The following is a 111,020-nucleotide window of genomic DNA, read 5'->3' as shown; positions in this document are numbered from 1 at the left end:
GACCGGACACGCCGGGCATCATCTGGTCGGCGGAAACTTCCACTTCGTCCATGACGATTTCGCCGGTGATCGAGGCGCGCAGGCCGACCTTGCCGTGGATGGCCGGGGCCGACAGGCCCTTCATGCCCTTTTCCAGGATGAAGCCGCGGATCTTGCCGTCGAAGTCGCCGCCCACGCACTTGGCCCACACCACGAAGACGTCGGCGATGGGCGAGTTGGTGATCCACATCTTGTTGCCGGTGAGCTTGTAGCCGTCGGCCGTCTTGACGGCGCGGGTTTCCATGCCGCCGGGGTCGGAGCCGTGGTTGGGCTCGGTCAGGCCGAAGCAGCCGATCCATTCGCCGCGGGCCAGCTTGGGCAGGTACTTCTGCTTTTGCGCTTCGCTGCCGAATTCATTGATCGGCACCATCACCAGCGACGACTGCACGCTCATCATGGAGCGGTAGCCGGAGTCGATGCGCTCGACTTCGCGGGCGATCAGGCCGTAGCTGACGTAGTTCAGGCCGGCGCCGCCGTATTCGGTTGGGATGGTGGCGCCCAGGAGGCCCAGTTCGCCCATTTCGGAGAAGATGGCCGGGTCGGTCTGTTCGTTGCGGAATGCGTTGAGCACGCGCGGAGCGAGCTTGTCCTGCGCATAGGCCTGGGCGGCGTCGCGCACCATGCGTTCTTCTTCGGTCAGTTGCTGGTCCAGCAACAGGGGGTCTTGCCAGTGAAACGAGGGATTCGAGGACATGCTGGGTCTCCGCTATGGATTTCCGTGTTCGGAATGCTAAAAAGTTTAAACCTAAAATAATTGGGACGGCAAGCCGCCGGTGGCGCGGCGCGCTTTACGCGCGCCGCCGGCGCCAGTCGGGCCTTGCCGCCGTGTCAGTGCCGGGCCTTGAGGGCCGCCTCGCGGATCTTCTCCAGCGTGGTGCCCGGCGTGATGGTTTCCGGATCGATGAAGCAGTGCAGGATGGCCGGCTTGCCGCTGGCCAGGGCGCGCTCGAAGGCGGGCCCGAACTGCTCCGTGGTCTCGACCCGTTCGCCGTGGCCGCCGAAGGCGCGCGCGTATTCGGCGAAGTCCGGGTTCTTGAGCGCGGTGGCCGAGATGCGGCCGGGGTAGTGTTTTTCCTGGTGCATGCGGATGGTGCCGTACATGCCGTTGTCCACCAGGACCACCACGATGGGCAGGTCGTACTGCACGGCAGTGGCGAATTCCTGGCCGTGCATCAGGAAGCAGCCGTCGCCGGCGAAGCACACCACCGTCTTGTCGGGCCAGATGCGCTTGGCGCCCACGGCCGCCGGCAGGCCGTAGCCCATCGAGCCCGAGGTCGGCGCCAGCTGCGTGCCGTAGCGCGTAAAGCGGTGGAAGCGGTGCAGCCAGGTGGCGTAGTTGCCGGCGCCGTTGGTCATGATGGCGTCGGCCGGCAGGGTCTTTTCCAGGTAGGCCATGACCTGGCCCATCTGCAGCGCGCCGGGCGTGGCGATGGCCGACGGGTCGCTCCATTTCAGGTACGACTCGCGCATGGCCTGCGTGCCTTCGGCCCAGGCCGGCGCGGCGGGCGCCTTCAGGCCCGCCAGCGCCTGCGCGAAAGCGGCCGGCGAGGTATTGATGGCCAGCGTGGGGCGGTAGACGCGCGCCAGCTCGGCGGAATCGGGATGCACGTGCACCAGCTTCTGGCGGGGCACCGGGATGTCCAGCAGCGTATAGGCCTGGCTGGGGTTTTCCGACATGCGCCCGCCCACCAGCAGCACCAGGTCGGCGTCGGCCACGCGCTTGAGCAGCGCCGGGTTGATGCCCAGGCCCACGTCGCCGATGAAGCAGGGGTGATCGGCCGGGAACAGCATCTGGCGGCGGAACGACACGGCCGTGGGCAGCGCGTGGCGCTGCGCGAAATCGGCGAACTGCTGCACCGCGCGCGCGTCCCAGCGCGTGCCGCCCAGGATGGCGACCGGGTTCCTGGCCTCGGCCAGCAGCTTTTCCAGGTCGGCCAGCTGGCCGGCGGTGGGCGCGGAATCGATGATCTCGTAGCGCGGCGCGTCGGCGACCGTGGCGGCTTCGACCAGCATGTCTTCGGGCAGGGCGATCACCACCGGGCCCGGACGGCCCGAGGTCGCCACGTGGAAGGCGCGGGAAACCAGCTCGGGGATGCGTTCGACCTGGTCGATCTCGGTGACCCACTTGGCCTGCGTGCCGAACACGGCGCGGTAGTCCATTTCCTGGAAGGCTTCGCGCTCGCGCATGCCGCGCTCGATCTGGCCCACGAAGAGGATCAGCGGCGTGGAATCCTGCTTGGCGATGTGCACGCCGGCCAGCGCGTTGGAGGCGCCGGGGCCGCGCGTCACCATGCAGATGCCGGGCTCGCCGGTCAGCTTGCCGTGCGCGTCGGCCATCATGGCCGCGCCGCCTTCCTGGCGGCACACGGTGACCGAGATGTCCGCGTCGTGCAGGCCATCGAGCACCGCAAGATAGCTTTCGCCAGGGACGCAGAAAACGTGCTTGACGCCCTGTGCAACCAGCTGGTCGACCAGGATATGTCCGCCGAGGCGGGATTTTTGCTGGGACATAGGGGTGGGGGTCATGAAAAGCCTAGGTTGGGACATCCGAGCATAATGTTCCTTGATCGCACAATGCAATTGATAAAATTGCACAATCTATTGACCCACGGGCACGACATCCCGATGTTGCGCCGCGGCATGCTTCCGGTCCCATGAGAAACGGCATTCCCAACCTGAGCGCCCTGCAGGCGTTCGAAGCCTCGGCCCGCCTGGGCAGCTTTTCGCGCGCGGCCGAGGAACTGTCCCTGACGCACAGCGCCGTCTACCGGCAGGTGGCCAGCCTGGAGGCGCGCCTGGGGGTGCAGCTCTTTACCCGGGTGCGCCGGCGCATCGTGCTGACCGACCACGGCGCGGAATACGCGGGCCGCATCCGCCACCACCTGGACCAGATCGAAAAAGACACCTTCGGCCTGGTCAGCCGCACCGGCATGGGCCGCAGCATCCACATCGCCGTGGTGCCCACCCTGGCGACCACCTGGCTGATTCCGCGGCTGGCCGATTTCCAGCGCGCGCATGGCGACATCACCGTCAGCCTGTCGGTGCGCACGCTGCCTTTCCAGTTCAAGGACCAGCCCTTCGACGGCGCGCTCTACCACGGCGACGGCCTGTGGCCGGGCACCCAGGGCGTGCTGCTGTTTCCCGAGCGCGAGCTGATTCCGGTATGCGCGCCCGAACTGGCCGCGCGCGCGGCCGAAGCCGGGGCCAGCGCGCTGGCCGGCATGACCCACCTGCACCTGGCGTCGCGTCCGGAGGCGTGGCGCCAGTGGTATGGCGCCAATGGTTATCTCTATGGCCCGCAGGCCGCCGGCGGCCCCCGCTACGAACTGTTCACCATGGTGATGGCGGCGGTGCAGGCCGGCCTGGGCGTGGGCCTGATGCCGCGCTTCCTGGCCCAGCCGGCGCTGGACCGGGGCGCGCTGGCGATGCCGGTGGCGCAGGCGCTGGCGGTCAGCCAGGGCTATTACTTCGGCTATCCGCAGCGCAGCGAGCGGTCCGAGGCGCTCAGGCTCTTCGAAAACTGGCTGAAGTCCGCCGCCGCCGACCAGCGCTGAGCCGTAGAATCCTCCCATCATGCCCGACACCCGACCGCCGCTGGCCTCGCAGGCCGACATCGACGCTTTCATCGACGCCGTCTGGCTCGAGGACGGCCTGTCGGCCAACACCCTGGCCGCCTACCGGCGCGACCTGACGGGCTTCGCCCGCTGGCTCGAAGACCCCGAGGCCTATGCCCGCGAAATGGCCGACCGCCACGGCCAGGCCGAGCGGATCCAGGCGCCGCCGGCGGGGCCGGCCAAGCCGCTGCGCGACGCGGACAAGGCCGACATCGAGGCCTGGTTCGCCTTCCGCCACGAGGAAACCCGGGCCACCACCGCCAACCGCAGGCTGGCGGCGCTGCGCCGCTTCTATGCCTGGGCGCTGCGCGAACACCGCTGCCAGCGCGATCCCTGCCTGACCCTGGTCGCGGCCAAGCAGCCCCCGCGCATGCCCAAGACGCTGTCCGAGCAGCAGGTGGACGCCTTGCTGCGCGCGCCCGACCTGCAACAGGCCCGCGGCCTGCGCGACCGCGCCATGCTGGAAACCCTGTACGCCACCGGCCTGCGCGTGTCCGAACTGGTGGGCGTGCGCACCCTGGACGTGAGCCTCAACGAGGGCGTGGTGCGCGTGGTGTTGGGCAAGGGCGGCAAGGACCGCCTGGTGCCGCTGGGCGCCGAAGCCGCGCACTGGATCGACCGCTACCTCCAGAGCGGGCGGCCGGAACTGGCGGCCGGCCGCGTGAACGATGCGCTTTTCATCACCGGCCGCGCCGAGCCGATGTCGCGCCAGGCGTTCTGGCAGCTGGTCAAGAAGTACGCCCTGCTGGCCGACATCCGCGCGCCGCTGTCGCCGCACGTGCTGCGCCACGCCTTCGCCACGCACCTGCTGAACCACGGCGCGGACCTGCGCGTGGTGCAGATGCTGCTGGGCCATGCCGACATCTCCACCACGCAGATCTATACCCACGTCGCCCGCGAGCGCCTGAAGGCGCTGCACGCGGCCCACCATCCCCGCGGCTAGTCCGCGCCTTCCGATACCGCTGTTGCGCCCCTCCATGAGCAAAGCCCGCCACGTTTCCGAAACCCCCGCCACTCAGCTCCTCAAGCAACACAAAGTGGCCTACACCGAGCACACCTACGATTACGTGGATCACGGCGGCGCCGGCGAGGCCGCGCGCCAGCTGGGCCTGGACCCGCATGCGGTGGTCAAGACCCTGATCATGGAAGACGAGTCCGCCAGGCCGCTGGTCATCGTCATGCACGGCGACCGCGAAGTCTCCACCAAGAACCTGGCGCGGCAGGCGGGCCTGAAGAAAGTCGAGCCCTGCAAGCCCGAGGTCGCGCAGCGCCATTCCGGCTACCAGGTCGGCGGCACCTCGCCGTTCGGCACGCGCAAGAAGATGCCGGTCTGGGTCGAGGCGCAGGTGCTGGAGTATCCGGTGGTCTACATCAACGGCGGACGGCGCGGCTACCTGATAGGCATCGATCCCAAGGTGCTGGTCAGCCTGCTGGGCGCCCGCGCGGTGTCGGTCGCGCTGGAGCAGTAGGGCGGGTCGCGCGCGGCAGCCCGTGGTATTCCTTTACCACCAGCCGGGCCTGCCGCGGGGCCACAATAGGGCTTCAAACCGGAACCCGGACCACCGGGCGCCCCAAACCCAGGAGACCCTCATGAGCAAGCGACTGTTGATGCTGGTCGGCGACTACGCCGAGGACTACGAAACCATGGTGCCGTTCCAGACCCTGCTGGCGGTGGGGCACACGGTGCACGCGGTATGCCCGGACAAGAAGGCCGGCGACACCGTCGCCACGGCCATCCACGATTTCGAGGGCGACCAGACCTATAGCGAAAAGCGCGGTCACAATTTCACGCTCAATTTCGATTTCGACCGGGTCGAGGCCGCGTCGTACGACGGCCTGGTCATCCCGGGCGGGCGCGCGCCGGAATACCTGCGGCTGAACGAAAAAGTGCTGGAGATCGTGCGCGTCTTCGACCAGGCCGGCAAGCCCATCGCCGCCGTGTGCCACGGCGCGCAGCTGCTGGCCGCCGCCGGCATCCTGAAGGGACGCACCTGCTCGGCCTACCCGGCCTGCGCGCCGGAAGTGCGCCTGGCCGGGGGCACCTATGCCGAAATCGGGATCGACCAGGCCTATACCGACGGCAACCTGGTGACCGCGCCCGCCTGGCCCGCGCATCCGGCCTGGCTGTCCCAGTTCCTGGCGCTGCTGGGCACCAAGATCGTTCCCTGACGCGCATGAAAAAGGCGCCCGCTTCGGGGCGCCTTGGCCGCGGTGCGGACGGCTTCAGGCCAAGTCGAGCACGATGCGGCCTTCGATCTGGCCGCGGCGCATGCGGTCGAACACTTCATTGACGTTCTCCAGCCGCTCGGTGGCGACCGTGGCGTGCACCTTGCCTTCGGCGGCGAACTGCAGCGATTCCTGCAGATCCAGGCGCGATCCGACGATGGAGCCGCGCACCGTCACGCCGTTGAGCACCATGTCGAAGATCGACAGCGGGAAGTCGCCCGGGGGCAGCCCGTTGAGCGACACGGTTCCGCCGCGGCGCACCATGCCCAGCGCCTGCTCGAACGCCTTGGGCGAGACCGCCGTGATGAGCGCGCCGTGCGCGCCGCCGATTTCGCGCTTGAGATAGGCGGCCGGATCGGTGGTGCTGGCGTTGACCGCGACCTCGGCGCCCAGGCGGCGCGCGAAGTCCAGCTTGGCGTCGTCGATGTCCACCGCCGCGACGTTCAGCCCCATGGCCTTGGCGTATTGCACCGCCATGTGGCCCAGCCCGCCGATGCCGGAGATCACGACCCAGTTGCCCGGCCGCGTGTCCGTCATCTTCAGTCCCTTGTACACCGTGACGCCGGCGCACAGCACCGGCGCGATCTCGACGAAGCCCACGTTGCCGGGCAGCAGCCCGACGTAGTCGGCGGCCGCCAGCGCGTATTCGGCGAAGCCGCCGTTGACCGAATAGCCCGTGTTCTGCTGCTGTTCGCACAGGGTTTCCCAGCCGCCCAGGCAATGTTCGCAGTGGCCGCAGGCGGAATACAGCCAGGGGATGCCGACGCGGTCGCCTTCCTTCACGTGGGTGACGCCGGCGCCCACCGCCACCACGTGGCCCACGCCTTCGTGGCCGGGAATGAAGGGGGGATTGGGTTTGACGGGCCAGTCGCCCTCGACGGCGTGCAGGTCGGTGTGGCAGACGCCGCAGGCCTCGATCTTCACCAGCAGCTCGCCCGGGCCGGGGCGCGGCACCGCGACTTCCTCGATCGCCAGGGGCTGGCCGAACGCCCGGGCCACCGCCGCTTTCATGGTCTTGTCCATCACTACCTCCGAAGTCCGATCAGTATCGTTATCCTCGAACGCGTGCGTTTTGCCTGCAATGATTTATATCAGCTTTGGCCGCGTCTTGCCGGCCTGCCGGCAAACCGCTTACAGTGGCCCCGGGCGTACGACTCGCCCCGAGCCAAGGATCTCCCATGTGTGAAATCTTCATCCGCGCCAGCGAGCAGTCCTACACTCCCGCGTCCCGCTCGCTGCGCCTGCACGGCGTGGCCACCAGCCTGCGGCTCGAACAGCTGTTCTGGGACGTGCTGGAAGAAATCGCGAGCCGCGACGGCATGCGCGTGACGCAGCTGATCGAACGCCTGTACGACGAGCTCATCGCCTACCGGGGCGAGGCCGCCAACTTCACTTCGTTTCTGAGGGTGTGCTGCCTGCGCTACCAGCTCTTGCAGGCCGAAGGCAGGATTCCGCGCGACCGGGCGGTGCCGATCGGCTCGCTCGACGCCCGCGCGGTGCTGGAGGGGCTGGCGGTGTGATGGATGTCGCGCCCGATGGCCCGAACAAGAACTCAGGCGCTCAACGCGCGCCACCCATCGGCCGGCTTCAACCGCCCGACTGTATCGAAGCCAGCGCCACTTCGTTCTGCACGATGCGGCGGATGCGCACGGCGTCGCCGATGCGCGAGAGCTTGCCCTGCGAATCCAGCAGCACGATGGCCAGATCGCGGCCGTTGATGCGGGCCAGCATCACCAGGCATTCGCCGGCTTCGTTGATGTAGCCGGTCTTGGACACCTTGATGTCCCAGTCGGGCTTGCGCACCAGCAGATTGGTGTTGCGGAACGTCTGCGTGCGGTTGTTGACCTCGACCTCGTACTCGGTGTCGGTGGAGTAGCGGTGGATCAGCGGACGCTGGGCGGCGGCGCGCAGCAGCCGGGCCAGGTCGTGCGGCGAGGACACGTTGTCGCTGGACAGGCCGGTGGGTTCGATGAAGCGCGTGCTGGTCATGCCCAGCGCCTGCGCCTTGGCGTTCATGGCGGCCACGAAGGCCGGCAGGCCGCCCGGGTAGTTGCGGCCCAGCGCGTTGGCGGCGCGGTTTTCCGAGGACATCAGCGCCAGGTGCAGCATGTCGCCGCGCGACAGCTTGGTGCCCACGCGCAGCCGCGAGGTGGTGTGCTTGAGGCCGTCGATGTCTTCGTCGGTGATCTCCAGCATCTCGTCCATCGGCAGGTTGGCGTCGACTACCACCACGGCGGTCATCAGCTTGGAGATGGAAGCGATGGGACGCACCACGTTTTCGTTCTTGGCGAAGATGACCGTGGACGTCTCCAGGTCCTGCACATAGGCGGTGCTGGAACGCAGGGCGGCCACTTCGGCGCGCGTGGAGGCGGCCGGCGGCGGCATGGCGGCCGAGCTGGCCGCCACCGCCGCGCGTTGCGCCCGCGACGGCTTGTTGGACTTGCCGCCCTTGCTGGCCGCGCCGCGTTTTTTGGGCGGACTCTTGGAGGCGACCTGCTTGCCGCTCTTGGACGCCGCGGCCTTCTTGGCCGACGAGCTCTTGGGCGCGGCCTTGGCCGAGGAGGTCTTGGGAGGGGTTTTCTTGGCGGCAGGCGCCTTCTTGGCCTGCTGCGCCTTGCAGGCCGACGACTTCGCGTTGGTCTTGCAGGGATCGGTGTTCTTGGCGGCCAGCGCCGCGGAGGGCAGGAGCGCGCACATCGCCAGCGCCATCGGCGCTATCGCGTTCGCAATCGCACGTTTCCAGGAAAATGCCATGGTCTGAGCAGGCTTGTCAGTGTGTGAACAAATATTTCTTAAGCCGGCGTTCCGTCGGTTCAGGAAAAGTCGAAATGAATTAGTGGCTTACGCGTCGAATTTAAACAGCAATTTCAAGTGATGCGCAAGACGATTCGCTATCATCGATGAAAAAAATAATAGTGACGTATTGACGCATGCCCGGAATCGTCACAAGACGCGTCACGAGACGCTAATGGCGTACGGCGCGTGAGCGTAGCCCGGATTAACCCTCATTTGGCTGAACGCGGGCCGCGTCAGACGGGAAAGACTGAATTAAGACTATGATTGGTCTTGCCGAATCCGCCGGAGCAGCCCATGAAGTACTCCACCCAGGTCAAGCCAATCAGTTACCTGAAAAGCCATACCGCCCAGATCGTGAAGGACATCTCCGAGAGCCGCGAACCGATGCTCATCACGCAAAATGGCGAAGCCAAGCTGGTCGTCATGGACGTCCAGAGCTACGAAGAGCAGGAGCAGGCCATGGCGCTGCTGCAGCTCCTGGCCCAGGGCCGCGCGCAGATCGAGGAAGGGAAGATCGTTGCCGCGGAGGACGTCTTCGCCCGAATCGAGGCCATGGATCAGGACGACGAGCAATGAGTGGCAAGGTGGTCTTTCTCCAGTCCGCCGTCGATGATCTCCATGAAATCCGCCGCTACATCAGAAAGCGCTTCTCCCAGGCCGTATGGCTGGATGCGTACGCCAGGATCAAAAAAGCCATTTTGAATCTTGAGCGGTTTCCCCACGCCAGCCATGCCCCGGCCGAACTGCCGGCCATGCATTTCCTGGAAATCATCGTCGCCAGGAACCGCATGATCTATGAAGTGCTGGGCGATACCGTCTACATCCATCTGATCTGCGATACGCGGCAGGATTTCAAGACCAGGCTTGCGCGCCGGCCCGTCCGCGCCCTCAGGCCGTAGCGTCCGCAGGGCTTTTCCATTGCCCTGCGATAAAAGCGATACAATGCCGCGCTTGGTGTGTCTCCGTAGTTCAATGGATAGAACAAGGACCTCCTAAGTCCTAGATACAGGTTCGATTCCTGTCGGAGACGCCACCTCCCATCATTGCCCCGGGCGCTTCAGCCCCGCCTCCTTCCCCATCCCCGATCCGAACCGCCGCGGCGCCGCGAAGCCGGCGCCGGAAGTTGTATATGATGTTTGATCCGGCCCGCTGCGCCGGACCGCTCCGAGGAGGGGGCGGAAAACCAAAAACAACGAGACACGGATTTCATGTCCAACCCATCCGATACGATTTCCATGCGCACCATTGCGCTGGGCACGCTGGTCGTGCTGCTTGCCATGGGCGTGCGCGCCACCTTCGGCCTGTTCATGCAACCGATGGGGCTGGCCCACGGCTGGGGCCGCGAAGTGTTTTCCATGGCGTTCGCGCTGCAGAACCTGGTGTGGGGCGTGGCCTGTATTTTCATGGGCATCCTGGCCGACCGATACGGTTCGGGCCGCACCATCGCCCTGGGGGCGCTGCTGTACATGCTGGGCATGATCGGCACGCGCTTCGCCACCGACGAGACCACGCTGTACCTGACCGCCGGCGTGCTGGTCGGGCTGGGGCAGGCGGGCACGACGTTTCCGGTGATCCTGCCGGTGGTGGCCCGTTCGGTGCCGCCGGCCTATCGCAGCACCGCCATGGGCATCGCCAGCGCGGGCGGCTCGATGGGGCAGTTCGCCGTGGTGCCCACCGGCCAGCTGCTGATCAGCGGGCTGGACTGGCCGGGCGCGCTGTGGGTGCTGTCGCTGTTCGTCGCCTGCGGCGCGCCGCTGGCCTATTTCCTGCGCGGCCGGCCGCAGGCCCATTCGGGTCCGCAGCAGTCGCTGGCCGCCGCGGTCAAGCAGGCCGTGCGCCATCCGTCGTTCCATTTCCTGTTCTGGAGCTACTTCGTCTGCGGCTTCCACACGGCGTTCATCACGCTGCACCTGCCGGCCTACGTTACCGATGGCGGCCTGACGGCGGGGCACGGCGCCACCGCCATCGCGCTGATCGGGCTGTTCAACGTGCTGGGTTCGTTCTATGCCGGCAAGCTGGGCGGCAAGTACAGCAAGAAGCGCCTGCTGGCCGCGGTGTACGGCATGCGCGCCTTCGGCATCCTGCTGTTGCTGTGGCTGCCGCTGTCGCCCTGGGTGCTGTATGCCTTCGCCGCCTGGATGGGCCTGTTCTGGCTGGGAACGGTGCCGCTCACGCAGGGCCTGATCGGGCAGATCTACGGCCTGCGCTATGCGGCCACGCTATCGGGCATCGTGTTCCTGGGCCACCAGATCGGCAGCTTCATCGGCGTCTGGCTGGGCGGATACGCCTACGCCAGGACCGGCAGCTACGACCTGGTGTGGTGGCTGGGCGTGGCGCTGGCCGTCATCGCCGCGCTGCTGTGCCTGCCGGTGCGCGAGCAGCCGGTGGCCCAGCCCGTTCCCGCCTGACCCGGAGCCGCCATGACGTCCAGACCCGTCCAGCCGTCCTCGTCCCGCCGCCGCGGCTGGCGCGTGGCCGGCGGGCTGGCGCTGGCGGCCTTGCTCGGCCTGGCCTTCTGGGGCTACAGCACGCCCGAGATGCAGATCCACTGGGAAAACCTGGCCGCGCTTTGCGGCTTCTAGTTTCCAGTGCCCGGGCGGCGCGTTCCGCGCCGCCGGCTCGCGGTATCCTACGGCGATATTTTTCTCCTTCATCGGCGCGCGCCGCGGGCGCGCGTCCCGGGTGCCCATGCAGGACTCCTCGCCTATCTATCCCGATCTGTCTCTGCCGGAAATCGGCGCCATGCCGGCCGCCGGCACCTTGGTGCTGACCGTCAACAACCGCCTGTCGCGCCGCCTGACGCTGGAGCTGGCCGGCCTGCTGCGCCAGGAGCGCCAGGTCAGCGAACTGCCGCGCATCCTGCCGCTGTCGGCCTGGCTGGCCGAATCCGCCAACGAGCTCGCATTCGAGGCCGATGAGGGCGTGCCGGCCTACCGGCTGGACAGCTTCGCCACGCAGCTGGTGTGGACCGAGGCGATCCGGGCGGAAGAAGCCGAGCGCGTACTGCTCGACGCCAGCCAGGCCGCGCGCCTGGCCATGGACGCGGACCTGCTCATGGATGAGTGGGACCTCCATGTGCCCTCGGGCGCGGACACCGACGAATACCGCGGCTTCGCCAGATGGCGCGAGCGTTATCGCCAGGTGCTGGCCGGCATCGACGCCGAGGACGCGAACCAGGGTTATGCGCGCGTGCTGCGCGCGCTGGAGGATGGACGGCTGCCCATCCCTCGGCAGCTGGTGCTGGCCGGTTTCACCGACCTGTCGCCGCGGTTCCGGCGCCTGCTGCGCGCCTTCGAAGCGCAGGGCGCGGCCGTCGCGCAGTGGCGCGATGCGCAGCGCGTGGAAACCGCGGCGCGCCGCTACGAGGCCGCGGACCAGGGGGCGCAATGGCGCGCCGCCGCGGCCTGGGCGGCCGAACGCCTGAAGCAGAATCCGCATGGCCGCTACGCCATCGTGTCGCCGCAGCTCGAGGCGGAATCGCCTTTCGCGCGGCGGGTATTGAGCCAGGCCCTGGCCGGACGCGGCGGCCAGGCCGCATATGCCTTCAACGTGGCGGTGGGCCGGCCGCTGAACGAATGGCCGATGGCGCGCGCCGCGCTCGCCTGGCTGCGCGCCCTGGCCGAATGCGCGCCGGGCAAGGGCTGCGGCGTCGAAGTGCTGGGCGCTGCGCTGCTGGGCGGGCATTGCGCCGGCGACGTGCGCGACCGCGCGCGGCTGGCCTCGATCGACGCGCGCTGGCGGCGCCAGGCGCAGCTGCGCGTCAGCCCGCAGGACTGGCGCAAGCTGCTGGCCGATCTGCCGTCGCTGGCACAGGCCTGGGACCAGGCCATGGAAGTCTGGACGCGCGGCGGCAAGCAGGCCACCTGCGACGTCTGGATGCTGCGCATGAAGGCCGCGCTGACGGCGCTGGGCTTTCCGGGCGAAGCCGTGCTCGACAGCGTGGGCTACCAGGTGATGGGCGCGCTGGGCGATGCGCTGGGCAGTTTTTCCGCGCTGGCGCCGGCGGCGGGCCGCCTGGGCGGGCTGGCCGCCGTCAACCTGCTGGAGAGCGTGGCGCGGTCCGCCTCGTTCCAGCCGCAGCGCGATCCGCTGGCGCGCCTGGACGTGCTGGGCCTGCTGGAAGCCGAGGGCGGCTACTGGGACGGCGTCTGGATACTGGGCCTGACCGACGACGTGCTGCCCGCTTCGCCCAAGCCCAATCCGCTGCTGCCGCTGGCGGTGCTGCGCCAGGCCAAGGCGCCGCGCGCTACGCCGGAGCGCGAGCGCGAATGGGCCGAAGGCATGTACGCCGCGCTGTGCCGCTGCGCGCCGGAGATCATCGTCAGCCACGCGCATATGGACGGCGAGCGCGAATTGCGTCCGTCGCCGCTGATCGCCGCCGCGCCGCTGACCGACTGGACGCCCCCGGCGCAACCGGCGCTGGCGGCCTTGCCGCAGGAATCGCTGGACGACACGCAAGGCCCGCCGCTGGCGGCGGGCAATCGCGGCGGCGGCGGCCTGGACGTGCTGGACACGCAGGCGCGCAACCCGCTGTGGGCCTTCGTGCGCCACCGCCTGGGCGGGCGCGAACTGGCCTCCTACGCCGATGCGGCCGGGGTGAACGTGCGCGGCCAGTTCCTGCACAAGGCCCTGGAACTGCTGTGGGGCATGATGCCCGACCAGGAAAAACTGCACGAGCTGATGGCTGAACGCCGCCTGCCGGACCTGGTGGCGCAGGCCGTGGCGCAGGCCGCCGACGAGGAACTGAAAGACTACGCGCCGGCCCTGCGCACGCTGGAGTGCCAACGCGCGCAGACCGTGCTGGCGGCCTGGCTCGACAAGGAAGCGCAGCGCCTGCCATTCGCCGTGGCCCAGGTTGAAAAAAATCATCAGTGGCAGCGCGGCGCGCTGGTGCTGAAGCTGCGGCTGGACCGCATCGACAGCCTGCAGGACGGCCGCAACGTCATCGTGGACTACAAGACCGGCGCGGCCCCGGCCCGGCCCGAGCCGGACTGGTCGCGCAGCCGCCCCGTGAACCTGCAGCTGCCGTTCTACGCCTCGGTGCTGGCCGAGGCCGCCGGCGGCGACGTGGCCGGCCTGGTGCTGGCGCAGATCCACGCGCGCCAGGTCGCCGTGGCCGGCCTGGCCGACGAGGACCTGGGCATGGAGGGCGTGACCCTGGCCAGCGACAGCAAATTCTTCGAAGGCCTGTCGTGGCCGCAGATACGCGAGCGCTGGCGCGCCGCCATCGAAGCGCTGGCCGATGAATACGTCGCGGGCCATGCGGCCAACGTGGCCTACCGCCGCGACGACTTGAAATACTGCGATGCATTGCCGTTCCTGCGTTTGCATCTGGACGATGAGGACGCTTGATCCATGGCTGAACAAGAACGACTGCCGCACGACCACGCCGCGCGCGCCGCCGCGCTGGACCCGACGCGATCCTTCCTGGTGCAGGCGCCCGCCGGCTCGGGCAAGACCGAGTTGCTGACCGACCGCATCCTGGCGCTGCTGGCCACGGTCAACCGTCCGGAAGAAATCGTCGCCATCACCTTCACGCGCAAGGCCGCCTCCGAGATGCACGCGCGCGTGCTCAGCAAATTGCGTCGCGGGCAGGACGGCCCGCCCGAGGCCATGCACGAACGCCGCAGCTGGGAGCTCGCGCGCGCCGCCCTGGCGCGCAACGACGAGCTGGGCTGGCACCTGCTGGAGCATCCGGCGCGGCTGGCCATCCGCACCATCGACTCGTTCTGCGCCGGCCTGGTGCGCAGCATGCCGTGGCTGTCGGAGCTGGGCGGCATGCCCGAGATCACCGACGACGCGCGCGCGCACTACGAGGCCGCGGCCCGCGCCACGCTGGAACTGGCCGACGACTACGAGGCCGTGCGCATCCTGCTCAAGCACCTGGACGTGGACGTGCAGGCGGCCAAGGAAGCCATCGCCGACATGCTGGGCCAGCGCGACCAATGGCTGCCGCTGCTGCGCCACGGCTCCGACCGCGAGGCGCTGGAAACCATGCTGGCCGAGGCCATCGGCGAGGACCTGGACTCGCTTTGTGCGGCCATGCCTTATGGCTGGGCCGAGGCGCTTTGCAGCCCGGCGCGGCTGGCCGCCGCCTGCCTGCAGGACGGCGAAGCCGAGAACAAGCTGCTGGCGCTTCTGGACTGGACCGAAGAACTGCTGCCCGACGCCGACATGCTGGACCAATGGCAGGCCGTGGCGCATCTGCTGCTGACGGGCACCGGCACCTTGCGCAAGACCGTCACCAAGACCCTGGGCTTTCCGCCCAAATGCGCGCACAAGGAACCGTTCGTGGCCTGGCTCGACGCCGCCGACCCGGACGCGCCATGGGTGCGCCGCCTGCACGCGATCCGCGACGTGCCCGCGCCGCATTTCAGCGACGAGCAATGGGAAGTGCTGGGCGCGCAGCTGATGACGCTGGCGCTGGCGGTGGCGCAGCTGCGGCTGCGCTTTGCCGACACGGGCGAAGTGGATTTCATCGAGATCGCGCAGCGCGCCGCGGCCGCGCTGGGCAGCGCCGACGATCCCGGCGAACTGCTGCTGAAGCTCGACGCCTCGATCCGCCATCTGCTCATCGACGAATTCCAGGACACCAGCCAGACGCAGCTGGACCTGCTGCGCACGCTGACCTCGGGCTGGCAGGCCGGCGACGGCCGCAGCCTGTTTCTGGTGGGCGATCCGATGCAATCGATCTACCGCTTCCGCAAGGCCGAAGTGGGCCTGTTCCTGGAAGTGGCGGACATCGGCGTGGGCGAGCTGAAGCCCGACTTCCTCAACCTCACCGACAACTTCCGCTCGCAGGCCGGCATCGTCGAATGGGTCAACCAGTCGTTCGCGCAACTGCTGCCGCGGCGCAGCGACGCGGCCGCCGGCGCCATCGCCTACAGCCCGTCGACCGCGTTTCACGAGGCATTGCCGGAGCCGGCGGTGCGCTTCCATCCCGCGTGGTCGCGCGAGGGAATGGCCGCCGCCGAGGAACAGGCCGAGGACATCGCGGTGGACCTGGTGCGCCAGGCGCTGATCGAGCACAAGGGCGCCAGGCATCCCGTCGCGGTGCTGGTGCGCGCGCGCAGCCACCTGGGCAACCTGACCCGCAGGCTGACGCAGGAAGGCATACGCTGCCGCGCGGTGGACCTGGTGCCGCTGGCGCTGCGGCCGGTGGTGGCCGACCTGGTGCAGCTGGTGCGCGCCTTGTCGCATCCCGGCGACCGCCTGGCCTGGCTGTCGGTGCTGCGCGCGCCGTACTGCGGCCTGACGCTGACTTCGCTGCAGCGGCTGTTCGGCGACGATCACATCACGCCGGTGCCGGTGCTGCTGGAGCGCGCGCTGCGCATCACGCCGCAGACCGCGCCCGCGGCCGCCAGCGCCGGGCCGCAAGGTTCGTTGTTCGACGCGGCGCCCGTCGCGCCGGAAACGCCGTCCGCGCAAGCCGTGCTCGGCGCCGACGAGTTCGCGCGCCTGCGGCAGGTGGCGGGCATCCTGCTGGACACGCGCAACGCCTCGGGCGCGATGCCGTTCGCCGCCTGGGTCGAATCGCTGTGGCGCCGCCTGGGCGGCCCGTCCTTGTACGCCGGCGTGTCGGTGGCCAACGACGCGGAAAGCCTGTTCCAGCTGGTCGAGCGGCTGGCGCCGCACGGCGCCATCGACGCCGCGGCGCTGGACGCGGGCATCGCGCGCCTGTTCGCCGCGCCGGACGCGGCCGACGAGGACGCGGGCGCGGTCGAGATCATGACCATGCACAAGTCCAAGGGCCTGCAATTCGAGACGGTCATCCTGTACGGCCTGCACCGCGCCCCGCGCGGCGACCAGGCGCCGCTGGTGCGTTTCGAACACAGCGGCGGCCGCGTGCTGTTCGGCCCGGTCAAGCCGCGCGCCGAAACCGAAGCCGACCCGGTGTCGCGCTACCTCGGCGCGCGCGAAGCGCGCCGTGCGTCGTATGAGGTCGACCGCCTGCTGTACGTGGCCGCCACGCGTGCGCGCAAGCGCCTGCATCTGGTGGGCCACCTGTCGGTGGACGAGGCAAGCGGCCAGGTCAAGCCGCCGCCGCCGGCCAGCCTGCTGGGCCGCCTGTGGCCCTGCCTGGCCGCGCCGACGCCGCCCTCGCTGGACGGCGAGACCGCGCGGCAGGCCGAGGACGGCCCCGAACTGCAGGGCGAACCGCTGCGGCGCGTGGACAGCGCGGGCCTGGCGCAACTGGCGCGCCTGGCCGACGAAGTCGCCAGCCCCGGCTTCGCCGCTCCCGCGCGCGGCGTCTGGGGCGAGGGCGCCGAACATCCCGCCTGGCAGCTCGAAGCCGGCTACGACGCCGCCATCGGCACCCTGGCCCACGCCTGGCTGGCCCGCATCGGCCAGGACGGCGCCCAAGCCTGGCCCGCCCAGGCCCTGGCCGACCGCCTGCCCGCCATGCGCCGCCAACTCACCCGCGCCGGCATCCCCGCCAGCCAGGCCGACGCCGCCGCCGAAGCCGTGCTGGACACCCTGCAAGCCACCCTGGCCGACGAACGCGGCCTGTGGCTGCTCTCGCAATCCGGCGCCCGCCGGGAATGGCCCCTCATCGACGCCGCCGGCAAGGTCTCGGTCATCGACCTGGCCCTGAGCACCGAAGACGGCTGGCTCATCGTCGACTACAAAACCGGCCGCCCCCATCCCGGCGAATCCGCCACCGCCTTCGCCCAACGCATGCGCCAACGCCACGGCGAACAACTGCAACGCTACTGCACCCAGGTAACCGCCCTGGACGGCCGCAAAGCCAGAGCCGCCCTCTATTTCCCAAGAGCAAAGGCGTGGATAGATTTGCAGCATTGAACCCGCGGGCGGTGTGATCCCGCGACCATCCCGACGGCTATCGCCGCCCGATGGGTTCCGCGCGCTCGAAGGTAGCGTCCTTGCGCCAGAAAGGCAAAGCGAAGCGAGCCAAAGGGGATAAGCGAAGCAAAGGCGCCCCCACCCAAAGCCGGAACCCGCCAACAAACAAGGCAAAGCGAAGCGAGCCAAAGGGACAAGCGAAGCGAAGTCCCCACCCCCTCCCTCCTGGAGGGAGGGCCGGGGAGGGAGCCCACATATTGCCCCCAGGGGCCCGCCACTTGGAATTCGAGCGAGCAAGCGAAGCGCAGCTCTGCTAGAATTCCAAGTGGCGGGCCCCTTCGCATGGTTCGACGGTGAACCTGGTCAGGTCGGGAACGAAGCAGCCATAGTCGTTTAGGGTCAGTGCCGGAGTAAGGCTCGCCATCCGGATTCTTCAAAGCAGGGGGTCATGACATATGCATGACCCTTTGTTTTCCTGAGGGGACGGGGTTATTTTCCAGGGATACGCCCACGAAAATAAGCCCGTCCCCTTTGCATTGCAGCCGGCGTCTTTTCGAGCCAGCTCGCGAAACAGGCTCTACAATCCACCCATGACTTATCTGGTACTGGCCCGCAAGTGGCGGCCGCGATCGTTCGATACCCTCGTGGGACAGGATCACGTGGTGCGCGCATTGACGCATGCGCTCGACACGCAACGCCTGCACCACGCATGGCTGTTCACCGGGACCCGCGGGGTGGGCAAGACCACGCTTTCGCGCATCCTGGCCAAATCGCTCAACTGCGTGACCGGCATCACGTCCAAGCCTTGCGGCGTGTGCCAGGCCTGCACGGAAATCGACGCAGGGCGCTTCGTCGACTACCTCGAACTGGACGCGGCCTCGAACCGTGGCGTCGAGGAAATGACGCAGCTGCTGGAGCAGGCCGTGTACGCGCCCGGCGCGGGACGCTTCAAGGTCTACATGATCGACGAAGTCCACATGCTGACCGGGCATGCGTTCAACGCCATGCTCAAGACGCTCGAAGAGCCGCCGCCGCACGTCAAGTTCATCCTGGCCACCACCGACCCGCAGAAGATTCCGGTGACGGTGCTGTCGCGCTGCCTGCAGTTCAACCTCAAGCAGATGCCGGCCGACTCCATCGTCGGCCACCTGCAGGCCGTGCTCGGCCAGGAAGAGGTGGGCTTCGAAGTGCCGGCGCTGCGGCTGATCGGGCAGGCGGCCGCGGGCTCCATGCGCGACGCGCTGTCGCTGACCGACCAGGCCATCGCCTATAGCGCCGGCAACCTCACCGAAGAAGCCGTGCGCGGCATGCTCGGCACCATCGACCAGCGCCACCTGGTGCGCCTGCTGGACGCGCTGTCCACCGGCGACGCCAAGGGCGTGCTGGCGGTGGCCGACGAACTGGCGGTGCGCGGCCTGTCCTATACCGGCGCGCTGGCCGATCTGGCCGTGCTGCTGTCGCGCGTGGCCATCGAGCAGCGCGTCAGCGGCGTGACGCCGGCCGAGGACCCGCTGGCGGCGGACATCGCGCGCCTGGCGCAGTCGCTGCATCCCGACGCGGTGCAGCTGTTCTATTCCGTCGCCGTGCACAGCCGCGGCGAGCTGACGCTGGCGCCCGACGAATACGCGGGCTTCATCATGGCCTGCCTGCGCATGCTGGCGCTCAACGGCGATGCCGGCCCGCAGACCGCGGTGGAGGCGCCCGCCGTCCCGGCCCGCCAGACGGCAGACCCGGTCGCCGCGCCCGCGCCCGCGCCCGTCGCCGCGCCGCAGCCCGCGCCTGCAGCGCAGCCGCAGCCGGCGCCCGCACCGGCGCCGACTCCCGCGCCTACGCCCGCACCCGCCGCTGCCGCCGCACCCGAACCGGCAAGCCCGGAGCCCGCCGCCGAAGCGCAGAGCGTGCCGCCCTGGGAAGAGCTGCCGGCCGAGCCGGCAGCAGCATCTCCCGACGCGTCCGACCGCGCGCCCGCGTCCGCCGCCCTGGCGGTCACGCCGGCCGCAGCGGTCGCCGCCGCGCCGGCCGCGCCCGAGGCCGGCGACGGCCCGCCGTCCTGGGTCGACGAGGAAATCCCGTACGACGCCGAAGCCGGTTTCGCCCCGGACAACGGTTTCACGGCGGACCCGGACGATGACGAATTCGAAACCCTGGCTCCGCCGGGCGCCGCGCCGGCCGCGGCCGCGCCCGTGCGGCGCGAAGGCCCGGCGCCTGCCCGCAAGCGCGGCTCGCGCGCGCGCATCGCCGACATGACCGCGGCGGGCTGGCCCGAGCTGGCCGCGCGCCTGCCGGTCACCGGCCTGGCCGCCGAACTGGCGCGCCAGAGCGAATGGGCCGGCGTGCAGGGCGACGCCATCGTCCTGCGCGTGGCCGTCAAGACGCTGGCCGAAAGCGAAAGCCGCATCCGCCTGCAGACGGTGCTGTGCGAGCATTTCGGCCAGGGCATACGATTGGACGTGGAAGTCGGCGTGACCGGCGACGCCACGGCGCACGCCGTGGCTCAAGCCGAACGCGCCGCCCGCCAGCAGGCCGCCGAGGACGCGGTCGCGGCAGATCCCTTCGTGCAGGCGCTGGTGGCCGATTTCGGCGGACAGGTCGTCGCCGGCTCCATCCGCCACGTCGATTCCCCGGCCGCCGCCTGAGGCGGCGGCAATCTCCCATTCCCCTAGTTCAAGGAAGCACCGATCATGATGAAAGGACAACTCGCCGGCCTGATGCGCCAGGCGCAGCAGATGCAGGAAAACATGAAGAAGGCGCAGGACGCGCTGGCCGAGATCCTGGTCGAAGGCGCCTCCGGCGGCGGCCTGGTCAAGGTCACCATGACCTGCCGCCACGACGTCAAGCGCGTCGCCATCGACCCGTCGCTGCTGGGCGACGACAAGGACATGCTGGAAGACCTGGTCGCCGCCGCGTTCAACGACGCGCTGCGCAAGGCCGAGGCCACTTCCCAGGAAAAAATGGCGTCGGTCACCGCCGGCATGCCGCTGCCCCCGGGCATGAAGCTGCCGTTCTGATTCCGGCCCCGGCCGCGACGGACCACGATGGACCCCGATGGACCCTTTACTGCCCGAACCCGAACCGCTGGTGTCGCTGATCGAGGCGCTGCGGCGCCTGCCCGGCGTGGGCGTGCGCTCCGCCAGGCGCATGGCCTATCACCTGCTGCAGCATGATCCGCAAGGCGCGGACATGCTGGGCCGGGCGCTGGCCAGCGCGGTGCGGGACCTGAAGCACTGCGCCCGCTGCAACAGCTTTTCGGAAGAAGAGGTCTGCGGCACCTGCAGCAATCCCAAGCGCGACCGCAGCCTGCTGTGCATCGTCGAAACCCCGGCCGACCAGAACATGATCGAGTCCAGCCACGGCTACCGCGGCCTGTACTACGTGCTGATGGGCCGGGTGGCGCCGCTGGAAGGCATAGGCCCGCGCGAGCTGGATTTCGACCGCGTGATCCAGCGCGCCACCGACGGCGAGGTGCAGGAGGTCATCCTGGCCACCAACTTCACCGCCGAGGGCGAGACCACCGCGCACTTCCTGGGCGAGGCCCTGAGCGAACGCGGCCTGCGCGTGACCAGGCTGGCGCGCGGCGTGCCGGCGGGCAGCGAGCTGGAGTATGTAGATGCAGGCACCATCGCCTGGGCCCTGATGGAACGCAAGACCACCTGAGTGGGACCCACTCCCTACCCGCTATCGCGGGCGGTAAGGTGCCGTACCAAACATCAAATCACGAGCCTTCGGCAACGCATCGAAGGCCGCCTGGAAAATTCCGCGAGGAGACAAACAATGTCAGCGCTGACCGGACTGAAAGTCCTGGAACTCGGCACGCTCATTGCCGGCCCGTTCGCCGCGCGCATCTTCGGCGAATTCGGCGCCGACGTCATCAAGGTCGAGACGCCGCACGGGCCCGACGGCAGCGGCGGCGGCGATCCCATCCGCAGCTGGCGCCACCTGCACGAAGGCAATTCCCTGTGGTGGACGGTGCAGGCCCGCAACAAGCGCTCGATCGCGCTCAACCTGAAAGACCCGCGCGCGCAGGAAATCGCCCGCCGCCTGGCGCTGGAGGCCGACGTGGTGGTCGAGAACTACCGGCCCGGCGTGCTGGAGAAGTGGGGGCTGGGCTACGAACAGCTGCGCGCGGCCAATCCGGCGCTCATCATGGTGCGCCTGTCCGGCTACGGGCAGACCGGCCCCATGAAGGACCAGCCCGGCTTCGGCGCGATCGGCGAATCCATGGGCGGCCTGCGCTACGTGTCGGGCCACCCGGACCGCCCGCCGCTGCGGGTGGGCATTTCCATCGGCGATTCGATCGCCGCGCTGCACGGCGTGATCGGCGCGATGATGGCGCTGCGCCACCGCGACGCCACCGGCGGGCGCTGGAACGGCAAGACGGGCGCCGAGTGCCGGGCCGGGCAAGGGCAGATGGTGGACGTGGCGCTGTACGAGGCCGTGTTCAACATGATGGAGAGCCTGGTGCCCGAGTACGACGTGGCCGGCGTGGTGCGCGAGCGCACCGGCGGCGCGCTGCCCGGCATCGTGCCCTCCAACACCTACACCACGCGCGACGGACAGAACATCGTCATCGCCGGCAACGGCGACGCGATCTTCCATCGGCTGATGCGCGCCATCGGCCGCGACGACCTGGCCACGGACCCCGACCTGGTGCGCAACGACGGCCGCGCCAGGCGCGTCGAGGAGATCGACGGCGCCATCCAGCAATGGTGCGACGGCCGTGGCATCGAAGAGGCGCTGGGCGTGCTGAAGGCCGCCGACGTGCCGGTGGGCAAGATCTACAGCGTGGCCGACATGTTCGGCGATCCGCAGTTCCTGGCGCGCGGCATGATAGAGCAGCACCGCTTCGCCGACGGCACGCCGGTCAAGCTGCCGGCGGTGGTGCCCAAGCTGTCGGAAACGCCGGGCGGCACGCGCTGGGTGGGGCCGAGATTAGGGGAACATACCGAGGAAGTCCTGAAATCGCTGGGGTATGATTCAGCGGCTATCGACGAGCTGGCGCAGACCGGCGCTATCGGTACACCCGACAACCAGGAGACAAGCAATGTCAGTCACTCGCCGTGATCTGCTCAAGATGGCCGGCGCCGCCGGCGTCATGGGCATGGCGCCCGCCATCGTGCGCGCGCAGAAGCTCGAAAAGACCAAGGTCCAGATCGCAGTCGGCGGCAAACCGCTGATCTACTACCTCCCGCTGTCCATCGCGGAAGCCCGCGGCTATTTCAAGGACGAAGGCCTGGACGTCAGCATCGCCGACTTCGCGGGCGGTTCCAAGGCCCTGCAGGCCGTGGTGGGCGGCAGCGCCGACATCGTCTCGGGCGCGTTCGAGCACACGCTGTCCATGCAGTCCAAGGGCCAGGCCTACCGCGCCTTCGTGCTGCAAGGGCGCGCGCCGATGATAGGCGTGGGCGTGTCCAAGAAGAACCTGCCCGGCTACAAGGGCGCGGCAGACCTGAAGGGCAAGAAGATCGGCGTGACCGCGCCGGGCTCCTCGACCAACATGGTGGTCAGCTTCTTCCTGGCCAAGCACGGCCTGAAGGCTTCCGACGTGTCCTTCATCGGCGTGGGCGCCGGCGCCGGCGCGGTGACCGCGCTGCGCAGCGGCCAGATCGACGCCATCTCCAACACCGACCCCGTGGTGTCCATGCTGGAGATGCCCGGCGACATCCAGGTCATCGTCGATACGCGCACCCTCAAGGACACGCGCGACATCTTCGGCGGCAACATGCCGGCGGGCTGCCTGTACGCGCCCCAGGCCTTCCTCGACGCCAATCCCAACACCGCGCAGGCGCTGGCCAACGCGCTGGTGCGCGCCGACAAGTGGATCCAGAAGGCCGGCCCGGAAGAAATCGCCAAAGTCGTGCCCGAAACCTATCTGCTGGGCGATCCGGCGGTGTACAAGGCCGCCATCGGCAAGAGCATGGAAGGCCTGTCGCCCGATGGCATGATCCCCGAGGACGGCGCGGCCACCGCGCTCAAGGCGCTGGCCGCCTACCAGCCGGACTTCGACGGCTCGAAGATCGACGCCTCCAAGGTCTGGACCAACGACTTCGCGCGCCGCGCCAACGAGAAGTATCCCAATGGCTGAAGCCGCGCTGTCGCTGGACAACATCAGTTGCACCTTTGTCTCGCGTGACGACCGCAGCCAGCGCTACACCGCCGTGGCCGACACTTCCCTGGCGATCGCGCCCGGGGAGTTCGTATCGGTGGTGGGGCCCACGGGCTGCGGCAAGTCCACCCTGCTCAACGTCGGCGCCGGCCTGCTGGCGCCGTCGGCCGGGCAGGTGAAGGTGTTCGGGCAGCCCCTGCAGGGCATCAACGAACGCGCCGGCTACATGTTCCAGGGCGAGGCGCTGCTGCCCTGGCGCAGCGCGCTGGACAACGTGGTGGCCGGGCTGGAATTCGCCGGCGTGCCGCGCCAGGAGGCGCTGGAGCAGGGCCGCGTATGGATGCGCCGGGTCGGCCTGGGCGGCTTCGAGGGCCGCTATCCGCACCAGATGTCGGGCGGCATGCGCAAGCGCGCCATGCTGGCGCAGACCCTGATCCGCGACCCCGACATCATCCTGATGGACGAGCCGTTCTCGGCGCTCGACATCCAGACCCGCCAGCTCATGGAAAACGAGGTGCTGGACCTGTGGATGGCCAAGCGCAAGGCCGTGCTGTTCATCACGCACGACCTGGACGAGGCCATCGCCATGAGCGACCGCGTGGTGGTGCTGTCGGCCGGGCCGGGCACCCATCCCATCGGCGAATTCGCCATCGACCTGCCGCGTCCGCGCGACGTGGCCGAAGTGCGTACCCATCCGCGTTTCGTGGAACTGCACGCCGCGATCTGGGGCGTGCTGCGCGAAGAGGTACTCAAGGGCTATGCCCAACAAAAGCGAGCCTGAGCCATGTCGAAGTCTTTGATCAAACCCGGTTCGGCCAGCCTGCGCTTCTGGCAGCTGCTGCTGTTGGTGGCGATCCTGCTGGTGTGGCATTTCGCCTCGCGCGATCCCAAAGTGGCGTTCTTCTTCGGCGAGCCCCTGAAGGTGTGGGGCCGCATCTGGGCCTGGTTCGTCACCAACGCGGACATCTACGCGCACCTGGGCGTGACGCTCACCGAAACCGTGCTGGCGTTTTTCATCGGCACGGTCGCCGGCCTGGGCTTCGGCCTGTGGCTGGGCCTGTCGCCGCAGGCCAGCGCGATCCTGGACCCGTACATCACGGCCGCCAACTCGATGCCGCGCGTGATCCTGGCGCCCATCTTCGGCATGTGGTTCGGCCTGGGCATCTGGTCCAAGGTGGCGCTGGCGGTGACGCTGGTGTTCTTCATCGTCTTCTTCAACGTCTACCAGGGCGTGCGCGAAGTCAGCCCGACGCTGCTGGACAACGCGCGCATGCTGGGCGCGCGCAAGCGCCAGCTGCTGCGCCACGTGTACCTGCCCTCGGCCACCAGCTGGGTGTTCTCCAGCCTGCACACCTCCGTGGGCCTGGCCTTCGTGGGCGCCGTGGTGGGCGAATACCTGGGCTCGGCCAGCGGCGTGGGCTACCTGATCCTGCAGGCCGAAGGCACGTTCGACGTGAACACCGTGTTCGCCGGCATCATCGTGCTGACGGCCTTCGCGCTGATCCTGGACGGCATCGTCGGCGCGGGCGAAAAGCGCCTGATGAAATGGCAGCCCCGTTCCGGCGAAACCGAGAAGATCTGATCCGCCGTCCCCATCCATACGGAGTTGCCATGGCCCGCCTGCCTTATGCCGACCTGACCCATCCCGAAGCCCGGCCGCTGGTCGACCGCATCGTCGCCGAACGGGGCAGCGTGCTGCACCTGTACCAGATGCTGCTGCACAGCCCCGCCGTGGCCGGCGGCTGGCTCAATTACCTGACCTCCGTCCGCCAGCTCAGCACCTTGCCGGGCGATCTGCGCGAACTGGTGATCATGCGCGTGGCGGCGATCAACGGCGCGCCCTACGAAGCCGACCAGCACGCCCCGATCGCCCTGAAAGAGGGCGTGTCGCAGGCCCAGCTGGACGCGCTGCCCGCCTGGGAAGGCTCGGATCTGTTCAGCGAGCGCGAACGCGCGGTGCTGGCCTATACCGACGCCATGACGCGCAACGTGCAAGTGCCCGAGCCGGTATTCCAGGCTGCCCGCGCCGCGATGGGAACCGACAAGCTTATGGTCGAACTGACCGCGACGGTGGCGGCCTACAACATGGTGTCGCGCTTCCTGGAAGCGCTGCAGGTGCATTCGCACGATCATCGGTAGGGGCGGTCCGATGGGGCGCGCGCGTTCGGCGATCTCTCGACCCGTAGGATGGGTGTAGCGCGCCGCCATCGTCCCAGGAAAACGACGGCCGAACGCGCGAAACCCATCACCCGCCAATCACCCCCGCTGTCCCTCGATCAGCGCATCCAGCTTGACCGCGTCGGCCACGAACGAACGGATGCCTTCGGACAGTTTTTCGCTGGCCATCGCGTCCTCGTTGAGCAGGGTGCGGAACGTGACCTCGTCGGCGCCGATGCGGGCGATGCCGGCGGCGGCGTCGCTGGCGCGCAGCTGGGGCGGGGCGTCGCCCTCGGTGGAGGCCAGCTTGGTCAGCAGGTCGGGGCTGATCGTCAGCAGGTCGCAGCCCGACAGGGCCAGGATCTGGCCCACGTTGCGAAAGCTCGCGCCCATGATCTCGGTGGCGATGCCGAAATGCTTGTAGTAGTGGTAGATGCGCGTCACCGACTGCACGCCGGGATCGTTGCCGCCCGCATGGTCCGCCTCCACCCAGGCCGCGCCGGCGGCTTTCTTGTGCCAGTCGTAGATGCGGCCGACGAAGGGCGAAATGAGCTGCACGTGCGCGTCGGCGCAGGCCACGGCCTGGGGCAGCGAGAACAGCAGCGTCAGGTTGCAGCGCACCCCTTCGGATTGCAGCGCGCGGGCGGCCTGGATGCCTTCCCAGGTCGAGGCGATCTTGATCAGCACGCGCTCGCGCGGCACGCCGGCGGCCTCGTACAGGGCGATCAGGCTGCGGGCGCGTTCGATGGTGGCACGGGTGTCGAAGGACAGGCGGGCGTCGACCTCGGTCGAGACGCGGCCCGGCACGATGTCCAGGATGGCGCGGCCGAAGGCCACCAGCAGGCGGTCCATGAGCTCGGCCGTGGAGGCGCCGCGGTGGTCGCGCGCGGTTTTCTCCAGCAGGGGGCGGTAGGCGTCCTGCTGGACGGCCTTCAGAATAAGGGACGGATTAGTGGTCGCGTCGGTGGGACGCAGCGCCTTCATGGCTTCGAAGTCCCCCGTGTCGGCGACGACGGTGGTGTGGTTGCGCAAGGCGTCAAGTTGACTGGACATGGGCGGTACGGCTCGCAGCTGGGTAGGGTTGAAGGTGTCCTAAGCGTATCACCGAGCCGGGGCGGGCAAAACCGGCCGTATGTCCCATGGCCTGGCCCAAAATCCCTATCCCGGCCTTATTTGGCGCGGTTCTCCAGGAAAAACGGCCGCGCAAGGTATAATTCGAAGGTTTGATTATCGATTCTAAAACCGGGGTTTACTGTGCTGCCGCAACTTTTTCCCGAGGGGATCAACCGCTTCCCTCCTGCAATTCTGGCTCTGGCGGACGGTACCATTTTTCGAGGCGTGTCGATCGGTGCGCCTGGGCATACCGTTGCCGAAGTGGTGTTCAACACCGCGATGACCGGGTACCAGGAAATTCTCACCGATCCCAGCTACAGCGGCCAGATCGTCACGCTGACCTATCCGCACATCGGCAATACCGGCGTCAACGCCGAGGACGTGGAAGCGAACCGCGTCTATGCCGCCGGCCTGGTGGTCCGCGACTGTCCCGCCCGCGTGTCGAACTTCCGTTCCACGCAATCGTTGCCTGAGTACCTCTCCGAGCAGGGCATCGTCGCCATTTCCGGCGTGGATACCCGCAAGCTCACCCGCATCCTGCGCGACAAGGGCGCCCAGGGCGCCTGCATCTTCGTCGGCACCGACGCCGAGCGCGCCGTCGAACTGGCCCGCGGCTTCGCCGGCATGACCGGCCAGGACCTGGCCCGCGTCGTCTCCATCAAGAACAGCACCGACTGGACCGAAGGCACCTGGCGCCTGGGCGCGGGCTTCTCCAAGCCCGACCAGTCCAGGTTCCACGTCGTGGCCTACGACTTCGGCATCAAGAGCAACATCCTGCGCCTGCTGGCCGACCGCGGCTGCCGCATCACGCTGGTGCCGGCCCAGACCAGCGCCGAGGAAGTCTTCAAGCTCGATCCGGACGGCGTGTTCCTGTCCAACGGCCCCGGCGACCCCGAGCCCTGCGACTACGCCATCGAAGCCACCCGCGCCTTCCTGGACAAGAAGCTGCCGGTGTTCGGCATCTGCCTGGGCCACCAGATCATGGGCCTGGCGCTGGGCGGCAAGACGCTCAAGATGAAGACCGGCCACCACGGCGCCAACCATCCGGTGCAGGACCTGGCCTCCAAGCGCGTGTTCATCACCAGCCAGAACCACGGCTTCGCGGTCGACGCCGCCAGCCTGCCGGCCAACGCGCGAGCCACGCACGTCTCGCTGTTCGACGGCACGCTGCAGGGCTTCGAGCTCACCGACCGTCCGGCCTTCTGCTTCCAGGGCCACCCCGAAGCCAGCCCCGGCCCGCACGACATCATCGAACTGTTCGACAAGTTCATCAGCCTGATGTCCGGCCAAAAGTAAAGATTGCATCATGCCCAAGCGTACAGACCTAAAAAGCATACTCATCATCGGCGCCGGCCCCATCATCATCGGGCAGGCCTGCGAATTCGACTATTCCGGCGCGCAGGCGTGCAAGGCGCTCAAGGCCGAGGGCTACCGCACCATCCTGGTCAACAGCAATCCGGCCACGATCATGACGGACCCGGAAACGGCCGACGTCACCTACATCGAGCCCATCACCTGGCAGGCCGTCGAGAAGATCATCGAGCGTGAAAAGCCCGATGCGCTCCTGCCCACCATGGGCGGCCAGACCGCGCTGAACTGCGCGCTGGACCTGGCCCACCACGGCGTGCTGGCCAAGCACAACGTGGAACTCATCGGCGCCAACGAGCACGCCATCGAGAAGGCCGAGGACCGCCAGAAGTTCAAGCAGGCCATGACCGACATCGGCCTGGAATCGGCCAAGTCGGGCGTGGCCCACAGCATGGAAGAAGCCTGGGAAGTGCAGCGCCGCATCGCGGCCGAAGTCGGCACCTCGGGCTTCCCGGCCGTGATCCGCCCCAGCTTCACGATGGGCGGCTCGGGCGGCGGCATCGCCTACAACGCCGAAGAATTCGAAACCATCTGCCGCCGCGGCCTGGAAGCCTCGCCCACCAGCGAGCTGCTGATCGAAGAGTCGCTGCTGGGCTGGAAGGAATTCGAGATGGAAGTGGTCCGCGACAAGGCGGACAACTGCATCATCGTCTGCTCCATCGAGAACCTGGACCCCATGGGCGTGCACACCGGCGACTCGATCACGGTGGCCCCGGCCCAGACGCTGACCGACAAGGAATACCAGATCATGCGTAACGCATCGATCGCGGTGTTGCGCGAGATCGGCGTGGATACGGGCGGCTCGAACGTGCAGTTCGCCGTCAATCCCAAGAACGGCCGCATGATCGTCATCGAGATGAACCCGCGCGTGTCGCGTTCGTCGGCGCTGGCCTCCAAGGCCACGGGCTTCCCCATCGCCAAGGTCGCCGCGCGCCTGGCCGTGGGCTACACGCTGGACGAGCTCAAGAACGAAATCACCGGCGGCGCCACCCCGGCCTCGTTCGAACCCTCGATCGACTACGTCGTCACCAAGGTGCCGCGTTTCGCGTTCGAGAAATTCCCCACCGCCGACGCGCGCCTGACCACCCAGATGAAGTCCGTGGGCGAAGTCATGGCCATCGGCCGCACCTTCCAGGAATCGTTCCAGAAGGCGCTGCGCGGCCTGGAAGTGGGCGTCGACGGCCTGAACCAGAAGACCACCGACCGCGAAAAGCTGCAGGTCGAGCTGGGCGAACCCGGTCCGGAACGCATCTGGTACGTGGGCGACGCCTTCGCGCAGGGCTTCACGCTGGACGAAGTGCACAACATCACGCACATCGACCCGTGGTTCCTGTCGCAGATCAAGGAAATCGTCGACATCGAGCTGGCGCTCGAACAGAAGACGCTGTCCGACCTGGACTACGCCACGCTGTGGGAACTGAAGCGCCGCGGCTTCTCCGACCGCCGCCTGGCCTTCCTGCTCGACACGGTGGAATCCGAAGTGCGCAAGCTGCGCCACCAGCTGAACGTGCGCCCGGTCTACAAGCGCGTCGACACCTGCGCCGCCGAGTTCGCCACCCGCACCGCCTACATGTACTCCACGTACGAGGAAGAGTGCGAAGCCGCGCCCACCGACCGCAAGAAGATCGTGGTGCTGGGCGGCGGTCCGAACCGCATCGGCCAGGGCATCGAGTTCGACTACTGCTGCGTGCACGCCGCGCTGGCGCTGCGCGACGACGGGTACGAGACCATCATGGTCAACTGCAACCCGGAAACCGTGTCCACCGACTACGACACCTCCGACCGCCTGTACTTCGAGCCGCTGACGCTCGAGGATGTGCTGGAGATCGTCCACAAGGAAAACCCGGTCGGCATGATCGTGCAGTACGGCGGCCAGACCCCGCTGAAGCTGGCGCGCGCGCTGGAAGCCAACGGCGTGCCCATCATCGGCACCAGCCCGGAATCCATCGACATCGCCGAGGACCGCGAGCGCTTCCAGAAGCTGCTGAACAAGCTCGGCCTGCGCCAGCCGCCCAACCGCACCGCGCGCACCGAAGCCGAGGCCCTGGCGCACGCCGCCGACATCGGCTATCCGCTGGTCGTGCGTCCCAGCTACGTGCTGGGCGGGCGCGCCATGGAAATCGTGCACGAGCAGCAGGACCTCGAACGCTACATGCGCGAGGCCGTGAAGGTCAGCAATGACTCGCCGGTGCTGCTGGACCGCTTCCTGAACAACGCCACCGAAGTGGACGTGGACTGCCTGGCCGACGGCGAAACCGTTTTCATCGGCGGCGTCATGGAGCACATCGAACAGGCCGGCGTGCACTCGGGCGACTCCGCCTGCAGCCTGCCGCCGTACTCGCTGTCGGCCGACGTGATCGCCGAGATCAAGCGCCAGACCAGCATGATGGCCAAGGCGCTGAACGTCAGCGGCCTGATGAACGTGCAGTTCGCGATCCAGGGCGGCGACGTCTACGTGCTGGAAGTGAACCCGCGCGCCTCGCGCACGGTGCCCTACGTGTCCAAGGCCACCGGCCTGCAGCTGGCCAAGATCGCCGCGCGCGCCATGGCCGGCCAGACCCTGGCCGCGCAAGGCATCACCCGTGAAGTCGTGCCGCCTTACTTCTCGGTCAAGGAAGCCGTGTTCCCGTTCGTGAAGTTCCCGGGCGTGGACACCATCCTGGGCCCGGAAATGAAGTCGACCGGCGAAGTGATGGGCGTGGGCACGAGCTTCGGCGAAGCCTTCGTGAAGTCGCAGCTGGCCGCGGGCGTGCGCCTGCCGGAATCCGGCACGGTGTTCATCAGCGTGAAGAACCAGGACAAGCCGGCCGCCGTGGAAGTGGCGCGCGGCCTGCACGTGCTGGGCTTCAAGCTGGTCGCCACGCGCGGCACCGCCACCGAGATCGAGGCCGCCGGCATTCCGGTGCAGGTGGTCAACAAGGTCACCGAGGGCCGTCCGCACATCGTCGACATGGTGAAGAACGGCGAGATCTCGCTGGTCATCAACACCGTCGAAGAGCGCCGCAACGCCATCGCCGACTCGCGCACCATCCGTACCCAGGCGCTGGCCGCGCGTGTTACGTTCTTCACGACGATCGCCGGCGCCCGCGCCGCGGTCGAGGGCATGCAGTACCTGCGCCAGGGCCTGGGCCTGCAGGTCTATCCGTTGCAGGAGCTGCACGCATCGTTGTCGGGTAAGTAAGCGAGTACGCAAGATCTTCCGGACGCGTGCAACCGCGTCCGGAAGCGGTAGGAGGAAGGATGAAGTGGTTCATTCTGGCGGTGTTCATCGTTTGCGCTACGGTAGTGCATTACCGTGGCCGAGTCAGACACAGGTTCTCGCGGCAGGCGCTGGATCACTCCACCTTCACCGCGCCGCTGAACTGTTTCATGTACGCGTTCTCCAGCGTACCTAACCAGCCCTACATCGATCTGGACCGGTTTCCGGAACTCAAGGTCCTGCTGGACCGTTGCGACGACATCCGGGCCGAGGCGCTGGAACTGTTCGGCGAAGGCCATATCAAGGCCTCGGACAAGTACAACGACGCCGGCTTCAATTCCTTCTTCAAAAGCGGCTGGAAGCGTTTCTACCTGAAGTGGTATGACGCCGACCATCCCTCGGCTTCGGCCCTGTGCCCGGTCACCACGCAACTGCTGGCCGGCATCCCCTCCATCAAGGCCGCCATGTTCGCGTCGCTGCCGCCGGGCAGCCGGTTGCCGCGCCACCGCGATCCCTACGCGGGTTCGCTGCGCTTTCACATGGGCCTGATCACGCCGAACGATCCCGACTGCTACATCAACGTCGACGGCCAGCCGTATTACTGGCGCGACGGCGAAGCCGTGGTGTTCGACGAGACGTTCATCCACTACGCCGAGAACAAGACCCAGCAGAACCGCATCATCCTGTTCGCCGACGTGGAGCGCCCGATGCGCTACCGCTGGGCGCAGGCGATCAACCGCAAGGTGGGCGGCTTTCTGCTGCGCGCGGCCGCGGCGCCGAACCAGGCGGGCGACGCCACCGGCGGGATCAACCGGATCTTCGGCGCGGTGTACGCGGTGCGCCGCTTCGGCAAGGCGCTGAAAAAGCGCAGCAAGCCGCTGTACTACCTGTCCAAGTGGGCGCTGGTGGCGGCGATTCTGGCGCTGATCTTCCTGTAGGATGCGGGGGCGGGCAGCCCCCGCTTTTCCATCCTGCGGCGAACCTATCCATGACCACAGTATTCATTACGGGCGCAAGCAGCGGCCTGGGCCGCGCCCTGGCGCAACAGTATGCCGCCTCGGGCGCCACGCTCGGGCTGCTCGGGCGGCGCGAAGCGGCGTTGCAGGAGCTGGCCGCCAGCCTGCCGGGCGCGCACCGCTGTTACGCGGTGGACGTGCGCGACCGCCAGGCGCTGCACGCGGCGGCGCAGGATTTCATCGCGTTCTGCCAGGGGCGGGTGGACGTGGTGATCGCCAGCGCGGGCATCAGCGCGGGCACGCTGACCGAGCACGGCGAGGATTACGACGTGTTCAAGGCCATCGTGGACACCAATCTGCTGGCCACGGTGGCGACGTTCGAGCCCTTCATCGGGCCGATGCGCCAGGCCGGATCGGGCCGGCTGGTGGGTATCGCCAGCGTGGCGGGCGTGCGCGGACTGCCGGGCGCCGGCGCCTATAGCGCGTCGAAGTCGGCGGTGGTGACCTACTGCGAGAGCCTGCGGCTGGAACTGGCCGGCGACGGCATCCGGGTGGTGACGATCGCGCCCGGCTATATCAAGACGGCCATGACCGCGCACAATCCCTATTCCATGCCGTTTCTGATGGAGGCCGATGCGTTTGCGCGGCGGGCGCGGGCGGCGATCGACCGGGGCACGTCCTATACCGTGATTCCGTGGCAGATGGGGGTGGTGGCCAAGCTGATGCGGCTGCTGCCCAATGCGCTATATGACCGGCTGGCGCGCAATGCGCCGCGCAAGCCGCGTCAGCCACGTTGACGGCGCCTCAGGGCACTACGTCGTCGCCCACCTCGTCGGTCACGTGACCGACGTCGCCCCAGTCCAGGACCTGCCATTTGCGGCCGGCGACGCCGACGCGGTTGATGCTGACGTTCAGCAGCGCGGCGTCGCGCGGGGCGTTCAGGGGCACGCCGCTGGCGTGGCGCCAGATGATGTCGAGCACGCCGCCGTGGGTGAACATGAGGATGCGTTCGTCGTCGTGGCGGCTGGCGATGTCGTCGACGGTGGAGATGACGCGGGACTGGAACTGGCCCAGGGTTTCGCCGCCATCCAGCGGGCGTAGCGGGTCGCGGCTTTTCCAGGCGGCGGCCGCTTCGGGGGCCTGCACGTCGATGCGGTCGTGGTCCAGGCCTTCGAGCACGCCGAAGCCGCGTTCGCGGATGCCGGGCTCGATGCGCACGCGCAGGCCCAGCTGTTCGGATACGGGCACCGCCGTGGCGTGGGCGCGCTGCAGGTCGCTGCTGTAGATGGCGTGGATCGGGGTGCGGCGGGCCTCCTCGCGCATGCGGGCGGCGAGCAGGCTGGCCTGGTTGCGGCCGAATTCGTTGAGGGGGATGTCTTGCCAGCCTTGCAGGCGGCGCTGGCGGTTCCAGTCGGTTTCGCCGTGGCGGATGAACCAGATTTCAGTCATTACGGTATTGATCGGGGGATGAGGCCTGGACCTGGGGCGGCGCGATCTGCGTGCGCGGTTTCCAGATGGTTTGAATAATCGAGCTTAACGCGACCAGCGCGGGCTCGCTAGCGCGCTCGTGCGGCAGGATGAAAGCCAGGACCGCGTCGACCCGCGCCTGGCCCCAGACGATGAAGTCGCTGGAGGCCGCGCCGGCCAGGGCGTTCTCCTCGCGCAGCAGCGCGCAGCCGGCGCCGGCGCGCACCAGGGTGTCGAGGTTGGCCTGGTCGTCGTGCTGCATCACGACGCGCGGCGACAGGCCGTGGCGTTCGAACATGTCGCGCAGCAGCAGGTGGGTGTGGCTGCCGGCCGGGCCGTCCAGCCAGGGCAGCTGCGCCACTTCCTTCCAGCCGCCGCGCTTGAGGGCGGCGGCGTGTTCCTGGGGCAGGGCGATGCGGTAGCGCACGCTGCGCAGCGGCTGCCACAGCACGCCGCGCGGCGGGTTGGCGGCGATGGTCAGCGCGGCTGGCAGGCGGCCGGTGCTGACCTGCTCGGCCAGGGCGGCGGCGGGCAGGGTCTGGGTCTTGAGCTCGACCAGCGGCAGGCGCTGGGTGACCGCCGAGGCCAGTTCGCCCAGGCGCAGGAAGTCGGGCCGTTCGCTGGGCACGCCCAGTTCGATCGCGCCGTGCAGGCTGCCTTGCAGCTGCTGGGCCTCGGACTTGAACTGGGCGCCCAGCACCAGCAGCGATTCCGCCGTGGGCAGCAGCACTTCGCCGGCCTTGGCCAGCGCCAGCCGGCCGCCGCTGCGGTCGAACAGCGCCACGCCCAGGCTTTGTTCCAGCGCCTTGATCTGGGCGGTGACGGCGGGCTGGGTCAGCGACAGCGCCTCGGCCGCCTTGGTCAGGTTGCCCAGCCGCGCGACCGTGACGAAAGCGCGTATCTGATAGATTTCCATGGCGGCGGACTCACGCCGCCAGCAAGCGTACCTGGGTGGGTTCCAGCCCTATCGATACGGGCGCGCCGACCGGGAAGGGCGACAGTCCGGCCAGGTGGGACTGGTCGGCGGTCAGGCGCTGCTCGCCGATCTGCACCTGGTAGCGGGTGAATTCGCCCAGGAATTCGCTGCTTTCCACGATGCCGGGCAGCCACACGTAGCGCGCGTCGCCCAGGCCGTCGGCCATTTCGATCTGCACCGTGTGTGGCCGGAAGCTGGCCGCCAGCCGCGAGGCCGCCGGCGCTTCGCCGGACAGCGGCAGGTGCAGGTCGCCCACGCCTTCGACGGCCAGCACCACGCTGGCGCTGGTGCGCTCGCGCACCTGGCCTTCGAGCACGTTCATGGTGCCGACGAAGTTGGCCACGAAGCGGTTCACCGGATAGTCGAACAGCGTGCTGGGCGCGCCGATCTGCTGCACCACGCCGTGGTCCAGCACCGCCATGCGGTCGGCGGTGGTCATGGCCTCTTCCTGGTCGTGGGTGACGAAGATGGTGGTGATGCCCAGCCGCCGCTGCAGGCTGAGCAGGTCCTGGCGCATCTGCACCCGCAGCTTCTTGTCCAGGTTGGACAGCGGCTCGTCCAGCAGCAGCACCTGCGGTTCGATGACGATGGTGCGGGCCAGCGCCACGCGCTGCTGCTGCCCGCCGGAGAGCTGGTTGGGGCGGCGCTTGGCGTACTGCGACAGGCCCACCAGGTCCAGGGCCGCCTCCACCTTGGCCTGGATCTCGGCGCGCGGCAGCTTGCGCTCGACCAGGCCGAAGGCCACGTTGTCCCACACCGTCATGTGCGGCCACAGCGCGTAGTTCTGGAACACCATGCCGATGTTGCGGTTCCACGGCGGCGTGGCGCTGATGTCCTTGCCGTCGACCAGCAGCTGCCCCGCGTTATGGCGGTTGAAGCCGGCGATCAGGCGCAGCAGCGTGGACTTGCCCGAGCCCGACGGGCCCAGCAGGGCGAAGAACTCGCCCGGCTCGATGCTGATGTTGACGTCCTTGAGCACTTCGGTCTTGCCATAGGACAGCCGGATATTGCGGCATTCGACGCTGACCTTCTTCATTCCGTTTCCCCTTCGTGGCGCGCCGGCCGCTGGCGCGTCTGCGCGCGCTCGACCAGCAGGTGCGAGATATAGGTGCCGATGGCGACCGCGGCGACGGCCAGGACGCCGAGCGCGGCGCCCGGGCCGCGGCCCGCGGCGCTCTGCATGTAAAGATAGATACCGTAGCTCATGGGCGCCTGGCTGTCTTTGGTCACCAGCATGATGGTGGCCGACAGTTCGACGGCCGCCGTCACGAAGCTGGTGACGAAGCCCGCCAGCATGCCGCCGGCCATCAGCGGCACCACCACGCGGCGTATCGTGCTCATGCGCGTGGCGCCCAGCGACTGCGCGGCTTCTTCCAGCGAGATGTTGATCTGCTGCAGCGAGGCCACGCAGGAACGCAGCGCGTAGGGCAGCCGGCGCACCGAGTACGCGATCATGATGATGATCCACGACGAGGTCAGCAAGGTGCCGGTGCCCGGCAGCTCGATGCCGCGGAAGGTGCGCAGAAAGCCGATGGCCAGCACGATGCCGGGAATCGCCAGCGCCGCCGAGGCCAGGAAGTCCAGCCACTGGCGCGCCGGCAGCCGGGTGCGCAGCATCAGGTAGGCGATGGCGGTGCCCAGGATCACGTCCACGCCGGCGGCCAGGCCGCAATAGAGCAGGGTGTTGGCGATCATGCCCTGGGATTCGGAGAACACCGCCGAATAGTGCGCCAGCGTATATCCGTCGGGCAGCGGCGCGAAGCTCCAGACGCTGGCCAGCGACAGCAGCAGCACGCCCATGTGCGGCGACAGCACCAGCAGCAGCACCAGCAGTATCCAGCCATAGGCCAGCACGCTTTCCGCGGGGCGCAGCTTGCGCTTGTGTAGCGAGTTGCCGCCCTTTTGCAGGGTGGAGTAGTCCTTGCCCTTGAGCACCCGCGCCGACAGCCACAGCGCCAGGATCGAGAAGCCGACCATGATGACGCTGATGACGTAGCCCAGCGGATCTTCCAGGCCCACCTGGGTGATGCGCAGATAGGCCTGCGGCGCCAGCATGTTGGTGGTGCCCAGCACCAGCGGCGTGCCCAGGTCGTCGAAGACTTTCACGAACACCAGCGAGGCGCCGGCCACGTAGCCGGGCAGCGCCAGCGGGAAGATCACGCGCCGGAACAGCCGGAAGCCGCGCGATCCCAGGTTGAGCGCGGCTTCTTCCATCGCGCCGTCGATGTTGCGCAGCGCCACCACCAGGTTCATCAGGATGAACGGGAAGTAGTGCAGCGCCTCCACGAAGATCACGCCGTTCAGCCCTTCCATGAAGGGCAGCGTGAAGCCGAACCAGTCCTGCAGCAGCAGGTTGACGCTGCCCGAGCGGCCGAAGATCAGCTGCATGGCGACCGCGCCGACGAAGGGGGGCATGATCAGCGGCAGCACGCCCAGCGTCTGGATCAGCAGCGCGCCGCGGAATTCGAAGCGCACCGTCAGGTAGGCCAGCGGCACCGCGATGAGCGAGGCCAGCAGGGCCGACCAGCCCGCCACGTACAGGCTGTTGAAGAACGCCTCCTGCATCAGGGGCTGATTGAAGAAGGCGCCGAAATGGCCCATCGTGAAGCTGCCGTCGGCGTTCACGAAGGCGCTGTAGAACACCGTGCCGACCGGAATGGCCAAAAACAGCAGCAAAAAGCCGAACACCAGGAGCGCCGTCAGCACAGGGCCGGCGTGCAGGCGCGAATGGCCCGAATAATCCATCGAGAATCCCGCAATCGTTGCTAATGCCCCGTCCGCGCGGACGGGGCGCCGGAAATCGGCTGGCGGGCCGGGCGCTGCCGCCCGCCGCCGGCCGCGGATACCGCTACGCCGCTACAGCGCGGCGGCCTGCCGGGCCAGCTTCACGGCTTCTTCGTAGTTGGCGCGGGCCTGCCCGTTCCACTCGCCTTCGAGCTGCGTGATCTGCTGGTTGACGGCGGCGTCTTTCTTGTTGCCGGCGAAGATGGCCAGGAAGGCCGGGTCCGATGCCTTCTTGCCGTCGACCAGCGGCGCCCAGGTCAGCTTGCGGGCCTGCTCCAGCAGCTCGGCGGCCTTGCCGCTCCTGGCCTTGTCGCCCAGCTTGGCCTCCGCGTCGTAAATGGCCTTGGTGGCCGCCTGCAGTTCCTTCAGGCGGAAGGTGACGGTCTGGTCGTACAGCGACTGCACCACGTAGTAGCGCGTCTGCGACAGGTCGGCGTTGAACTGCACCTTGCTGCGCTTGGCGATTTCGGCCGGATCGGGATAGCCGGGCGGGATCTTGCCGGCCAGCGCGGAGTAGGGCAGCACCGGCAGGCGCGAGATCTTGGGCTGCAGCAGCAGCTCCTGGCCCGCCTGGCTGAGCGTGAAGGCGATGAACTTCTTGCCTTCCTCGGTGTTCTTGGCGCCCTCGATCAAGGCGATGTTGGCCGGCACGATGGCGGTCTCCGACGGGTAGACGAAGTCGACCGGGAACTTGGAGTACTTGCTGGACAGTCCGAAGAAGTCGATCACCGGGCCGGCGCCGAACTGCCCGTTGTTCACGCCGTCGGGCACGCCGAACGAGCGCTCGGTGATGGCGCTGCTGTTGCCCGACATGCGCAGCAGCGTGCGCCAGCCTTCGTCCCAGCCTTCGCCCTGCAGAATGGTCTCGACCGTCAGGTGCATGGTGCCCGAGCGCGACGGCGAGGTGATGCCGACGTGGCCGAACCATTGCGGCGCGAGCAGGTCCTTCCATTCGACCGGCGCGGGCAGCTTGTGCGCGGCGATGTAGCGCGTGTTGTAGATGATGCCGTAGCCGGCCAGCGCCTGGCCCAGGTACATGCCGGCGGGATCGTTGATGGGGTAGCTGCCGATCTTGTCCGGCACATCCTTGTTCGCCACGTCGGACGACTTGGCCAGCAGCTTGTCGCGCCCCAGCACTTCGAACGCGTCGGGCGCGCTGGCCCAGAACACTTCGGGGCGCTGGCCCGCGGGCGTTTCGCGCACGTAGGCGATGCCCGATACCGTGTTCTTGTTCAGGATTTCCAGCGTGATGCCGGGGTTGGCCTTCTCGAACGCCGCCTTGTAGGCCTGGGTCAGGTCCTTGGGGAACGAAGTGATCACCGTCACCGTGCCGGCCAGGGCCGGCGCGGCACAGGCGGCCAGCAGCGCCCCTGCGAGGGCTGTGCGCATTGCGTGCATGGTTTGTCTCCGTGGTTTTAGATTTGTCCGGAGACAGTAATGTCAGCCCTGCGGCGAGTCCAATCAGAAATTTTGATGCGGCCCATCAGCGCGGGCGGCCGCGCCCGCTTGCGGATTATGCGGTGGCCGACACGCCGCCCTGCATCGCGCGGGCCTGCTGCGTCATCACCTGCGAGATCTGCGCCTGGATCTGCAGCGCCTGCGCGTTGAGCGCCTGCACCTGGCTTGCCTTCATTTCGGCCGACATGGCGCTGGCCTTGACCCGGGCGATCTGCTCCATGACGCGCTGCAGCTGTTTCTGCAATTCCTTGATCTGGCGGGTGTATTCGTCCTCGTTGTCGGTTTCCTCGGAGGCCTGCGCGCCGCCCACCGCCATCGCGCCCGGCTGGCTGACGCGGATCTTGCCGTCCTGCGCCGACACCGCGGCCGGCGCGTCCTGGCGGGCCCGGCTGGCCTGGATGCGCTCGGCCCACAGGTCGGTCAGGCTCTTGAGCCGGGAGGTGCCTTGGATGGAATCGATCGCCATGATTGCTCCTGTCGCCAGTCGGGATTTGGGGGTTTCCACCAATACGGCATCGCCGCGCGGAACTTAAACGTTGCGGGTGGTTCGCGGCCCCATTTACACTGGCGCCCGCTCGCAGTCTCCATCCTCCCTTCGAACCACTTTCCCGGGGCATCCATGTCCAATTCCTACTTTCCGCGCTGGCGCCTGGCCGACGACGCCGAGCCCGGCGTCATCATCGCGCCCGACGAAAGGCTGTCCTGGCCCAAGAACGTGGCCATGGGCGCCCAGCACGTCGTCGCCATGTTCGGGTCCACCGTGCTGGCGCCGCTGCTGATGGGCTTCGACCCCAACGTCGCCATCCTGATGTCGGGCATCGGAACGCTGATCTTCTTCCTGTTCGTCGGCGGCCGGGTGCCGAGCTACCTGGGTTCCAGCTTCGCCTTCATCGGCGGCGTGATCGCGGTCACCGGCTACGCCGGGGCCGGCCCCAACGCCAATATCGGCGTGGCGCTGGGCGCCATCATCGCCTGCGGCCTGGCCTATACGCTGATCGGCCTGCTGGTCTGGATCGCCAACTCGCGCGCGGGCGCGGGCGCGAACTGGATCGACACGCTGATGCCGCCGGTGGTCACGGGCGCGGTGGTCGCCGTGATCGGCCTGAACCTGGCGCCCATCGCCGCCAAGGGCGCGATGGGGGCCTCGGGCTTCGACACCGCGATGGCGCTGGTCACCGTCCTCTGCGTCGGCGGCATCGCGGTCTATACCAAGGGCATGGTGCAGCGCCTGCTCATCCTGGTGGGCATGATCCTGGCCTGCGTGGTGTACGGCGTCTTCGCCAACGGCCTGGGCCTGGGCAAGCCGATAGACTTTTCGGCGGTGTCCGCGGCCGCCTGGTTCGGCCTGCCGCAGTTCGCCGCGCCCGTGTTCAAGGCCGAGGCCATGGGCCTGATCGTGCCGGTCGCCATCATCCTGGTGGCGGAAAACCTCGGCCACGTGAAGGCGGTCAGCGCCATGACCGGACAGGACCTGGACCGCTACCTGGGCCGCGCCTTCGTGGGCGACGGGGTCGCCACCATGGTGTCGGGCGCGGTGGGCGGCACCGGCGTCACCACCTACGCCGAGAACATCGGCGTCATGGCCGTGACCCGCATCTATTCCACCCTGGTCTTCGTGGTGGCCGCCCTGATCGCCATCGTGCTGGGCTTCTCGCCCAAGTTCGGCGCGCTGATCCAGACCATCCCCGCGCCGGTGCTGGGCGGCATGTCGGTGGTGGTGTTCGGCCTGATCGCCATCGCCGGCGCCCGCATCTGGGTGGTCAACCAGGTGGACTTCAGCGACAACCGCAACCTCATCGTGGCCGCGGTCACGCTGGTGCTGGGGGCGGGCGACTTCACCGTCAAGCTGGGCACCTTCACCCTCGGCGGCATCGGCACCGCCACCTTCGGCGCCATCATCCTGTACGCGCTGCTGCGCCGCCGGAAGACCTAGACGGGCACCAGCCGGGCGGTCGGCGTCACGTCGATCGCCTGGCCCGACAATGTCTTGAACACCGCGGTGGCCTCGGCCAGGCGCCGCGCCTGGTCCTCCATCGCCGCGGCGGCGGCGGAGGCTTCCTGCACCAGCGCCGCGTTCTGGTGGGTGACCTCGTCCATCTGCGCGATCGCCAGGCCGACCTGGTCGATGCCGCTGGCCTGCTGGGCCGAGGCGGCGGAGATCTCGCCCATGAGGCAGGCCACCCGTTGCACCGAACCCACGATTTCCTGCATGGTCCGTCCGGCGGCCTCGACCTGGGCCGAGCCGGCGCTCACCGTGGCCACCGAGGCCTCGATCAGGGCCTTGATCTCCTTGGCCGCCAGCGCGGCGCGCTGGGCCAGCGTGCGGACCTCGCCGGCGACCACCGCGAAACCCTTGCCCTGCTCGCCGGCGCGGGCCGCCTCCACCGCCGCGTTCAGCGCCAGGATGTTGGTCTGGAACGCGATGCCGTCTATCACCGAGACGATGTCGGAGATCTTGCGCGAGCTGGCCGAGATGTCCTGCATGGTGGATACCACTCGGTCCACGCTCTGGCCGCCGCGTTCGGCCACGTCCATGCTGTCCATCACCAGCTGGTTGGCCTGGGCGGCGCTCTGCGCGTTCTGCTTGACGGTCGCCGCCAGCTCTTCCATGGTGGTGGCGGTTTCCTGCAGCGCCGACGCCTGCTGCTCGGTGCGCACCGACAGGTGGGCATTGCCGGCCGCGATCTCGGCGGCGCGCGCGTTGATTTCCTCGACCCCCTTGCGCACCGCGGTCACCGTGCGGGTCAGGCCTTCCTGCATGCGCCTGAGCGCGGCGTAGAGGCAGCCGATCTCGTTGTCGGAACGGCTGTGCACGCGCGTCGTCAGGTCGCCGGCCGCGATGCGGTCGAAATAGCCGCCGGCCTGCCGCAGCGGCCGCAGCACCGAAAAGCGGATGAAGAGCCAGCACAGCACCGTCAGCAGCACCCCGATGGCGACCAGCGCGGTGGCCGATATCTGCGCGGTGGAGTAGGTGCGCTGGGAACTGGCCAGCACGCCGTCGCTGCGTTCGGCGGTCCATGCCAGGAACGCCTGCATGTCCTGGGTGAAGCCGGTGTCGGCCCGCTGCGCCCATGCCTTGTCTTCCTGGTACTTGGCGGGCAGGCGTTCGCGCACGTCCGCCCTCAGCGCGTCGAGCGCCGCGCCGTACTCCGAGAAGCGGCCCTGCACCGCCTGCGCCAGGGCTTGGTCGCGCCCGCTCCTGGGCACGTCGATATAGCGGGCGAAGCGCTCGCGCGCCAGCGCCAGGTGCTCCATGGCCTGCTGCTCGGCCTGCCCGGCCTGGTCCTCGGCGCCCACCCGTTGGGCTGTCATGGCGCTGCTCAGCGCCAGCCGCGTGCGCAGCAGGGCGGCTTCGGCCTGATACAACGGGTCGACCTGGTCGACCGCGACGTGGTTCAAGTCCCGGATCTCGGCGACGCTGCGCTGGGCGTTGGTCCAGCCCAGGCCATTGGCCAGGGTCAGGACGATCACGAAGCTGCCCAGCACCAGCAGCATTCCGGTGCGGACCGTCAAATTTTCAAGCATGGGTGTTTCTCCTTCCTCAGTGCATTGCGCGGCGCCCGGCAGCGGGCCGGGCCGTCCGCGACGGCGGGGCGGGCGGGCCGCGCATGGCGCCCGCCGCTACCTACATCGGAAGTGACAGGGATGGCTGCGGCCGGCCGAGGCGGGCGCACAGAAAAAGAACCGATCCGGACCCATATGTATGGATTTGTTAATAATTCGACAATTTGTATTTTTAAACCGATTCAGCTGTCTTTTTCCAGTCGTTTTTCCCGTCGGCCGCCGCATCCGCCATGTTTTGGGCCGGCATGCGCGGCCGGTTTGCGTTTGCGCAAGGACATTGGAAAAAAATCACGTTTTCGGACGGTTACGGCATCGAAATCCGCCGAAAACGACGGTTTCTCCCGCGGCTTGCAATTCCGGTGGACTTTGCCCACAATATGACCTTGATTGCCCCGGTTCCGACCCGAGCCGGGGTTTTGTTTTGGTCGTTTGCCGCGCCGCCGTCAAGAAGTCCCGACGGCACGGGCGCGCGTTTTGCGGCCTTCACCGAGAACGCTCCTTCGGGGCGTTTTCTTCTTTTGTTTGGGAAACGACATGTCTGCCATTCCTTTGACCGTGCGCGGGGCCGAGCGCTTGCAAGAAGAGCTCCAGCGGCTGAAAACCGTGGAACGTCCCGCCGTGATTAACGCTATCGCCGAGGCGCGTGCCCAGGGCGATCTGTCGGAAAACGCCGAGTACGACGCAGCTCGCGAGCGCCAAGGCTTTATCGAGGGCCGGATTGCTGAGCTTGAAGGCACGCTTTCCAATGCCCATCTGATCGACCCCACCGCCCTCGAGGCCGAAGGTCGCGCCGTATTCGGCGCAACCGTCGAGATCGAGGACCTGGATTCGGGCGATCGCGTGACGTACCAGATCGTCGGCGACGTCGAAGCCGACATCAAGGCGAACCTGATCTCCGTGTCGAGCCCGGTGGCCCGCGCGCTGATCGGCAAGAGCGAAGGCGACGTGGTCGAGGTCAAGGCCCCGGCTGGCGTTCGCGAGTATGAAGTGTTGGGCGTGCGTTACATCTGACGCCGCAGTAGTTAGCAGGAAACCATCAAAACACCATAGTCAGCGCCGTGCTGTACGCATGGATTCCGCGGTTCGATGCGGGCAGCTATGGTGGGCCGGGCGCGTAAAGCGCCCGTTTTTGTGCCTGCGTTCAGCGTTTCGCCGTACGGCGGCTGGTGCCGCTACGGGCTCCGGCCCGCAGGCTGAGCGCGCTGCCGGCGCGGCGCGGAATGCCGTGGCCGCTGGCCGAGGCCTTCTTGGTGCTGGGACGCATGGGTTTGCCGTTCTTGTTGAGCTGATCGGCCGGAACGAAGCGCGTCTTGGGCTTGGGTTCCTCGGATTCGCTGCGGCGCGGGCGCTTGGCCAGGGTCTTGCCTTCGGCGGCCAGCTTCTTGGGCGTATGCGGCTCGGAGGCGCGGCGCTTGGCGGGACGTTCGGGTTCCTGGGCGGCCAGGGCGGCGGGCTTGATATTGCCGGCCAGCGGGCGGAACAGGATCAGGGTCTTGCCGAGGTGGTGGACCGGGGCGCACGACAGCGTGTCGCAGATGGTCGACAGCATGGCGTCGCGGGCCTCGCGGTCCTCGCCGCCGGCGCGCACCTTGATGAGGCCGTGCGAAGTCAGCGCGAGGTCGATTTCCTTGAGCACGGCTTCGGTCAGGCCATTGTCGCCGATCAGGACGACGGGGCGCAGAGGGTGAGCGGCGGACCGAAGGTCGCTGCGCTCACGAGAGGTAAGTTCTAATATAGGCATGCGTGGAATTGTACGGTAATGGCCAAGAATAAATTCTCCAAAGACTGGATTCACCAGCACATCAACGATCCCTATGTGAAGCTGGCGCAACAGAAGGGCTACCGGGCCCGCGCCGCCTTCAAATTGATCGAGATCCTGGAAACCGAAAAACTGATGCGCCGCGGCGACCTGGTCGTGGACCTGGGTTCGGCCCCGGGCAGCTGGTCGCAGGTGGCGCGCGAGCGCCTGGCGGGGCCGGGCGGCGTGGTCGACGGGCGTATCATCGCGCTGGACCTGTTGCCGATGGAGCCGGTGGCGGGGGTCGAATTCATCCAGGGCGACTTCCGCGAGGATGACGTTTTGAAACAATTGGAAGACCTGGTCGGACCGCACGCGGTGGACCTTGTTATTTCCGACATGGCCCCCAACTTGTCAGGCGTGGGGAGCGCCGATTCGGCGCGTATCCAGCACGTGTGCGAACTGGCGATGGAATTCGCCTGCGCCCATCTCAAGCCCAACGGGGCGCTGATCGTCAAGGCCTTCCACGGCAGCGGCTTTTCGCAGATCGTGCAGTCCTACAAGCAGCGCTTCAAGCGGGTGGTCGAACGCAAGCCGAAGGCGTCCCGGGACAAGTCCTCTGAAACCTTTCTGGTTGCGCGCGATCTGAAATAACCCGGCCTGGCCGGACCCCGGAAAACCCATCGCCCGCCGAGACTACGACCGAGAAAATCCACTAATCAGACGAAACCAACAGAGTCCCGCGCCACGTCAGGACGCAAAATGCCTGACAGGTTAGAATGGGCCATTGACATACTTGTGACTGTGCCATATGCGGGTGCGCGGTCGCCGGTCGGAATCGAATGCAGGAGATCGACCTTGAATAATTCATTTTCGAAAGTCGCTGTCTGGATGGTGATAGCCCTGGTGCTGTTCACCGTCTTCAAACAGTTCGACGGACGCACACAGACACAGGATGGCGTGACCTACACGCAGTTCATGGACGACGCCAAGGCGGGACGCATCCGCAAGGTCGACGTCCAGGGCGACGTGCTGTACGTCACGCCCGACGCGGGCCGCGCCTACACCCTGACTTCGCCCGGCGACCTCTGGATGGTCTCCGATCTGCTGAAGTACGGCGTGCAGGTCTCCGGCAAGCCGCGCGAAGAGCAATCGCTGCTGATGAGCATCTTCGTCTCGTGGTTCCCCATGCTGCTGCTGATCGGCGTATGGGTGTTCTTCATGCGGCAGATGCAGGGCGGCGGCCGGGGCGGGGCATTCAGCTTCGGCAAATCGCGCGCCCGCATGCTCGACGAAAACACCAACCAGATCACCTTCGCGGACGTCGCCGGCTGCGACGAGGCCAAGGAAGACGTCCAGGAACTGGTCGACTTTCTGCGCGACCCCAGCAAGTTCCAGAAGCTGGGCGGACGCATCCCGCGCGGCGTGCTGATGGTCGGCTCGCCCGGCACCGGCAAGACGCTGCTGGCCAAGGCCATCGCCGGCGAAGCCAAGGTGCCGTTCTTCAGCATCTCGGGTTCGGACTTCGTTGAAATGTTCGTCGGCGTGGGCGCGGCCCGCGTGCGCGACATGTTCGAGAACGCCAAGAAGCACGCGCCCTGCATCATCTTCATCGACGAAATCGATGCGGTGGGCCGCCAGCGCGGCGCCGGCCTGGGCGGCGGCAACGACGAACGCGAACAGACCCTGAACCAGATGCTAGTGGAAATGGACGGCTTCGAATCCGGCCAGGGCGTCATCGTGATCGCCGCCACCAACCGTCCGGACGTGCTCGACCCGGCGCTGCTGCGTCCGGGCCGCTTCGACCGCCAGGTCGTGGTGCCGCTGCCCGACATCCGCGGCCGCGAGCAGATCCTCAAGGTCCACATGCGCAAGGTCCCGCTGTCGCCCAACGTCGACGCCACCGTCCTGGCGCGCGGCACGCCGGGCTTCTCGGGCGCCGACCTGGCCAACCTGGTCAACGAGGCCGCGCTGTTCGCCGCTCGCCGCAATGGCCGCACGGTGGACATGTCCGACTTCGAAAAGGCCAAGGACAAGATCATCATGGGCGCCGAGCGCCGCTCCATCGTCATGCCCGAAGAGGAGCGCAAGAACACCGCGTACCACGAGTCCGGCCACGCCATCGTCGCGCGCATGCTGCCCAAGACCGACCCGGTCCACAAGGTCACCATCATCCCGCGCGGCCGCGCGCTGGGCGTGACCATGCAGCTGCCCGAGACCGACCGCTACAGCATGGACAAGGGCCGCCTGCTCTCGACCATCGCCGTGCTGTTCGGCGGCCGCATCGCCGAAGAACTCTTCATGGACCAGATGACGACGGGCGCCTCGAACGACTTCGAACGCGCCACCGCCATCGCCCGCGACATCGTCACGCGCTACGGCATGACCGACGAGCTGGGCCCCATGGTCTATGCCGAGAACGAAGGCGAGGTCTTCCTGGGCCGCAGCGTCACCAAGACCACCCACATGTCCGAAGCCACCATGCAGAAGGTGGACACCGAGATCCGCCGCATCATCGACGAGCAGTACGGCGTCGCGCGCAAGATCCTGGAAGACAACCGTGACAAGGTCGAGGCCATGACCGCCGCGCTGCTCGAATGGGAAACCATCGACGCCGACCAGATCGACGACATCATCGAGGGCCGTCCTCCGCGTCCCCCGAAGACCCCCTCGGGGCCGTCGGACACCTCCGACACGCCCCCCACCGGCCTGGCCGCCGGCGGCAACACGGCAGCTGCCGTCTGAGGGCTTTCGTCCTGAGTTATGGCAAATAACTTCCTTTGCGGGCGCTTCGAGTTCGATCTCGAGCGCCCGCTTGTCATGGGTATCGTCAACGTCACGCCGGACTCCTTTTCCGACGGCGGCCAGCACGACGATACCGATTCCGCGGTGGCGCACGCGCGCCAGCTGATCGCAGAAGGCGCCCAGATCCTGGACCTGGGCGGCGAATCCACGCGCCCCGGGGCCGATCCGGTCTCGGCCGACGACGAACTGGCCCGGCTGCTGCCGGTGATCGAGGCGCTGCGCGACTGCGGCGTGCCGCTGTCGATCGACACGTTCAAGCCCGAAGTCATGCGCGCGGTGCTGGACGCGGGCGCGGACATGATCAACGACATCTATGGCTTTCGCCAGCCCGGCGCCGTCGAGGCGGTGGCGCAATCGCGCTGCGGGCTGTGCGTGATGCACATGAAGGGCGAACCCCGCACCATGCAGGCAAGCCCGCCCGAATACTCCGACCTGATCGGCGAAATCGGGATTTTTCTGGGGGCGCGCGCGCACAAGCTGCGCGCGGCCTGGGTCGACCCCCGCCGCATCGTGCTCGATCCCGGCTTCGGCTTCGGCAAGACCGGCGACCAGAACTTTCAACTGCTGCGCCGGCTCTCCGGTCTGCGCAGCATCGGCTATCCATTGCTGATCGGCCTGTCGCGCAAATCCATGATCGGCCAGGCCACTGGCCGGCCGGTGGACGACAGGTTGCCCGGCAGCATCGCTGCGGCGCTGGCCTGCGTGGCGCGGGGCGCTTCCATCGTGCGGGTGCACGATGTGGCCGCCACCGTGGACGCGCTCAAGGTATGGCACGCGGCAGAACAAGGAGCACTCACTTCATGATTCGACGCAAATATTTCGGCACCGACGGCGTGCGCGGCGAGGTAGGCGGCCCGGTGGTCAACGCGGAATTCGCGCTGCGCCTGGGCTACGCGGCAGGCCGGGTGCTGGCGCGCGAGCACGCCGTGCGCGGCGGCAGCCGCCCGCAGGTCGTGATCGGCAAGGACACCCGGATCTCCGGTTACATGCTGGAATCCGCGCTCGAAGCCGGCCTGTCGGCCGCGGGCATCGACGTGCTGCTGGCCGGCCCGGTGCCGACGCCGGCCGTGGCCTACCTGACCCGTGCCCTGCGCCTGGTGGCCGGTATCGTCATCAGCGCCTCGCACAACCCCTACCACGACAACGGCATCAAGTTCTTTTCGGCCCAGGGCATGAAGCTGCCCGACGACATCGAGGCCGACATCGAGGCCGCGCTCGACGAGCCGCTGGGCTGTGTGGCCTCCGAAGCGCTGGGACGCGCGCGCCGCATGGGCGACGCGCAGGGCCGCTACATCGAATTCTGCAAGAGCACCTTCCCCAACGACCTGGATCTCAACGGGATGACCATCGTGGTCGACGCCGCCCACGGCGCCGCCTACAACATCGCTCCCCACGTGTTCCGCGAGCTGGGCGCCGAGGTCCACGCCATCGGCGTGCACCCCGACGGCTTCAACATCAACAAGGGCGTGGGCGCGCTGCATCCCGAACTGCTGGCCAAGGAAGTCAAGGCGCGCGGCGCCCACCTGGGCATCGCGCTCGACGGCGACGCCGACCGCCTGCAGATGGTCGACGGCGACGGCCGCATCTATAACGGCGACGAGCTCATGTACGCCATCGTCCGCGAGCGCATGCAGCGCGGCAAGGTCGACGGCGTGGTCGGCACGCTGATGACCAACTTCGGCTTCGAGCGCGAAATGCAGCGCCTGGGCGTGGGCTTCGAGCGCGCCAACGTGGGCGACCGCTACGTGCTGGAACAGATGCAGGCGCGCGGCTGGCTCTACGGCGGCGAAAGCTCCGGCCACCTGCTGTGCCTGGACTGCCATTCCACCGGCGACGGCATCGTCGCCGCGCTCCAGGTCCTGACCGCGCTGCGCCGCAACTCGGTCGGGCTGGCGCAGTGGGTCAGCGACCTGCGCATGTATCCCCAGAAAATGATCAACGTGCCGCTGGCGCCCGGCCTGGACTGGAAAACCCACGCCGGCCTGAGCGCGGCGCGCAAGGCGGTCGAGGCGGAACTGAACGGCCGCGGCCGCATCCTCATCCGCGCCTCGGGCACCGAGCCCAAGCTGCGCCTGATGGTCGAGGCCGAGGACGAGGCGCTGGCCGTCTCCTGCGCCGAGAAACTTGCCGCCAGTCTGGGATAAGCGCTTTCCTGATCTGGATCAATTCAGACGAAAACCAAGGCCACCCGGCATATGGCGGGTGGCCTTTGCCATACTCAAACGGCATATATTTGTAAAGAATTGTCGAGATCTGCCTAAAGTGTATGGATCTGCAGCGAACTAAACTTCATAGTCACGTAACATATTGGTCAAGTCTTTGACATACAGGGCGTCCACACTGGCTGGACTCTCTAGGAGCTTCCCGCAATGCTGGAATTAGCACGCATCAACCCGACCCGTAATGCTGCAGAGCCTTGGACCGGTGCCGCCGCCAAGGTCCTGGTGGTGGGCTTGGCGCGCACCGCTGAAGAAATCGAGCAGATTCAACGCCTGCGCTACGACGTCTTCACCGAGGACATGGGCGCGGTGTTCCCCGACGCCCAGGACGGCGTCGAGCACGACCGTTTCGACCCCTATTGCGAACACCTCATGGTCCGCGAGCTGGATACGGGCCGGGTGGTGGGCACCTACCGCATCATGACGCCCGAAAAGGCGCGCGAGGCGGGCGGTTACTACTCGGAGTCCGAGTTCGACCTCTCCGGCCTGGGCCCGATCCGCGATGAACTGGTCGAAGTCGGCCGCTCTTGCACCCATGCCGACTACCGCGGCGGCGGCGTCATCATGCTGCTGTGGTCCGGCCTGGCGGAATATCTGCGCCGCGGCGGTTACGAATACGTGCTGGGCTGCGCCAGCGTCAGCCTGCGCGATGACGGCGTCACCGCCGCCGAGGTCTGGCGCACCATCGCCAAGCACCTGCCGCAAGACGGCGAGCCGCGCGTCAAGCCGCTGCACCGCTATCCCGTCGAAAAGCTCAACAGCACCTTGCCGGCGCGCGTGCCGCCGCTGATCAAGGGCTACCTGAAGCTGGGCGCCAAGGTCTGCGGCGAACCCGCCTGGGACCCGGATTTCAACGCGGCCGACTTCCCGGTCCTGCTCAAGATGGGCCGCATGGACGAGCGCTACCGCCGCCATTTCGGCCTGGACCAGCCGGCCCTCGCCACCGAGCGCTGATCGCCATGCACCGCGTCCGCCGCCTTTTCCGCCGAATGACGATCAGGCTGGTGAGGCGGGTGACGCGGCCCCTGCGCATGGAATTGAAGCGGCTGGAGCGCGAAACCAACCTGTCCCCGTTCTAGTGTCCTGCCCAACCGCGGGCAGGACACGGGCTGCCTAGAATTCCAGCAGCTCGAACGAAAACCCCACCTTGTTCCATTCGGCTTCTTCGGCGCGCAGCGTGAAGTCGCTCAAGGGGTGCTGAGCCAGCCATTCGCGGTTGACCCGCACCACGATGGAATTGTCGCGCACCGACGCCGTCAGCGGCAGCGGCTCGATCTCGTTGCGGCGGCGGAACAGCAGCACCGCCAGGCGCAGGCTCAGGATGGCCTTCCATTGCGGCCGCGAGCGCACCAGCGGCTCCAGCTTGGTCAGCTTGCCCTGGTGGCCCAGCGCCAACAGCGCCAGCAACTGCTGGTCGGCGCGCGAAAAGCCCGGCATGTCGGCGTTTTCCAGCACGTAGGCGGTGTGCTTGTGATACGCGTTGTGGGCGATCGACAGGCCCACTTCGTGCAGGTCGGCCGCCCAGCCCAGCGCCGGGCGCAATTCGGCGCGCTCCTGGCCGTCGGGGAACAGCGCGTCGAACAGGGTCAGCGCCGCCTGGCGCACCCGGCGGGCCTGGTTCAGGTCCACGTGGTAGCGCTTCATGAACTGGCGCACCGACTCGTCGCGCTTGTCGTGCTCGTCGTCGCGGCCCAGCAGGTCGTACAGCACGCCCAGGCGCAGCGCGCCGTCGCCGGTGTGCATGACTTCGATGCCCAGTTCGTCGAACAGCGCGCTCATGATGGCCAGGCCGCCCGGCAGCACGTCGGCGCGCTCGATCTTGATGCCCGGCAACTCGGACGGAATCACCCGACCCGAGCGCACGATGCGGTCTTTCAGCTTGGTCAGCCCCGCGCGCGTGATGCCTCGGTCGGAAAAACGGCTTTCGGTCAGGATGGCGAACAGCGCCTTGGCCGTGCCCGAGGACCCGTAGGCCTCTTTCCAGCCCATCTTGCGGTACTGCTTGGCGATGACCTCGATCTCGCGCCGCGCGGCCAGCTCGGCCTGCTTCATCTGGTGCGCGTCGACCACGCCGTCCGAAAAGAACTGCCGGCTGTAGCTGACGCAGCCCATATAGAGCGAGGACATCAGCGAGGGTTCGTGCCCCTTGCCGATGATGACCTCGGTGGAGCCGCCGCCGATGTCGATGACCAGGCGCTTGTTGGGCGAGGGAGGCAGGGTGTGGACCACCCCGGAGAAGATCAGGCGGGCCTCTTCGCGCCCGGCGATGACTTCGATGGGAAAGCCCAGCGCGGCCTCGGCCCGGGGCAGGAAGTCGCGGGTATTGCGCGCTACGCGGAAGGTGTTGGTGGCGACGGCGCGCACGCGGTTGGGGTGGAAGCTGCGCAGGCGGTCGCCGAAGCGCTCCAGCACGGCGATGGCCCGGTCGATGGCGTCGTCGCCGAGCCGCTTTTCGGCGTCCAGGCCGGCCGCGAGCCGGACGGTTTCCTTGAGGCGATCGATCTGATAGATCTGGAGCGTACCGTCCTGCTGAACGATGCGCCCGATTGAGAGGCGGAAACTGTTGGACCCGAGGTCCACCGCGGCCAGAAGTTGATCCATGCGGCTCGTGAAATATAGGCTGTGAGGTGGTCCGATTATAGAGACCCCATATGACAGCGCCCCGCGGCGCGGATTTTTTCTTACGGAACAGGGGCTTGGACGTGTCGGCGGCTTATCTATGTGTCCCGGTTTTGGCGTACGCTACGCTTTTAGCGTGGTGTCATGGAACCGTCACTTTTTTGCAGTAAAACTCCACGTCCCCCCTACGTATGGAATCCGGTATGCCCTCACGCCCTCCCGCCGAGCCCCTGCTCATGAACCGCGAGCTGTCGCTGCTGAAGTTCAACGAACGCGTGCTGGCGATGGCGGAGGACCCCAAGACGCCCCTGCTGGAACGGTTGCGCTACGTCTGCATCGTCAGTTCCAACCTGGACGAGTTCTTCGAAATCCGGATTTCCAGCCTCAAAGAGCAGCAGCGCCAGTCGCCGAACCTGGTGGGGCCGGACGGCATGACGCCGGACGAGGCCTTCGAGCACGTGCAGCAGGCCGTCCACGAGCTGGTCGGCCGCCAGTACAACCTGCTCAATGACCAGATCCTGCCCGCCATGCACGCCGAGGGGATCACGCTGCACCATGCCTCCGAATGGAACGCGCAGCAGCAGGAGTGGGCGCGCGAAGTGTTCAACCGTGACGTGATGCCGCTTCTGACCCCCATCGGGCTGGACCCGGCGCACCCGTTTCCGCGCGTCTACAACAAAAGCCTGAATTTCATCGTCTCGCTCTCGGGCGCGGACGCCTTCGGGCGCCAGGCCTCCATCGCCGTGGTGCAGGCCCCGCGGGCGCTGCCGCGCCTGATCAAGATGCCGCAGGAGCTGTCCGGCTATCCGGAAGGCTACATCCTGCTGACCTCGTTGCTGCGGGCCTTCGTCGGCGAGCTGTTTCCGGGCCTGGAGATGCTGGGCTGCTACCAGTGGCGGGTCACGCGCAACAGCGACCTGTTCGTCGACGAGGAAGAAGTCACCAACCTGCGCCATGCTCTGCAGGGCGAACTGTCGCAGCGCAATTTCGGCGCCGCCGTGCGCCTGGAGATCGACAAGCTCACCCCGGTCGAGCTCGAAACCTTTCTGCAGCGCGAGTTCTCGCTCAAACCCGAGGACACCTACCGCGTGCCCGGCCCGGTCAACCTGTCGCGCCTGATGCAGCTGTGCAACTCCGAATCGCGGCCCGACCTGCTGTTTCCGGAATACCGCGCGCCCGTGCCGGCGCCGTTCGACCGGGTCGGCGACAAGCCCGCCGAACTGTTCGAGGCCGTCGCCCAGCAGGACCGGCTCCTGCACCATCCCTACCAGTCGTTCCAGCCGGTCATCGACTTCCTCACCGCCGCCGCGCTCGACCCCGACGTGATGGCCATCAAGCAGACCATCTACCGCACCGGCGAGGACTCCGAGCTGATGAAGATCCTGCTGGCGGCCGCCCGCGCCGGCAAGGAAGTGACGGTGGTGGTGGAGCTGATGGCGCGCTTCGACGAGCAGACCAACATCAACTGGGCCTCCAAGCTCGAAGAGGTGGGCGCCCACGTGGTCTACGGCGTGGTGGCGCACAAGACCCACGCCAAGATGGCCGTGGTCCTGCGCCGCGAGAAAGGGCGGCTGCGCCGCTACGCCCACCTGGGCACCGGCAACTACCATCCGCGCACCGCCCGCCTGTACACCGATTTCGGCCTGCTGACCGCCGATCCGCGCCTGTGCGAGGACATGGACAAGGTCTTCGCGCAGCTGACCGGCCTGGGCGCGCGCCGCGCGCTCAAGGCGCTGATGCAGTCGCCCTTCACCATGCACGACGGCATGGTCGCCCTGATCCGCGCCGAGGCGCGCGCCGCCAAGGCCGGCAAGCGCGCCCGCATCATGGCCAAGATGAACTCGCTGCTGGAAGAGCAGATCATCGAGGAACTCTACAAGGCGGGCCAGGCCGGCGTGAAGATCGACCTCATCGTGCGCGGCGTATGCGCGCTGCGCGCCGGCGTGCCCGGCCTGTCCGAGAACATCCGGGTGCGCTCCATCGTCGGCCGATTCCTCGAACACTCGCGGGTTTTCTATTTCTTCGCCGAAGGCCAGGAAACGGTCTACCTGTCCTCGGCCGACTGGATGGACCGCAATTTCTTCCGCCGCGTGGAAATCGCGTTCCCGATCTACGACAAGGCCCTGAAAAAGCGCGTCATCGACGAGGCCTTCACCTACGCCCTGCGCGACAACCAGCTGGCCTGGCAGCAGCAAGCCGACGGCGACTACGCCCGAGTCAAAAGCCGCCGCGAGCCCTTCAATCTGCATCAGTACCTGATGCAGAAACTGGGCGTGTAACCCCCAGCGCGCCGCGCCAAACCCGGGCTAATCCCCACGCCCCCTCCCTGCGCACGGCTCTATCTCGAGGCACCCCCGTCAACGCCAACCCAGGCCGGGCGGATCCGGCTCCGCCGGTCCGCTCCGGCGCCCCCCTGGGGGGGAGGCGCGCAGCGCCTCGGGGGGGGGATCATGACTGTCACTATCCTGTCATGTTGGGCTTCTAAGATGCGGGGGTCGCTGAAAGACGGGCAGTAACAAGCCTGCCAGACTCCTCCAACGAGCACAGAAGGAACCCAGATGTTCAAACGTGTCTTCAAGCAAGTTTCCCTGGGCGTCGCGCTGAGCGCCGCCGTCTTCGCCGTCCAGGCCGCCGACGTGACCGGCGCCGGCGCATCGTTCCCGTACCCGATCTACGCCAAGTGGGCGTCCGACTACAAGGCCGCCACCAACAACGCGGTCAACTACCAGTCCATCGGTTCCGGCGGCGGCCAGCAGCAGATCATCGCCAAGACCGTGGACTTCGGTGCCTCGGACGACCCCATGAAGGCGGCCGACCTGGAAAAGAACGGCCTGCTGCAGTTCCCGGCCGTCATCGGCGGCACCGTGGCCGTGGTCAACATCGACGGCGTGAAGCCGGGCGAACTGAAGCTGTCGGGCAAGGTCCTGGCCGACATCTTCCTGGGCAAGGTCAAGAAGTGGGACGACGCCGCCATCAAGGCGCTGAACCCCGACCTCAAGCTGCCGTCGGCCGACATCATCGTCGTGCACCGTTCGGACGGCTCGGGCACCACCTTCGGCTGGACCAACTACCTGTCCAAGGTGTCGCCTGACTGGAAGTCGCAGGTCGGCGAGGGCAAGGCCGTCAAGTGGCCGGTGGGCCAGGGCGGCAAGGGCAACGAAGGCGTCGCCGCCTACGTCGGCCAGCTGAAGAACTCGATCGGCTACGTCGAATACGCCTACGCCAAGCAGAACAAGCTGGCCTGGACCCAGCTGCAGAACAAGGACGGCAAGTTCGTCCAGCCCGAGCAAAAAGCCTTCGCCGCCGCGGCCGCCAACGCCGACTGGAAGAGCGCGCCGGGCATGGGCGTGGTGCTGACCGACGAGCCGGGCGCCGAATCGTGGCCCGTCACCGCCGCCACCTTCATCCTGGTCCACAAGACCCAGGACAAGCCGGTGCAGGGCAAGGCCGTGCTGGACTTCTTCGACTGGGCCTTCAAGAACGGCGCCAAGTCGGCCGAAGCGATGGACTACGTGCCGCTGCCGGAAGCCGTCACCAAGGAAATCCGCGCCGCCTGGGGCGAAGTCAAGACCGCCGACGGCAAGCCCGTCTGGAAGTAAACGGGCGACCGCAGGATGGGTGTAGCGCGAGATCCCGTAATCAAGAACTCCGCTCCCCGCCGCGCGTAAGCCATCAGGACCGCCCCGAAATTCCCCAACAGGAATCCCGGGGCGGTCCGCCGTAAACCCCTAGTTTCTCCCTCAGCTTTCCAAGGAAAGTCCATCCATGAGCGCGGTAATGGATAATAGTGTGCCGCTTCCGCCCAGCGTGGCGGACTCCGTGACTACCGGCACGCCTTCGCCTATGAAGCAAAACAACAACGCGCTGATGGATGCGCTATTCAAGAACCTGACGCGCCTGTTCGCCTTTCTGGTGTTCATCCTGCTGGCGGCGATCATGGTCTCCCTGATCTACGGCAGCCGCGAATCGCTGGCCAAGTACGGCCTGTCGTTCCTGTGGCTCAACGACTGGGACCCCGTCAACCAGAACTACGGCGCCGTGGTGCCCATCATCGGCACGCTGCTGACCTCGGCCATCGCGCTCATCATCGCCGTGCCCGTGTCGTTCGGCATCGCCATCTTCCTGACCGAACTGTCGCCGACCTGGCTGCGCCGCCCGCTGGGCACCGCGGTCGAAATGCTGGCGGCCATCCCCTCCATCATCTATGGCATGTGGGGCCTGTTCGTATTTGTCCCTGTTTTTCAGCAGTACGTGCAGCCGTTTCTTATCGCCACCCTGGGCGAACTGCCCGTGATCGGCGGCATCTTCGCCGGCCCGCCGTTCGGCATCGGCATCTTCACGGCGGGCCTGATCCTCTCGATCATGATCATCCCGTTCATCGCCGCGGTCATGCGCGACGTGTTCGAACTGGTGCCCACCATGCTCAAGGAATCGGCCTACGGCCTGGGCAGCACCACCTGGGAAGTCATGTGGCGCGTCGTGCTGCCTTTCACCAAATCCGGCGTCATCGGCGGCATCATGCTGGGACTGGGACGCGCGCTCGGCGAGACCATGGCCGTGACCTTCGTCATCGGCAACGCATTCAAGTGGTCCGGCTCGCTGTTCTCCCCCGGCAACTCCATCGCCTCGGCCCTGGCCAATGAATTCAACGAAGCCGGCGGCATCCAGAAGTCCGCGCTGCTGGAACTGGGCCTGATCCTGTTCCTGATCACGACGATCGTGCTGGCCCTGGCCAAGATGCTGCTGGTGCGCCTGTCGGCCAACGAAGGCAAGAAAACCTGACGCGCCGCGAGCACAAGGAAAACATCATGGCTGTATCCGTACTCAACATGCAGAACGGCATCTATCGCCGGCGCCGCGTGGTCAATCGCGTGATGCTCACCATCTCGCTGGGCACGCTGACCTTCGGGCTGTTCTGGCTGTTCTGGATCATTCTGACCCTGCTGACCAAGGGCGCGCCTGCGCTGTCGCTGGCGCTCTTCACCGAAATCACGCCGCCGCCCGGACAGGCCGGCGGCCTGGTCAACGCCATCTTCGGCAGCATCGCCATGGCCGGCGTGGGCACGCTGATCGGCACGCCCGTCGGCATCCTGGCCGGCACCTACCTGGCCGAATACGGCCAGCGCGGCTGGCTGGCGCCGGCCACGCGCTTCCTGAACGACGTGCTGCTGTCGGCCCCGTCCATCATCATCGGTCTCTTCATCTACGCCGTGTACGTGGCGCAGGTGGGCCATTACTCCGGCTGGGCCGGCTCGCTGGCGCTGTCCATCCTGGTGATTCCGGTGGTGGTGCGCACCACCGACAACATGCTGCTGCTGGTGCCCAACAGCCTGCGCGAGGCCGCGGCCGCGCTCGGCTGTCCCAAGTGGCGCATGATCACCCTGGTGTGCTATCGCGCCGCCAAGACCGGCATCATCACCGGCGTGCTGCTGGCCATCGCCCGCATCTCGGGCGAGACCGCGCCGCTGCTGTTCACCGCGCTGTCCAACCAGTTCATGTCCTTCAACATGAACGGGCCGATGGCCAACCTGCCGGTCGTCATCTACCAATACGCCGCCAGCCCCTTCAAGGACTGGAACGACCTGGCCTGGGCCGGGGCCACGCTGATCACGCTGCTGGTGCTGGGCATCAACATCATTGCCCGCAACATGTTCCGCAAGTAAAGATCGCCATGCCGGCGCGCGGCGCGCGCCGGCGGCAAGGGAAACCAAATGGAAAACACCGCTACCGCCGTCAAGAACAAGATCGAGGTCAAGAACCTGAACTTCTACTACGGCAAGTTCCATGCGATCCGCAATGTGAACATGTCGATCCAGGAGAAGAAGGTCACCGCCTTCATCGGCCCCTCCGGCTGCGGCAAGTCCACGCTGCTGCGCACCTTCAACCGCATGTTCGAGCTCTACCCCGGCCAGCGCGCCGAGGGCGAGATCATCCTCGACGGCGAGAACCTGCTGACCGCCAAGACCGACATCTCGCTGATCCGCGCCAAGGTCGGCATGGTGTTCCAGAAGCCCACGCCGTTCCCCATGAGCATCTACGACAACATCGCTTTCGGCGTGCGCCTGTTCGAGCGCCTGTCCAAGGGCGAGATGGACGAGCGCGTGGAATGGGCCCTGAGCAAGGCCGCGCTGTGGAACGAAGTCAAGGACAAGCTGCACCAGAACGGCAACAGCCTGTCGGGCGGCCAGCAGCAGCGCCTGTGTATCGCGCGCGGCGTGGCCATCAAGCCCGAAGTGCTGCTGCTCGACGAGCCGTGCTCGGCGCTGGACCCGATTTCCACCGCCAAGATCGAAGAGCTGATCGCCGAACTCAAGAACGACTACACCGTCGTCATCGTCACCCACAACATGCAGCAGGCGGCCCGCTGCTCGGACTTCACCGCCTACATGTACCTGGGCGAGCTGATGGAATTCGGCCAGACCGACCAGATCTTCGTCAAGCCCGCGCGCAAGGAAACCGAAGACTACATCACCGGCCGTTTCGGCTGAGCGGCGCAGCAGTCCGCATACGGCGCGCCGCTGGCGCGCCGTTTTGCTTTTCGCGTCCTACTGCCGCTGCAGCGCCCGCGCGGCGCCGCCCGCGGCCTGTTCCCGGGGCGCTTCGGCATGGCGGCGCGGGATCAGGATCACGCACACCGCCGCCAGCACGGCCGCGCTGGAGAACGCGATGAAATTCCAGGCCAGCGGCAGCTGCAGCGCGGCCAGATAGCCGCCCACGATGGGGCCGCTCATGGCGCCGATGCGGGCGAACGACAGCGCCCAGCCGGTGGCGGCGCCGCGCGCATGGGCGGGGTAGTAACCCGCCAGATAACCGGTCAGGATCAGCGACGAGGAAATGCTGCCCACGCCGGCCAGCGCCACCCACAGATAATTCACCGCCAGCGGATTGTTGTAGGTCAGGCAATAAATGCCGGCGGCGCCGGCCAGATAGAACAGCGCCACGATCCGGCGCGGCTCGGTCTTGTCGGCGAACTGCCCGAGCACCAGGCCGCCGATGGCCGAGGCCAGGCTGAACACCAGCAGGAAGGAAATGCTGGACCCCAGGTCATACCCGTTCTTGCGCATGATCTGCGGCAGCCACGTGTTCAAGCCATACACCAGCATCATGCCCAGGAACAGCGCCACCCAGAAGCACAGCGTGGCGCGCAGCTGGCGCGGCGCGAACACCGCCGTCATCACGTCGCGCCACGTGGCCTTCGAACCGGCCGCCTGCGGACGGAACGCGTCCAGCGACGCGATGCCCAGGCGCTGCGCCTGCGCCCGCGCGCCGGCCTCGTCGCCCTTGGCCAGCAGGTACTCCAGCGACTCCGGCAACAGCCGCGCCAGCAGCGGCACCAGCAGCAGGGGCAGGGCGCCCACCGCGATCACCGCGCGCCAGCCCCAGTGGCTGAGCAGCGCCATCGCCACCGCCGCCGAACACAGAATGCCCAGCGAATAGCCCGAATACATCACGCCGTAATTGAAGCCGCGTTTGGCCGGCGGCGAATACTCGATGGTCAGCGCCGCCGCGGCGGGAATTACCCCGCCCAGCCCCAGCCCGCCGATGAAACGGAACAGCCCGAACCAGCCCGGCGTGGGCGCCCATGCCGCGCCTATCATCGTCAGCGAAAACAGCGTCACGCAGGCCAGCAGCATGCGCCGGCGGCCCAGCAGATCGCTCAGCGTGCCCACCGCGAACGACCCCACGAACATCCCGGCCAGCGCGTAGCTGCCCAGCACCCCCAACTGCATCGGGCTGAGCGCCCAGTTCTTGTCCTCGGCCAAGGCCGGCAGCACGGCCCCCATCACGCCCACGTCGTAGCCTTCGAACAGAATGGCCAGCCAGCAGACGAAGAGAACGGTATGAGTGGTCCGCGCGGGCGTGGCCCAGGCGGATGGAGCGGAGGCGTTTGCCATGTGTTTCCCGATGCGTGTTTATAGAATCGCGCCAGCGGCGCACGCGGTCGTCCCACGGCGTCGGAAGCCGTATTTAATTTAGGCTTCAAATATATAGGTGTCAATCAGGAAATGGAGGATCACGGACAGGCCGCCGTCATGGGCCGGCCCCTCAGTATCTGGTATAGTTGCCACCCTTCGGGGCGTAGCGCAGCCTGGTAGCGCATCTGCTTTGGGAGCAGAGGGTCGCGAGTTCGAATCCCGCCGCCCCGACCAATAAAATCAAAGGGTTAGCTCAGCATCGGCGAGCTAACCCTTTGCCTTTTTGCAAGACGGCTGCGATGGCATTTGACGCCAGGCCGTCGCCTCATTGCTCAATAAACCGTTCCTCGGTCGTCACCATCGAATGATGTTCGTGCGTGATGATCCATTCGCCGTTGCGCCGCTCGAGTCCAACGGTCAAACGGAAATCCAGAGGGCCGGCCGAGGTTCCGTCGCAATGGACTTCACAGCAGGCGAAGGCGACGTCCTGCCCGGCGGTAATAGCCAGGTCTCTCGGGGCGTAGGTGATCGTTCCCCTGGGATTCGCGTAAAAGAAGTCCCAGGTCTTGTCGTACGCCGCTATTCCTCGCACGGTGTTCGGGAAGTCGAACATCAAGAGATCATCCGCATGGCGGGCAAGAATGCCATCGCGGTCGCCGGCGCTGACGGCCCGGGCCCAATCGAGCACGATGTTTTCGATCTGCCGCTTTTCGAGATTTCGCATCTCAGTCTCCTTTGCGTGAATAGGGACATAGACGCCGTAGCATTCACGTAGCACCCAAGACGTGATACGGGGGACGTCCATTGGAATGGGTCCGAAATCCGGCCATTTGCTGCTCCATATTGGTATGCATGGTGGATGCGACCGAACACCTACCGTAAAACTCAAGAATATCTCCCCAACGGCTTCGGCTGCTGGTGCGGGAGCCTAAAGACTCCCTGCACTCTGATTTCCCTAGTATTTCGACGCTAGGGCGCAAGGCCCCCGCAATGGGGCCGTTGCGTTATGGCGCGACTGGCGGCTCCCGCAGCGGGGCAGAATCAATATCCGCACAGGAATCCAAGCAGGGCCTTGCCACCACATACGGGCGGCGATCCACAAGTCCGTGGCTTGGTAAGCTTTTACTCGCTGAATACACAGCAGCCTAACCCTGGCTTTGCTTCCATCCAAGCTCAGCCGATACTCCCCATCTCCCCGTCATACACCACCACCCGCTTGATATGCGGCCCCATGTACTCCTTCATGGCCACGTGCGCCGGACAGGTCTGGTAGGCGTCGTGGGCGGCCGCGTCGACGAAGGCCGAGCTGGTGGCGTGGGTGTAGCCCTGGGAGCGGGCCGCGACGTTGGCGCCGAAGTGGTAGAGCAGCAGGCCCTCGCATTCCCGCTTCATGCGGGCCACGTATTCATCGACGGTGCGGAAGAATTCGGCGTCGACGCGGTCGTCGAATTCCATCATCACGATATGCAGAAACATTGCGGCGACTCCTTGCTGCCGGGGATCACAGGTGCGCCAGCAGCCCGCCGTCGATGGCGAGCACGTGGCCGTTGACGAAGCGGCCGGCCTGCGAAGCCAGGTAGATGACGGCCGGGGAGATGTCTTCGGGGTCGGCCCAGCGGCCCAGCGGGACCTGGCTTTTCAGGAAGTCGTTGAACTGTTCGCGTTCCTGCAGGGCGGTGGTGAAGCCGGTGCGCACGAAGCCGGGGGCCAGCGCGTTGCAGGTGACCCCCTGGCCGCCGTATTCGACGGCCAGGGCGCGGGTGAAGGCCGCCAGCGCGCCCTTGGCCGCCGAGTAGGCGGCGATGCCGGGCATGCATGCCAGCGCCGCTACCGAGGAGGTGATGATGATGCGTCCGCCGCCCTGGGCGATCATGGCGGGCAGCACGGCGCGTGCGCAGTTGAAGGCGCCGTTGACGTGGACGTTGAGGATGGATTGCCAGACTTCGGGGTCCTGTTCGATCACGGGGGCGCGGTTCTGGTTGCCGGCGTTGCTGACCAGCACGTCGGGCGACCAGCCGTCGGCGGCCAGCGCGGCCACGGCGTCGGCGACCGCGGCGGCGCGGGATACGTCGAATACCGCGCCGCGGGCGTCTATGCCCAGTGCGCGCAAGCCGGCCACGGCCTGGTCGCAGGCCTCCTCGCGCACGTCGTTGACGACGATGCGCGCGCCCGCCTTGCCGGCGGCTTCGGCCATGTTCAGGCCCAGGCCGGAGGCGCCGCCGGTGATCAGCATGGTCCGGCCTTGCAGGCCGAACGTCGAGGTCAGGAATTGTTGGTCCACTCGGTTCTCCCAGGCCCATGCGGGCCGAAGTTCAGCGCAGCGTCTGCACGCCGGCGCAGATGTTCATGCATTGCCCGGTGATGCTGCGGCCGGCGGCGCCGGCCAGGAACAGGGCGGTGCGGGCGATGTCGTCCATGGGCACGGTGCGGTGCAGCGACACGTGCTGCAGGATTTCGGCGCGCATGTCGGCTTCCGGGATGCCGCGCAGCCCGGCTTTCGCCGCCACCACCTGGTTGACGCGTTCGCTTTCGACGATGCCGGGCAGGATGGCGTTGACGGTGATGTCGTCGTCGCCCAGCTCGATGGCCAGGCTTTGGGTCAGCCCGACCACGGCCCACTTGGACGCGGCGTAGGGCGCGCGCATGGGATATCCCAGGCGTCCCGCCACCGAGCTGAGGTTGATGATGGCGGCCCTGTCGGATTGCCGCAGCGGCGCGAGGGCGCGCCGCACGCACAGGAACTGGCCGCGCACGTTGACCGCCATGGTGCGGTCCCAGTCTTCGACGCTCAGTTCGCCCACCGCCGAGGTCGGCCCGGCGATGCCGGCGTTGTTGACCAGCACGTCCAGTCCGCCCAGGTCGGCCAGGGCGTGCGCGAACCAGGCGTCGACATCGGCTTCCGCGGCCACGTCGGCGCGAAACACGCCCAGGCCCGGCAGTTCGGCGCCGGCCGCCGCGAGCGCCTGCTCGGAGACGTCGCAGACGTGTACGCGCGCGCCGCGCTCGTGGAAGGCCCGGGCGATGGCCCGCCCGATGCCCGAGGCGCCGGCCGACACCATGACGCGGCAGCCGTTGAAGTCGTCCAGGTGTTCCATGTCGTCGCTCCTCGGTGTGTCAGTGCATGATCCAGCGATACGGGACCAGCACCAGCTGCGGGAACAGGATCAGCAGCAGCAGGGTCGCGCATTGCGCCAGCAGGAAAGGCCAGACGCCCTTGATGAGTTCGACCATGCGCACGCCCGTCACGCCGGCCACGACGTTGAGCACGGCGCCGACCGGCGGCGTGATCAGGCCGATGGCGCAGGCCAGCATGAACACGACGCCGAAGTAGACGGGGTCGATGCCGGCGGCCGTGACCGAGGGCAGCAGCACGGGGATCAGGATCAGCACGATGGGGATCATGTCCATCGCCATGCCGATCACGATCACCAGGCCGATGATGACCAGCATCAGCAGCGTGGGGCTGCCGCTGAACGGGCTGATGATCTCGGAGACCTGCGCGGGCAGGCCGGCGATGGTGATCATCCAGCCCGAGACCAGCGCGCCGGCCACCAGGAACATCACCATGGCGGTCATCTTGGCCGAAGTCAGGAACACTTCGTACAGCTGGCGCATGCTCAGTTCGCGGTAGATGCAGGCGGCCACGAAGATGGCGTAGACGGCGGCGACCACGCCGGCTTCGGTCGGGGTGAAGATGCCGAAGCGCAGGCCGACGATGATGATGACCGGAAGCAGCAGCGCCCAGAAGCTCTCGACCAGGGTCTTGCCGACCACCTTGCGGTCGACCCGCGGCAAGGGCTGGATCTGTTCCTTGCGCGACAGCAGCCACCAGGCCACGCACAGCGACAGCCCCATCATGATCCCGGGCACGATGCCGGCCATGAACAGGCCGGTGATGCTGATGTTGCCGGTGACGCCGATCAGCACCAGGCCGATGGAAGGCGGGATGACCAGGGCGATGATGCCGGACGAGGCCACCAGGCCGCTGGAGCGCGCGCGGCTGTGGCCGGCTTTCATCATCATGGGCACCAGCAGGGCCGACAGGGCGGCGGCGTCGGCCGCGGCCGAGCCCGACAGACTGGCCAGGATGGAGGCGGCCAGGATCGTGACATAGCCCAGGCCTCCCTTGATGTGGCCCACCAGCGCCAGCGCCAGGTCCACGATCCGGGCCGAAAGGCCGCCCGCGTTCATCACGGCGCCGGCCAGCATGAAGAACGGCACCGCCATCAGCGGGAAGCTGTCCGCGCCGTTGAGCAGGTTCTGGGCCACGATCTGCGCATCGTAGAAGTCCAGCTGGTACATCAGCGCCACGCCGGTGAGGATCAGCGCGTAGGCCACCGGCAGGCCGATGGCCAGGCCCACGAGCAGCACGGCGACGAAAATTGCCAATGTCATTATTCGGCTCCCGACTCGTGGGGGGAAATGAACTTGTCCAGCTCGGCGGCGGGCGCCGTGCAGACTTGATAGAGCTGATACACCAGGATCAGCCCGGTCGAGGCGGCGAACACCACGCCCACGCCGAAGAACCAGGCCTGGGACAGGCCGCTGGCCGGCGCGCTGGCGCCCATGTTCAGCGAAGTCTGTTCGATGCTGCCCACCAGGATCAGCCAGGTCGCGTACAGCATCAGCAGGTTGGCCACGATCAGGCAAGCCCGGCGCGCGGCGGACGGAAGCGCCTGCAGCACCACGTCCACGCCCAGGTGGGAACGGTCATGCAGCACCAGGATGGCGCCCAGGAAGGTCAGCCACACGAAACACCAGCGTGACAGTTCCTCGGAGACCGGAATGCCGGAGTTGAAAATAAACCGCATCACCACATTGCTGAACACCATCACCACCATGGCCACCAGGCAGATGACGATGACGGCTTTGAGCAGGGTGAAATAGGCGTGCACGATTCTTGACATCGTCGACGTCCTTGAAGAGATAGGGCGGCCGTTGCGGCCGCCTCCTTGCACGGGCAAGCGCTGTTTTTATTTGCGGGTCTGGTTGATTGTGGCGACGGTGCGATCGACCAGTTCGGCGCCCAGCTCCGTCTTGTACTTTTCGGTGACCGCGGCGGTGGCCTGCACCATGCGCTGCTTCTCGGCGGGGTCGATCTTGTTCATCGACATGCCCGCCGCCGACAGTTCGCCCACGACTTTCTTTTCCTGGTCGCGGCTGACCTGGCGGAAGTAGGTGACGGACTCGTCGCAGGACTGCTGGATGACGGCCCGCTCATCCTTGCTCAGGCGGTCCCAGAAGCGCTTGCTGGCCATGACCACCGCGGGCAGGAACACGTGGTTGGTTTCCGTCATGTACTTCTGGATCTCCTGGTAACCGCTGCTCTTGGTCACCAGGTACGCGCTTTCCTGGCCGTCGATGGCCTTGGTCTCCAGCGCCGTATAGGTTTCCGGATAGGGCAGCGGCAGGGGATTGGCGCCCAGCGCCTTGAAGGTGTCGATGTAGATGCGGTTCTGCAGCACGCGCAGCTTCAGGCCCTGGAAGTCCTCGACCTTGTTGATGGGATGCTTGCTGTTGGACACCTGGCGGAAACCGTAGTCCCAGTAGCACAGGCCGACGAGGTTCTTGGCGGCGAACTTGTTCAGCAGTTCCTTGCCGACCGGACCGTCGATGACGGCATCGGCCTCTTCCACGGACTGGAACAGGAAGGGCAGGTCGAAGATGCCCAGTTCCTTCACGTTGTTGGCCGCGCCCGCGGTCGAGACCACGGTCATTTCGATGATGCCGCCCTGCGCCGAGGACATGGCCTGGATCTCGTTGCCGAGCTGGGCGTCGGCATAGCCGGTGACCTTGATCTTGCCATTGGTCTTCTGGCCGACCAGTTCGATGAATTTCTCGGTGGCCATGCCGACCGGGTTGGTCCGGCTGACCGGGTAGCTGAACTTGACGCGGCGCTCCTGGATGTCGGCGGCGGCGGCCTGCACCGACAGGCCGGCCATGACGGCGGCGGTCAGGCCCGCCGCAATGTGTTTGTAGTGGAACTTCATTGTGTCTCCTGTCCCGTCCTTGGACGGCTGTCTTGTCTGATTACTTGAGTTCTTTGCCCGCCAGGTCGCCTTCCAGGAACTTGTTCGGTTTCAGGAAGAACGACAGCACCAGCGCGCCGTTCGGCGAGCGCGCGATATGGCGGTTGCCTTTGGGGCGCCAGACGTAATTGCCTTCGCGCACTTCGCCCTCGTCGTCGACGATGCTGCCGCTGAGCACATAGGTCTGTTCGATTTCGACGTGTTCGTGCAGCGGCAGGGAAGTGCCCGGCGCCCAGCGAAAGAGCGCGGTCAGCAAGCCGGTTTCCGGCACGTCGAGCAGCACTTTCATGTCGATGCCCGGCGTCGGCGTGGGCTTCCAGGGCAGCTCGTCGACGTTGACGTAGCGCGAGGCCAGGTCGCCCGTGGCATAGGGCTTCAGGGTGTCAGGGATGTTCATGGGTCTCTCCTCCAAACGGACGCTCGGGCGCCCGGCAATCAAGCGGCGATGCGGTTGGTCAAGGTGCCGATGTGTTCGACGCTGGCCGACACCACGTCGCCGGCTTGCAGGCAGCGCGGCGGGTTCAGCGCGAATCCCACGCCCTTGGGCGTGCCCGTGGCGATCACGTCGCCCGGCAGCAGCGTCATGCCGGCCGACAGCTGTTCGATGATGGCCGCCACGTCGAAGATCATGTCCGAGGTGTTGTCGTGCTGGCGGACTTCGCCATTGACCGACAGCGACACCGTCAGGTTGTTGGCGTCGGGAATCGCCGAGCGATGCGCCACGACCGGCCCCATGGGACAGCTGGTGTCCAGGCTCTTGCCCTTGAACCACTGGCCGTGGCGCGCCTGCAGGTCGCGCGCGGTGACGTCGTTGACGATGGTGTATCCGAACACGTGGTCCAGGGCCCGCTCGCGCGGGATGTCGGCGCCGGCGCGGCCGATCACGATGGCCAGCTCGACTTCATAGTCCAGGCTGTCGGTCAGGCCGGCGTGGCGCTTGACGTCCGCGCCGTGGCCGACCACGGTGGTGGGCGCCTTGGTAAAGAACTCGATGGCTTCGGGAAAGGCGTCGGCCGGGCGGCCGCGCGCCAGGTTGCCCTCGATGATGTGCTCGCGGTAATTGCGGCCCACGCAGAACACGTTGCGGGCCATCGCCAGCGGCGGCAGCACGCGCACGTCGGCCAGCCTCGGCAGCGCGGCGGCGTCCACGCCGTCGAGCAGGCCGGCGCCGCACACGCGCGCCACGGTGTCGTCGCCCAGGGCGATCAAGTCGTTGACGTTGCGCACCGGTCCGGGCAGCCCCAAGTCAGGACGCGAGGCCAGCAGCGCGGTCAGGTCCAGCACGCGGTCGTCGTCCAGCAGCATGCCCAGACGGGGTTGGTCTTGTACGGCGTAAGTCAGGAATTTCATCTCGGAATCGGGTCGGGTTGTAGGCAAGGTTGGATGCGCGCGGGGGCTAGGCGCCGCCGCCGGCCTGCAAGGCCTTGACGAAGTCGTCATAGAGCGTGCGCACGTGCTGGCGGGCCAGTTTTTCCGCCAGCTCGGCGTCGCGGCGCTCGATCGCGTCGATGATGGCCAGGTGCTCGCGCAGCGAAGTGCTGAAGCGGTGCAGGCGCTTGATGGTCTGGCGCCGGTACGTGGTCTGCCTGTGGCCGAACGCGGCCCAGACGCGCTCGAGCAGGCGGTTGTTGGCAAGCGCGATGATTTCCTTGTGGAACGCGACATTGGCCTGGCCATAGGGCACCGGCGCGAACGTGTCTTCCTCCAGCCCGATGAAGGGCGCGAACAGGGCGCGCAGCCGCTGCACGTCGCGCTGCGAAGCGTTGAGCGCGGCCTCGCGCGTGGCGAAGCCTTCCAGCTGCTCGCGCAGCTGCAGCCATTCGATGTATTCCTCGTCCGTCACCGGCGTCAGCAGGGCGCCGCGGCCGGGGCGCAGGTGGACCATGCCGGTGCTTTCCAGACGGATCAGCGCCTCGCGCACGGGCGTGCGGCTGACCCCCAGCTGGTTCGCCAGGTCTTCCTCGCGCACCCGCACCGGCTCGGTGATGTCTTTCATCATGTCCCGCAGCAGGGCGCTGACGTCCTCGTACACGGACTGCGAGCCTGCCTTTTTTTGTATGCCAGTCATCGTTTTGTATACAAATATCAATTCAGGTATTCAATGTAGTGCTGTTGTGCACCAGAAGCCTATAGGGGTTTACGCGGTTGGGGCATACTTCATCCGCCGACCGGCGCCCGTTCCAAGGCGCGGCATATACAAGGAAGAGACAGGCATGACCCAGCAATTCACGATCCGTGCCCGGCACGGCTTATCGCGCAGGAAACTGCTGTGCGCCGCATTGGCGGTGGCCGCGATGGCAGGCCCTTTGCAGGCCGCGCAGGCCGAGGATTTCCCCAGCAAGCCGATCAAGCTGATCGTGCCGTTCGCGGCCGGCGGGGGCAACGACGGGATCGCGCGTTTGCTGGGCCAGTTGCTTTCCGATGACCTGAAGCAGCCGGTCGTGGTCGAGAACCGCCCCGGCGCCGGTGGCAAGCTGGGGGTGGAGCAGGGGCTGCGCGCGGAGCCGGACGGCTACACGCTGACGTTGATCTCCAACAGTTATTCGGTCAATCCCAGCCTGTACCAGTTGCCGTTCGACCCGGTGGCGGACATGACACCGATAGGCATGATTGCGCGCGCGCCGTTCTTCGTGTCCGTGCATCCGGGCGTGCCGGCGAACACGCTGTCCGAGCTGGTCGAGCTGGCCAGGAGCAAGCCCGGCGAGCTGACTTACGCCTCGTCCGGCACGGGCGGGATTTCGCATCTGGCGATGGAGGCCTTTCTGAAGGCCGCGGGCATTTCCATGACCCACGTCCCGTACAAGGGCTCGGCGCCGGCATTGACCGATACGGTTTCGGGGCAGGTCGATGCGATGCTGACGACCGCGGGGTCCACGCTGCCTTATCGCAAGGACCAGCGCCTGAAGGTGTTGGCGGTGACACTGCCCGAACGCGTATCGTCAGCGCCGGACCTGCCTACGGTGCGGGAAGCGGGCGTGCCGTACGACGTGACGGTGTGGTACGGGCTGATCGCGCCCAAGGGCGTGGCGCCGGCCATCCAGGCCAGGCTCAACGCCGCAGTCAACGCGGCGGTGGTGCGGGCCGACATGGTCGAGCGGCTCCAGACCACGGGAGAAGAAGCGGCGCCCGGCACGCCGGCGGCATTTCGCGAGCAGATCGTCAATGAAATCTCGATCTGGCGCAAGGTGGTGCGCGAGGCCGGCGTCAGCGTGAATTGACCGGCGCGCGGCGCCGCCTATTGAGCGAGTTCGAAGACGTAGCTGTTGCCCGAGCCTTTCTTGCTGTCGTAGAGCGGGCACCAGCCGTCCACCGGGGCCACGGTGCAGTAGCGGTCCGAGCTGTAGATCTGCGCGATTTTCCAGGGCTGGCCCTGGTCGGCGCGTTCCAGCAGGTATTGCATGCGGACGCCGCGCTCTTTCTTGCCGCGCTCGTCGTTGTCCAGCACATAGCCGGGGGTGGGTGGTTCGGTATTGCGGATCTGGGCGATGACGTGCGCGCGTGTGGCGGACTCGACTTCCACGTTCACGATGTCGCGCGCATAGCTGGGCGGATCGCAGGCGTCGCGGCCGGCCTGCATGGCCAGCAGTTCGCCGGCGGCCAGGCCGTCACGGGCGGAGCGGATGGGACCGTACAGCCCGCCGAGTTCCTTGCAGACCGTGGACGAGTACTGCTCCTGCTGGTCGCGGACCAGCCACCAGGATTTCACCGCCGCCTCGGGGGTGTCGGCGGTGACTTTCAATTGCGGCACGGCGGCCTGCAGACGCATCCAGGGCGTCTGTTCTTCCTGGGAGCAGCCGGTCAGGAGAACGGCCAGAGCAAGCAGCACTGCGGACTTCGTCACGATAGGGGGCCCGGAGATCATCGAGGGGCGCCATCATACCGTGTCCTGGTGTGGGGGCCGTATCGGAAGGCCCGGTTTCAAGCCCTGGCCGGGCTCGGGCGCGCCCGGGGAATACCCCGGACGCGCGGTGACTGCATCAGAAGGTGTGGCGAACGCCCAGCGCGCTTTGCAGCTTGTGGGACCCGGCCGTGTCCACGCGGTTGAGGAAAGCGTAGAGGTTGGTGCGCTTGGACAGATCGTACTGGTAGCCCAGCGCCCAGCCTTCGATTTTTGCGGATGAATGCTGGTAGACGGCCATGAGCTTTCCGGTCCTGCCGGTGGGCACCGTTACGCCGGCGATGACGGCATGGACGCTCTTGTACTTGCCGTATTCGTCGCTGTTGGACTTGCGCAGGTTGCCATAGCTGGCGTGGACCTTGAACATTTCGAAGTCGTAGGCCGCGGCGATCTGGATATTGGACGAGGCCTTCTTTCTGATGAACTTTTTCTTCTCTTCTTCCTTCTGCTCTTTCTTTTCTTTCGGCTCTTGCAGATTGGGAATGGAGCGGTCATAGGTCAGCGCGAGGGCGACGGGGCCGTTGTCGTAGCGCAGGCCGGTGGTCAGCACGCGATCATGGGCGGAGGTGGCGAATGCGTCGCCGTTCGTGGCCTCGAGGCTGTAGCCCACGCCGCCCTGCCAGCCGTCCATGCGGGGCGAGGTATAGAAGAAGGCGTTGTTGACGCGGCCGCCCTCGCCGAAGTCGCCCTTGCCATTGCCCAGCACGGTGCCGTTGCCGCTTTGGCCCCAGCCGCCGCCGAAGGGCGAACCCACGCCGCCCCAGTCCGAGCCGAAGACGGACATGCGGCCCATCTTGATTTCGCCGAAGTCGCCGGACAGGCCGATATGGGTGCCGCGGCCGAACAGCCGGCCTTGTCCCTGGGTGCCGTCAGTGAGATTGAAGCCGCTTTCGAGGAGAAAGGTGGCCTTGTAGCCGTCGCCCAGGTCTTCGCTGCCGCGCAGGCCCCAGCGCGAGCCGGCCTGGTTCGAGCTTTTCTGTTTCAGGCTGGATTGGCCGTTCTTGTGTTCGTAGACGAGGCCCTGGTCGACGACGCCGAAAAGCGTGACCGAGCTGGCTGCCGCGGCCTGGAGCGGGCCGACGCAGGAAAGGGAGGAAAGGACCAGGGCGGCGCCCAGGAACCGGCGTTGCGTCTGCTTGCTTCTCACGATGAATTCCCCTTGGGTGTGGTGCTGCAATGGACAAAAGGTCTCCCTGCCGCCCGCGTGTTGCGCGGGAGGAGAGAGGAAAGGAAACGGAGGACGGGTTAGCGGGTCGGCGGGGGCATCGCTGCGGTGATGCCTTGCGTCACGCTGCGAGTAACGGGCGATGCGCGCGCTGCGTGGGCGTGCTGCCTAGGACGCAGCTGATATTGCGCTTGCGGACGGCCCGGTGACTTACTGGCTTGCAGGGCCGCAGCCTTGCACGCGGGCGCAGGAACTAGCATCTCTATCGCGTCGCCGAGGACAGGAAATCCGGCCAACACTATCGACGGGAAAGCAGCGGGCATTTGGGTTCCTTGGTCTCGGCGCTCATGCATTGAATGTTGGTTTGCGGGGGGTACAGCGCTTAGGTGTGCCGGCATGTTCGAGCCAAGCCAGATGCTTGGCAACGGTATGTACGTCTGGCATGAGCCTATGCACATCCCGCAGAATCCGGTGCTCATCCGAAGAGGACGCGCGCACTCAGCCAGCGCGCCGGGAAAGACATGAACTTCAAGCAGCTGGAGGCGTTTCTGGCCTTCATGGCCACCGGATCGACCATCGCGGCGGCGCAGCGGCTGGGCGCGTCGCAGCCCGCCGTCAGCCGCCTGTTGAGCCAGTTCGAATCCGATCTGGGGCTGCCGCTGTTCGTGCGGCGCAAGGGACGCCTGCTGCCGAGCAACGAGGCCGCGGCCTTGCTGCCGGACGTGCGCAACATGCTGCTCGACGCGGAATCGCTGCAGCGTCACGTCGGGCAATTGCGCCGGGGCGGCGTGCGGCGCAGCCTGCTGCGCGTGCTGTTGCCCGGCTCGGTGGCCCAATGCGTGATGCCATCGGTGGTGGAGCCTTTCCTGAACGACCACGGCGGCGTGGCGCTGGAAATGCAAGTGGGCAACAGCGAGGCGGGCGAGGCCGCAGTGCTGGGGCGCGAAGCCGATCTGGCGCTGGTCCGTTCGCCGACGCAGCATGCCGGCCTGCAGACGATATTGCGGCTGGACACCGACGCCGTGTGCATCATGCCGGCCGGCCACGCGCTGGAGGCTTTGCAGCAGGTGGAGCCGGGCGATCTGATCGGCGTCGATATGGTGCTGCTGGGGCGCCAGCGCGCGCTGCGCCAGCAGGTCGACCAGGTTCTGCGCCAGGGGCGCACGGTGCCGAGAATACGGGCGGAGGCGCACACGATGGAGCTGGCGTGCCGGCTGGTCGCCTGCGGCGTCGGCGTGTCCATCGTCAACGGCCTGTACGCCCGCCTGTGCCACGGGCCCGAAATCGCGTGCAGGCCGTTTGTCCCGCGGATCGGCTGCAGCCTGGACGTGATCACGCTTGCCAGCCAGCCGCGCCATCCGCTGGTGCTGGAACTGTCGCGCCGCATCGTCAACGCCATGTCGCGGCTGGCGGGCAGCGAGGCCTTCGTGGCCGTGGAACCGTAGCGTCGTTCCGTCCGGGCACGGATATCGCTTGAGCTTTCCCCTCGGCAAGTAGAGAATTTGCGCATCCGCGCCGACCGCGCAGCGCGGCTATAACAATATCGAGGGAATCGAATGAGAATGTCGTTGCTTTGCGTGGCCGCCCTGGCGGCGGGCTGCGCCACGGGTTCCAGCAATCTGATCACCGAAGCCAGGCTGCGGTCGATCCAGCTGAACGTCACGACCTACGACGAGATGGTCCGCGATTATGGTCCGCCGAGCGCGCAGCATTTCGACCGCGAAGGGCTGCTGACCGCGACCTGGTTCTATTTTTACGATGGCGACTACGGCGCCATGGACGACCAGCAGAAACTGACGGTGGTTTTCAACAAGGACCGCACGGTGCGGGACTACGTGAACGCCTCGGTGCCGGAGTCCGGCGGCAAGGGCGGCCGGAAATAAAAAACAAAGGCCGCGGCGTATTGCGCGAAAAACCGGCAATACGCGACGGCCATGCCTGGTGGCAGCGAAATTGCGCGGCGGTCAGCTACCGCCCTGGTCGGCCGCGCGCAGAATGCCGTATAGCTTGTCCTTGAGCTGCAGCTTCTCTTTCTTGAGCACTTCGACCTGATTGCCCGAGGCCGGCTTGATGCCGGCCTCTATATTCTGGATTTCCTGGTCCAGATCGTTGTGGCGCTGGAACAGCGCGGAGAAATGCGCGTTCTCGGATTTCAACTGGGTAATGAGTTGGCGGTATTCAGGAAACATAAGGGCCTCATGGAAGAACCGGTTCGAGGGGTACAGCGTAGAGCTGGGGAGCCTGATGAGCCTTGTGTTGTGGGTCCCATGACACGCCAACGCCAGGCGCTTGTCAACCGTCCGGGAAGCGCCGCTTGATCGGCCGCAACCGCCTGGCGCCGCCGTAAGGGGAGGCGGGGGAAATCTGTGCGATTTGGTCACGTGTGATTACATGATGCCGGCGGCTCGGGGATACACTCGCCTCCCCGTGGTCATCATAAAAATGAAATGAAACAGAGCGCGCCCATTTATCGGCAGGTCTACGAGTTATTCAAGCGGGACGGCCGGATCCACCCGGGCACGGGAATGATGAGCGGAGTCATCGCGCTGTTTCTGGCGATTCTTGCCGTGCTGGGCGTGCTGGCGTTTCATTTTCCAGCCTATCTGACCACGCCGGAGCTGCGCAGTTTTTATTCGGTGGACGCGATGCGCGCCTTGCTGTTCGGCGCGCTGCTGGTGGCGGGCTCGATCGCGCTGGCCAATACCGTGCTGGGGCGCCAGCGCTGGCTCAATATCTCCGCCTTCGTGCTGGTGTGCGTCGCCGTTGCGGCGGGCGGCAGCAATGTGGTGGTGACCAGCTCCAATACCGGCAACCACCCTTATCTGGGCCTGGACTGGTTTATCCTGGATCTGCTGGCGTCCAGCACCGTGTTCATTATTTTCGAGAAGCTGTTTCCGCTGTATCCCGGCCAGCCGGTGTTCCGCGGGGAATGGCAGGTGGACATGAAGCACTTCCTGTTCAACCACCTGTCGGTGGGGGCGGTGCTGCTGTGCATCAATTTCTTCGTGCACCGGCTGTTTTCGTGGGCCGCCTACGAGCCGCTGCAGCAGGCGATCGTCGCGCTGCCCTATGCAGTCGAGCTGTTCCTGGCGGTGCTGGTGGCGGACCTGGTGCAATACGCCGCGCACCGCGCCTATCACGAGGTGCCGTTCCTGTGGCGTATCCATGCCGTGCACCACAGCACCCGCACGCTGGACTGGCTGGCCGGTTCCAGGCTGCACGTGGTCGAGCTGCTGATCACCCGCGTCGCGGTGCTGGGCGTGCTGTTCGCGCTGGGCTTTTCCAAATCGGTGCTGGACGCCTACATCATCATCGTGGGCTTCCAGGCGGTGCTGATCCACTCCAACGTGAAGCTGCCCTGGGGCTGGCTGCGTTACGTGATTGTGACGCCGGACTTCCACCATTGGCACCATTCGTCGGACACCGAGGCGATCGACCGCAACTACGCCGCCCACCTGTCGTTCATCGACTACCTGTTCGGCACCGCGGTGCGCGGCGTGCGCCATCGCCTGCCCGAGAACTACGGCATCCTGGACAACGACATGCCGGGCACCTTCCTGGCGCAGCAGGCCTATCCGTTCGCGCGTAAAAAATAGGGCAGCGGCGCGCCGCTGCCCTATATACGCCGTAGCGCCGCCTTATTTGCTGCCCTTGACGGTGGAATAGGCCGCCATCAGGTTGCGGTAGTCGGGGATGTGGTTCGAGAACAGGCGGCCCAGCCCCTCGATGTCGTTGCGCCAGTCGCGGTGCAGTTCGCAGGCGACGCCGAACCAGCTCATCATCTGTGCGCCGGCCGCTTCCATGCGGCGCCATGCCGCGTCGCGCGTCACTTCGTTGAAGGTGCCCGAGGCGTCGGTCACCACGAACACGTCGAAGCCTTCTTCCAGCGCCGACAGCGCGGGGAAGGCGACGCAGACCTCGGTGACCACGCCGGCGATGATCAGTTGCTTCCTGCCGGTGTCCTTGACGGCCTTGACGAAGTCTTCGTTGTCCCAGGCGTTGATGTTGCCCGGACGGGCGATGTAGGGGGCCTTCGGGAACTGGTCCTTCAATTCCTGCACCAGCGGGCCGTTGGGGCCGTCTTCGAAACTGGTGGTCAGGATGGTGGGCAGCTTGAAGTATTCGGCCAGGTCGGCCAGCGCCAGGACGTTGTTCTTGAACTGGTCGGGCTGGAAGTCCCGGACCAGCGACAGCAGGCCCACCTGGTGGTCCACCAGCAGCACGGCGGCCTGGGACTTGTCGAGTTTCACATAGGGTTTGGTCATGGCATGCTCCTAGGGGAAGTGGAAGGCGGAGTTAACTATCCTAGGGGCAACGCGGGCTGTCCGGAAGGCGTGAATTTGAGTTTCTGCGTTTCACTCATCGGACGATATGCGTCCGGATCACTTGGCGATGGGCCCGTCGCGCAGTTGCCTCGCGCTGTGTTCCCGCCTGACCACTTCCTGGTATTCGGCGCTCATGAAATCCAGCAGGTCCCGCACGCCGGGCAGCAGGCCGCGGCGCGATGGGAAGATGGCGTGGACGCTGCCCGGTTCCGGTTGCCAGGGCGCGCCCACGTCCACCAGCGTGCCGGCTTCGATCTCTTCGCAGATCATCAATAGCGGCAGGGACACGATGCCCACGCCACGCAGCGCCGCCCGCTTCAGGGCCAGCATGTCGTCGGTCACCAGGCGCGGGCTGAACGGCACGACCAGGCGCGCGCCGTCGGGGCCGTCCAGATGCCAGTGCGATTCGCGCTGCTCGGTGCCCAGCGCCAGCGTGGGGTATTGGTTCAGGCTATGAGGGTCGGCCGGCAGATTGATGCGGCGGGCCAGCTCGGGGCTGGCCACCAGGCTCTGGCAGCTCATGCCCAGCGGCTTCATGACCAGGTCGCTGCTTTCGATGGGGCCGAAGCGCACCCGCACGGCGATGTCGAAGCCTTCGCGCAGCACGTCCACGGGACGGCTGAAGCTCTTCAGGTACACATGGACCTTGGGACACTGGACCATGAAGCGGGCGACCAGATCGCCCAGGAAGTAGTAGATCAGCGCGGGCGGCGCCGCCATGCGGATGGTGCCCTGCGGTTCGGCGCGGGTGCGGTCGATGACCTCCTGGGCGGCCTCGGCGCCCGCCAGCATGGACAGGCATTGCTCGAAGTATTCCTGGCCCAGGTCCGTGACGGCGAAGCTGCGCGTGGAACGCTGTATGAGGCGCACGCCCAGCCGCTCTTCCAGCAGCGCGATGCGGCGGCTGAGGCGGGACTTGGGGATGTTGAGCGCGCGGCCGGCCGGGGCGAACCCGCCGTTCTTGACGACCTGCACGAAATAGAAAAGGTCATTCAGATCATGCATGCAGGCTCCCGATCGTTCTGAGAATAGGACGTCGGGTCGAGCATATAACGGCGGCGGGCGCGGCGTATAGCCGCGCCGATTCCGCGATGCGGGATGCGCCAGCACACTAGGTGCTGGCGCGCAGGTTGAGCGTCAGCGGAAAGACTTCCTGGCGCGAGGCCGGCATCTGGCCGTTCAGGCGCTGCAGCAGCAATTCGCCGGCGCGCACGCCGAGCCGGCGGCTGTCGACGCCGATGGTGGTGAGGCCGGGCTCGATCTCGCCGGCGATGTCGGTGTCGCCGAAGCCGAGAATGGCGATCTCGCCCGGAATGGCGAGGCCGCGGTCGCGCGCTTCGAACAGCGCGCCCACCGCCAGCAGGTCGTTGGCGCAGAACACGGCGTCGAACGGCCGGCCCAGCGCGGCCAGGCGCGCGAACGCGGCCCGTCCGTCGGCGATGGTCTGGGCATGGTCCACGGCCAGCTCGGCCACGACTTCCAGGCCGTACTCGGCGGCCGCGGCGCGAAAGCCCTGGCGGCGCAGTTCGCCGCGACCGCCCTGGCGCGCCACGAAGGCGACCCGGCGGTGGCCGCGTTCGGCCAGGTGGCGCGCCGCCATTACGCCGCCGTCGTAGTTGGAGAAGCCCACCAGCATGTCTATGGGATCGCGCGGATAGGCCCAGGTTTCCATGATGGGAATGCCCAGCTCGTGCAGCGACTGGCGGTTTTCTTCCAGTTCGATCACGCCGGTGAACAGCACCGCGGCCGGGCGCAGGGCGCGCAGCGACGCGATCATGCTGGTTTCCTTGGCGTAGGAGTACGAGGTCTGCCCCACCATGAGCTGGTAGCCCTGGGGTTCGAGCACTTCGGCGCAGCCCTGCACCGCCAGCGCGAACTGCTGGCTCAGGATGTTGGAGACGAAGGCGGCCACCACGCTGGACTGGCCGGAGCGCAGGGCGCGGGCGTGCGGGTTGGACGCGTAGCCGGTCTGCGCCACGACTTCCAGGATGCGCTCGCGCTTTTCCTTGGCGACCTTGTCCGGCTGGCGCAGCGCGCGCGATACGGTGATGGGCGAGACGCCGGCCAGCCTGGCCACCTCTTCGATCCGCGGCGGTCTGGCGGGCAGGGCCGGGCGCGCCGGCGCGGCGCGGCCGTGGGGCTGCACGCGCAGCACGTCGTCGTAGGTGGGAGCGGAGAGGGACGCGGGCCGTTGGGTCATGCGGTGTCTATGGCGGGTTCCTGAATCAGGCGGCATCCGTCAGGATATCAGCCCGGGCGATCGGACGCGCGACCTGGATCAGGCTGTCGCCGGATTCGCAATCGGTATGCAGCCGCCTGGAGATGACGATGCCCGAGGCCCGGAAGCGCAGCACCTGCTCGTCGGCGTCGAGCCGGTTGAAGTCGTGGTAGTAGCCGGCGACGTCGCCGGCGCGCACGTGGGCGCCGATGTCCACGGCCGGTTCGAACCAGCCCCGGCGGGTGGCGAAAATATTCTGCTCGTGGCTGTCGAGCTCCAGCAGCTGCATGCCGGGGGCGGCGGGCGCGTGGGGGCCGAGCACCGGCGCGTCGGTCACGCCCAGCTTCTGCAGCAGGTTGTCGATGGCGCGCTGGGTGGCGGCCAGGCTGGCCGGCGTCAGCGTGCCGCCGCCGCCGAATTCGCCGCTGATGCCGATGGCCCCGGCGCGCGCCGCCGCGGCCATCGAGGTCGGGGCCTCGCGGCCGTTGGCCGCCACGAAGGCATGGGCCATGCCCAGCGAACCCATCAGGTCCAGCGCCCGGGCCATGCGCCCGGGGTCGTCCTGGCGTTCGATCAGGGCGGTGGGCAGGTGGGCCATCGAGGTGCCGCCGGAATGGATGTCGAACACCACGTCATGGCGCGGAAAGAGTTCGTGCTCCAGGAAGTGCGCCAGCCGTTCGGTCGGGGTGCCGCCCGGCGCGCCGGGAAAGGCGCGGTTGAGGTTGCCGTCGTCCAGCGGCGAACGCCTGCGCGCAGCCATCACCGCGGGCAGATTGGCCAGCGGCAGGATGGTGACCTCGCCGCGGATCTGCTGCGGCGACAGGCGGCGTATCAGCCGGCCGAGCGCGACTTCGCCCTCGTATTCGTCGCCGTGGTTGCCGGCCATGAGCAGCACCCGCGGACCGCTGCCGTTGCGGATGCGGCAGACGGGCGTCTTGATCTGGTAGTAGGGCGAGCGGTCCACCGAATAGGGGGTGCCCAGGAAGCTGAGCGCCTTGCCGTCGGCGTCGAAATCGATCTCGTGAAACAGGCCGGTATGCATGGAGGGAGCTGCGGCGCCGCCAGCGGCGGCGCGAAGTGGAGTGGAGTGTCGAGTGGGGGCGCGGCGTGTCAGCGCAGCGCGGCGACGGCCGTCATTTCGACCCGCAGGTCGGGATCTGCCAGCCGCGCTTCGACGCAGGCGCGGGCGGGCGGATTGGCCGGATCGATCCAGGCGTCGTAGACGCGGTTCATGGCGTCGAAGTCGCCGATGGCCGGCAGGAACACGTCCACCGCCAGCAGGCGCGATTTGTCGCTGCCGGCCTCGGCCAGCAGCGCCTCGATCTTGGCCAGCACTTCGCGGGTCTGGGATTCCAGCGAGCCCTGGCGGTTGTCGGCCACCTGGCCGGCGATGAACACGAAGCCGTTGTACGACACGGCCTGGCTCATGCGCGAGCCGGATTTGTAGCGTTTGATCATGCGTATCCTCGGTAGTCGGGCGCGCCCGGATTACATCTGCGGCAGGGTCTGGGCTTCCTTGAACCACTTTTCCTGCAGCGTCGCGAGCTTGCCGTTCATGCGGTTGGAGAAGAGAAAGGTGTTGATCCAGTTCAGCAGGTTCTGCTGCCCCTGCTGGACCGCGGCATGCGCCGGCGACTGGCGGATCAGGAACTTGAGCTGGGGCGCCTTGGCCGGATTGTCCTCGGCCACCTTGAGCGCGATGGCGCTGTTCTCGGCGAACGACTCGGCCTGGCCGGCCAGGTAGGCGGCCACCGCCGAAGGCGTGTCCTCGAAGCGCACCAGCCTGGCCTCGGGGGCGTTGTCGGTCAGCCAGATGTCCAGCGTGGAGCCCTTGGCGACGGCGATGCTGCGGCCCTTGAGGTCGGCCGCCGTCTTGGCCTGCGGCAGGCCTTCGCCGCCGTAGACGCCCAGGTTCACGGCCGCGTAGGGCTGCGAGAACATCACCTGCTGGGCGCGTTCGGGCGTGGCGCCCGCCGCGGCGATGAGCACGTCGACCTTGCCGGCGAGCAGGCTGGGGATGCGGCTGGCGCCGGTGAGCTGCACCAGTTCGAGCTTGACGCCCAGGTCGGCGGCCATGAGCTTGGCCATGTCGATGTCCAGGCCGTCGGCCTCGCCCTTGGCGTTCTTGAAGCCCCAGGGGGCGGCGTCCATCAGGACGCCGACGCGCAGCTTGCCCGCGTCCAGCACGTCCTGCAGTTTGTCGGCGGCCGCCGCGGGAGCGGCCAGGGAGAGGCAGACGGCCGCGGCGGCGGCCAGCTTGGCGAAGAGTTTCATGGGATGGCTCCGGTGGTGTATGCCTTAATGGGCGGTCGGCGCGGCCGTGCCGATGAACTGGCGCAGCTCGGGGGTCTGGGGATCGGCGAAGAGCCGGGCGGGCGGGCCCTGTTCCCACACGCGGCCCTGGTGCATGAACACGACCTTGGACGCGACGTTGCGGGCGAAGGCCATTTCGTGGGTCACCAGCACCATGGTCATGCCCTGGCGCGCCATGTCTTCCATGACCTTCAGCACCTCGCCCACGAGTTCGGGATCGAGCGCCGAGGTGACCTCGTCGAACAGCATCAGCTGCGGCGCCATCGCCAGGCAGCGGGCGATCGCCACGCGCTGCTGCTGGCCGCCCGACAGCAGGGCGGGATAGGCGTCGATCTTTTCGGCCAGGCCGACGCGGCGCAGCACGTCCAGCGCCAGCGCGCGGCCCTCGGACTTGGCGATCTTGCCGTTGAGCGTGGGCGCCAGCGTGATGTTGCGCTCCACGTTCAGGTGGGGAAACAGGTTGAACTGCTGGAACACGATGCCCACGCGCTGGCGGAACTGGCGCAGGCCGGGCATGGCGGCGTGCACGCGTTCGCCGCCGATGCGGATGTCGCCGTCGTCGACGGTCTCCAGCGCGTTCAGGCAGCGCAGCAGGGTGGACTTGCCCGAGCCGGAGCGGCCGATGATGGTGACGATCTCGCCTTCGTCGACTTCTAGCGAGACGCCGTTGAGCACCGCGTTGGCGCCGAAACGTTTGTGGACATTGGAGACTTCAACGAGCGCCATGGATGCGGCCCTCCAGGTTACGCGCCCACATCGTCAGGGGCAGGCACGCCGCGAAGTACAGCAACGCGACGCAGGAATACACCAGCAGGGGCTGGAAGGTGGCGGCGCTGGCGATCTGCCCGGCGCGGGCCAGTTCCACGAAGCCCACCACCGAGGCCAGCGAGGTGCCCTTGATGAGCTGCACCAGAAAGCCCACGGTGGGCGGCAGCGACAGGCGCAGCGCCTGCGGCGCGATCACGTGGCGGAACTGATGCCATTTGGACAGGCCCAGGCAGGCGGCGGCTTCCCATTGTTCGTGCTTGACCGCCTGGATGCCGCCATACCAGATCTGGCCCAGGAAGGCGGCCGTGTAGATGATGAAGGCCACGCTGACGGCGGTCAGCGCCGGCACCTCGACGCCCAGGAATACCGGCATGCCGAAGTAGAAGAACATCAGCAGGCCCAGCAGCGGCACGCCCTGCACCAGTTGCTGCAGGACGGCGGCCAGCCAGCGCAGCGGCGCGGCGCGATGGCTGCGCAGCAGCGCCAGCCCCAGGCCCAGCGGCGCGCCGATGGCCAGCGCGATCAGCACCAGCGCCACCGTCCATTGCAGGGCGCTCAGCAGGGAGGCGAAATCGCTCCAGGAAAACGTACGCATGCTCAAGGCTCCTAGCGGCGCACGGGCCAGGTGAAGGCCAGGCTGCCGGCCAGGGCCAGCACGGCCTTGGTGATCAGCACCAGCGTGAAGTAAATGCCGCAGATCACCGCATAGACCTCGAAGCTGCGATAGGTGCGGCTTTCGATGAAGCTGCCGGCGTGGAACAGGTCTTCGGCGGAAACCTGCGAGGCCAGCGAGGTGCCCAGCAGCAGGATGACCAGTTGCGTGCCCAGCGCCGGATAGACGTTGCGCAGCGCCGGCGCCAGCACGATGTGGCGGTAGACCTGCCAGCTCGTCAGGCCCAGGCAGTGGCCGGCCTCGACCTGGCTGCGCGGAATCGAGTCCAGCCCGGCGCGCAGGATCTCGATGGCGTAGGCGCCGAAATACAGGCTCAGCGCCACCGCCGCGGCCACGAAGGGCGGCATGCGCAGGCCCAGGCCGGGCAGCACGAAGAACACCACGAAAAGCTGGATCAGCGAGGGCGTGTTGCGGAACACCTCGACATAGGCCCGCAGGAACAGCTTGACGGGCCGGGGGCCGTGGCGCGTGAGCAGGGCGCCGGCCAGGCCGATCGCCAGTCCGGCGACGACGGCGATGGCCGTCAGCTCCAGCGTGACCTGCATGCCTTGCCAGAGCTGTTCGCGGTAGCGCCAGATCTGTTGGAAATTCAGTTGCTGCATGGCTTACCCGAAGAACGTGCGGTAGGCGGATTGCACCCGGCCGTCGGCGTCCAGGCCGAAGAAGACGCGCCAGCGGTCCAGACAGGTGCAGGGGTGCGAGATGCCGAACTCGATCACGTCGCCCGGCGCCAGCGCGCTGTCGGGCGCGACGGCCAGGAAGGCATGCTGGTCGTTGAGCCGGGTGACGCGCCCGGCGGGGTCCCAGCCGGCCAGGGGCGCGCCGTCGCGGTAGGCCGCCAGCGGCACGGGCAGGTCCTGGTCGTAGGACACGTCGCGCATGCCGAAGCCGCAGATCGCCAGCCCCGGTTCGGGACGCGACAGGACCTCGCCCCACAGGCGCAGGGCCGGCCGGAAGTCGGCGGCGGCCTGGCGGGCCTGGCCGTCGACCTGGAAGCCGGCGCGCGCGTCCATGGCCTTGAGCGCGCGTTCGTAGGCGCCGTGGTCGTGGAAGAAAATGGCGCCGCTGCGCAGCACCAGCTGGGCGTTGCCGTCCTGCGCCAGCAGCGGGCCGGCGGCCTGCACGACGTGGTCGAAGAAGGCGGAGCCGCCGGCCGTGAAAACCAGCGGCGCCTGCGGCGCCAGCGCGCGCACCTGGCCGAAGGCGCGCGCGGCGCGCTGCATCAGCGCGGCGATGTTCTGCGCCGTGGCGGCCGGGTCCGAGGTGGCGACGGCGCCTTCATAGGTGGCCACGCCGGCCAGGGCGAGCTTGCCGCCGTGGGCCGCGACGGCGTCGAGGATGGCGGCGACGGCCGCATCGTCGCGCGCGCCGGCGCGCCCGCCGCCAATCTCCACCAGCACCTCCACCGCGCGCCCGGCCTGTGCGGCGGCGGCGGCCAGCGCCGAGACCGTGGCGGCCGAGTCCGCGAACATCAGCATGCGCGCATCCGGATAGGCCGCCAGCAGCTTGCCCAGGCGGGCGCCGCTGGCGGCGCCGCCGATCTCGTTGCCCAGCATCAGGCGGCGCACGCCGGCGCGCAGCAGCACGGCGGCCTGCTGCAGGTTGGCGACGGTGGCGCCCCAGGCGCCGGCGTCCAGCAGGCGCTGCACGATCTGCGGCGACATCGGCGTCTTGGCGTGCGGCGCCAGCGCCGCGCCGTGGCTGCGGGCGTAGCCGAAAATCCGTTCGACGTTGTGGTCGAAGGCGGCCTCGTCCATGGTCAGGACCGGCAGGGCCATGTTGCCGGTCCTGGGCTGCCAGCCGCGCGAGGCCACGGCGCGCAGCGCGACGGCCGGCTCGCCGGGCGGTACGCCGCGGTAGGTGTCGTCCAGTGGGGTGTCGAGCAGGGTGTCCAGGAAGGGATTCATGCGGCCGCCGAGTGTCGGAAAACAAAGAAAAAAGAGGACGAATGACAACGTTGTCATTCGCCAGGCGGCAGTCTAATGGTAACGTTGTCAAATCAAGAATTAGGGCTATCCCTAGCCCGGTGCGGCGCGCTCAGGCGCCGGGGGAAGCGGCTTCGTCCTTCCAGCGCTGCTTGTCGCGCAGGGGCGGCGTGCCGAACAGGCGGCTGTATTCCCGGCTGAATTGGGACGAACTCTCGTAGCCCACGGCGTGCGCCGCCAGCGCCACCCCGGCGTCGTCGGTCAGCATGAGCCGGCGCGCCTCCTGCAGGCGCAGCTGCTTCTGGTATTGCAGCGGGCTCATGGCGGTGGCCTGCTTGAAATGATGGTGCAGCGAAGACACGCTCATGTGCACGTCGCGCGCGATTTCTTCCACTCGCAGCGGCTGCGCGAAGTTGTCGCGCAGGATGCGGATGGCCTTGGCCACGCGGTTGAGCTGGCTGTCCTGCAGCACCGACTGGCGCAGCACCACGCCCTGGCCGTTCATCAGCAGGCGGTACAGCAGCTCGCGCTTGACCATGGGCGCCAGGATGGGAATGTCGCGCGGCGTGTCCAGGAGGCGCAGCAGCCGCAGCACCGCGTCGAGCAGCGAACCGCCCAGCGGGTTCACGCTGAGCGCGCGCGCCGCCTCGGCCGGCGCCAGCGCGGGCAGGTTCTCGTCGCTGATCAGCTCGGTGATTTCCTCGGGGTTCAGGTCCAGGCGCAGCCCCAGATAGGGCAGGGCCGGGCTGGCCACCGACACCTTGGCCACCACCGGCAGGTCGACCGAGGAAATCAGGTAATGAAAGGGGTCGTACTCGTAGCTCTCGTCGCCGATCAGCAGCCGCTTGGAGCCCTGCGCGATCACGGCCAGCGCGGCGCGCTGCAAGCCGGGCTTGGCGCCGGTGGGCTGCGACAGGCGGTGCAGGTACAGGCCCTCGATGGGCGTGTCCAGCGAGCCTTCCAGGTCGCCGGTCATGCGGTCCAGCGTGCAGAGCAGCTCGCGGCGGGCGGGCTCGTATTCGACGGCGGGCGGGAGGCCGGCGCGATCGGCGGCCAGGGCGGTGGTCAGCGGCATGGGGGAAGCTCCGGAAGCGCGCCGGGCGGCGGCGGAGGCAGAGAATCGGGTCATGCCAGTGTAGGCCCAAGCTGGCCGTTGCGGTAATGGCTGCCGCGCGCGATGGAGAAATGGGCAAAAAAACCGGAGGAATGGATACGCCGGCCCGGCCCGCGGACCCATGCCGGAGAATCAGGCAAAAAGCGGACAGTATCGAGCAGCGCCGGCGCGCGCCGTCGGACGCATACTGTCCGGGTCGCGGCGGGCAAGCCGTCCGCCCTGTCCTGAAAGGAGCGCACCATGCGGTACAAGAAATTCGGCAGCACCGGCCTGTTCGTCTCGGAGCTGTGCCTGGGAACCATGACCTTCGGCGGCGAGGGCGAACTGTGGAGCAAGATCGGCCGCCTGCAGCAGGAAGACGCCAACCGGCTGGTCGGCCGGGCCCTGGAGGCCGGCGTCAATTTCATCGACACGGCCGACGTCTATTCCGAGGGCCGCTCCGAAATCATCACCGGCCAGGCGCTGCGCGACCTGAAGGTGGCGCGCGACGACGTGGTCATCGCCACCAAGGTCTTCGGCCAGACCGGGGCCGGGGTCAACGCCCGCGGCAATTCGCGCGCGCACATCATGGACGGCGTCAAGAAAAGCCTGGCGCGCCTGCAGCTCGACCACATCGACCTCTACCAGATCCACGGCTTCGATCCGGCCACGCCGGTGGAGGAAACCGTCAGGGCGCTGGACAATCTGGTGCAGCAGGGCCACGTCCGCTACGTGGGCGTATCCAACTGGGCGGCCTGGCAGATCATGAAGGCGCTGGGCATCGCCGAGCGCCTGGGGCTGGCGCGCTTCGAGTCGCTGCAGGCGTACTACACGATCGCGGGCCGCGACCTGGAGCGCGAGATCGCGCCCATGCTGCAAAGCGAGGGCGTGGGGCTGATGGTGTGGAGCCCGCTGGCCGGCGGCCTGCTCAGCGGCAAGGTCGGCCGCGACGGCCAGGCCGAGGCCGGCAGCCGCCGCGCCGTGTTCGATTTCCCGCCGGTGGACCGCGAGCGGGCCTACGACTGCATCGACGCGCTGCGGCGCATCGCCGAGGCGCGCGGCGTGTCTGTGGCGCAGGTGGCCCTGGCCTGGCTGCTGCACCAGCGCGTGGTCACCAGCGTCATCATCGGCGCCAGGCGCCTGGACCAGCTCGACGACAACCTCGCCGCCTGCGGCATCCGGCTCGACGAGGAAGAACTGGCCGCGCTGGACCAGGTCAGCGCGCTGCCGTCCGAGTATCCCGGCTGGATGCACGTGCGCCAGGGCGAGTACCGGCGCCAGCAGCTCATCGATTCGGCCGCGCCGAACTACAATGCTCCACACCCATAAGCGCGGGCCGCAGGCGCGGGACGCAGGCGCCTGGTGCGCCGGTCCCGGCCGGGTCCGCGCCGACTCACAGGAGGAGCAGACTCGGTATGGAAGCAGAATTCTGGCTGCAGCGGTGGCGCGAAGGGCGCACGCACTTTCATCAATCGCGGGTCACGCCGCTTTTGCAGAAATACTGGCCGGCCCTGGGCGTGCCCAAACAGGGCCGGGTGCTGGTGCCGCTTTGCGGCAAGTCGCTGGACATGATCTGGCTGGCGGCGCAGGGCAACCCGGTGCTGGGCGTGGAGCTGTCGCAACTGGCGGTCGAGCAGTTCTTCGATGAGAACGAACTCAAGCCGCTCACGCACCAGTCCATCTACGGCAAGCATTACGTCGCCGGCAACATCGAAATCATCTGCGGCGACATCTTCAAGCTGGACGCGCAGATCCTGTCGCATTGCGTCGGCGCCTACGACCGCGCGGCGCTGGTGGCGCTGCCCGAGACCATGCGGGCCGATTACGTGCGCCACGTGTACGGCCAGCTGTCGCCCGCCTACCAGGGCCTGCTCATCACGCTGGACTATCCGCAGGACGAGATGGCCGGGCCGCCGTTCTCGGTGGTCGACAGCGAGGTGCAGGCGCTGTTCGAGGCCGTGTCGCCGGCCCGGATCATCGACCGCCGCGACATCCTGGATAAGGACCCCAAGTTCCAGGCGGCGGGCGTGAGCCGGCTCGACACGGTGGTGTACCACCTGGGCGCGCAGGGCTGAGCGGCCTCAGGTCATCAGCCATCCGCCGGCCACGTCCAGCACCTGGCCGGTGACGAAGCGCGCCTGGTCCGAGGCGAAGAACAGGCAGGCGTCGGCCACTTCCTGCGGCGTGCCCAGGCGGCGCAGCGCCGTGGCCTGCGCCACGGCGTCGTTGATTTCCCTGGGCACGGTGCGCAGCAAGGGGGTGTCGATGCGGCCGGGCGCCAGGGCGTTGACCGTGACCTGGTGCCCGCCCAGTTCGGCGGCCCAATGCCGGGTCAGTCCGATCAGCGCGGCCTTGGTCGCCGCATAGTGGGCGGCCACGATGTCGCAGTACGCCTTACCGGCCACCGACGACATGTTGATGACGCGCCCGCGCCGCTGCCCGACCATGTGCGGCGCGGCCAGCCGGGTCATGTAGAACACGCTGTTCAGGTTCACCGCCACCACCGCTTCCCATTCCTGCGGTGGCATTTCCCAGACCTTGAGCGCGCGCCCGTCGGTCTTGGGCGAGATCCCGACGTTGTTGACCAGGATATCCGCCGCGCCCAGCTCGCGCGCGAGACGGTCGTAGGCGGCCTGGCAGTCTTCGTAGCGCGCCACGTCCGCATGCACGAAACAGACTTCGTGGCCGCGCTGGCGCAGCGCTTCTTCGTAGGCCTGGCCGGCCTGCGAATTGAAGTCGATCAGGCCCACGCGCGCGCCTTCGGCCAGGAAGCCTTCGACGATGGCCGAGCCGATGCCGCCCACGGCGCCGGTCACGATGGCGGTCTGGTTGCTGAAGCGCGCGCCGGGATCGCGGCGCGGCCGGCTTGCTTGCGGCTTTCCATAAGGCATGGTGTTTCCTGGAGTCAGTGGCCGAGATAGGCTTTTTTCACGTGCGGGTCGCCGAGCAGTTCGGCGCCGGTGCCCGAGCGCACGATGACGCCGTTTTCCAGCACGTAGCCGCGGTCGGCCAGCCGCAGCGTGCGGAACACGTTCTGTTCCACCAGCAGCACGGTCATGCCGTGCGCGGTCACGTCGCGGATGATGTCGAACATCTGCTGCACCAGCAGCGGCGACAGGCCCAGCGAAGGCTCGTCGAACACCAGCAGCTTGGGATCGGCCATCATGCCGCGCGCGATCGCCACCATCTGCTGCTCGCCGCCGGACAGGGAGCCGGCGTACTGGCCCAGGCGTTCCTTGACGCGCGGGAAGATGGCCAGCACTTCGTCCAGCTTGCGCTGCACGATGGGGCGGGCTGCACGCTTGTACGAGCCCATCAGCAGGTTGTCGCGCACGGTGAAGTGCGGAAACAGCTGGCGGCCCTCGGGCACCATGGTGATGCCGGCGTCGACGATGTCGTAGGGCTTGTGGTTGGTGAGGTCGCGGCCCTCGAATTCGACCCGGCCTTCCTGGGCCGCGATCACGCCGCACAGGGTCTTGAGCGTGGTGGTCTTGCCGGCGCCGTTGGCGCCGATCAGGGTCACGATCTCGCCGGCGCGGACTTCGAAATTCAGGCCGTTGAGCACCTGGCTCTTGCCGTAGCCGGCGGACAGGTTCGAGACCTTAAGCATCCTGATACTCCTTGCCCAGATAGGCTTCGATGACCGCGGGATTCTCGACCACGTCCTGCGGCGCGCCGCTGACCAGCACCGCGCCCTCGTTGAGCACCACGATGCGGTCGGACAGCGCCATGGTGGCCTGCATCATGTGTTCGATCAGCAGCACCGACACGCCCGAATCGCGGATGCGCCGGATCATCCGGATCGACTTCTCGATATCGGTGGGGTTCAGGCCCGCCATTACTTCGTCCAGCAGCAGGATGCGCGGGTTGATCGCCAGCGCGCGGGCGATCTCCAGGCGCTTCATGCCGCCCACGGTCAGGCTGCGGGCCTCGGCGCCCAGGTACTTGACCAGGTCGGTCTGCTCGGCGATTTTCAGCGCGATCTGCTCGGCCTCGTCGCGGTCGGCGGTGCGGATGAAGGCGCCCAGCATGATGTTCTCCAGCACGGTCAGGCCGGTGAACGGCTTGGCGATCTGGAAGGTGCGGCCCAGGCCCTGGTGCGCGAACTCGTCGGGCGTCTTGCAGGAGACCCAGTTGCCGTGGGCGTCCAGCATCGAGACGCTGCCCTTGTCCGGCGCCAGAAAGCCCGACAGCAGGTTGAACACCGTGGTCTTGCCCGCGCCGTTGGGTCCGATCATGCCCAGGATCTCGTTCCGGTTCAGCGTCAGCGACACGTCGTTGGTGGCGCGCAGGCCGCCGAAGCTCTTGAACAGATTCTCGGCCTTGAGCACCGGCTGCTCGGTGCGCACGGCGTCGTGCAGGCGCAGTTCGTCGGCCAGCTTGCGCCCGGCCCGCGGCGTGCCCAGGTAGGGCAGGCGCGATAGCCAGCGCTCGACGGTGGGGCCGAAGGCGCCGGCCAGGCCGTGCGGGATGGTCAGCACCACGGCCACCAGGATCAGGCCGTAGATCAGCCCGTGCATGCCGTTGCCCACGCTGCTGAGCCAGCCGCGCGCCAGTTCGGCGATGGGCAGCACCAGGAAAGTGCCGGCGATCGGTCCGATCACCGTGCCCAGCCCGCCGATCAGGGCGAACATGGCGATCTGGATGGACAGCTCCAGCGAGAACGCCGAACTGGGATCGACGAAGGTCAGGTAGGTGATGTGGAAGGTGCCGATGATGCTGGTCAGCATGGCCGAGATCACGGCCGCCAGGATCTTCATGCGCACCGCGTGGATGCCGACGGCCAGCGCCGCGTCCTCGCGTTCGCGGATGGCGATCAGGTAGTGGCCGACGCGCGATTTGCGGACGTACCAGGACACCCACAGCACCAGCAGGAACAGGCCGAACGCGATGATCACGTAGTTGATCTTCTCGCGGAACACGATCCACTTCCAGCCTATGTTCAGCGGCAGGCTGATGCCGCTGGAGCCGCCGGTCCAGCTTTCTTCGTGGATCACCAGCAGGCGAACCACTTCGAGGATGGCGATGGTGGCCAGCGCGAAGAACGGGCCGCGCAGCCGCAGGGTGGGGTAGCTGATCAGCACGGCGACGCCCGCCGAGATGAGGGCGCCGGCCAGCATGCCGATCCAGGGCGAAATGCCCCAGTTCTGCGTCAGCAGCGTGGCGGTGTAGCCGCCGATGCCGTAGAACACCGCGTGGCCCAGCGAGAGCTGGCCGGCGTAGCCGCCGACGATGTTCCAGGCCACCGACAGCGCCGAGAACACGAACAGCAGCACGAAAAGATTGGTCCACAGCGGCGTGGCCAAAACGACGGGCGCAATGAACATCGCGGCCAGCAGGATGAGGCTGACGTAGGCTTTGGGATGCCGGATATCGGGAAACACGTTTTTCGCTCCTGGTTTTGCGGGTCACTCGGTACCGACGCCGAACAGTCCGTTCGGGCGCAGGACCAGGATCAAGAGGAAGATCCCGAAGTACACGACCTCTTTCAGGTCGGGGGCGATATAGAAGCCGGCCAGCGTGTCCACGATGCCGATGATCATGGACCCCGCCACCGCGCCGTACAGGCTGCCCAGTCCGCCCAGCACGACGATCACGAACGCCGTCAGCACGAAATACGTGCCCACGGTGGGGAAGACCGGATACTGCGGCGCCAGCAGGCCCGCGGCGATGCCGACGAAGGCCGTGCCCAGGCCGAAGGCGATGGCGTAGACGGTGTTGACGTTCACGCCCATCAGCGTGGCGGCGTAGCGGTGCTGCGCCACGGCCCGCAGCGCGCGGCCCAGGTAGGTGCGGTGCATGAAGACATGCAGCAGCACGGCCAGGCCCAGCCCGATCACGAAGGTGACGAGCTGCCCGGTCACCAGGGAATACGCGCCCACGCCGATGGCGTCGGTGCCCAGTTCGACCGGTGCGCGGTAGACGTTGGCGCTGAATATCACCAGCGCGAGATTCAGCAGGATGGTGGACACGCCCACCATGGCGAAGATCTGGATGTGCTGGTCGGCGTTGAGCAGCGGCTGGATGATGGCCTTCTGCGTCAGCGCGCCCAGCGCGAACAGGACGATGGCGACCGGCACCAGGCCGGCGTAGGGATGCACGCCGAGTTGCGCGGCGATCAGGTAGACCATGTACATGCCCACCATCAGGAACTCGCCGTGCGCGAAGTTGATGACGCGCACCACGCCGAAGATCAGCGTCAGCCCCAGGCTGATGATGGTGTAGGCGCCGCCCAGCAACAGGCCGTTGATGACCAGTTGAACGAAAAGATCCATATGACAACCTCAGAGAGCGGGCAGCGGACCCGGCCCGGGCCGGGGAGCGGTCCGGGCCGGGGCGCGCGGGCCCCGGGGGATACGTCAGGTGCGCGGGGCGCCCGGGCTTACTTCTTGAAGATCGGCTTGCCGAGCGCGAGGCTGTCGGGCGCGATGGTGACGAGCTTGCCGTCCTGCCACTGCATCACGTAGAACGTGGATGCGTTGTTCTGGCCGTCTTCGCCGAAATCGAAGGCCCAGCCGTTGGCCGTCTGGCCGGCCGGCTTCTTGTAGGCCAGGACCGCGGCCCGGATCTTGTCCTTGTCGGTGGACTTGGCGTTGCCGATGGCTTCGAAGAAGGCTTTGGCGCCGACGTAGTTGGTCAGGCTGTGGCCCGATTGCGGGTCGCTCTTGTAGGCGCTGCGGTAGGCCTGCAGGAACTTGTCCAGCCCCGGCGCGCCGGCCGGATCGATGGACGCCTGCGGGAAGTCCAGGTCGAACACGCCGTTCATGTCGGCGCCCACGGCCTTGGCCGTGTCGGTCAGGGAATAGCCGCCGCCCGCGCCGATCACGACCTTGGGCTTGAACCCGGCCGCCCGCGCCTGGCTGAAGAACAGGATGGCGTCGTTCTGGTAGGCCGTGTGCAGCACCACGTCGACCTTGGCGCCCTTCAGGCGCAGGATCAGCGACGACAGGTCGACGGTCTTGGCGGAGTAGGGCAGGACCTCGGCCACCGTGTAGCCCAGTTCCTGCGCGCGCTTTTTCTCGGTCGCCGCCACGTCGGTGCCGTAGGGGCCGTCTTCGTGGATGATGCCGATCTTGACCTGCTTGGGATCGAGGCCCATGCCGGGCGCGACGATCTCGTGCAGCGCGTTGATCACCGCAACGCCGTACAGCGCCGTGTTGGGGTTGCTGCGGAACAGGTATTGGTAGTTGCGCGTGGTGATTTTGTGGGCGGTGGCGCCCAGTTCGAAATACGGCACGCCGGCCAGTTCCGCGACCGGCGAGGCCGCGTACGAGATGCCGGAGGCATAGCTGCCGAACACCCCGACGACATTGGAAGAGATCAGGCGCTTGGTTTCCGACACCGCCTGGGTCGGATCGACCGCGTCGGCCTTGATGATTTCGATCTTCTCGCCGTTGACGCCGCCGGCCGCATTGATTTCCGCGACCGCCAGTTCCAGGCCGCGATAGCTTTCCTGGCCGAGCAGGGCGAGCGCGCCGCTGAACGGAAACAAGGCCCCCACCTTCATGTCCGCCATCGCGGTTCCCGTCGCCAATGCGCCGCATACCCCCAGCGCCAAAACAGTCTTCTTGAACTTGATCACGCTACGCTCCTTTGTCGGTATGGGATGCGGGATTTTTCTGTTCCCGTCTTTTTTTGAATATATGATATATCCGTCGTCGGGGTGACGTTTCCCGCTTTGGATTCTAGTGGGGGCCTGAACCCGACGAATCGGGGAATTCCCTAAAGTATTGTAAATACACGCTTAGTTGACGATTAATGCGGCTATATGCCGTATTTTCGGCCTGCGGCAACGGAATGGACACACGCCGTTTCAGATGGCTGAAAAATCAGATGGATCTTAATTTGGACATATATCGTATATCCTAAAAAAGCCCGCATACCGGGCCAGGGAGACAGGGATATGTTTGATGAAGTGACTTTCGCCGGCAAACGGGTGCTGATCACCGCCGGCGCCGACGGGCTGGGGCTGGAGATGGCGCGGGTGTTCCGCGGCGCGGGCGCCGAGGTATTCGTGTGTGACGTGAACGAAGCCCGTCTGGCGGCGCTGCCGGCCGAACTTCCCGGCGTGCACACCGCCCTGGCCGACGTCGCCGACGAAGCCAGCGTGGCGGCCTTGTTCGCCGCGGTCCGCCGGCAGCTCGGCGGGCTCGACATCCTGGTCAACAACGCCGGCGTGGCCGGCCCCACCGGCTATGTGGAAACCCTGTCGAAGGCCGACTGGGACCGCACGCTGGCCGTCAACATCACCGGGCAGTTCCTGTGCGCGCGGCAGGCCATCGGCCTGCTCAAGGAGTCGCCCGCGGGCGTGATGATCAATATGTCATCGGCCGCGGGCCATCTGGGCTTTGCCGGCCGTTCGGTGTATTCGGCGTCGAAGTGGGCGGTGATCGGCTTTACCAAGTCGCTCGCCATCGAGCTGGGCGGCTACGGCATCCGCGTCAACGCGATCCTGCCGGGCGCCGTCGAAGGGCCGCGCATACGCGCCGTGATCGCGGCCAAGGCGCAGACGCTGGGCCGTCCGGTCGAGGAAATCGCCGCGCAGTACGAAAGCCAGGCCGCGCTGGGCCGCATGGTCACGGCGCGCGACATCGCCAACATGGTGCTGTTCAACGCCAGCGAGGCCGCCGGCAGCGTGACCGGGCAGGCCATCGTGGTCGACGGCTTCACGCAGAAGCTCTATTGAACCGAAACGCCAGGAATCCAACGGAGAACAGCATGGCCAAGCCCAGACAGAAAGTCATCATCACCTGCGCCGTGACCGGCGCCATCCACACGCCCAGCATGTCGCCGCACTTGCCGGTGACGGCCGACGAGATCGCGCAGGCGGCCATCGGCGCGGCCGAGGCGGGCGCGGCGGTGCTGCACCTGCACGCGCGCGATCCGCAGACCGGCAAGCCCTCGCAGGACCCGGCGCTGTTCAAGCCGTTCCTCGAACGGATCAAGGGCGCGACCGACGCCATCGTCAACATCACCACCGGCGGCAGCCCGCATATGACGGTGGAAGAACGCATGAAGCCGGCCGTGGCCTTCAAGCCGGAGCTGTGCTCGCTGAACATGGGGTCGATGAACTTCGGCCTCTTTCCCATGCTGGGCCGCTTCACTGAATTCAGGCACGACTGGGAACGCGAGCATCTGGAGAACAGCCGCTCGCTGGTGTTTCGCAATACCTACCAGGACATCGAAACCATCCTGAGGCTGGGCGACGCCAACGGCACGCGCTTCGAGTTCGAGTGCTACGACATCAGCCACCTGTACAACCTGGCGCATTTCGTCGACCGCGGCCTGGTGAAGTCGCCGCCCTTCATCCAGTCGGTGTTCGGCATCCTGGGCGGCATCGGGCCGCATCCCGAAGACCTGATGCACATGAAGCGCACCGCCGATCGCCTGTTCGGCGACGAGTACGAGTGGTCCATTCTCGGCGCCGGCCGCGCGCAGATGCCGCTGGCCACCATAGGCGCGGCCATGGGGTCGAACGTGCGCGTGGGGCTGGAGGATTCCCTGTGGATCGGGCCGGGCCGCATGGCCCAGTCCAACCGCGAGCAGGTCGAGCGCATCCGCACCATACTGGAAGCGCTGAACCTGGAGATCGCCACGCCGGAAGAAGCCCGTGCCAAGCTGGGCCTCAAGGGTAAGGACCAGGTCGCGTTCTGAGGCCGCGGCCGCCGCCGCCGGCTCAGGCGTGGCGGCGCAGGGCCGCGGCCAGCGCGCCGGCGTCCAGCGCGCGGTCGAAGTTGGCGGCGTGGCGGGCCTTCAGGGTCAGCTCGGCGGCCAGCGCCAGTTCCGCGTCGCTGGGGTCGCCCGCGCCCAGCTCGCGCAGCGTGGCGGGCAGGCCCACCTGGGCGTACCACTGCCGCAGATCGGCCAGCATGTCGTCGGCGCGCTGTTCCAGGTCCAGCTGCACCAGCAGGCCCAGCGCCACCTGCAGGCCGTGCGGCGCGCCGGCCAGCCCGCCGATGCGGGGCAGCCCGCGCGTGAGCGCATGGGCGATGGACAGGCCGCCGCTTTCGAAACCGAGACCGCTCATGAGGATCATCGCTTCCACCACGCGCTCGAACGCGGGCGTGGGCTGGCCGCTGCCGGCCGCGGCCATGGCGTCGGCGCCGTCGGCCAGCAGCGTGCGCAGGCAGCCGTCGGCCAGGAATTGCGCCGCCAGCGGCGGCGCGCCGTCGTACATGTTCATGCCGCCGTTGCGCCGGCATTGTTCGGCTTCGAACTTCTTCGAGACCGCGTCTCCCAGGCCCGCGCGGAAGAAGTGCGCGGGCGCGGAGGCGATCACGGCGGTGTCGACCAGCACGATGGTGGGGTTGAACAGCATGTGCTCCACCGCCAGGAGCTGGTGATGGCTGTCGTACAGCACGTAGTTCTTGCTGGTGGGCGCGTCGTTGGAGGCCACCGTGGGCACGGTGATGAGATGGCAGTGCAGCGATCGGGCCACCGCCTTGCCGGCGTCCAGCGCCTTGCCGCCGCCTACCGCGATCACCATGCCGGCGCCGCTGGCCGCCGCCTGCGCGCGCAGGCCGGCGACGGCGTCGGGCGTCAGGTCGCCGTCGACCGTGAGCGCGGCCAGTTCGACCTGATGGGCGGCGCACAGCGCCTCGATCCGCGGCCCCAGCAGGGCGCGCACGTGGCTGTCGATGACCAGCGCCGCGCGGCTGCCGAACAGCGCGGCGTAGCGGCCCAGCGCGTCCAGCGCGCCGGCTCCCTGGATGTAGCGGCTCGGGGCGCCGAAAATCTTCAGCATGGCATGCGCCTATTTGCGGGGAGGAGGGCCACGGTAGTCGAGCTCCTTTTCACGTTCCACCAGCCAATCGATCATGATCTTGCCGCCCCAGACCAGGTCGGCCTGGATGGCTTTGCGGGCGGCTTCGGAGTCGCGCGCGGCCAGGGCCTGCAGCACCGCTTCGTGGCGGTGCTCGTTCTGCGAATAGTCCAGCCCCGAGGTCTTGACGTGGAAGACCTTGAGGATGGGGCCGGTGATCACCCAGAACGACTCCACCGTGTTGCGCAGTATCGGCTTGCCGCTGGCTTCCAGGATGGCGAAGTGGAACTTGCGGTTCAGGTAGCTGGCGCGCTTGGGATCGGTGGCGGTGTGGGAAATGAACTCGCGCTGCAGCGCGACCAGGTTGTCCAGCTGCTTGCGCGTGATGTTCTGCGCGGCCTCGGCCGCGCCCATGCCTTCCAGGTGAAAACGGATCTGCTGGATCTCGCGCAGCTTTTCGGAATTGACGTACGGCACGTAGACCGCGGTGGCCGCCTGCATTTCCAGCCCCTGTTCGCTGATGAGCCGGAAGATGGCCTCGCGCACGGGCGTGATGGAAACCCCCATTTCCTGGGCCAGTTCGCCAATGATGAGGCGCTCTCCCGGTTCGTACTGCCCGTTGATCAAGGCGTTGCGGATCTCGTTGTAGACCTTGACGGAGAGGTTCTCTTTTTTTACGGGTTTGAGGCTCGACATAACGGTTGCGGATCGGCTGTATCGATGGAGCGGCGGGGCGCGGGATGCATTCTATCCCGCAATGACCAATACGCGCTAAGCTAGTATATTATATATCATATATTCTGTTGAAAGCAGGAGACGGCATGGAACAGCGCTGCGCAACCCCCTCAGAGGCGGAGGTCCGGCTGCTGCGGGAAAAGGCCCGCCACATCCGGCTGGAGACCATCCGGCTGATCGAAATCGCCAAGGTCGGCCACTACAGCTCGGTGTTCTCGTGCGCCGAGATTTTTGCCGCGCTGTACTACGGCGTCATGCGCCTGCGCCGCGGCGACCCGCGCTGGCCGGACCGCGACCGTTTCCTGATGGGCAAGGGGCATGCGGCGGTGGGCCTCTTTCCCGTGCTGGCCGATCAGGGCTTTTTCGATCCGGCGCTGCTGGACGGCTACACCCGGCTGGGCAGCCCGCTGGGCGACCACCCCGACATGAGCAAGGTGCCGGGCGTCGATTTCAGTTCCGGCTCCATCGGCCATGCCTTGTCCAACGGCGTGGGCATGGCGCTGGGCGGCCGGATGAACCGGCGCGACTTCAGCGTGTTCGTGATGCTGGGCGACGGCGAGATGCAGGAAGGGCAGGTCTGGGAAGCGGCCCTGTTCGCCGCGCACCACCGCCTGTCTCGGCTGATCGCCATCGTCGACCGCAACGGTTACCAGCTCGACGGCAAGGTCGACGATGTGATGGGCGTGGAATCGCTGCGCGAGAAATGGCAGGCGTTCGGCTGGGAGGTGCACGAGGTCGACGGCCACGATCCGGCGGCCCTGACCGCGCTGCTGCGCCGCCTGCGCGCCGACGAGGCGCGCGACCGGCCGGCCTGCGTGATCGCCCGGACCGTCAAGGGAAAGGGCGTCTCCTTCATGGAGACCGAGCCCGGCTGGCACCTGGGCTATCTGGCGCCGCAGGACGCGCAGGCCGCTATCGACGAAATCATGTCCCGCGAGATCTGAATGGCACAAGCAAACCCGCTCTCCCCCGACTCCTGGCAGTACCGCGCGCTGAACGCGGTGAACCCCGGGCTTTCCTATCTTGCCGACGCCCTGATCGCGCTGGCCGCGCAAGGCCACCCCGTGGTGGCCGGGTCGGCCGACCTGCAATATTCCAACGGTCTGCATCGTTTCGCGCAGGCCTATCCGGACCGCTACGTACAGTTCGGCATATCCGAGCAGAACATGGTGTCGGCGGCGGCCGGCCTGGCCACCACCGGGATGATGCCCTTCGTCGCGACCTTCGCCTCGTTCCTGGGCCTGCTGTGCTGCGAACAGATCCGCATGGACGTGGCCTATACCGGGCTGCCCGTGCGCCTCATCGGCCATCACACCGGCATCAGCCTGGGGTTCTACGGCACTTCGCACCACGCCACGGAAGACATTTCCACGATGCGCGCCCTGGCCGGCCTGACCGTGGTGTCGCCGGCCGACGGGCCGCAGCTGGCCAGCGCCATCAAGGCCTCGGTGGACTGGCCGCAGCCCATCTATTTCCGCATCGGGCGCGGCCGCGACCCGCAGGTCTACGAAGACGGCGCGCCGTTCGAATTCGGCCGCGCCATGGTCCATTCCCACGGCAGCGACCTCAACATCATCGCCTGCGGCATCACCGTGCACGCCGCGCTGGCCGCCGCCGCGCAGCTGGGCGCCGAGGGCTGGTCCGTGGGCGTGATCGACATGGCCACCATCAAGCCGCTGGACCGCGAGGCCGTGCTGGCCGCCGCCGGCCGCTCTTCCGCGCTGATGACGGTGGAAGAACACAACGTGCTGGGCGGGCTGGGCTCGGCCGTGGCCGAAGTGCTGGCCGACGCCGGCTGCGGCGTCCGCCTGCGCCGCCACGGCATTTACGACCAATACAGCCTGATCGCGCCGCCCGCGACCCTGTACGCGCACTACAGGCTCGACGCCGCCGGCATCGGCGAGGTCGCGCGCGAACTGCTCAAAGCTTGAACCACGGAGAACCCAATGAAGGAAATCAGCGGCAACACCCGCCTGTTCGGCATCCTGGCCGATCCCATCCACCATGTGAAGACGCCGCAGCGCATGAACGAGCATTTCGCCCGCATCGGCTTCGACGGCGTGTGCGTGCCTTTCCACGTGCGGCCCGACGGCCTGGCCGACGCGGTGGCGGCGCTGCGGCGCTTGAACAACCTGGGCGGCGTCATCGTCACCATGCCGCACAAGACCGCCATCCTGGAACTGGTCGACGAGGCCAGCCCCGTGGCGCGCGCGATAGGCGCGGCCAACGTGGTGCGCCGCGACCCGGACGGCCGGCTGGTCGCGCACATGCTGGACGGCGAGGGCTTCGTCCGCGGCCTGATCGAGGCCGGCGTCGCCCCGCAAGGAAAAAGCGCCTACCTGGCGGGCGCCGGCGGAGCCGCGAACGCCATCGGTTTCGCGCTGGTGCAGGCCGGCGTATCCAGGCTGACCATCGCCAACCGCACCGTGGCCAAGGCCGAAGACCTGAAGCAGCGCATCCTGTCGCTGCATCCCGGCGCGGACATCGCCATCGGCACGCCCGATCCCTCGGGGCATGACCTGGTCGTCAACGGCACTTCGCTGGGCATGAAGCCCGACGATGCGCTGCCGCTGGACACGCAGCGGCTGACGCCGGACCAGCTGGTCTGCGAAGTCATCATGCAGCCGCGCGATACCGCGCTGCTGCTGGCCGCCCAGGCCCGCGGCTGCAAGGTGCACTACGGCGCGCCCATGCTGGCCTGCCAGATCGAACTGATGGCGCAGATGCTGGGCGTGCCGGACGCCGCCTGAGGCCCGACCCGCAACGACCATGGGCGAATACGATTTCATCATCGCCGGCGGCGGCACCGCCGGCTGCATCCTGGCCAACCGCCTGAGCGCCGACGGCAGGCACCGCGTGCTGATGCTGGAGGCCGGGCAGCAGCCGCGCAGCATGTGGATCTCGATACCCGCGGGCTTTTCGCGTCTGCTGGTCGATCCGGATTACAACTGGCGCTTCGCCACCGAGCCGGAAGACAACGTATACGGGCGGACCATCCCCGTGCCCCGGGGCAAGGGCGTGGGCGGCTCGACGCTGATCAACGGCATGATCTACGTGCGCGGCCAGCCCGGCGATTACGACGGCTGGGAAGCCGCCGGCGCCGCCGGCTGGAACTGGACGCTGGCCGCGCGCCTGTTCCGCAAGATCGAGCGCTACGAGCGGGGAGGCGAGGGCCGCGGCACGGACGGCCCCATGCGCCTGGAAGAGGTGGCTGAACGCTATCCGGTGTCCGACGCGTTTCTGCGCGCCGCGCAGGAAGACGGCCAGCGCCTGAACCCGGACTACAACAGCGGCGACCAGGAGGGCGTGGGCTACTACCAGGTGCTGCAGCACCGGGGCCGCCGCTGGAGCGTGGTGGACGGCTATCTGCGGCCCGCGGCCGGCCGCAGGAACCTGACCGTCGAATGCGGGGCGCACGTGACGCGGCTGCTGTTCGAGGGCAGGCGCTGCACGGGCGTGGTCTATCGGCAGGACGGGCGCGAGCACACCGTGCGGGCCGCGCGCGAGACGCTGCTGTGCCTGGGGGCGGTGCAGTCGCCGCAACTGCTGGAACTGTCCGGCGTGGGCAGCCCGGCGCTGCTGCAATCGCTGGGAATCCCGCTGGTGCATGCGCTGCCGCAGGTGGGCGAAAACTATATCGACCACTACGCCACGCGCATGAACTGGCGCGTCAAGGGCACGGTGACGCTGAACGAAATGTCGCGCGGCTGGCGGCTGGCGCGGCAGGTGGCGCGCTACTACGCCAGCCGCAAGGGCATTCTGACGCTGGGCACGGGGCTGGTGCACGGCTTCGTCAAAAGCGCGCCGGACCTGTCGGCGCCCGACGTGCAGTATTTCTTCGTGCACGCCAGCTACGCGAACGCGGCCGAACGCATCCTGGACCGCGAACCCGGCATGACGATAGGCGTGGCCCAGCTGCGCCCCGAATCGACGGGTTCCATCCACATCAAGTCCGCGGACCCGCTGGCCGGGCCGGCCATCCGCCCCAACTTCCTGTCGGCCCAGGTGGACCGCGACAGCCTGGTGGGCGGCATGATGGCGGCGCGGCGCATCGTCGGCCAGCCGGCCCTGCGTCCCTATGTGGCCGCGGAAATGAGCCCGGGCGCGGACGTGCAGCGCTACGATGAATGGCTGGACTTCGCGCGCCGCAACGGCCAGACCATCTACCATCCCATCGGCACCTGCCGCATGGGCTCGGATGACGGCGCCGTCACCGACGCGCGCCTGCGGGTCAACGGCGTGTCGGGCCTGCGGGTGGTGGACGCCTCGGTGATGCCCAGGATGGTGTCCGGCAATACCCAGGCGGCCGTCATGATGGTGGCCGAGCGGGGCGCGGAGATGATCCTGGAGGACGCGCAATAACCGGAAAAGGAGCTGGCATGACATACGACCTTTGGTATTGGGACGGCATCCCCGGACGCGGGGAGTTCGTGCGCCTGGCGCTGGAGGCGGGCGGCATCGCCTACCGCGAGCGCGCGCGCGAACCCGGCGCCGACGGCGCCACGCTGGCCGCCGACATGGCCGCGCGGCGCGAATATCCGCCCTTCGCGCCGCCGTATCTGGTGGCCGGGAAAATGACGCTGGCGCAGACCGCCAACATCCTGCTGTTCCTGGGAGAAAAGCACGGGCTGGCGCCCAAGTCCGTGGAAGGGCGGCTGTGGGTCAACCAGTTGCAGCTGACCATCGCCGACATGGTGGCCGAAGCCCACGACACCCACCATCCCATCTCGTCGAGCGACTACTACGAAGACCAGAAGGCCGAGGCGGCGCGGCGCGCGCGCAGCTTCCGCGAGGAACGCATGCCCAAGTTCCTGGGGTATTTCGAGCGGGTGCTGGAAGGACAGCAGGCCTGGCTGGCCGGCGGCGAGCGCTGGACCTATGCGGACCTGTCCTTGTTCCAGCTGGTCGACGGCCTGCTCTATGCCTTCCCGAAGCGCATGGCGACGCTGGCCGCGTCCTATCCCAAGGTCATGGCGCTGCATGCGCGCGTGGCGGCGCTGCCCGAGCTGCAGCCGTATTTCCAGAGCGGCAGGCGCCTGCCCTACGGCGACGGCATTTTCCGCCGCTACCGCGAGCTGGACGCGGCCTGATCCGCGCCGGTGCGCTATAAACTCGGTATCGTCCGAACCTTCAGGCCCGGTCATGCACCGCCATGCCCGGGCCATATTGCTGCCGCAGTCCTCCATGACCGAATCCGAAGCCCTGGCTCTCGCCTCGCACCGCCACTACAAGGGCGGCCTGTACCGCTACGTGGGCACCGCCCGCCATTCCGAAACCGAAGAATCCCTGGTCGTATACGAACACCTGTGGCCGCACGAACGCGGGCTGTGGGTGCGTCCGGCGGAGATGTTCTTCGGGAAGCTGGACGACGGCAGGCCGCGTTTCGCGCCGCTGGCTTCGGCGCAGTGAAGCCATGAGCTATTTCTACCGACGGCCGCGCGCGGCCGGCGCGGCGGCGGGCCGCAAGGCCGAGGCCCTGAGCGACGCGCTGCAGGCATTGCGCGGCCCCTTCATCGTGGCCGACCTGGAAACCACCGGCCTGTCCACCGCCACCTGCGAGATCCTGGAATTCGCCGCCGTGCGCGTGGGCGCGGCCGGCGCGCTGGAGCGCGAGTACACGCAGGTGGTGCGCACGCGCGGCCCGGTGCCGTCGTTCATCACCCGCCTGACCGGCATCACGCAGGCCGAGGTGGACCGCCACGGCGTGCCGGTGACGCAGGCGTTCTCGTCTTTCCTGGACTTCGTCGAAGACCTGCCGGTGTTCTTCCACAACGCGTCCTTCGACCGGCGCTTCCTGGGCGCGGCAGCGGACCAGACCGGCATGCCGTTTTCCAACCCCACCCACTGCACGCTGGCGCTGGCCCGCCGCGCCTGGCCCGAACTGCCTTCGCACAAGCTGGAGATCCTGGCCCGCCACGTCGGCGCGTCCAACCCCACGCACCGGGCGCTGGCCGACGTGCGCACCACCGTGGCGGTGGCGCTGGCGGCGGGGTCGTTATTGGGGGTTGGCGCTGGCTGATGGGTTTCGCGCGTTCGATGGTCGCGTTCCGGCCTAAAGACTCTCGCGCTGGACCCATCCTACGATCGTGAGGCCGTAGGATGGGTGCAGCGCGAGACATTCGATATAAAAAACCGCTGCGGAACGCGCGTAACCCATCGCTCCGTCCCCCCTCAGATCACCTTCTGCTCGTGATGCACCTGCGGCGGCTCGACGAAAAAGCCCGCCACCAGCTTGCGCCATTCCTGGAAATCGCTGGATTCGCGGAAATCGACCATGTGGTTTTCAACGGTCTCCCACTCCACCACCAGCGTGTAGCGCTGCGGCAGTTCGATGCTGCGGTACAGCTCCATGCCGTGGCAGCCGCGGGCCCGCAGGAACAGCGGCTTGGCCTGCGCCACGCCGGCCTCGAACAGCGCTTCCTGCCCCTCGCGCACGTGGATGCTGGCAATCTCCTGGATCATGGTCTTGTCTCCCTGTGATGGATGAAGCCGGCAGCGGCCGGCGGCGCAGATAGTATGGCCGAAAAAGGCGGTATTCAGCCGTACGACAGCTTGACGGCGCTTGCGGGAAATGCAGGGACGGCCCCGTCGCCCGCGCGTCCTAGTGCAGTTGCCGCAGGCGCGCGCCGGCCTTCCCATCCATCGGGCCGAGTGCGGCGCGCGGCGCGGCCGTCGCAGCCCTTTGCGTTTCGTCCATACGCATGGTCCGCGCGCGACGTGTTCGCACATTTGGCCGGATGTGTTACCGGCCCGGATCGTCCGGCGGGAGTCGGTCGCCCGTTCAGCCGATATCGACGGATCTAGGACGGCGCAATCATTCCGTACCAATACGAAAGTCCCAGGCCTTTCGTCATTGTCCGGAGGGCTGGGAGGGTAACGGTCCGCGCCGGTCGGTCGCCGGCAGCCATGCATCCGTGCAAGCACGGATCGGGAGGAGCTCAAATGAAAAAGCTCGCAGCAGTCGCCGCGTTGTCCCTGTTCGCCGCCACCGCCTACGCCACCGGCCCCGGCGGTTCGGTGACGGTCCATTCCGGCGCCATCAACGGCACCGTGTCATCCATCTCCACCGGCAGTTCCGTGGTGGCCACCCAGATCAACGGCTACGGTTCGTCCAGCCAGACCTCGTTCGGTGAAACCGGCGGCGTGGCCCAGGCAGGAGGCAGCTTCGGTCCGGACGGAACGCAAGTCGTCACCAGCACGCGCCAGTACGCCACCAGCGAGTCGTACGGCAGCGTGTCGGGCAACGCGCCCATCATGGTGGGCGACAGCATCGCCAACGGCGGGGCCTCGTTCGGGCAGACCGAGACCAGCGCCTCGGCCACCGGGACGTTCCACGCGGCGAACGTGGGGGCGTTCGGGGCAATACACGGCATCGGCGCGGTAGGCCATGTCGCAGGGTTCAATCACTGACCCCTGACCGGACGGCTGCGGCCGTCCGGTAGAGGAGACATCATGAAGACCATAGCGCTTGCCATGACGCTGTCGCTGGCCGCGTTCTCCGCCGCGGCCCAGACCAGCAGTTCCAGTGCCACGACGTCGGCGACCTCGGGCTCGACCAATGCCGGCAACAACCAGGGCATCACCTTCAATTCCAGCAACGGCGGCTCCAGCACGCTGCGCAGCGCGCCGCCGGTGGGCGGCCAGAGTTTCTACGGCTCGTTTTCGTCGGACAGCTGCATGGTTTCCGCCGGAGGAGGCGGTTCCGTGGTCGGCTTCGGCATGAACGTGGCGATCCCGATCGAGGACCAGAAGTGCAGCCTGCGGCGCAACTTCGAACGCACCATGCAGGCGGCCGCGTCCACCAAGGACGCCGACCGGGCGCGGCGCCTGGAGACGGCCGCCATCGACATCCTGTGCCAGACCGACGACCGCACCAAGGCCGCGCTGGTGGCGCAGGGGCTTTGCACCAATCCCGCGCTGACCACGGCGGATCACCGATTCGACGGCGCCGCCGTGGCGCAGGTCGCGCCGTCGGCGCCGGTGCTGGCCGAACGCCCGCCCCTGGGCCAGCCGCTGCCGCCGGCGGCCCAGGCCTATCCCGTGCGCTCGGTGCGCAGCGCCGCGCTGGCCTCGCCGCCGCTGCGCAATCCCAGGCTGGACCAGCAGGCCTTCGCGGACCTCTACACGCCGGGCTGAGCCCGCCGGCCGCTCAGGGCGCGGGATGCGCGCCCGGCGCCGGCGCGGCCGCCTGCATGGGCGGCAGTTCCGGGGCCGAGGCCAGCAGCATGGTGGGCGGCGAAGAGACCTCCAGCCCCGCATCGTGCAGCCGCTTGAGCACGGTGAACAGCAGGGCGCTGCGCACCCCGTACGCTGCCCGCGGCGAGGACACGTAGCCCTTGGCGTTGAAGATCAGGTGGCCGCCTTCGATGCCGTCCAGGAACACGTTCGGCGCCGGCGTCTCCAGCACGTCCTCGTGGTCGGCGAAGGCCTGCAGGATCAGGTCGTGCACCTGTTCGGCGTCGGTGGAAAGGGGCAGCGGCAGCTTGATCTGGACCAGGCCCAGCGGGTTGGAGCGGGTCACGTTGCGCACGGTCTTGGTGACGAACTCCGAGTTCGGCACGATCACCGTCGAGCGGTCGCCCATCTGGATCTCGGTGGCGCGCACGTTGATGCGCAGGATGTCGCCCTCCACGCCGCCCAGCGAGACCCAGTCGCCCACCTTGACCGGACGTTCGGCCAGCAGGATCAGGCCCGACACGAAGTTCTGGACCACCGCCTGCAGGCCGAAACCGATACCCACCGACAGCGCGCTGGCGATCCACGCCACCCGTTCCAGGCCGATGCCGGCGGCCGACAGCGCCAGCGCCACGGCGGTCACCACGCCGGCATAGCCGAACAGCGTGGCGGCCGACAACTGCATGCCGGGGTCCAGCTCGGTGGTGGGCAGATAGCGGTTGGACAGCCAGCGCTTGAGCATCTTCACGCCCAGCAGCGACAGCCCCAGCACCAGCAGCGCCTGCAGCACCGCGCCCGGGCGGATCTGCGCCTCGCCGATGGCCAGGCCCTTGCGCAACTGGTCGAAGCGCTGCAGCAGGTCGGTGGGCGCTTCGCCGAACGGCGCCAGCAGCAGCGTGATGGCGAGCAGCCCGACGGCCACCCGGCCGACGCCGGACAGCAGCACCGCGGCCTGGTCGCGGATGCTGGGGGCTTCGCGCTCGCTGTCGCGGTGCGAAGTGCCCAGCAGCGTGCCGAAACCGTCTTCGATCAGGGTCGAGGCCAGATAGGCCGAGGCCAGCACGATGAGCGTCCACAGCGTCTGCTTGACCAGGAAGCTGCCGAACGCCACATAGCCGGCCAGCAGGCTGGCCAGGCTCAGTATCAGCACGGTCCAGATGGCGCTCAGCAGCAGCGACACCCAGAAAGGAATGGGCGCATCGCTTTCCTGCATCGCGCGGCGGCGCAGCCGGCGGCCGATGGCCAGCACCGCGCCGATCAGGGCCATGGTCATGACGGCGACGATGCCGGTCAGCGTGATCGTCGTCGTCAGGCTGGCGTTGAGCAGCACGGGCAGGCGCTCGGCCAGCCAGATCATCACCACCAGCACGCCCACCACGCCGGGCACCCAGCGCAGCCGCGTCGCCACGAGGTCGCTGATCGGCGGCAGGCGCCACGAGGGCCGGTTCGAGGACAGCAGCGCATAGCCCAGGCCGGACACGTAGCCGCCGAAACAGACCGTCGCCACTAGGTTGGCCAGCAGCGACGACGTGTTGTCGCTCAACTGCGAATTCCAGTCCAGGCCGACGTGGATCAGCAGCGCGATGATGCCCGGCGTGGCCACCGCCATGGCCACGTGGGTCAGCGCCAGGAACGAGCGCCGCAGCCGGCCCGGCGGCACGCGGGTGGCGGTCAGGCGCAGCAGCAGGCGGCCGATCCAGATGCGCAGGGCGATCGTCAGCGCGGCCGCGGCGGCCAGCAGCAGCCAGCCTCTTTTCGGGGTCTGCCCGACCGCGGTCGACAGGTTATCGCCCAGGTCCTCCAGGCGTTCCAGGTCGCGCGGGAATTCCGCGCGGAACTCAGTCCAGAACGGGTCGGAGAGAAAGGAGTCGCGCCGCTCTCCCAGGCGCGCCTGGAACTGGGTGCGGCGCTGCGCCGAGATCTGTTCCGCGGTCTGCCCGGCGTCCACCGACAGCAGCCGGGCCAGCTTGATCTGCGCGTCCAGCGCGCGGTTGCTCTTTTCCAGCTGCGCGCGCTGCGCGGCCACGTCCGGCGCTTCCTTGGCGCCTTCGGGCGGCGTGCCCAGTTCGCTCAGCTTGGCCGCCACGCTGGCCAGTTGCGGCGCCAGCGCCTCGGCCGCGGCGTCCGCCTTGGACTGGATGTCCAGCGCTTCGCCGCGCTGCTTCACCAGGCTGGCGTCGTCGGTTTCGTCGGCCACGCGCTTGCGGATCTCGTCGATCTGCTTGCGCGCCGAGCCCAGCATGGCTTCGGTATCGGCCGGGGTGGGCGGCGAGGCCGCGACGGCGGGAAACAGGAACAGCGCCAGCAGCAGGGCCGCGACCAGCGCCATGAGCGAGGACGGCCGGGCGCGGCCGGTCCGCAGGGGCAGGGTAGAGGGAATAGGAATCATGTTTCAGGGCGAGTGGCTCGCATCGAGGCGGCAGCATAACAAGCCGCAGTCCTGCCCATTGCAACAAAAACTGGTGCTATGGCCCCATTTTTAACCCGGCCGCGATCGTCGCCAGCGGGCCGGCTGCGCGGCTATTGAAAAAAGGGGCGGATTGACGGGAGCGGCGGCCGGCGCCGGCGCCCGCAATCCAAGTTTACGTGGCCAACGTTTGGATTCAACTGGCCCGGCGCGCCGGCGCGTTTTTCGGCTTGCCCAGCACTTCGTCGCACACCTCCAGCCAGGCGCGCGCCGCGTGCGACAGGTAAACCGATTGCTGCCAGATATGGCCGACTTCCCACTGGATGCCGGACTTGGCCAGTTTGGCCGTGCTCAGGCCGCGCGTCTTGATCCGCTGCATCAGCGGCTCGGGCAGGAGCGCCACGCCCAGGCCCGCGGAAGCCATGGCCACCAGGAAATCCCAATGCGCGCTCTGCGCCGCGATGCCGGGCTGGAAGCCGGCCTCGGCGCAGGCCTGGCGCAGGCGCCGCGTGATGGCGAAATCGTCCGTGGGTATCAATAGCCGCGCCTCGCGCAGCGCGCCCAGCGGCAGCGAGGTCTTGCCCGCCCACGGCGCGTCCGGCGGCCCGATCGCCCAGATGGGATAGCGGCCGAAGGGCTGGGCGGCCAGCCCGCCGTCGGGCGCGATCGGCAGGATGGTGGCGCCCACTTCAAGTTCGCCGCTTGCGACCAGCCCCTCGACCGCCTGCCCGGTGCCTTCGCGCAGGGTCAGGTGGATGCCGGGATGGCGCTCGCGAAAGCGCTTGACCACCGGCGTGAACAGCAGATTGATCATGGGCGGAATGCCGACCTCCAGCGCGCCGCGGCGCAGGTCCGTGGTCTGGCGCAGCTCGTCGGCGAGCTGGCGCATGGTCTCCAGCACCTGCAGCCCGCGCTGGTACATGACCCGGCCGGTATCGGTGGGGCGCGCGGTGTGGCCGTCGCGGATCAGCAGCGGCGTGCCGGCCTCGTCCTCCAGCTGGCGAATCATCTTGCTGACCGTCGATTGCGTCACGAACAGCGCCTTCGCGGCCTGCGTGAAGCTGGCATGCCTGACGGTTTCGACGAAATACCGCAATGCGCGCACGTCCATGGTCCGCGGCCCTCCCTTGCGCGCCATGCGCGGCTATGAGCAAACGATGAAAAAAACGACTGGATTGGATGATTTTAAGTCATTACGAGATTTGGGCCGGCCTTCCTATACTGCCGGAAAATCGTCCCTGGGCCGCCACGATCCGGCCGTGGGATCTCGGGAAACGCCGCGTCAGACGGCGCCTGGGCGCCAGGCTTCGCCGCGCCCCGCCGCCAGCCGTTGGCCCTTGAATCTGGAGACACCATGCATCTCGACCGTATCCGCCACCCTGGGCTGCGCGCCAAGATCACGTCCGCCGAACAGGCGGCTTTGCTGGTTCAGGACGGCATGACCGTCGGAATGAGCGGCTTCACCCGCGCCGGCGACTGCAAGTCTGTGCCGGCGGCGCTGGCGGCCCGCGCCGAGCGCGAGCCGCTGTCCATCACCCTGATCACCGGCGCCTCGCTCGGCCACGATACGGACAAGCTGCTGGCGCAGGCCAACGCCCTGGCGCGCCGCATGCCGTTCCAGGTCGACACCACGCTGCGCCGCAAGATCAACCAGGGCGAGATCGCCTTCATCGACCAGCACCTGTCCGAAACCGTCGAACAGCTGCGCGCCGGCCATATCGGCCCCGTCAACGTGGCCATCATCGAGGCCGCCGCCATTACCGAGAGCGGCGCCATCGTGCCGACGATGTCGGTGGGCAACTCCGCCTCGTTCGCGCAGCAGGCCGACCGCATCATCATCGAACTGAACCTGAGCGTGCCCGCCGCCATCGAAGGGCTGCACGACATCTACGTGCCCGCCGACAGGCCGCAGCGCCAGCCCATCGGCCTGGTGTCGCCGGACCAGCGCATCGGCCAGACCTGTATCGAGGTCGACCCGGACAAGATCGCCGCCATCGTCATCACGAGCGAGCCGGACAGTCCCTCGAACGCCTTGCCGCCCGATGCCGAGACCAACGCCATCGCCGGCCACATCAACGCCTTCCTGCGCGGCGAAGTCGAGGCCGGCCGCCTGGACAATTCGCTCCTGCCGCTGCAGGCCGGCATCGGCACCATCGCCAACGCCGTGCTGCACGGATTCGAATCGTCCGGCTTCGAACGGCTGACCATGTACTCGGAGGTGCTGCAGGACAGCGCCATCGAGCTGCTGGACCAGGGCAAGCTGGCCTTCGCCTCGGCTTCGTCGATCACGGTGTCCAAGCCCGTGTACGAAAAAATCCTGGCCAACATCGAGCATTACCGCGAACGCATCGTGCTGCGGCCGCAGGAAATCAGCAACGCGCCGGAAATCGTGCGCCGCCTGGGCATCATCGCGATCAACACCGCGCTGGAGTTCGACATCTACGGCAACGTGAATTCGACCCACGTGGGCGGCACGCACATGATGAACGGCATCGGCGGTTCGGGCGACTTCGCGCGCAACGCGCACCTGGCCATCTTCGTATCCAAGTCCATGGCCAAGAACGGCGACATCTCCAGCGTCGTGCCCATGGTGTCCCACGTCGACCACACCGAACATGACGTGGACGTGCTGGTCACCGAATGCGGACTGGCCGACCTGCGCGGCCTGGCCCCGCGCGAACGCGCCCGCGCCATCATCCGCAACTGCGTGCATCCTTCGTACCGCGACGCCCTGCAGGACTACTTCGACCGCGCCTGCGAACGCGGCGGCCAGACCCCGCACCTGCTCGAGGAAGCGTTCTCCTGGCACCAGCGCTTCAATGAAACGGACTCGATGCAGCCCGCTGCGCCCACGGCGCGCAAGGTCGCCTGAGGCGGGGCGGCGTTATTTCGCCGCGGGGCCGGCCAGGCTGCGGCGCGACATCTCCAGCTCGTCGCGCAGCCACTGCTTCAGCGCCACCAGCGGCCCCCAGTCGCGCAGGCTGGGGCGATAGACCAGGTGATAGGTCTGCTCCTGCTCGTAATGGACGCTGACGGGCGAAACCTGCACCAGCCGTCCGGCGCATAGCGCGTCGGCCGCGAGCAGCTCGCGGCCCAGCGTGACGCCCAAGCCCTGCTCGGCCGCCTGCAGCATCATGCCGGCATCATTGAACGAAGCCACCGGCGTCACCGGCGTGCGCAGACCGGCCGCATTGAACCAGTGCTGCCACATCTCGCGTTCGCCCAGCAGGGGCTGGCGCGCCAGGGTCTGCGGGCTGCAATCCGGCAGCGCCGCCGCCGTCTCCGGCGAGGCCAGCACGATCAGCGGCAGGGGCACATCGAACAGCGGTTCCGATTCCACGCCCGGCCAGGGGCCGCGCCCATAGCGCAGCGCGGCATGAAAACCGTCGCGCAGCAGGTCGGCGACCTGCTGGGAAGAATCGATCTCCAGCGCCAGCCCCGGATGGCGGCTGCGCCAGCGCGCCATGCGCGGCAGCAGCCAGCGCTGCGCGAAGGACGGCAATACCGACACCCGCAAGCGTTGCTCGTCGCCGGTGGCGGCGGCCGACGCCGCCAGCACGCCTTCGTCCAGTTGCGTCAGCGCGCCCTGCACGGCGCACAGCAAGGCGGCGCCCGCGCTATTGAGCACGATGCCGCGCCCGCTGCGCTCGAACAGCGGGAAGCCCAGTTGTTCTTCCAGGCCCTTGATCTGTTGGCTGACGGCGCTGTGGGTCAGGTGCAGGCGCTCGGCGGCCGCGCGCAGATTCTGCAATTCGGCGACCGCACGGAAGGCGGGCAGGGTGTTCAGGGGCAGACGCATGGCGCACCGGGGGCGGGACATTGATTGGTCATCATAGCTTACCGATAACCGGCAAACAATTCGATTTTCTGCGGCTCGATGGGCTATTACGCTTACCAAACACCTAGCCCCTATGGAGTCAGCCATGTCTGCGCATACCTGCTCTACCTCTCCCGTCGCGGTTTCCCACGCCACGGCGACCCATGCATCCGGCAACCTTGCCGGTTGGCTGTGGTCCTGCTATCTGGGGTACCGCGCCAGGAATCGCCTGCGCCGACTGGCCGCGGATCTGGACGAACACATGCTGCAGGACGTGGGAGCGCCCGACTGGCTGGTCAGCGAAGCCACGGTCAACCGGGAGCTGGCCCGCCTGCGCGATGCGAACTATCTGCGCTGGTAAGCAGGCCGGCCGTGCCGCCGCTTCCGCTCTCTATATATAGAGAACGAAGAGAATGGCGCGCGGCCGCCACCTTTGCCGAAAACTTGTGCTATAGTCTCGCTCCTTCGCAGTTCGGACAGTTTGTCGAACCGCGGGGCCAGGCAAGCATCATTGCATGGATCGCGCAAATCAGGCAGAAGTCAGTTGCGCAATTCGAAAATAATGTGCTATAGTCTTGGGCTTGGCAGTTACCGAAACACTAGGGTTTACCCTGATATTTCGATAGCTGCCAAAGAGGAAAGGGGCTGAAGAGGCCGCGGCAGAAAAGCAAAGCGATAAGCGACGCTGACTTGACAAGCGATAAAAACTTCTTCATAATCTCGTTTCTCTGCTGACACAGCGACCGTCGCGAAAGCGAAGTTGCTGCGAGGCGGGCAGTAAAGAATTTGGCAGTA

At 67.4% G+C, this 111,020-nt stretch carries 105 protein-coding genes, 2 tRNA genes and 1 other RNA gene (1 of these 108 running past the window's edge); 57 read left to right on the top strand and 51 right to left on the bottom strand.

The window, feature by feature from the left end:
- On the bottom strand, positions 1 to 733 hold the 5' portion of the coding sequence (locus A6B37_RS09540) for an acyl-CoA dehydrogenase (protein ID WP_102773601.1). 461 nt of this gene lie to the left of the window's left edge; the window shows 733 of its 1,194 coding nt (coding positions 1-733); the start codon lies at positions 731 to 733; its stop codon lies off the left edge, out of view.
- Between the two features lie 134 nt (positions 734 to 867).
- On the bottom strand, positions 868 to 2,550 hold the full coding sequence (locus A6B37_RS09535) for a thiamine pyrophosphate-binding protein (protein ID WP_111825613.1): 1,683 nt from the start codon (positions 2,548 to 2,550) through the stop codon (positions 868 to 870).
- Between the two features lie 143 nt (positions 2,551 to 2,693).
- Here A6B37_RS09535 and A6B37_RS09530 point away from each other — a divergent pair, with 143 nt between their 5' ends.
- The 4 genes from A6B37_RS09530 (at position 2,694) to A6B37_RS09515 (ending at position 5,822) form a co-directional block, all read left to right on the top strand.
- Positions 2,694 to 3,593: a LysR substrate-binding domain-containing protein gene (locus tag A6B37_RS09530; protein ID WP_102773599.1), complete on the top strand. Its 900-nt coding sequence runs from the start codon at positions 2,694 to 2,696 to the stop codon at positions 3,591 to 3,593.
- Positions 3,594 to 3,612: 19 nt separating this feature from the next.
- On the top strand, positions 3,613 to 4,596 hold the full coding sequence (gene xerD / locus A6B37_RS09525) for a site-specific tyrosine recombinase XerD (protein WP_111825612.1): 984 nt from the start codon (positions 3,613 to 3,615) through the stop codon (positions 4,594 to 4,596).
- Between the two features lie 34 nt (positions 4,597 to 4,630).
- Positions 4,631 to 5,122 (top strand): Cys-tRNA(Pro) deacylase, encoded by a 492-nt coding sequence (gene ybaK, locus A6B37_RS09520; protein ID WP_102773597.1) that lies wholly within the window; start codon positions 4,631 to 4,633, stop codon positions 5,120 to 5,122.
- A gap of 121 nt (positions 5,123 to 5,243) precedes the next feature.
- A complete protein-coding gene (locus A6B37_RS09515) occupies positions 5,244 to 5,822 on the top strand; it encodes a DJ-1/PfpI family protein (RefSeq protein ID WP_102773596.1) in 579 nt (192 codons plus the stop codon).
- 54 nt (positions 5,823 to 5,876) lie between these two features.
- Here A6B37_RS09515 and adhP read toward each other — a convergent pair whose 3' ends face one another.
- Complete coding sequence (gene adhP / locus A6B37_RS09510; RefSeq protein WP_111825611.1) at positions 5,877 to 6,902, bottom strand: alcohol dehydrogenase AdhP; 1,026 nt, start codon at positions 6,900 to 6,902, stop codon at positions 5,877 to 5,879.
- Positions 6,903 to 7,057: 155 nt separating this feature from the next.
- Here adhP and A6B37_RS09505 point away from each other — a divergent pair, with 155 nt between their 5' ends.
- Positions 7,058 to 7,399 carry a ribbon-helix-helix domain-containing protein gene (locus A6B37_RS09505; protein ID WP_102773594.1) on the top strand — a complete coding sequence of 114 codons (342 nt, stop codon included), beginning with the start codon at positions 7,058 to 7,060 and terminating at the stop codon, positions 7,397 to 7,399.
- A gap of 67 nt (positions 7,400 to 7,466) precedes the next feature.
- Here A6B37_RS09505 and pbpG read toward each other — a convergent pair whose 3' ends face one another.
- Positions 7,467 to 8,633 (bottom strand): D-alanyl-D-alanine endopeptidase, encoded by a 1,167-nt coding sequence (gene pbpG / locus A6B37_RS09500; RefSeq protein WP_168202162.1) that lies wholly within the window; start codon positions 8,631 to 8,633, stop codon positions 7,467 to 7,469.
- 336 nt (positions 8,634 to 8,969) lie between these two features.
- Between pbpG and A6B37_RS09490 the strand changes: the two genes are divergently transcribed.
- The 16 genes from A6B37_RS09490 to A6B37_RS09420 all read left to right on the top strand — a co-directional run bounded on the left by A6B37_RS09490 (position 8,970) and on the right by A6B37_RS09420 (position 25,722).
- Positions 8,970 to 9,251 (top strand): type II toxin-antitoxin system Phd/YefM family antitoxin, encoded by a 282-nt coding sequence (locus tag A6B37_RS09490; protein WP_102773593.1) that lies wholly within the window; start codon positions 8,970 to 8,972, stop codon positions 9,249 to 9,251.
- Positions 9,248 to 9,574, top strand: a complete 327-nt coding sequence (locus tag A6B37_RS09485; protein ID WP_111825610.1) for a type II toxin-antitoxin system RelE/ParE family toxin — start codon at positions 9,248 to 9,250, stop codon at positions 9,572 to 9,574. Before A6B37_RS09490 ends, A6B37_RS09485 begins: the two co-directional genes overlap by 4 nt.
- 59 nt (positions 9,575 to 9,633) lie before the next feature.
- Positions 9,634 to 9,708, top strand: a tRNA-Arg gene (locus A6B37_RS09480).
- Positions 9,709 to 9,883: 175 nt separating this feature from the next.
- Positions 9,884 to 11,083, top strand: a complete 1,200-nt coding sequence (locus A6B37_RS09475; protein ID WP_102773591.1) for an MFS transporter — start codon at positions 9,884 to 9,886, stop codon at positions 11,081 to 11,083.
- Between the two features lie 12 nt (positions 11,084 to 11,095).
- Positions 11,096 to 11,257, top strand: coding sequence for a hypothetical protein (locus tag A6B37_RS26050; protein ID WP_168202161.1), 162 nt, complete (start codon positions 11,096 to 11,098; stop codon positions 11,255 to 11,257).
- A 106-nt stretch (positions 11,258 to 11,363) separates the two neighbouring features.
- A complete protein-coding gene (locus tag A6B37_RS09470; RefSeq protein WP_111825609.1) occupies positions 11,364 to 14,027 on the top strand; it encodes a PD-(D/E)XK nuclease family protein in 2,664 nt (887 codons plus the stop codon).
- 3 nt (positions 14,028 to 14,030) lie between these two features.
- Positions 14,031 to 17,480, top strand: a complete 3,450-nt coding sequence (locus tag A6B37_RS09465) for a UvrD-helicase domain-containing protein (protein ID WP_111825608.1) — start codon at positions 14,031 to 14,033, stop codon at positions 17,478 to 17,480.
- A gap of 327 nt (positions 17,481 to 17,807) precedes the next feature.
- Positions 17,808 to 17,905: signal recognition particle sRNA small type (ffs, locus tag A6B37_RS09460), an RNA gene on the top strand.
- A 165-nt stretch (positions 17,906 to 18,070) separates the two neighbouring features.
- Positions 18,071 to 20,116 carry a DNA polymerase III subunit gamma/tau gene (gene dnaX / locus A6B37_RS09455; protein WP_111825607.1) on the top strand — a complete coding sequence of 682 codons (2,046 nt, stop codon included), beginning with the start codon at positions 18,071 to 18,073 and terminating at the stop codon, positions 20,114 to 20,116.
- Between the two features lie 45 nt (positions 20,117 to 20,161).
- A complete protein-coding gene (locus tag A6B37_RS09450) occupies positions 20,162 to 20,488 on the top strand; it encodes a YbaB/EbfC family nucleoid-associated protein (protein WP_102773587.1) in 327 nt (108 codons plus the stop codon).
- Between the two features lie 37 nt (positions 20,489 to 20,525).
- A complete protein-coding gene (gene recR, locus A6B37_RS09445; RefSeq protein ID WP_102773586.1) occupies positions 20,526 to 21,134 on the top strand; it encodes a recombination mediator RecR in 609 nt (202 codons plus the stop codon).
- Between the two features lie 117 nt (positions 21,135 to 21,251).
- Positions 21,252 to 22,541, top strand: coding sequence for a CoA transferase (locus A6B37_RS09440; RefSeq protein WP_102773585.1), 1,290 nt, complete (start codon positions 21,252 to 21,254; stop codon positions 22,539 to 22,541).
- The gene (locus A6B37_RS09435) at positions 22,522 to 23,562 is read left to right on the top strand and encodes an ABC transporter substrate-binding protein (RefSeq protein WP_102773584.1); all 1,041 of its coding nucleotides are present in this window, start codon (positions 22,522 to 22,524) and stop codon (positions 23,560 to 23,562) included. Before A6B37_RS09440 ends, A6B37_RS09435 begins: the two co-directional genes overlap by 20 nt.
- A complete protein-coding gene (locus A6B37_RS09430) occupies positions 23,555 to 24,364 on the top strand; it encodes an ABC transporter ATP-binding protein (protein WP_102773583.1) in 810 nt (269 codons plus the stop codon). Before A6B37_RS09435 ends, A6B37_RS09430 begins: the two co-directional genes overlap by 8 nt.
- 3 nt (positions 24,365 to 24,367) lie before the next feature.
- The gene (locus A6B37_RS09425; RefSeq protein ID WP_102773582.1) at positions 24,368 to 25,165 is read left to right on the top strand and encodes an ABC transporter permease; all 798 of its coding nucleotides are present in this window, start codon (positions 24,368 to 24,370) and stop codon (positions 25,163 to 25,165) included.
- Positions 25,166 to 25,194: 29 nt separating this feature from the next.
- Positions 25,195 to 25,722, top strand: a complete 528-nt coding sequence (locus A6B37_RS09420) for a carboxymuconolactone decarboxylase family protein (RefSeq protein ID WP_111825606.1) — start codon at positions 25,195 to 25,197, stop codon at positions 25,720 to 25,722.
- Positions 25,723 to 25,839: 117 nt separating this feature from the next.
- Here the strand turns inward: A6B37_RS09420 and tal are convergent, their stop codons facing one another.
- Entirely contained in the window at positions 25,840 to 26,793 is a 954-nt protein-coding gene (gene tal, locus A6B37_RS09415) for a transaldolase (protein ID WP_102773580.1), read from the bottom strand.
- A gap of 258 nt (positions 26,794 to 27,051) precedes the next feature.
- Between tal and carA the strand changes: the two genes are divergently transcribed.
- Genes carA through A6B37_RS09395 form a run of 4 tightly spaced genes read left to right on the top strand, consistent with a single transcriptional unit; the run spans position 27,052 to position 33,173 of the window.
- Positions 27,052 to 28,149: a glutamine-hydrolyzing carbamoyl-phosphate synthase small subunit gene (gene carA / locus A6B37_RS09410; protein ID WP_102774133.1), complete on the top strand. Its 1,098-nt coding sequence runs from the start codon at positions 27,052 to 27,054 to the stop codon at positions 28,147 to 28,149.
- Positions 28,150 to 28,159: 10 nt separating this feature from the next.
- Positions 28,160 to 31,402, top strand: coding sequence for a carbamoyl-phosphate synthase large subunit (carB, locus tag A6B37_RS09405; RefSeq protein ID WP_102773579.1), 3,243 nt, complete (start codon positions 28,160 to 28,162; stop codon positions 31,400 to 31,402).
- A 59-nt stretch (positions 31,403 to 31,461) separates the two neighbouring features.
- A complete protein-coding gene (lpxO, locus tag A6B37_RS09400; protein WP_102773578.1) occupies positions 31,462 to 32,358 on the top strand; it encodes a lipid A hydroxylase LpxO in 897 nt (298 codons plus the stop codon).
- 50 nt (positions 32,359 to 32,408) lie between these two features.
- Positions 32,409 to 33,173 carry an SDR family oxidoreductase gene (locus A6B37_RS09395; protein ID WP_111825605.1) on the top strand — a complete coding sequence of 255 codons (765 nt, stop codon included), beginning with the start codon at positions 32,409 to 32,411 and terminating at the stop codon, positions 33,171 to 33,173.
- A 7-nt stretch (positions 33,174 to 33,180) separates the two neighbouring features.
- Here A6B37_RS09395 and A6B37_RS09390 read toward each other — a convergent pair whose 3' ends face one another.
- The 6 genes from A6B37_RS09390 to A6B37_RS09365 all read right to left on the bottom strand — a co-directional run bounded on the left by A6B37_RS09390 (position 33,181) and on the right by A6B37_RS09365 (position 39,527).
- Entirely contained in the window at positions 33,181 to 33,825 is a 645-nt protein-coding gene (locus tag A6B37_RS09390) for a histidine phosphatase family protein (protein WP_111825604.1), read from the bottom strand.
- A complete protein-coding gene (locus A6B37_RS09385) occupies positions 33,818 to 34,759 on the bottom strand; it encodes a LysR family transcriptional regulator (RefSeq protein ID WP_102773575.1) in 942 nt (313 codons plus the stop codon). The genes A6B37_RS09390 and A6B37_RS09385 overlap by 8 nt, the downstream gene beginning before the upstream one ends.
- A 10-nt stretch (positions 34,760 to 34,769) precedes the next feature.
- Positions 34,770 to 35,855 (bottom strand): ABC transporter ATP-binding protein, encoded by a 1,086-nt coding sequence (locus A6B37_RS09380; RefSeq protein ID WP_102773574.1) that lies wholly within the window; start codon positions 35,853 to 35,855, stop codon positions 34,770 to 34,772.
- Complete coding sequence (locus tag A6B37_RS09375; protein ID WP_111825603.1) at positions 35,852 to 37,564, bottom strand: iron ABC transporter permease; 1,713 nt, start codon at positions 37,562 to 37,564, stop codon at positions 35,852 to 35,854. The genes A6B37_RS09380 and A6B37_RS09375 overlap by 4 nt, the downstream gene beginning before the upstream one ends.
- A 111-nt stretch (positions 37,565 to 37,675) precedes the next feature.
- On the bottom strand, positions 37,676 to 39,001 hold the full coding sequence (locus A6B37_RS09370) for an extracellular solute-binding protein (protein ID WP_102773572.1): 1,326 nt from the start codon (positions 38,999 to 39,001) through the stop codon (positions 37,676 to 37,678).
- A 115-nt stretch (positions 39,002 to 39,116) separates the two neighbouring features.
- A complete protein-coding gene (locus tag A6B37_RS09365) occupies positions 39,117 to 39,527 on the bottom strand; it encodes a FlxA-like family protein (protein ID WP_102773571.1) in 411 nt (136 codons plus the stop codon).
- Positions 39,528 to 39,680: 153 nt separating this feature from the next.
- Here A6B37_RS09365 and A6B37_RS09360 point away from each other — a divergent pair, with 153 nt between their 5' ends.
- The gene (locus tag A6B37_RS09360) at positions 39,681 to 40,994 is read left to right on the top strand and encodes a solute carrier family 23 protein (RefSeq protein ID WP_111825602.1); all 1,314 of its coding nucleotides are present in this window, start codon (positions 39,681 to 39,683) and stop codon (positions 40,992 to 40,994) included.
- On the opposite strand, the gene A6B37_RS09355 is transcribed toward A6B37_RS09360, so the two are convergent.
- A complete protein-coding gene (locus A6B37_RS09355) occupies positions 40,991 to 42,586 on the bottom strand; it encodes a methyl-accepting chemotaxis protein (RefSeq protein WP_111825601.1) in 1,596 nt (531 codons plus the stop codon). The genes A6B37_RS09360 and A6B37_RS09355 overlap by 4 nt on opposite strands.
- Before the next feature lie 573 nt (positions 42,587 to 43,159).
- On the opposite strand from A6B37_RS09355, the gene greA reads away from it, so the two are divergent.
- Positions 43,160 to 43,636, top strand: coding sequence for a transcription elongation factor GreA (gene greA, locus A6B37_RS09350; RefSeq protein WP_102773568.1), 477 nt, complete (start codon positions 43,160 to 43,162; stop codon positions 43,634 to 43,636).
- A 130-nt stretch (positions 43,637 to 43,766) separates the two neighbouring features.
- On the opposite strand, the gene A6B37_RS09345 is transcribed toward greA, so the two are convergent.
- Positions 43,767 to 44,366, bottom strand: a complete 600-nt coding sequence (locus tag A6B37_RS09345) for a YhbY family RNA-binding protein (protein ID WP_102773567.1) — start codon at positions 44,364 to 44,366, stop codon at positions 43,767 to 43,769.
- 18 nt (positions 44,367 to 44,384) lie between these two features.
- Between A6B37_RS09345 and A6B37_RS09340 the strand changes: the two genes are divergently transcribed.
- From A6B37_RS09340 to A6B37_RS09320, 5 genes are all read left to right on the top strand, one after another.
- Entirely contained in the window at positions 44,385 to 45,017 is a 633-nt protein-coding gene (locus A6B37_RS09340) for an RlmE family RNA methyltransferase (protein WP_102773566.1), read from the top strand.
- A gap of 204 nt (positions 45,018 to 45,221) precedes the next feature.
- Positions 45,222 to 47,108: an ATP-dependent zinc metalloprotease FtsH gene (gene ftsH, locus A6B37_RS09335; RefSeq protein ID WP_102773565.1), complete on the top strand. Its 1,887-nt coding sequence runs from the start codon at positions 45,222 to 45,224 to the stop codon at positions 47,106 to 47,108.
- 18 nt (positions 47,109 to 47,126) lie between these two features.
- On the top strand, positions 47,127 to 47,972 hold the full coding sequence (gene folP, locus A6B37_RS09330) for a dihydropteroate synthase (RefSeq protein ID WP_102773564.1): 846 nt from the start codon (positions 47,127 to 47,129) through the stop codon (positions 47,970 to 47,972).
- Entirely contained in the window at positions 47,969 to 49,312 is a 1,344-nt protein-coding gene (gene glmM / locus A6B37_RS09325; RefSeq protein ID WP_102773563.1) for a phosphoglucosamine mutase, read from the top strand. Before folP ends, glmM begins: the two co-directional genes overlap by 4 nt.
- A gap of 225 nt (positions 49,313 to 49,537) precedes the next feature.
- Complete coding sequence (locus A6B37_RS09320; protein ID WP_102773562.1) at positions 49,538 to 50,341, top strand: GNAT family N-acyltransferase; 804 nt, start codon at positions 49,538 to 49,540, stop codon at positions 50,339 to 50,341.
- 159 nt (positions 50,342 to 50,500) lie between these two features.
- Here the strand turns inward: A6B37_RS09320 and ppx are convergent, their stop codons facing one another.
- Complete coding sequence (gene ppx / locus A6B37_RS09315; RefSeq protein ID WP_102773561.1) at positions 50,501 to 51,988, bottom strand: exopolyphosphatase; 1,488 nt, start codon at positions 51,986 to 51,988, stop codon at positions 50,501 to 50,503.
- Positions 51,989 to 52,209: 221 nt separating this feature from the next.
- Between ppx and ppk1 the strand changes: the two genes are divergently transcribed.
- From ppk1 to pstB, 5 genes are all read left to right on the top strand, one after another.
- Complete coding sequence (gene ppk1, locus A6B37_RS09310; RefSeq protein WP_102773560.1) at positions 52,210 to 54,285, top strand: polyphosphate kinase 1; 2,076 nt, start codon at positions 52,210 to 52,212, stop codon at positions 54,283 to 54,285.
- Positions 54,286 to 54,564: 279 nt separating this feature from the next.
- Positions 54,565 to 55,605, top strand: coding sequence for a phosphate ABC transporter substrate-binding protein PstS (gene pstS, locus A6B37_RS09305; protein WP_102773559.1), 1,041 nt, complete (start codon positions 54,565 to 54,567; stop codon positions 55,603 to 55,605).
- Positions 55,606 to 55,771: 166 nt separating this feature from the next.
- Positions 55,772 to 56,788 carry a phosphate ABC transporter permease subunit PstC gene (pstC, locus tag A6B37_RS09300; protein WP_102773558.1) on the top strand — a complete coding sequence of 339 codons (1,017 nt, stop codon included), beginning with the start codon at positions 55,772 to 55,774 and terminating at the stop codon, positions 56,786 to 56,788.
- A gap of 26 nt (positions 56,789 to 56,814) precedes the next feature.
- Positions 56,815 to 57,669, top strand: a complete 855-nt coding sequence (pstA, locus tag A6B37_RS09295; protein WP_102773557.1) for a phosphate ABC transporter permease PstA — start codon at positions 56,815 to 56,817, stop codon at positions 57,667 to 57,669.
- Positions 57,670 to 57,717: 48 nt separating this feature from the next.
- On the top strand, positions 57,718 to 58,494 hold the full coding sequence (pstB, locus tag A6B37_RS09290) for a phosphate ABC transporter ATP-binding protein PstB (protein WP_102773556.1): 777 nt from the start codon (positions 57,718 to 57,720) through the stop codon (positions 58,492 to 58,494).
- A 57-nt stretch (positions 58,495 to 58,551) separates the two neighbouring features.
- On the opposite strand, the gene A6B37_RS09285 is transcribed toward pstB, so the two are convergent.
- Entirely contained in the window at positions 58,552 to 59,901 is a 1,350-nt protein-coding gene (locus A6B37_RS09285) for an aromatic acid/H+ symport family MFS transporter (RefSeq protein ID WP_102773555.1), read from the bottom strand.
- A 178-nt stretch (positions 59,902 to 60,079) separates the two neighbouring features.
- On the opposite strand from A6B37_RS09285, the gene A6B37_RS09280 reads away from it, so the two are divergent.
- Positions 60,080 to 60,156, top strand: a tRNA-Pro gene (locus tag A6B37_RS09280).
- Positions 60,157 to 60,247: 91 nt separating this feature from the next.
- On the opposite strand, the gene A6B37_RS09275 is transcribed toward A6B37_RS09280, so the two are convergent.
- The 10 genes from A6B37_RS09275 to A6B37_RS09230 all read right to left on the bottom strand — a co-directional run bounded on the left by A6B37_RS09275 (position 60,248) and on the right by A6B37_RS09230 (position 68,019).
- Positions 60,248 to 60,646, bottom strand: coding sequence for a nuclear transport factor 2 family protein (locus A6B37_RS09275; protein ID WP_168202159.1), 399 nt, complete (start codon positions 60,644 to 60,646; stop codon positions 60,248 to 60,250).
- A 449-nt stretch (positions 60,647 to 61,095) separates the two neighbouring features.
- Positions 61,096 to 61,398, bottom strand: a complete 303-nt coding sequence (locus tag A6B37_RS09270) for a Dabb family protein (RefSeq protein ID WP_111825600.1) — start codon at positions 61,396 to 61,398, stop codon at positions 61,096 to 61,098.
- Positions 61,399 to 61,423: 25 nt separating this feature from the next.
- Positions 61,424 to 62,203, bottom strand: coding sequence for an SDR family oxidoreductase (locus A6B37_RS09265; RefSeq protein ID WP_102776274.1), 780 nt, complete (start codon positions 62,201 to 62,203; stop codon positions 61,424 to 61,426).
- 31 nt (positions 62,204 to 62,234) lie between these two features.
- A complete protein-coding gene (locus A6B37_RS09260) occupies positions 62,235 to 63,017 on the bottom strand; it encodes an SDR family oxidoreductase (RefSeq protein ID WP_102776273.1) in 783 nt (260 codons plus the stop codon).
- Positions 63,018 to 63,036: 19 nt separating this feature from the next.
- On the bottom strand, positions 63,037 to 64,317 hold the full coding sequence (locus A6B37_RS09255) for a TRAP transporter large permease subunit (RefSeq protein ID WP_102776272.1): 1,281 nt from the start codon (positions 64,315 to 64,317) through the stop codon (positions 63,037 to 63,039).
- Positions 64,317 to 64,829, bottom strand: coding sequence for a TRAP transporter small permease (locus tag A6B37_RS09250; protein WP_111825599.1), 513 nt, complete (start codon positions 64,827 to 64,829; stop codon positions 64,317 to 64,319). Before A6B37_RS09250 ends, A6B37_RS09255 begins: the two co-directional genes overlap by 1 nt.
- Before the next feature lie 66 nt (positions 64,830 to 64,895).
- Positions 64,896 to 65,912, bottom strand: coding sequence for a TRAP transporter substrate-binding protein (locus tag A6B37_RS09245; RefSeq protein WP_111825598.1), 1,017 nt, complete (start codon positions 65,910 to 65,912; stop codon positions 64,896 to 64,898).
- A gap of 40 nt (positions 65,913 to 65,952) precedes the next feature.
- Positions 65,953 to 66,348, bottom strand: coding sequence for a cupin domain-containing protein (locus A6B37_RS09240; protein WP_102776269.1), 396 nt, complete (start codon positions 66,346 to 66,348; stop codon positions 65,953 to 65,955).
- 38 nt (positions 66,349 to 66,386) lie between these two features.
- Complete coding sequence (locus tag A6B37_RS09235) at positions 66,387 to 67,301, bottom strand: fumarylacetoacetate hydrolase family protein (protein WP_111825597.1); 915 nt, start codon at positions 67,299 to 67,301, stop codon at positions 66,387 to 66,389.
- 46 nt (positions 67,302 to 67,347) lie between these two features.
- Entirely contained in the window at positions 67,348 to 68,019 is a 672-nt protein-coding gene (locus A6B37_RS09230) for a GntR family transcriptional regulator (protein ID WP_102776267.1), read from the bottom strand.
- Between the two features lie 145 nt (positions 68,020 to 68,164).
- Here A6B37_RS09230 and A6B37_RS09225 point away from each other — a divergent pair, with 145 nt between their 5' ends.
- Positions 68,165 to 69,169, top strand: coding sequence for a tripartite tricarboxylate transporter substrate binding protein (locus A6B37_RS09225; protein WP_111825596.1), 1,005 nt, complete (start codon positions 68,165 to 68,167; stop codon positions 69,167 to 69,169).
- A gap of 17 nt (positions 69,170 to 69,186) precedes the next feature.
- Here the strand turns inward: A6B37_RS09225 and A6B37_RS09220 are convergent, their stop codons facing one another.
- Both A6B37_RS09220 and A6B37_RS09215 read right to left on the bottom strand, forming a co-directional pair.
- Positions 69,187 to 69,792, bottom strand: a complete 606-nt coding sequence (locus A6B37_RS09220) for a hypothetical protein (protein ID WP_246842440.1) — start codon at positions 69,790 to 69,792, stop codon at positions 69,187 to 69,189.
- Positions 69,793 to 69,928: 136 nt separating this feature from the next.
- Positions 69,929 to 70,996, bottom strand: a complete 1,068-nt coding sequence (locus A6B37_RS09215; RefSeq protein WP_102776282.1) for a porin — start codon at positions 70,994 to 70,996, stop codon at positions 69,929 to 69,931.
- A gap of 539 nt (positions 70,997 to 71,535) precedes the next feature.
- On the opposite strand from A6B37_RS09215, the gene A6B37_RS09210 reads away from it, so the two are divergent.
- Both A6B37_RS09210 and A6B37_RS09205 read left to right on the top strand, forming a co-directional pair.
- Positions 71,536 to 72,459 (top strand): LysR family transcriptional regulator, encoded by a 924-nt coding sequence (locus A6B37_RS09210; protein ID WP_111825595.1) that lies wholly within the window; start codon positions 71,536 to 71,538, stop codon positions 72,457 to 72,459.
- 117 nt (positions 72,460 to 72,576) lie between these two features.
- A complete protein-coding gene (locus A6B37_RS09205) occupies positions 72,577 to 72,897 on the top strand; it encodes an outer membrane protein assembly factor BamE (RefSeq protein WP_246842439.1) in 321 nt (106 codons plus the stop codon).
- Between the two features lie 81 nt (positions 72,898 to 72,978).
- Here A6B37_RS09205 and A6B37_RS09200 read toward each other — a convergent pair whose 3' ends face one another.
- On the bottom strand, positions 72,979 to 73,203 hold the full coding sequence (locus A6B37_RS09200) for a YdcH family protein (RefSeq protein WP_102776262.1): 225 nt from the start codon (positions 73,201 to 73,203) through the stop codon (positions 72,979 to 72,981).
- 258 nt (positions 73,204 to 73,461) lie between these two features.
- Here A6B37_RS09200 and A6B37_RS09195 point away from each other — a divergent pair, with 258 nt between their 5' ends.
- Complete coding sequence (locus tag A6B37_RS09195) at positions 73,462 to 74,610, top strand: sterol desaturase family protein (protein ID WP_102776261.1); 1,149 nt, start codon at positions 73,462 to 73,464, stop codon at positions 74,608 to 74,610.
- Between the two features lie 42 nt (positions 74,611 to 74,652).
- Here A6B37_RS09195 and ycaC read toward each other — a convergent pair whose 3' ends face one another.
- The 11 genes from ycaC to A6B37_RS09140 all read right to left on the bottom strand — a co-directional run bounded on the left by ycaC (position 74,653) and on the right by A6B37_RS09140 (position 84,311).
- Complete coding sequence (ycaC, locus tag A6B37_RS09190; protein ID WP_102776260.1) at positions 74,653 to 75,279, bottom strand: isochorismate family cysteine hydrolase YcaC; 627 nt, start codon at positions 75,277 to 75,279, stop codon at positions 74,653 to 74,655.
- 117 nt (positions 75,280 to 75,396) lie between these two features.
- Positions 75,397 to 76,344, bottom strand: a complete 948-nt coding sequence (locus tag A6B37_RS09185; RefSeq protein WP_102776259.1) for a LysR substrate-binding domain-containing protein — start codon at positions 76,342 to 76,344, stop codon at positions 75,397 to 75,399.
- A gap of 106 nt (positions 76,345 to 76,450) precedes the next feature.
- Complete coding sequence (locus A6B37_RS09180; RefSeq protein ID WP_102776258.1) at positions 76,451 to 77,539, bottom strand: LacI family DNA-binding transcriptional regulator; 1,089 nt, start codon at positions 77,537 to 77,539, stop codon at positions 76,451 to 76,453.
- Positions 77,540 to 77,564: 25 nt separating this feature from the next.
- The gene (locus A6B37_RS09175) at positions 77,565 to 78,599 is read right to left on the bottom strand and encodes a succinylglutamate desuccinylase/aspartoacylase family protein (RefSeq protein ID WP_102776257.1); all 1,035 of its coding nucleotides are present in this window, start codon (positions 78,597 to 78,599) and stop codon (positions 77,565 to 77,567) included.
- 68 nt (positions 78,600 to 78,667) lie between these two features.
- The gene (locus tag A6B37_RS09170; RefSeq protein ID WP_013395491.1) at positions 78,668 to 79,015 is read right to left on the bottom strand and encodes a RidA family protein; all 348 of its coding nucleotides are present in this window, start codon (positions 79,013 to 79,015) and stop codon (positions 78,668 to 78,670) included.
- A gap of 30 nt (positions 79,016 to 79,045) precedes the next feature.
- Positions 79,046 to 79,831: a transporter substrate-binding domain-containing protein gene (locus tag A6B37_RS09165; protein WP_102776255.1), complete on the bottom strand. Its 786-nt coding sequence runs from the start codon at positions 79,829 to 79,831 to the stop codon at positions 79,046 to 79,048.
- Positions 79,832 to 79,855: 24 nt separating this feature from the next.
- A complete protein-coding gene (locus A6B37_RS09160; protein WP_102776254.1) occupies positions 79,856 to 80,596 on the bottom strand; it encodes an amino acid ABC transporter ATP-binding protein in 741 nt (246 codons plus the stop codon).
- Positions 80,583 to 81,233: an amino acid ABC transporter permease gene (locus A6B37_RS09155; protein WP_102776253.1), complete on the bottom strand. Its 651-nt coding sequence runs from the start codon at positions 81,231 to 81,233 to the stop codon at positions 80,583 to 80,585. The genes A6B37_RS09160 and A6B37_RS09155 overlap by 14 nt, the downstream gene beginning before the upstream one ends.
- Positions 81,234 to 81,244: 11 nt before the next feature.
- Complete coding sequence (locus tag A6B37_RS09150) at positions 81,245 to 81,913, bottom strand: amino acid ABC transporter permease (RefSeq protein WP_102776252.1); 669 nt, start codon at positions 81,911 to 81,913, stop codon at positions 81,245 to 81,247.
- A 3-nt stretch (positions 81,914 to 81,916) separates the two neighbouring features.
- On the bottom strand, positions 81,917 to 83,218 hold the full coding sequence (locus A6B37_RS09145; protein WP_111825593.1) for an alanine racemase: 1,302 nt from the start codon (positions 83,216 to 83,218) through the stop codon (positions 81,917 to 81,919).
- A 130-nt stretch (positions 83,219 to 83,348) separates the two neighbouring features.
- Complete coding sequence (locus A6B37_RS09140) at positions 83,349 to 84,311, bottom strand: AraC family transcriptional regulator (RefSeq protein ID WP_111825592.1); 963 nt, start codon at positions 84,309 to 84,311, stop codon at positions 83,349 to 83,351.
- 279 nt (positions 84,312 to 84,590) lie between these two features.
- On the opposite strand from A6B37_RS09140, the gene A6B37_RS09135 reads away from it, so the two are divergent.
- A complete protein-coding gene (locus tag A6B37_RS09135; RefSeq protein ID WP_111825591.1) occupies positions 84,591 to 85,658 on the top strand; it encodes an aldo/keto reductase in 1,068 nt (355 codons plus the stop codon).
- 86 nt (positions 85,659 to 85,744) lie between these two features.
- The gene (locus A6B37_RS09130; RefSeq protein ID WP_102776248.1) at positions 85,745 to 86,404 is read left to right on the top strand and encodes a thiopurine S-methyltransferase; all 660 of its coding nucleotides are present in this window, start codon (positions 85,745 to 85,747) and stop codon (positions 86,402 to 86,404) included.
- Positions 86,405 to 86,410: 6 nt separating this feature from the next.
- Here the strand turns inward: A6B37_RS09130 and A6B37_RS09125 are convergent, their stop codons facing one another.
- From A6B37_RS09125 to A6B37_RS09105, 5 genes are all read right to left on the bottom strand, one after another.
- Positions 86,411 to 87,220: an SDR family NAD(P)-dependent oxidoreductase gene (locus tag A6B37_RS09125; protein WP_111825590.1), complete on the bottom strand. Its 810-nt coding sequence runs from the start codon at positions 87,218 to 87,220 to the stop codon at positions 86,411 to 86,413.
- A 14-nt stretch (positions 87,221 to 87,234) separates the two neighbouring features.
- Positions 87,235 to 87,939: an ABC transporter ATP-binding protein gene (locus A6B37_RS09120; RefSeq protein WP_102776246.1), complete on the bottom strand. Its 705-nt coding sequence runs from the start codon at positions 87,937 to 87,939 to the stop codon at positions 87,235 to 87,237.
- Positions 87,932 to 89,713, bottom strand: coding sequence for a branched-chain amino acid ABC transporter ATP-binding protein/permease (locus tag A6B37_RS09115; protein WP_102776245.1), 1,782 nt, complete (start codon positions 89,711 to 89,713; stop codon positions 87,932 to 87,934). The genes A6B37_RS09120 and A6B37_RS09115 overlap by 8 nt, the downstream gene beginning before the upstream one ends.
- Positions 89,714 to 89,737: 24 nt before the next feature.
- Positions 89,738 to 90,604: a branched-chain amino acid ABC transporter permease gene (locus A6B37_RS09110; RefSeq protein WP_111825589.1), complete on the bottom strand. Its 867-nt coding sequence runs from the start codon at positions 90,602 to 90,604 to the stop codon at positions 89,738 to 89,740.
- 107 nt (positions 90,605 to 90,711) lie between these two features.
- Positions 90,712 to 91,911 carry an ABC transporter substrate-binding protein gene (locus A6B37_RS09105; protein WP_102776243.1) on the bottom strand — a complete coding sequence of 400 codons (1,200 nt, stop codon included), beginning with the start codon at positions 91,909 to 91,911 and terminating at the stop codon, positions 90,712 to 90,714.
- A 321-nt stretch (positions 91,912 to 92,232) separates the two neighbouring features.
- On the opposite strand from A6B37_RS09105, the gene A6B37_RS09100 reads away from it, so the two are divergent.
- Complete coding sequence (locus A6B37_RS09100; protein WP_111825588.1) at positions 92,233 to 93,015, top strand: SDR family oxidoreductase; 783 nt, start codon at positions 92,233 to 92,235, stop codon at positions 93,013 to 93,015.
- Positions 93,016 to 93,047: 32 nt separating this feature from the next.
- A complete protein-coding gene (locus tag A6B37_RS09095; protein WP_102776241.1) occupies positions 93,048 to 93,983 on the top strand; it encodes a 3-keto-5-aminohexanoate cleavage protein in 936 nt (311 codons plus the stop codon).
- Between the two features lie 22 nt (positions 93,984 to 94,005).
- Here the strand turns inward: A6B37_RS09095 and A6B37_RS09090 are convergent, their stop codons facing one another.
- Both A6B37_RS09090 and A6B37_RS09085 read right to left on the bottom strand, forming a co-directional pair.
- A complete protein-coding gene (locus A6B37_RS09090) occupies positions 94,006 to 95,073 on the bottom strand; it encodes a glycerol dehydrogenase (protein WP_111825587.1) in 1,068 nt (355 codons plus the stop codon).
- 9 nt (positions 95,074 to 95,082) lie between these two features.
- Positions 95,083 to 95,787, bottom strand: a complete 705-nt coding sequence (locus tag A6B37_RS09085; protein WP_102776239.1) for a GntR family transcriptional regulator — start codon at positions 95,785 to 95,787, stop codon at positions 95,083 to 95,085.
- Between the two features lie 125 nt (positions 95,788 to 95,912).
- On the opposite strand from A6B37_RS09085, the gene A6B37_RS09080 reads away from it, so the two are divergent.
- The 7 genes from A6B37_RS09080 to A6B37_RS09050 all read left to right on the top strand — a co-directional run bounded on the left by A6B37_RS09080 (position 95,913) and on the right by A6B37_RS09050 (position 101,845).
- Complete coding sequence (locus tag A6B37_RS09080) at positions 95,913 to 96,770, top strand: transketolase (RefSeq protein ID WP_168202158.1); 858 nt, start codon at positions 95,913 to 95,915, stop codon at positions 96,768 to 96,770.
- A complete protein-coding gene (locus A6B37_RS09075) occupies positions 96,771 to 97,757 on the top strand; it encodes a transketolase C-terminal domain-containing protein (protein WP_111825586.1) in 987 nt (328 codons plus the stop codon).
- 15 nt (positions 97,758 to 97,772) lie between these two features.
- A complete protein-coding gene (locus A6B37_RS09070) occupies positions 97,773 to 98,576 on the top strand; it encodes a shikimate dehydrogenase (RefSeq protein WP_102776237.1) in 804 nt (267 codons plus the stop codon).
- A gap of 19 nt (positions 98,577 to 98,595) precedes the next feature.
- Complete coding sequence (locus tag A6B37_RS09065) at positions 98,596 to 100,188, top strand: GMC family oxidoreductase N-terminal domain-containing protein (protein ID WP_111825585.1); 1,593 nt, start codon at positions 98,596 to 98,598, stop codon at positions 100,186 to 100,188.
- A gap of 17 nt (positions 100,189 to 100,205) precedes the next feature.
- A complete protein-coding gene (locus A6B37_RS09060) occupies positions 100,206 to 100,916 on the top strand; it encodes a glutathione S-transferase (protein ID WP_102776235.1) in 711 nt (236 codons plus the stop codon).
- Between the two features lie 94 nt (positions 100,917 to 101,010).
- Positions 101,011 to 101,235 (top strand): DUF1653 domain-containing protein, encoded by a 225-nt coding sequence (locus A6B37_RS09055; protein ID WP_102776280.1) that lies wholly within the window; start codon positions 101,011 to 101,013, stop codon positions 101,233 to 101,235.
- 4 nt (positions 101,236 to 101,239) lie between these two features.
- Positions 101,240 to 101,845, top strand: a complete 606-nt coding sequence (locus A6B37_RS09050) for a 3'-5' exonuclease (RefSeq protein WP_111825584.1) — start codon at positions 101,240 to 101,242, stop codon at positions 101,843 to 101,845.
- A 152-nt stretch (positions 101,846 to 101,997) separates the two neighbouring features.
- On the opposite strand, the gene A6B37_RS09045 is transcribed toward A6B37_RS09050, so the two are convergent.
- Entirely contained in the window at positions 101,998 to 102,288 is a 291-nt protein-coding gene (locus A6B37_RS09045; RefSeq protein WP_102776233.1) for an antibiotic biosynthesis monooxygenase family protein, read from the bottom strand.
- Positions 102,289 to 102,768: 480 nt separating this feature from the next.
- Between A6B37_RS09045 and A6B37_RS09040 the strand changes: the two genes are divergently transcribed.
- Complete coding sequence (locus A6B37_RS09040; protein ID WP_102776232.1) at positions 102,769 to 103,236, top strand: hypothetical protein; 468 nt, start codon at positions 102,769 to 102,771, stop codon at positions 103,234 to 103,236.
- Between the two features lie 42 nt (positions 103,237 to 103,278).
- A complete protein-coding gene (locus A6B37_RS09035; protein WP_102776231.1) occupies positions 103,279 to 103,962 on the top strand; it encodes a hypothetical protein in 684 nt (227 codons plus the stop codon).
- Positions 103,963 to 103,975: 13 nt separating this feature from the next.
- On the opposite strand, the gene A6B37_RS09030 is transcribed toward A6B37_RS09035, so the two are convergent.
- Entirely contained in the window at positions 103,976 to 106,330 is a 2,355-nt protein-coding gene (locus A6B37_RS09030; RefSeq protein ID WP_246842481.1) for a DUF3772 domain-containing protein, read from the bottom strand.
- 274 nt (positions 106,331 to 106,604) lie between these two features.
- On the bottom strand, positions 106,605 to 107,519 hold the full coding sequence (locus A6B37_RS09025; protein WP_111825583.1) for a LysR family transcriptional regulator: 915 nt from the start codon (positions 107,517 to 107,519) through the stop codon (positions 106,605 to 106,607).
- A 243-nt stretch (positions 107,520 to 107,762) separates the two neighbouring features.
- Here A6B37_RS09025 and A6B37_RS09020 point away from each other — a divergent pair, with 243 nt between their 5' ends.
- Positions 107,763 to 109,280: an acetyl-CoA hydrolase/transferase family protein gene (locus tag A6B37_RS09020; protein WP_111825582.1), complete on the top strand. Its 1,518-nt coding sequence runs from the start codon at positions 107,763 to 107,765 to the stop codon at positions 109,278 to 109,280.
- 12 nt (positions 109,281 to 109,292) lie between these two features.
- Here A6B37_RS09020 and A6B37_RS09015 read toward each other — a convergent pair whose 3' ends face one another.
- The gene (locus tag A6B37_RS09015) at positions 109,293 to 110,207 is read right to left on the bottom strand and encodes a LysR substrate-binding domain-containing protein (RefSeq protein WP_102776228.1); all 915 of its coding nucleotides are present in this window, start codon (positions 110,205 to 110,207) and stop codon (positions 109,293 to 109,295) included.
- A 124-nt stretch (positions 110,208 to 110,331) separates the two neighbouring features.
- Between A6B37_RS09015 and A6B37_RS09010 the strand changes: the two genes are divergently transcribed.
- Positions 110,332 to 110,586, top strand: a complete 255-nt coding sequence (locus A6B37_RS09010) for an isoleucyl-tRNA synthetase (protein WP_246842438.1) — start codon at positions 110,332 to 110,334, stop codon at positions 110,584 to 110,586.
- Between the two features lie 245 nt (positions 110,587 to 110,831).
- On the opposite strand, the gene A6B37_RS26155 is transcribed toward A6B37_RS09010, so the two are convergent.
- On the bottom strand, positions 110,832 to 111,020 hold a 189-nt coding region (locus tag A6B37_RS26155), incomplete at its 5' end, for a hypothetical protein (RefSeq protein ID WP_210405788.1).

This window comes from Achromobacter sp. HZ01 (genome assembly GCF_003267925.1).
Taxonomy (GTDB): Bacteria; Pseudomonadota; Gammaproteobacteria; order Burkholderiales; family Burkholderiaceae_B; genus Achromobacter; species Achromobacter pulmonis_A.
Note: the sequence above shows the minus strand (reverse complement) of the source record. Positions and strands in the feature narration are given on the sequence as shown.

What these genes read in the sequence shown, in the direction of transcription:
- A6B37_RS09535 (WP_111825613.1), bottom strand. Translation starts at nt 2,550, where the DNA reads ATGTCCCAGCAAAAATCCCGCCTCGGCGGACATATCCTGGTCGACCAG.
- A6B37_RS09530 (WP_102773599.1), top strand. Translation starts at nt 2,694, where the DNA reads ATGAGAAACGGCATTCCCAACCTGAGCGCCCTGCAGGCGTTCGAAGCC.
- xerD (WP_111825612.1), top strand. Translation starts at nt 3,613, where the DNA reads ATGCCCGACACCCGACCGCCGCTGGCCTCGCAGGCCGACATCGACGCT.
- ybaK (WP_102773597.1), top strand. Translation starts at nt 4,631, where the DNA reads ATGAGCAAAGCCCGCCACGTTTCCGAAACCCCCGCCACTCAGCTCCTC.
- A6B37_RS09515 (WP_102773596.1), top strand. Translation starts at nt 5,244, where the DNA reads ATGAGCAAGCGACTGTTGATGCTGGTCGGCGACTACGCCGAGGACTAC.
- adhP (WP_111825611.1), bottom strand. Translation starts at nt 6,902, where the DNA reads ATGGACAAGACCATGAAAGCGGCGGTGGCCCGGGCGTTCGGCCAGCCC.
- A6B37_RS09505 (WP_102773594.1), top strand. Translation starts at nt 7,058, where the DNA reads ATGTGTGAAATCTTCATCCGCGCCAGCGAGCAGTCCTACACTCCCGCG.
- pbpG (WP_168202162.1), bottom strand. Translation starts at nt 8,633, where the DNA reads ATGGCATTTTCCTGGAAACGTGCGATTGCGAACGCGATAGCGCCGATG.
- A6B37_RS09490 (WP_102773593.1), top strand. Translation starts at nt 8,970, where the DNA reads ATGAAGTACTCCACCCAGGTCAAGCCAATCAGTTACCTGAAAAGCCAT.
- A6B37_RS09485 (WP_111825610.1), top strand. Translation starts at nt 9,248, where the DNA reads ATGAGTGGCAAGGTGGTCTTTCTCCAGTCCGCCGTCGATGATCTCCAT.
- A6B37_RS09475 (WP_102773591.1), top strand. Translation starts at nt 9,884, where the DNA reads ATGTCCAACCCATCCGATACGATTTCCATGCGCACCATTGCGCTGGGC.
- A6B37_RS26050 (WP_168202161.1), top strand. Translation starts at nt 11,096, where the DNA reads ATGACGTCCAGACCCGTCCAGCCGTCCTCGTCCCGCCGCCGCGGCTGG.
- A6B37_RS09470 (WP_111825609.1), top strand. Translation starts at nt 11,364, where the DNA reads ATGCAGGACTCCTCGCCTATCTATCCCGATCTGTCTCTGCCGGAAATC.
- A6B37_RS09465 (WP_111825608.1), top strand. Translation starts at nt 14,031, where the DNA reads ATGGCTGAACAAGAACGACTGCCGCACGACCACGCCGCGCGCGCCGCC.
- dnaX (WP_111825607.1), top strand. Translation starts at nt 18,071, where the DNA reads ATGACTTATCTGGTACTGGCCCGCAAGTGGCGGCCGCGATCGTTCGAT.
- A6B37_RS09450 (WP_102773587.1), top strand. Translation starts at nt 20,162, where the DNA reads ATGATGAAAGGACAACTCGCCGGCCTGATGCGCCAGGCGCAGCAGATG.
- recR (WP_102773586.1), top strand. Translation starts at nt 20,526, where the DNA reads ATGGACCCTTTACTGCCCGAACCCGAACCGCTGGTGTCGCTGATCGAG.
- A6B37_RS09440 (WP_102773585.1), top strand. Translation starts at nt 21,252, where the DNA reads ATGTCAGCGCTGACCGGACTGAAAGTCCTGGAACTCGGCACGCTCATT.
- A6B37_RS09435 (WP_102773584.1), top strand. Translation starts at nt 22,522, where the DNA reads ATGTCAGTCACTCGCCGTGATCTGCTCAAGATGGCCGGCGCCGCCGGC.
- A6B37_RS09430 (WP_102773583.1), top strand. Translation starts at nt 23,555, where the DNA reads ATGGCTGAAGCCGCGCTGTCGCTGGACAACATCAGTTGCACCTTTGTC.
- A6B37_RS09425 (WP_102773582.1), top strand. Translation starts at nt 24,368, where the DNA reads ATGTCGAAGTCTTTGATCAAACCCGGTTCGGCCAGCCTGCGCTTCTGG.
- A6B37_RS09420 (WP_111825606.1), top strand. Translation starts at nt 25,195, where the DNA reads ATGGCCCGCCTGCCTTATGCCGACCTGACCCATCCCGAAGCCCGGCCG.
- tal (WP_102773580.1), bottom strand. Translation starts at nt 26,793, where the DNA reads ATGTCCAGTCAACTTGACGCCTTGCGCAACCACACCACCGTCGTCGCC.
- carB (WP_102773579.1), top strand. Translation starts at nt 28,160, where the DNA reads ATGCCCAAGCGTACAGACCTAAAAAGCATACTCATCATCGGCGCCGGC.
- lpxO (WP_102773578.1), top strand. Translation starts at nt 31,462, where the DNA reads ATGAAGTGGTTCATTCTGGCGGTGTTCATCGTTTGCGCTACGGTAGTG.
- A6B37_RS09395 (WP_111825605.1), top strand. Translation starts at nt 32,409, where the DNA reads ATGACCACAGTATTCATTACGGGCGCAAGCAGCGGCCTGGGCCGCGCC.
- A6B37_RS09390 (WP_111825604.1), bottom strand. Translation starts at nt 33,825, where the DNA reads ATGACTGAAATCTGGTTCATCCGCCACGGCGAAACCGACTGGAACCGC.
- A6B37_RS09385 (WP_102773575.1), bottom strand. Translation starts at nt 34,759, where the DNA reads ATGGAAATCTATCAGATACGCGCTTTCGTCACGGTCGCGCGGCTGGGC.
- A6B37_RS09380 (WP_102773574.1), bottom strand. Translation starts at nt 35,855, where the DNA reads ATGAAGAAGGTCAGCGTCGAATGCCGCAATATCCGGCTGTCCTATGGC.
- A6B37_RS09375 (WP_111825603.1), bottom strand. Translation starts at nt 37,564, where the DNA reads ATGGATTATTCGGGCCATTCGCGCCTGCACGCCGGCCCTGTGCTGACG.
- A6B37_RS09370 (WP_102773572.1), bottom strand. Translation starts at nt 39,001, where the DNA reads ATGCACGCAATGCGCACAGCCCTCGCAGGGGCGCTGCTGGCCGCCTGT.
- A6B37_RS09365 (WP_102773571.1), bottom strand. Translation starts at nt 39,527, where the DNA reads ATGGCGATCGATTCCATCCAAGGCACCTCCCGGCTCAAGAGCCTGACC.
- A6B37_RS09360 (WP_111825602.1), top strand. Translation starts at nt 39,681, where the DNA reads ATGTCCAATTCCTACTTTCCGCGCTGGCGCCTGGCCGACGACGCCGAG.
- A6B37_RS09355 (WP_111825601.1), bottom strand. Translation starts at nt 42,586, where the DNA reads ATGCTTGAAAATTTGACGGTCCGCACCGGAATGCTGCTGGTGCTGGGC.
- greA (WP_102773568.1), top strand. Translation starts at nt 43,160, where the DNA reads ATGTCTGCCATTCCTTTGACCGTGCGCGGGGCCGAGCGCTTGCAAGAA.
- A6B37_RS09345 (WP_102773567.1), bottom strand. Translation starts at nt 44,366, where the DNA reads ATGCCTATATTAGAACTTACCTCTCGTGAGCGCAGCGACCTTCGGTCC.
- A6B37_RS09340 (WP_102773566.1), top strand. Translation starts at nt 44,385, where the DNA reads ATGGCCAAGAATAAATTCTCCAAAGACTGGATTCACCAGCACATCAAC.
- folP (WP_102773564.1), top strand. Translation starts at nt 47,127, where the DNA reads ATGGCAAATAACTTCCTTTGCGGGCGCTTCGAGTTCGATCTCGAGCGC.
- glmM (WP_102773563.1), top strand. Translation starts at nt 47,969, where the DNA reads ATGATTCGACGCAAATATTTCGGCACCGACGGCGTGCGCGGCGAGGTA.
- A6B37_RS09320 (WP_102773562.1), top strand. Translation starts at nt 49,538, where the DNA reads ATGCTGGAATTAGCACGCATCAACCCGACCCGTAATGCTGCAGAGCCT.
- ppx (WP_102773561.1), bottom strand. Translation starts at nt 51,988, where the DNA reads ATGGATCAACTTCTGGCCGCGGTGGACCTCGGGTCCAACAGTTTCCGC.
- ppk1 (WP_102773560.1), top strand. Translation starts at nt 52,210, where the DNA reads ATGCCCTCACGCCCTCCCGCCGAGCCCCTGCTCATGAACCGCGAGCTG.
- pstS (WP_102773559.1), top strand. Translation starts at nt 54,565, where the DNA reads ATGTTCAAACGTGTCTTCAAGCAAGTTTCCCTGGGCGTCGCGCTGAGC.
- pstC (WP_102773558.1), top strand. Translation starts at nt 55,772, where the DNA reads ATGAGCGCGGTAATGGATAATAGTGTGCCGCTTCCGCCCAGCGTGGCG.
- pstA (WP_102773557.1), top strand. Translation starts at nt 56,815, where the DNA reads ATGGCTGTATCCGTACTCAACATGCAGAACGGCATCTATCGCCGGCGC.
- pstB (WP_102773556.1), top strand. Translation starts at nt 57,718, where the DNA reads ATGGAAAACACCGCTACCGCCGTCAAGAACAAGATCGAGGTCAAGAAC.
- A6B37_RS09285 (WP_102773555.1), bottom strand. Translation starts at nt 59,901, where the DNA reads ATGGCAAACGCCTCCGCTCCATCCGCCTGGGCCACGCCCGCGCGGACC.
- A6B37_RS09275 (WP_168202159.1), bottom strand. Translation starts at nt 60,646, where the DNA reads ATGCGAAATCTCGAAAAGCGGCAGATCGAAAACATCGTGCTCGATTGG.
- A6B37_RS09270 (WP_111825600.1), bottom strand. Translation starts at nt 61,398, where the DNA reads ATGTTTCTGCATATCGTGATGATGGAATTCGACGACCGCGTCGACGCC.
- A6B37_RS09260 (WP_102776273.1), bottom strand. Translation starts at nt 63,017, where the DNA reads ATGGAACACCTGGACGACTTCAACGGCTGCCGCGTCATGGTGTCGGCC.
- A6B37_RS09255 (WP_102776272.1), bottom strand. Translation starts at nt 64,317, where the DNA reads ATGACATTGGCAATTTTCGTCGCCGTGCTGCTCGTGGGCCTGGCCATC.
- A6B37_RS09250 (WP_111825599.1), bottom strand. Translation starts at nt 64,829, where the DNA reads ATGTCAAGAATCGTGCACGCCTATTTCACCCTGCTCAAAGCCGTCATC.
- A6B37_RS09245 (WP_111825598.1), bottom strand. Translation starts at nt 65,912, where the DNA reads ATGAAGTTCCACTACAAACACATTGCGGCGGGCCTGACCGCCGCCGTC.
- A6B37_RS09240 (WP_102776269.1), bottom strand. Translation starts at nt 66,348, where the DNA reads ATGAACATCCCTGACACCCTGAAGCCCTATGCCACGGGCGACCTGGCC.
- A6B37_RS09235 (WP_111825597.1), bottom strand. Translation starts at nt 67,301, where the DNA reads ATGAAATTCCTGACTTACGCCGTACAAGACCAACCCCGTCTGGGCATG.
- A6B37_RS09230 (WP_102776267.1), bottom strand. Translation starts at nt 68,019, where the DNA reads ATGACTGGCATACAAAAAAAGGCAGGCTCGCAGTCCGTGTACGAGGAC.
- A6B37_RS09225 (WP_111825596.1), top strand. Translation starts at nt 68,165, where the DNA reads ATGACCCAGCAATTCACGATCCGTGCCCGGCACGGCTTATCGCGCAGG.
- A6B37_RS09210 (WP_111825595.1), top strand. Translation starts at nt 71,536, where the DNA reads ATGAACTTCAAGCAGCTGGAGGCGTTTCTGGCCTTCATGGCCACCGGA.
- A6B37_RS09205 (WP_246842439.1), top strand. Translation starts at nt 72,577, where the DNA reads ATGTCGTTGCTTTGCGTGGCCGCCCTGGCGGCGGGCTGCGCCACGGGT.
- A6B37_RS09200 (WP_102776262.1), bottom strand. Translation starts at nt 73,203, where the DNA reads ATGTTTCCTGAATACCGCCAACTCATTACCCAGTTGAAATCCGAGAAC.
- A6B37_RS09195 (WP_102776261.1), top strand. Translation starts at nt 73,462, where the DNA reads ATGAAACAGAGCGCGCCCATTTATCGGCAGGTCTACGAGTTATTCAAG.
- ycaC (WP_102776260.1), bottom strand. Translation starts at nt 75,279, where the DNA reads ATGACCAAACCCTATGTGAAACTCGACAAGTCCCAGGCCGCCGTGCTG.
- A6B37_RS09185 (WP_102776259.1), bottom strand. Translation starts at nt 76,344, where the DNA reads ATGCATGATCTGAATGACCTTTTCTATTTCGTGCAGGTCGTCAAGAAC.
- A6B37_RS09180 (WP_102776258.1), bottom strand. Translation starts at nt 77,539, where the DNA reads ATGACCCAACGGCCCGCGTCCCTCTCCGCTCCCACCTACGACGACGTG.
- A6B37_RS09175 (WP_102776257.1), bottom strand. Translation starts at nt 78,599, where the DNA reads ATGCATACCGGCCTGTTTCACGAGATCGATTTCGACGCCGACGGCAAG.
- A6B37_RS09170 (WP_013395491.1), bottom strand. Translation starts at nt 79,015, where the DNA reads ATGATCAAACGCTACAAATCCGGCTCGCGCATGAGCCAGGCCGTGTCG.
- A6B37_RS09165 (WP_102776255.1), bottom strand. Translation starts at nt 79,831, where the DNA reads ATGAAACTCTTCGCCAAGCTGGCCGCCGCCGCGGCCGTCTGCCTCTCC.
- A6B37_RS09160 (WP_102776254.1), bottom strand. Translation starts at nt 80,596, where the DNA reads ATGGCGCTCGTTGAAGTCTCCAATGTCCACAAACGTTTCGGCGCCAAC.
- A6B37_RS09155 (WP_102776253.1), bottom strand. Translation starts at nt 81,233, where the DNA reads ATGCGTACGTTTTCCTGGAGCGATTTCGCCTCCCTGCTGAGCGCCCTG.
- A6B37_RS09150 (WP_102776252.1), bottom strand. Translation starts at nt 81,913, where the DNA reads ATGCAGCAACTGAATTTCCAACAGATCTGGCGCTACCGCGAACAGCTC.
- A6B37_RS09145 (WP_111825593.1), bottom strand. Translation starts at nt 83,218, where the DNA reads ATGAATCCCTTCCTGGACACCCTGCTCGACACCCCACTGGACGACACC.
- A6B37_RS09140 (WP_111825592.1), bottom strand. Translation starts at nt 84,311, where the DNA reads ATGCCGCTGACCACCGCCCTGGCCGCCGATCGCGCCGGCCTCCCGCCC.
- A6B37_RS09135 (WP_111825591.1), top strand. Translation starts at nt 84,591, where the DNA reads ATGCGGTACAAGAAATTCGGCAGCACCGGCCTGTTCGTCTCGGAGCTG.
- A6B37_RS09130 (WP_102776248.1), top strand. Translation starts at nt 85,745, where the DNA reads ATGGAAGCAGAATTCTGGCTGCAGCGGTGGCGCGAAGGGCGCACGCAC.
- A6B37_RS09125 (WP_111825590.1), bottom strand. Translation starts at nt 87,220, where the DNA reads ATGCCTTATGGAAAGCCGCAAGCAAGCCGGCCGCGCCGCGATCCCGGC.
- A6B37_RS09120 (WP_102776246.1), bottom strand. Translation starts at nt 87,939, where the DNA reads ATGCTTAAGGTCTCGAACCTGTCCGCCGGCTACGGCAAGAGCCAGGTG.
- A6B37_RS09110 (WP_111825589.1), bottom strand. Translation starts at nt 90,604, where the DNA reads ATGGATCTTTTCGTTCAACTGGTCATCAACGGCCTGTTGCTGGGCGGC.
- A6B37_RS09100 (WP_111825588.1), top strand. Translation starts at nt 92,233, where the DNA reads ATGTTTGATGAAGTGACTTTCGCCGGCAAACGGGTGCTGATCACCGCC.
- A6B37_RS09095 (WP_102776241.1), top strand. Translation starts at nt 93,048, where the DNA reads ATGGCCAAGCCCAGACAGAAAGTCATCATCACCTGCGCCGTGACCGGC.
- A6B37_RS09090 (WP_111825587.1), bottom strand. Translation starts at nt 95,073, where the DNA reads ATGCTGAAGATTTTCGGCGCCCCGAGCCGCTACATCCAGGGAGCCGGC.
- A6B37_RS09085 (WP_102776239.1), bottom strand. Translation starts at nt 95,787, where the DNA reads ATGTCGAGCCTCAAACCCGTAAAAAAAGAGAACCTCTCCGTCAAGGTC.
- A6B37_RS09080 (WP_168202158.1), top strand. Translation starts at nt 95,913, where the DNA reads ATGGAACAGCGCTGCGCAACCCCCTCAGAGGCGGAGGTCCGGCTGCTG.
- A6B37_RS09075 (WP_111825586.1), top strand. Translation starts at nt 96,771, where the DNA reads ATGGCACAAGCAAACCCGCTCTCCCCCGACTCCTGGCAGTACCGCGCG.
- A6B37_RS09070 (WP_102776237.1), top strand. Translation starts at nt 97,773, where the DNA reads ATGAAGGAAATCAGCGGCAACACCCGCCTGTTCGGCATCCTGGCCGAT.
- A6B37_RS09065 (WP_111825585.1), top strand. Translation starts at nt 98,596, where the DNA reads ATGGGCGAATACGATTTCATCATCGCCGGCGGCGGCACCGCCGGCTGC.
- A6B37_RS09060 (WP_102776235.1), top strand. Translation starts at nt 100,206, where the DNA reads ATGACATACGACCTTTGGTATTGGGACGGCATCCCCGGACGCGGGGAG.
- A6B37_RS09055 (WP_102776280.1), top strand. Translation starts at nt 101,011, where the DNA reads ATGACCGAATCCGAAGCCCTGGCTCTCGCCTCGCACCGCCACTACAAG.
- A6B37_RS09050 (WP_111825584.1), top strand. Translation starts at nt 101,240, where the DNA reads ATGAGCTATTTCTACCGACGGCCGCGCGCGGCCGGCGCGGCGGCGGGC.
- A6B37_RS09045 (WP_102776233.1), bottom strand. Translation starts at nt 102,288, where the DNA reads ATGATCCAGGAGATTGCCAGCATCCACGTGCGCGAGGGGCAGGAAGCG.
- A6B37_RS09040 (WP_102776232.1), top strand. Translation starts at nt 102,769, where the DNA reads ATGAAAAAGCTCGCAGCAGTCGCCGCGTTGTCCCTGTTCGCCGCCACC.
- A6B37_RS09035 (WP_102776231.1), top strand. Translation starts at nt 103,279, where the DNA reads ATGAAGACCATAGCGCTTGCCATGACGCTGTCGCTGGCCGCGTTCTCC.
- A6B37_RS09030 (WP_246842481.1), bottom strand. Translation starts at nt 106,330, where the DNA reads ATGGCGCTGGTCGCGGCCCTGCTGCTGGCGCTGTTCCTGTTTCCCGCC.
- A6B37_RS09025 (WP_111825583.1), bottom strand. Translation starts at nt 107,519, where the DNA reads ATGGACGTGCGCGCATTGCGGTATTTCGTCGAAACCGTCAGGCATGCC.
- A6B37_RS09020 (WP_111825582.1), top strand. Translation starts at nt 107,763, where the DNA reads ATGCATCTCGACCGTATCCGCCACCCTGGGCTGCGCGCCAAGATCACG.
- A6B37_RS09015 (WP_102776228.1), bottom strand. Translation starts at nt 110,207, where the DNA reads ATGCGTCTGCCCCTGAACACCCTGCCCGCCTTCCGTGCGGTCGCCGAA.
- A6B37_RS09010 (WP_246842438.1), top strand. Translation starts at nt 110,332, where the DNA reads ATGTCTGCGCATACCTGCTCTACCTCTCCCGTCGCGGTTTCCCACGCC.